At 42.3% G+C, this 115,343-nt stretch carries 121 protein-coding genes and 2 riboswitches (2 of these 123 only partly in view); of the genes, 50 read left to right on the plus strand and 71 right to left on the minus strand.

From position 1 onward, the window contains the following. Positions 1-715 carry the 5' portion of an acetyl-CoA hydrolase/transferase family protein gene (locus MHZ92_RS06325; RefSeq protein ID WP_239430739.1) on the minus strand. 557 nt of this gene lie to the left of the window's left edge, so the window shows 715 of its 1,272 coding nt (coding positions 1-715); it begins with the start codon at positions 713-715; the stop codon falls past the left edge of the window. Positions 716-809: 94 nt separating this feature from the next. On the opposite strand from MHZ92_RS06325, the gene MHZ92_RS06330 reads away from it, so the two are divergent. Continuing rightward, positions 810-1,511, plus strand: coding sequence for a hypothetical protein (locus MHZ92_RS06330; RefSeq protein WP_239430740.1), 702 nt, complete (start codon positions 810-812; stop codon positions 1,509-1,511). Between the two features lie 4 nt (positions 1,512-1,515). Here the strand turns inward: MHZ92_RS06330 and MHZ92_RS06335 are convergent, their stop codons facing one another. Continuing rightward, positions 1,516-1,794 (minus strand): hypothetical protein, encoded by a 279-nt coding sequence (locus tag MHZ92_RS06335; protein ID WP_239430741.1) that lies wholly within the window; start codon positions 1,792-1,794, stop codon positions 1,516-1,518. Positions 1,795-1,865: 71 nt separating this feature from the next. Here MHZ92_RS06335 and MHZ92_RS06340 point away from each other — a divergent pair, with 71 nt between their 5' ends. Beyond that, the gene (locus MHZ92_RS06340; RefSeq protein WP_239430742.1) at positions 1,866-2,183 is read left to right on the plus strand and encodes a CHY zinc finger protein; all 318 of its coding nucleotides are present in this window, start codon (positions 1,866-1,868) and stop codon (positions 2,181-2,183) included. A gap of 79 nt (positions 2,184-2,262) precedes the next feature. Here the strand turns inward: MHZ92_RS06340 and MHZ92_RS06345 are convergent, their stop codons facing one another. The 14 genes from MHZ92_RS06345 to MHZ92_RS06410 form a co-directional block, all read right to left on the minus strand. Further along, the gene (locus tag MHZ92_RS06345) at positions 2,263-3,456 is read right to left on the minus strand and encodes a CaiB/BaiF CoA transferase family protein (RefSeq protein WP_239430743.1); all 1,194 of its coding nucleotides are present in this window, start codon (positions 3,454-3,456) and stop codon (positions 2,263-2,265) included. Positions 3,457-3,460: 4 nt separating this feature from the next. Beyond that, a complete protein-coding gene (locus tag MHZ92_RS06350; protein ID WP_239430744.1) occupies positions 3,461-4,396 on the minus strand; it encodes an HpcH/HpaI aldolase/citrate lyase family protein in 936 nt (311 codons plus the stop codon). Between the two features lie 38 nt (positions 4,397-4,434). After that, positions 4,435-5,097, minus strand: a complete 663-nt coding sequence (locus tag MHZ92_RS06355) for a FadR/GntR family transcriptional regulator (protein WP_239430745.1) — start codon at positions 5,095-5,097, stop codon at positions 4,435-4,437. A 20-nt stretch (positions 5,098-5,117) separates the two neighbouring features. Further along, on the minus strand, positions 5,118-5,402 hold the full coding sequence (locus tag MHZ92_RS06360; protein WP_239430746.1) for a hypothetical protein: 285 nt from the start codon (positions 5,400-5,402) through the stop codon (positions 5,118-5,120). A 12-nt stretch (positions 5,403-5,414) separates the two neighbouring features. Further along, positions 5,415-6,767: a TRAP transporter large permease subunit gene (locus tag MHZ92_RS06365; RefSeq protein WP_239430747.1), complete on the minus strand. Its 1,353-nt coding sequence runs from the start codon at positions 6,765-6,767 to the stop codon at positions 5,415-5,417. A gap of 276 nt (positions 6,768-7,043) precedes the next feature. Further along, positions 7,044-7,397, minus strand: coding sequence for a VOC family protein (locus tag MHZ92_RS06370; RefSeq protein WP_239430748.1), 354 nt, complete (start codon positions 7,395-7,397; stop codon positions 7,044-7,046). Beyond that, a complete protein-coding gene (locus MHZ92_RS06375) occupies positions 7,394-8,431 on the minus strand; it encodes an S-adenosylmethionine:tRNA ribosyltransferase-isomerase (protein WP_239430749.1) in 1,038 nt (345 codons plus the stop codon). The genes MHZ92_RS06370 and MHZ92_RS06375 overlap by 4 nt, the downstream gene beginning before the upstream one ends. Continuing rightward, a complete protein-coding gene (locus MHZ92_RS06380) occupies positions 8,428-9,153 on the minus strand; it encodes an SDR family NAD(P)-dependent oxidoreductase (RefSeq protein WP_239430750.1) in 726 nt (241 codons plus the stop codon). The genes MHZ92_RS06375 and MHZ92_RS06380 overlap by 4 nt, the downstream gene beginning before the upstream one ends. A 167-nt stretch (positions 9,154-9,320) precedes the next feature. Next, on the minus strand, positions 9,321-10,574 hold the full coding sequence (locus tag MHZ92_RS06385; protein ID WP_239430751.1) for an MFS transporter: 1,254 nt from the start codon (positions 10,572-10,574) through the stop codon (positions 9,321-9,323). 171 nt (positions 10,575-10,745) lie between these two features. After that, complete coding sequence (locus MHZ92_RS06390; RefSeq protein ID WP_239430752.1) at positions 10,746-11,393, minus strand: response regulator transcription factor; 648 nt, start codon at positions 11,391-11,393, stop codon at positions 10,746-10,748. Positions 11,394-11,405: 12 nt separating this feature from the next. Then, entirely contained in the window at positions 11,406-12,521 is a 1,116-nt protein-coding gene (locus tag MHZ92_RS06395) for a GAF domain-containing sensor histidine kinase (RefSeq protein ID WP_239430753.1), read from the minus strand. A gap of 157 nt (positions 12,522-12,678) precedes the next feature. Then, positions 12,679-13,887, minus strand: coding sequence for an MFS transporter (locus MHZ92_RS06400; protein ID WP_370644635.1), 1,209 nt, complete (start codon positions 13,885-13,887; stop codon positions 12,679-12,681). A gap of 232 nt (positions 13,888-14,119) precedes the next feature. Further along, a complete protein-coding gene (locus tag MHZ92_RS06405) occupies positions 14,120-15,205 on the minus strand; it encodes an AI-2E family transporter (protein WP_239430754.1) in 1,086 nt (361 codons plus the stop codon). Between the two features lie 127 nt (positions 15,206-15,332). Continuing rightward, positions 15,333-15,521, minus strand: coding sequence for a hypothetical protein (locus tag MHZ92_RS06410; protein ID WP_239430755.1), 189 nt, complete (start codon positions 15,519-15,521; stop codon positions 15,333-15,335). 153 nt (positions 15,522-15,674) lie between these two features. Here MHZ92_RS06410 and MHZ92_RS06415 point away from each other — a divergent pair, with 153 nt between their 5' ends. Further along, positions 15,675-16,550, plus strand: coding sequence for a helix-turn-helix transcriptional regulator (locus MHZ92_RS06415; RefSeq protein WP_239430756.1), 876 nt, complete (start codon positions 15,675-15,677; stop codon positions 16,548-16,550). Between the two features lie 61 nt (positions 16,551-16,611). On the opposite strand, the gene MHZ92_RS06420 is transcribed toward MHZ92_RS06415, so the two are convergent. The 3 genes from MHZ92_RS06420 to MHZ92_RS06430 form a co-directional block, all read right to left on the minus strand. Next, positions 16,612-17,721 (minus strand): DUF4179 domain-containing protein, encoded by a 1,110-nt coding sequence (locus tag MHZ92_RS06420; protein WP_239430757.1) that lies wholly within the window; start codon positions 17,719-17,721, stop codon positions 16,612-16,614. After that, positions 17,718-18,284, minus strand: a complete 567-nt coding sequence (locus MHZ92_RS06425; RefSeq protein ID WP_239430758.1) for a sigma-70 family RNA polymerase sigma factor — start codon at positions 18,282-18,284, stop codon at positions 17,718-17,720. Before MHZ92_RS06425 ends, MHZ92_RS06420 begins: the two co-directional genes overlap by 4 nt. 171 nt (positions 18,285-18,455) lie before the next feature. Next, positions 18,456-19,304 (minus strand): VOC family protein, encoded by an 849-nt coding sequence (locus tag MHZ92_RS06430; protein ID WP_239430759.1) that lies wholly within the window; start codon positions 19,302-19,304, stop codon positions 18,456-18,458. A gap of 103 nt (positions 19,305-19,407) precedes the next feature. Here MHZ92_RS06430 and MHZ92_RS06435 point away from each other — a divergent pair, with 103 nt between their 5' ends. After that, complete coding sequence (locus MHZ92_RS06435) at positions 19,408-19,740, plus strand: winged helix-turn-helix transcriptional regulator (protein ID WP_239430760.1); 333 nt, start codon at positions 19,408-19,410, stop codon at positions 19,738-19,740. A gap of 34 nt (positions 19,741-19,774) precedes the next feature. On the opposite strand, the gene MHZ92_RS06440 is transcribed toward MHZ92_RS06435, so the two are convergent. From MHZ92_RS06440 to fosB, 6 genes are all read right to left on the minus strand, one after another. Next, entirely contained in the window at positions 19,775-20,110 is a 336-nt protein-coding gene (locus MHZ92_RS06440; RefSeq protein ID WP_239430761.1) for a L,D-transpeptidase, read from the minus strand. Positions 20,111-20,298: 188 nt separating this feature from the next. Next, complete coding sequence (locus MHZ92_RS06445) at positions 20,299-20,826, minus strand: cysteine hydrolase family protein (protein WP_239430762.1); 528 nt, start codon at positions 20,824-20,826, stop codon at positions 20,299-20,301. After that, a complete protein-coding gene (locus tag MHZ92_RS06450) occupies positions 20,823-21,350 on the minus strand; it encodes a topology modulation protein (protein WP_239430763.1) in 528 nt (175 codons plus the stop codon). The genes MHZ92_RS06445 and MHZ92_RS06450 overlap by 4 nt, the downstream gene beginning before the upstream one ends. Then, positions 21,347-21,925 carry a nucleotidyltransferase domain-containing protein gene (locus tag MHZ92_RS06455; RefSeq protein ID WP_239430764.1) on the minus strand — a complete coding sequence of 193 codons (579 nt, stop codon included), beginning with the start codon at positions 21,923-21,925 and terminating at the stop codon, positions 21,347-21,349. The genes MHZ92_RS06450 and MHZ92_RS06455 overlap by 4 nt, the downstream gene beginning before the upstream one ends. A gap of 108 nt (positions 21,926-22,033) precedes the next feature. Then, on the minus strand, positions 22,034-23,083 hold the full coding sequence (locus tag MHZ92_RS06460; RefSeq protein ID WP_239430765.1) for an ATP synthase beta subunit C-terminal domain-containing protein: 1,050 nt from the start codon (positions 23,081-23,083) through the stop codon (positions 22,034-22,036). Positions 23,084-23,193: 110 nt separating this feature from the next. Further along, complete coding sequence (fosB, locus tag MHZ92_RS06465) at positions 23,194-23,619, minus strand: metallothiol transferase FosB (protein WP_239430861.1); 426 nt, start codon at positions 23,617-23,619, stop codon at positions 23,194-23,196. 140 nt (positions 23,620-23,759) lie between these two features. Between fosB and MHZ92_RS06470 the strand changes: the two genes are divergently transcribed. The 3 genes from MHZ92_RS06470 (at position 23,760) to MHZ92_RS06480 (ending at position 25,371) form a co-directional block, all read left to right on the plus strand. After that, positions 23,760-23,900, plus strand: a complete 141-nt coding sequence (locus MHZ92_RS06470) for a hypothetical protein (protein ID WP_239430766.1) — start codon at positions 23,760-23,762, stop codon at positions 23,898-23,900. A gap of 114 nt (positions 23,901-24,014) precedes the next feature. Then, complete coding sequence (locus MHZ92_RS06475) at positions 24,015-24,206, plus strand: hypothetical protein (protein ID WP_239430767.1); 192 nt, start codon at positions 24,015-24,017, stop codon at positions 24,204-24,206. Between the two features lie 133 nt (positions 24,207-24,339). Beyond that, a complete protein-coding gene (locus MHZ92_RS06480; RefSeq protein WP_239430768.1) occupies positions 24,340-25,371 on the plus strand; it encodes a PQQ-dependent sugar dehydrogenase in 1,032 nt (343 codons plus the stop codon). 26 nt (positions 25,372-25,397) lie between these two features. On the opposite strand, the gene MHZ92_RS06485 is transcribed toward MHZ92_RS06480, so the two are convergent. Further along, positions 25,398-25,793, minus strand: coding sequence for a hypothetical protein (locus tag MHZ92_RS06485; RefSeq protein WP_239430769.1), 396 nt, complete (start codon positions 25,791-25,793; stop codon positions 25,398-25,400). 188 nt (positions 25,794-25,981) lie between these two features. On the opposite strand from MHZ92_RS06485, the gene MHZ92_RS06490 reads away from it, so the two are divergent. After that, on the plus strand, positions 25,982-26,182 hold the full coding sequence (locus MHZ92_RS06490) for a CsbD family protein (protein ID WP_239430770.1): 201 nt from the start codon (positions 25,982-25,984) through the stop codon (positions 26,180-26,182). A gap of 230 nt (positions 26,183-26,412) precedes the next feature. On the opposite strand, the gene MHZ92_RS06495 is transcribed toward MHZ92_RS06490, so the two are convergent. Next, complete coding sequence (locus tag MHZ92_RS06495; RefSeq protein WP_239430771.1) at positions 26,413-26,613, minus strand: hypothetical protein; 201 nt, start codon at positions 26,611-26,613, stop codon at positions 26,413-26,415. A gap of 138 nt (positions 26,614-26,751) precedes the next feature. Here MHZ92_RS06495 and MHZ92_RS06500 point away from each other — a divergent pair, with 138 nt between their 5' ends. Beyond that, positions 26,752-26,979 (plus strand): hypothetical protein, encoded by a 228-nt coding sequence (locus MHZ92_RS06500; protein WP_239430772.1) that lies wholly within the window; start codon positions 26,752-26,754, stop codon positions 26,977-26,979. 86 nt (positions 26,980-27,065) lie between these two features. On the opposite strand, the gene MHZ92_RS06505 is transcribed toward MHZ92_RS06500, so the two are convergent. The 3 genes from MHZ92_RS06505 to MHZ92_RS06515 are packed head-to-tail and all read right to left on the minus strand — an operon-like array spanning position 27,066 to position 28,944. Continuing rightward, complete coding sequence (locus tag MHZ92_RS06505) at positions 27,066-27,848, minus strand: ABC transporter permease (protein WP_239430773.1); 783 nt, start codon at positions 27,846-27,848, stop codon at positions 27,066-27,068. Further along, on the minus strand, positions 27,845-28,747 hold the full coding sequence (locus MHZ92_RS06510) for an ABC transporter ATP-binding protein (RefSeq protein ID WP_239430774.1): 903 nt from the start codon (positions 28,745-28,747) through the stop codon (positions 27,845-27,847). Before MHZ92_RS06510 ends, MHZ92_RS06505 begins: the two co-directional genes overlap by 4 nt. Next, complete coding sequence (locus MHZ92_RS06515; RefSeq protein WP_239430775.1) at positions 28,744-28,944, minus strand: PLDc N-terminal domain-containing protein; 201 nt, start codon at positions 28,942-28,944, stop codon at positions 28,744-28,746. The genes MHZ92_RS06510 and MHZ92_RS06515 overlap by 4 nt, the downstream gene beginning before the upstream one ends. Before the next feature lie 243 nt (positions 28,945-29,187). On the opposite strand from MHZ92_RS06515, the gene MHZ92_RS06520 reads away from it, so the two are divergent. From MHZ92_RS06520 to MHZ92_RS06550, 7 genes are all read left to right on the plus strand, one after another. Further along, complete coding sequence (locus tag MHZ92_RS06520; protein ID WP_239430776.1) at positions 29,188-30,096, plus strand: EamA family transporter; 909 nt, start codon at positions 29,188-29,190, stop codon at positions 30,094-30,096. Positions 30,097-30,191: 95 nt separating this feature from the next. Further along, complete coding sequence (locus MHZ92_RS06525) at positions 30,192-30,719, plus strand: RNA polymerase sigma factor (protein ID WP_239430777.1); 528 nt, start codon at positions 30,192-30,194, stop codon at positions 30,717-30,719. Continuing rightward, complete coding sequence (locus MHZ92_RS06530; protein WP_239430778.1) at positions 30,719-31,453, plus strand: hypothetical protein; 735 nt, start codon at positions 30,719-30,721, stop codon at positions 31,451-31,453. The genes MHZ92_RS06525 and MHZ92_RS06530 overlap by 1 nt, the downstream gene beginning before the upstream one ends. Positions 31,454-31,587: 134 nt before the next feature. Continuing rightward, positions 31,588-31,947: a hypothetical protein gene (locus MHZ92_RS06535; protein ID WP_239430779.1), complete on the plus strand. Its 360-nt coding sequence runs from the start codon at positions 31,588-31,590 to the stop codon at positions 31,945-31,947. 64 nt (positions 31,948-32,011) lie between these two features. Then, positions 32,012-33,202, plus strand: a complete 1,191-nt coding sequence (locus tag MHZ92_RS06540) for an alanyl-tRNA editing protein (RefSeq protein WP_239430780.1) — start codon at positions 32,012-32,014, stop codon at positions 33,200-33,202. 148 nt (positions 33,203-33,350) lie between these two features. Then, positions 33,351-34,568 carry a glycosyltransferase gene (locus tag MHZ92_RS06545; protein WP_239430781.1) on the plus strand — a complete coding sequence of 406 codons (1,218 nt, stop codon included), beginning with the start codon at positions 33,351-33,353 and terminating at the stop codon, positions 34,566-34,568. Then, positions 34,537-35,277 (plus strand): HAD-IIB family hydrolase, encoded by a 741-nt coding sequence (locus tag MHZ92_RS06550; protein ID WP_239430782.1) that lies wholly within the window; start codon positions 34,537-34,539, stop codon positions 35,275-35,277. The genes MHZ92_RS06545 and MHZ92_RS06550 overlap by 32 nt, the downstream gene beginning before the upstream one ends. 217 nt (positions 35,278-35,494) lie before the next feature. Here the strand turns inward: MHZ92_RS06550 and proS are convergent, their stop codons facing one another. After that, a complete protein-coding gene (gene proS / locus MHZ92_RS06555) occupies positions 35,495-36,931 on the minus strand; it encodes a proline--tRNA ligase (protein WP_239430783.1) in 1,437 nt (478 codons plus the stop codon). A gap of 546 nt (positions 36,932-37,477) precedes the next feature. On the opposite strand from proS, the gene MHZ92_RS06560 reads away from it, so the two are divergent. Beyond that, positions 37,478-37,816 carry a zinc ribbon domain-containing protein YjdM gene (locus MHZ92_RS06560; RefSeq protein WP_239430784.1) on the plus strand — a complete coding sequence of 113 codons (339 nt, stop codon included), beginning with the start codon at positions 37,478-37,480 and terminating at the stop codon, positions 37,814-37,816. Between the two features lie 44 nt (positions 37,817-37,860). Here MHZ92_RS06560 and MHZ92_RS06565 read toward each other — a convergent pair whose 3' ends face one another. Then, positions 37,861-39,537 carry a methyl-accepting chemotaxis protein gene (locus MHZ92_RS06565; protein WP_239430785.1) on the minus strand — a complete coding sequence of 559 codons (1,677 nt, stop codon included), beginning with the start codon at positions 39,535-39,537 and terminating at the stop codon, positions 37,861-37,863. Positions 39,538-39,767: 230 nt separating this feature from the next. Between MHZ92_RS06565 and MHZ92_RS06570 the strand changes: the two genes are divergently transcribed. Continuing rightward, on the plus strand, positions 39,768-40,196 hold the full coding sequence (locus MHZ92_RS06570) for a GatB/YqeY domain-containing protein (RefSeq protein WP_239430786.1): 429 nt from the start codon (positions 39,768-39,770) through the stop codon (positions 40,194-40,196). Positions 40,197-40,249: 53 nt separating this feature from the next. Here the strand turns inward: MHZ92_RS06570 and MHZ92_RS06575 are convergent, their stop codons facing one another. The 4 genes from MHZ92_RS06575 to MHZ92_RS06590 all read right to left on the minus strand — a co-directional run bounded on the left by MHZ92_RS06575 (position 40,250) and on the right by MHZ92_RS06590 (position 44,380). Then, on the minus strand, positions 40,250-42,661 hold the full coding sequence (locus MHZ92_RS06575) for a heavy metal translocating P-type ATPase (RefSeq protein ID WP_239430787.1): 2,412 nt from the start codon (positions 42,659-42,661) through the stop codon (positions 40,250-40,252). Between the two features lie 114 nt (positions 42,662-42,775). Continuing rightward, positions 42,776-42,976: a copper chaperone CopZ gene (gene copZ, locus MHZ92_RS06580; RefSeq protein ID WP_239430788.1), complete on the minus strand. Its 201-nt coding sequence runs from the start codon at positions 42,974-42,976 to the stop codon at positions 42,776-42,778. Between the two features lie 75 nt (positions 42,977-43,051). Continuing rightward, positions 43,052-43,333 carry a metal-sensitive transcriptional regulator gene (locus MHZ92_RS06585; protein WP_239430789.1) on the minus strand — a complete coding sequence of 94 codons (282 nt, stop codon included), beginning with the start codon at positions 43,331-43,333 and terminating at the stop codon, positions 43,052-43,054. A gap of 99 nt (positions 43,334-43,432) precedes the next feature. Next, entirely contained in the window at positions 43,433-44,380 is a 948-nt protein-coding gene (locus MHZ92_RS06590) for a cation diffusion facilitator family transporter (RefSeq protein ID WP_239430790.1), read from the minus strand. Positions 44,381-44,504: 124 nt separating this feature from the next. Here MHZ92_RS06590 and MHZ92_RS06595 point away from each other — a divergent pair, with 124 nt between their 5' ends. After that, the gene (locus MHZ92_RS06595) at positions 44,505-45,125 is read left to right on the plus strand and encodes a nitrite reductase (RefSeq protein ID WP_239430791.1); all 621 of its coding nucleotides are present in this window, start codon (positions 44,505-44,507) and stop codon (positions 45,123-45,125) included. Positions 45,126-45,171: 46 nt separating this feature from the next. Here MHZ92_RS06595 and norA read toward each other — a convergent pair whose 3' ends face one another. After that, entirely contained in the window at positions 45,172-46,335 is a 1,164-nt protein-coding gene (gene norA, locus MHZ92_RS06600) for a multidrug efflux MFS transporter NorA (RefSeq protein WP_239430792.1), read from the minus strand. A gap of 209 nt (positions 46,336-46,544) precedes the next feature. Here norA and MHZ92_RS06605 point away from each other — a divergent pair, with 209 nt between their 5' ends. The 6 genes from MHZ92_RS06605 (at position 46,545) to MHZ92_RS06630 (ending at position 51,759) form a co-directional block, all read left to right on the plus strand. After that, entirely contained in the window at positions 46,545-47,117 is a 573-nt protein-coding gene (locus tag MHZ92_RS06605; RefSeq protein ID WP_239430793.1) for a nitroreductase family protein, read from the plus strand. Positions 47,118-47,492: 375 nt separating this feature from the next. Beyond that, on the plus strand, positions 47,493-48,947 hold the full coding sequence (locus MHZ92_RS06610) for an Msr family ABC-F type ribosomal protection protein (protein ID WP_239430794.1): 1,455 nt from the start codon (positions 47,493-47,495) through the stop codon (positions 48,945-48,947). A 111-nt stretch (positions 48,948-49,058) separates the two neighbouring features. After that, complete coding sequence (locus tag MHZ92_RS06615; protein WP_370644638.1) at positions 49,059-49,427, plus strand: glyoxalase superfamily protein; 369 nt, start codon at positions 49,059-49,061, stop codon at positions 49,425-49,427. Positions 49,428-49,443: 16 nt separating this feature from the next. Next, the gene (locus tag MHZ92_RS06620; RefSeq protein WP_239430796.1) at positions 49,444-49,956 is read left to right on the plus strand and encodes a methylated-DNA--[protein]-cysteine S-methyltransferase; all 513 of its coding nucleotides are present in this window, start codon (positions 49,444-49,446) and stop codon (positions 49,954-49,956) included. A gap of 198 nt (positions 49,957-50,154) precedes the next feature. Then, a complete protein-coding gene (locus MHZ92_RS06625) occupies positions 50,155-51,105 on the plus strand; it encodes a ring-cleaving dioxygenase (protein ID WP_239430797.1) in 951 nt (316 codons plus the stop codon). 111 nt (positions 51,106-51,216) lie between these two features. Then, positions 51,217-51,759: an NADPH-dependent FMN reductase gene (locus tag MHZ92_RS06630; protein WP_239430798.1), complete on the plus strand. Its 543-nt coding sequence runs from the start codon at positions 51,217-51,219 to the stop codon at positions 51,757-51,759. A gap of 56 nt (positions 51,760-51,815) precedes the next feature. Here MHZ92_RS06630 and MHZ92_RS06635 read toward each other — a convergent pair whose 3' ends face one another. From MHZ92_RS06635 to MHZ92_RS06645, 3 genes are all read right to left on the minus strand, one after another. Continuing rightward, the gene (locus MHZ92_RS06635) at positions 51,816-52,553 is read right to left on the minus strand and encodes a pirin family protein (RefSeq protein ID WP_239430799.1); all 738 of its coding nucleotides are present in this window, start codon (positions 52,551-52,553) and stop codon (positions 51,816-51,818) included. Positions 52,554-52,619: 66 nt separating this feature from the next. Beyond that, a complete protein-coding gene (locus MHZ92_RS06640) occupies positions 52,620-53,549 on the minus strand; it encodes a DsbA family oxidoreductase (protein WP_239430800.1) in 930 nt (309 codons plus the stop codon). Between the two features lie 19 nt (positions 53,550-53,568). Further along, the gene (locus tag MHZ92_RS06645; RefSeq protein WP_239430801.1) at positions 53,569-53,901 is read right to left on the minus strand and encodes a winged helix-turn-helix transcriptional regulator; all 333 of its coding nucleotides are present in this window, start codon (positions 53,899-53,901) and stop codon (positions 53,569-53,571) included. Positions 53,902-54,171: 270 nt separating this feature from the next. On the opposite strand from MHZ92_RS06645, the gene MHZ92_RS06650 reads away from it, so the two are divergent. After that, complete coding sequence (locus MHZ92_RS06650) at positions 54,172-55,110, plus strand: ring-cleaving dioxygenase (RefSeq protein ID WP_239430802.1); 939 nt, start codon at positions 54,172-54,174, stop codon at positions 55,108-55,110. Positions 55,111-55,261: 151 nt separating this feature from the next. After that, a complete protein-coding gene (locus MHZ92_RS21495) occupies positions 55,262-56,758 on the plus strand; it encodes a methyl-accepting chemotaxis protein (RefSeq protein WP_304649570.1) in 1,497 nt (498 codons plus the stop codon). A 228-nt stretch (positions 56,759-56,986) separates the two neighbouring features. Here the strand turns inward: MHZ92_RS21495 and MHZ92_RS06665 are convergent, their stop codons facing one another. From MHZ92_RS06665 to allW, 9 genes are all read right to left on the minus strand, one after another. Further along, positions 56,987-57,388 carry a DoxX family protein gene (locus MHZ92_RS06665; protein WP_239430803.1) on the minus strand — a complete coding sequence of 134 codons (402 nt, stop codon included), beginning with the start codon at positions 57,386-57,388 and terminating at the stop codon, positions 56,987-56,989. A gap of 147 nt (positions 57,389-57,535) precedes the next feature. Then, a complete protein-coding gene (locus MHZ92_RS06670) occupies positions 57,536-58,147 on the minus strand; it encodes a flavin reductase family protein (protein ID WP_239430804.1) in 612 nt (203 codons plus the stop codon). Between the two features lie 97 nt (positions 58,148-58,244). Then, the gene (locus MHZ92_RS06675) at positions 58,245-58,700 is read right to left on the minus strand and encodes a MarR family winged helix-turn-helix transcriptional regulator (RefSeq protein WP_239430805.1); all 456 of its coding nucleotides are present in this window, start codon (positions 58,698-58,700) and stop codon (positions 58,245-58,247) included. Between the two features lie 158 nt (positions 58,701-58,858). Further along, entirely contained in the window at positions 58,859-59,908 is a 1,050-nt protein-coding gene (allD, locus tag MHZ92_RS06680; RefSeq protein ID WP_239430806.1) for an ureidoglycolate dehydrogenase, read from the minus strand. A gap of 55 nt (positions 59,909-59,963) precedes the next feature. Next, a complete protein-coding gene (allC, locus tag MHZ92_RS06685; protein ID WP_239430807.1) occupies positions 59,964-61,196 on the minus strand; it encodes an allantoate deiminase in 1,233 nt (410 codons plus the stop codon). 67 nt (positions 61,197-61,263) lie between these two features. Then, positions 61,264-62,541 (minus strand): MFS transporter, encoded by a 1,278-nt coding sequence (locus tag MHZ92_RS06690; protein ID WP_239430808.1) that lies wholly within the window; start codon positions 62,539-62,541, stop codon positions 61,264-61,266. A 117-nt stretch (positions 62,542-62,658) separates the two neighbouring features. After that, on the minus strand, positions 62,659-63,990 hold the full coding sequence (locus MHZ92_RS06695; RefSeq protein ID WP_239430809.1) for an allantoinase: 1,332 nt from the start codon (positions 63,988-63,990) through the stop codon (positions 62,659-62,661). Positions 63,991-64,081: 91 nt separating this feature from the next. Next, the gene (gene allB, locus MHZ92_RS06700; protein ID WP_239430810.1) at positions 64,082-65,437 is read right to left on the minus strand and encodes an allantoinase AllB; all 1,356 of its coding nucleotides are present in this window, start codon (positions 65,435-65,437) and stop codon (positions 64,082-64,084) included. A 113-nt stretch (positions 65,438-65,550) separates the two neighbouring features. After that, positions 65,551-67,008, minus strand: coding sequence for an allantoin permease (gene allW, locus MHZ92_RS06705; protein WP_239430863.1), 1,458 nt, complete (start codon positions 67,006-67,008; stop codon positions 65,551-65,553). A 782-nt stretch (positions 67,009-67,790) separates the two neighbouring features. Between allW and MHZ92_RS06710 the strand changes: the two genes are divergently transcribed. Then, positions 67,791-68,114 carry a winged helix-turn-helix transcriptional regulator gene (locus MHZ92_RS06710; protein ID WP_370644639.1) on the plus strand — a complete coding sequence of 108 codons (324 nt, stop codon included), beginning with the start codon at positions 67,791-67,793 and terminating at the stop codon, positions 68,112-68,114. 136 nt (positions 68,115-68,250) lie between these two features. Here the strand turns inward: MHZ92_RS06710 and allC (MHZ92_RS06715) are convergent, their stop codons facing one another. Together allC (MHZ92_RS06715) and MHZ92_RS06720 are read right to left on the minus strand one after the other, a co-directional pair. Beyond that, the gene (gene allC, locus MHZ92_RS06715; protein WP_370644640.1) at positions 68,251-69,483 is read right to left on the minus strand and encodes an allantoate deiminase; all 1,233 of its coding nucleotides are present in this window, start codon (positions 69,481-69,483) and stop codon (positions 68,251-68,253) included. Between the two features lie 21 nt (positions 69,484-69,504). Continuing rightward, entirely contained in the window at positions 69,505-70,836 is a 1,332-nt protein-coding gene (locus tag MHZ92_RS06720) for an allantoinase (RefSeq protein WP_239430813.1), read from the minus strand. Between the two features lie 228 nt (positions 70,837-71,064). On the opposite strand from MHZ92_RS06720, the gene MHZ92_RS06725 reads away from it, so the two are divergent. After that, positions 71,065-71,448 carry a RidA family protein gene (locus MHZ92_RS06725; RefSeq protein ID WP_239430814.1) on the plus strand — a complete coding sequence of 128 codons (384 nt, stop codon included), beginning with the start codon at positions 71,065-71,067 and terminating at the stop codon, positions 71,446-71,448. An 82-nt stretch (positions 71,449-71,530) separates the two neighbouring features. Here MHZ92_RS06725 and MHZ92_RS06730 read toward each other — a convergent pair whose 3' ends face one another. After that, entirely contained in the window at positions 71,531-72,805 is a 1,275-nt protein-coding gene (locus MHZ92_RS06730) for a diguanylate cyclase domain-containing protein (protein ID WP_239430815.1), read from the minus strand. A gap of 255 nt (positions 72,806-73,060) precedes the next feature. Here MHZ92_RS06730 and MHZ92_RS06735 point away from each other — a divergent pair, with 255 nt between their 5' ends. The 6 genes from MHZ92_RS06735 (at position 73,061) to cdaS (ending at position 79,658) form a co-directional block, all read left to right on the plus strand. After that, complete coding sequence (locus tag MHZ92_RS06735; RefSeq protein WP_239430816.1) at positions 73,061-74,044, plus strand: ring-cleaving dioxygenase; 984 nt, start codon at positions 73,061-73,063, stop codon at positions 74,042-74,044. A gap of 17 nt (positions 74,045-74,061) precedes the next feature. Next, the gene (locus MHZ92_RS06740; protein WP_239430864.1) at positions 74,062-74,655 is read left to right on the plus strand and encodes an NADPH-dependent FMN reductase; all 594 of its coding nucleotides are present in this window, start codon (positions 74,062-74,064) and stop codon (positions 74,653-74,655) included. 306 nt (positions 74,656-74,961) lie between these two features. Then, entirely contained in the window at positions 74,962-77,298 is a 2,337-nt protein-coding gene (gene helD, locus MHZ92_RS06745; RefSeq protein WP_239430817.1) for an RNA polymerase recycling motor HelD, read from the plus strand. A gap of 143 nt (positions 77,299-77,441) precedes the next feature. Continuing rightward, entirely contained in the window at positions 77,442-78,173 is a 732-nt protein-coding gene (locus MHZ92_RS06750) for an ABC transporter ATP-binding protein (protein WP_239430818.1), read from the plus strand. Then, entirely contained in the window at positions 78,170-78,925 is a 756-nt protein-coding gene (locus MHZ92_RS06755) for an ABC transporter permease (RefSeq protein ID WP_239430819.1), read from the plus strand. Before MHZ92_RS06750 ends, MHZ92_RS06755 begins: the two co-directional genes overlap by 4 nt. Before the next feature lie 115 nt (positions 78,926-79,040). Next, positions 79,041-79,658: a sporulation-specific diadenylate cyclase CdaS gene (cdaS, locus tag MHZ92_RS06760; RefSeq protein ID WP_239430820.1), complete on the plus strand. Its 618-nt coding sequence runs from the start codon at positions 79,041-79,043 to the stop codon at positions 79,656-79,658. 179 nt (positions 79,659-79,837) lie between these two features. On the opposite strand, the gene MHZ92_RS06765 is transcribed toward cdaS, so the two are convergent. Further along, entirely contained in the window at positions 79,838-80,893 is a 1,056-nt protein-coding gene (locus tag MHZ92_RS06765; RefSeq protein ID WP_239430821.1) for an LLM class flavin-dependent oxidoreductase, read from the minus strand. Between the two features lie 142 nt (positions 80,894-81,035). Beyond that, positions 81,036-82,013, minus strand: a complete 978-nt coding sequence (locus MHZ92_RS06770; RefSeq protein ID WP_239430822.1) for a DMT family transporter — start codon at positions 82,011-82,013, stop codon at positions 81,036-81,038. A gap of 137 nt (positions 82,014-82,150) precedes the next feature. Here MHZ92_RS06770 and MHZ92_RS06775 point away from each other — a divergent pair, with 137 nt between their 5' ends. Continuing rightward, positions 82,151-83,029: a LysR family transcriptional regulator gene (locus MHZ92_RS06775; RefSeq protein WP_239430823.1), complete on the plus strand. Its 879-nt coding sequence runs from the start codon at positions 82,151-82,153 to the stop codon at positions 83,027-83,029. 58 nt (positions 83,030-83,087) lie between these two features. Here the strand turns inward: MHZ92_RS06775 and MHZ92_RS06780 are convergent, their stop codons facing one another. The 4 genes from MHZ92_RS06780 to MHZ92_RS06795 form a co-directional block, all read right to left on the minus strand. Then, entirely contained in the window at positions 83,088-84,233 is a 1,146-nt protein-coding gene (locus MHZ92_RS06780) for an NADH-dependent flavin oxidoreductase (RefSeq protein WP_239430865.1), read from the minus strand. 43 nt (positions 84,234-84,276) lie between these two features. Beyond that, complete coding sequence (locus MHZ92_RS06785; RefSeq protein WP_239430824.1) at positions 84,277-85,020, minus strand: IclR family transcriptional regulator; 744 nt, start codon at positions 85,018-85,020, stop codon at positions 84,277-84,279. A 160-nt stretch (positions 85,021-85,180) separates the two neighbouring features. Further along, positions 85,181-85,588, minus strand: coding sequence for a DoxX family protein (locus MHZ92_RS06790; protein ID WP_239430825.1), 408 nt, complete (start codon positions 85,586-85,588; stop codon positions 85,181-85,183). Between the two features lie 56 nt (positions 85,589-85,644). Further along, a complete protein-coding gene (locus MHZ92_RS06795) occupies positions 85,645-86,721 on the minus strand; it encodes an LLM class flavin-dependent oxidoreductase (protein WP_239430826.1) in 1,077 nt (358 codons plus the stop codon). Between the two features lie 180 nt (positions 86,722-86,901). Between MHZ92_RS06795 and MHZ92_RS06800 the strand changes: the two genes are divergently transcribed. From MHZ92_RS06800 to MHZ92_RS06815, 4 genes are all read left to right on the plus strand, one after another. Then, on the plus strand, positions 86,902-87,210 hold the full coding sequence (locus MHZ92_RS06800) for a winged helix-turn-helix transcriptional regulator (protein ID WP_239430827.1): 309 nt from the start codon (positions 86,902-86,904) through the stop codon (positions 87,208-87,210). A gap of 208 nt (positions 87,211-87,418) precedes the next feature. Next, positions 87,419-88,174, plus strand: coding sequence for a GTP cyclohydrolase II (locus MHZ92_RS06805; protein ID WP_239430828.1), 756 nt, complete (start codon positions 87,419-87,421; stop codon positions 88,172-88,174). Continuing rightward, positions 88,167-89,264, plus strand: coding sequence for a bifunctional diaminohydroxyphosphoribosylaminopyrimidine deaminase/5-amino-6-(5-phosphoribosylamino)uracil reductase RibD (gene ribD, locus MHZ92_RS06810; protein WP_239430829.1), 1,098 nt, complete (start codon positions 88,167-88,169; stop codon positions 89,262-89,264). Before MHZ92_RS06805 ends, ribD begins: the two co-directional genes overlap by 8 nt. A 10-nt stretch (positions 89,265-89,274) precedes the next feature. Next, complete coding sequence (locus MHZ92_RS06815) at positions 89,275-89,847, plus strand: 5' nucleotidase, NT5C type (protein WP_239430830.1); 573 nt, start codon at positions 89,275-89,277, stop codon at positions 89,845-89,847. 124 nt (positions 89,848-89,971) lie between these two features. On the opposite strand, the gene MHZ92_RS06820 is transcribed toward MHZ92_RS06815, so the two are convergent. Then, entirely contained in the window at positions 89,972-90,427 is a 456-nt protein-coding gene (locus MHZ92_RS06820) for a threonine/serine exporter family protein (protein ID WP_370644642.1), read from the minus strand. A gap of 12 nt (positions 90,428-90,439) precedes the next feature. Next, on the minus strand, positions 90,440-91,183 hold the full coding sequence (locus tag MHZ92_RS06825) for a threonine/serine exporter family protein (protein WP_239430867.1): 744 nt from the start codon (positions 91,181-91,183) through the stop codon (positions 90,440-90,442). Between the two features lie 305 nt (positions 91,184-91,488). On the opposite strand from MHZ92_RS06825, the gene MHZ92_RS06830 reads away from it, so the two are divergent. The 4 genes from MHZ92_RS06830 to MHZ92_RS06845 all read left to right on the plus strand — a co-directional run bounded on the left by MHZ92_RS06830 (position 91,489) and on the right by MHZ92_RS06845 (position 96,517). After that, positions 91,489-92,451: a hypothetical protein gene (locus MHZ92_RS06830; protein WP_239430831.1), complete on the plus strand. Its 963-nt coding sequence runs from the start codon at positions 91,489-91,491 to the stop codon at positions 92,449-92,451. A 262-nt stretch (positions 92,452-92,713) separates the two neighbouring features. Further along, complete coding sequence (locus MHZ92_RS06835) at positions 92,714-93,283, plus strand: sigma-70 family RNA polymerase sigma factor (protein ID WP_239430832.1); 570 nt, start codon at positions 92,714-92,716, stop codon at positions 93,281-93,283. A 52-nt stretch (positions 93,284-93,335) separates the two neighbouring features. Then, entirely contained in the window at positions 93,336-94,061 is a 726-nt protein-coding gene (locus MHZ92_RS06840) for an ABC transporter ATP-binding protein (protein WP_370644644.1), read from the plus strand. After that, positions 94,061-96,517 carry an ABC transporter permease gene (locus MHZ92_RS06845; RefSeq protein ID WP_239430834.1) on the plus strand — a complete coding sequence of 819 codons (2,457 nt, stop codon included), beginning with the start codon at positions 94,061-94,063 and terminating at the stop codon, positions 96,515-96,517. Before MHZ92_RS06840 ends, MHZ92_RS06845 begins: the two co-directional genes overlap by 1 nt. A 119-nt stretch (positions 96,518-96,636) precedes the next feature. On the opposite strand, the gene MHZ92_RS06850 is transcribed toward MHZ92_RS06845, so the two are convergent. The 3 genes from MHZ92_RS06850 to pnuC form a co-directional block, all read right to left on the minus strand. Then, positions 96,637-97,554, minus strand: a complete 918-nt coding sequence (locus MHZ92_RS06850; protein WP_239430835.1) for an NUDIX hydrolase — start codon at positions 97,552-97,554, stop codon at positions 96,637-96,639. A gap of 106 nt (positions 97,555-97,660) precedes the next feature. Beyond that, positions 97,661-98,716: a multifunctional transcriptional regulator/nicotinamide-nucleotide adenylyltransferase/ribosylnicotinamide kinase NadR gene (gene nadR, locus MHZ92_RS06855; RefSeq protein WP_239430836.1), complete on the minus strand. Its 1,056-nt coding sequence runs from the start codon at positions 98,714-98,716 to the stop codon at positions 97,661-97,663. 33 nt (positions 98,717-98,749) lie between these two features. Then, complete coding sequence (gene pnuC, locus MHZ92_RS06860; protein ID WP_239430837.1) at positions 98,750-99,463, minus strand: nicotinamide riboside transporter PnuC; 714 nt, start codon at positions 99,461-99,463, stop codon at positions 98,750-98,752. A 253-nt stretch (positions 99,464-99,716) separates the two neighbouring features. Between pnuC and MHZ92_RS06865 the strand changes: the two genes are divergently transcribed. The 4 genes from MHZ92_RS06865 (at position 99,717) to queE (ending at position 103,826) form a co-directional block, all read left to right on the plus strand. Then, positions 99,717-101,855: a type IA DNA topoisomerase gene (locus MHZ92_RS06865; protein WP_239430838.1), complete on the plus strand. Its 2,139-nt coding sequence runs from the start codon at positions 99,717-99,719 to the stop codon at positions 101,853-101,855. A 128-nt stretch (positions 101,856-101,983) separates the two neighbouring features. After that, positions 101,984-102,027: riboswitch (PreQ1 riboswitch) on the plus strand. A gap of 7 nt (positions 102,028-102,034) precedes the next feature. Next, a complete protein-coding gene (gene queC / locus MHZ92_RS06870) occupies positions 102,035-102,700 on the plus strand; it encodes a 7-cyano-7-deazaguanine synthase QueC (protein WP_239430839.1) in 666 nt (221 codons plus the stop codon). Next, positions 102,697-103,122: a 6-carboxytetrahydropterin synthase QueD gene (gene queD / locus MHZ92_RS06875; RefSeq protein WP_239430840.1), complete on the plus strand. Its 426-nt coding sequence runs from the start codon at positions 102,697-102,699 to the stop codon at positions 103,120-103,122. The genes queC and queD overlap by 4 nt, the downstream gene beginning before the upstream one ends. Continuing rightward, positions 103,119-103,826 (plus strand): 7-carboxy-7-deazaguanine synthase QueE, encoded by a 708-nt coding sequence (gene queE, locus MHZ92_RS06880; protein ID WP_239430841.1) that lies wholly within the window; start codon positions 103,119-103,121, stop codon positions 103,824-103,826. The genes queD and queE overlap by 4 nt, the downstream gene beginning before the upstream one ends. 62 nt (positions 103,827-103,888) lie before the next feature. On the opposite strand, the gene MHZ92_RS06885 is transcribed toward queE, so the two are convergent. From MHZ92_RS06885 to MHZ92_RS06895, 3 genes are read right to left on the minus strand one after another with little or no spacing between them, the layout of a single operon-like run. Next, positions 103,889-105,373 carry a sodium:solute symporter family protein gene (locus tag MHZ92_RS06885; RefSeq protein ID WP_239430842.1) on the minus strand — a complete coding sequence of 495 codons (1,485 nt, stop codon included), beginning with the start codon at positions 105,371-105,373 and terminating at the stop codon, positions 103,889-103,891. A gap of 25 nt (positions 105,374-105,398) precedes the next feature. Beyond that, entirely contained in the window at positions 105,399-106,151 is a 753-nt protein-coding gene (locus tag MHZ92_RS06890; RefSeq protein WP_239430843.1) for an SDR family NAD(P)-dependent oxidoreductase, read from the minus strand. Between the two features lie 11 nt (positions 106,152-106,162). After that, entirely contained in the window at positions 106,163-107,890 is a 1,728-nt protein-coding gene (locus MHZ92_RS06895) for a methyl-accepting chemotaxis protein (RefSeq protein WP_239430844.1), read from the minus strand. A 100-nt stretch (positions 107,891-107,990) separates the two neighbouring features. After that, positions 107,991-108,076: riboswitch (cyclic di-GMP riboswitch) on the minus strand. A gap of 346 nt (positions 108,077-108,422) precedes the next feature. Between MHZ92_RS06895 and MHZ92_RS06900 the strand changes: the two genes are divergently transcribed. Next, entirely contained in the window at positions 108,423-108,998 is a 576-nt protein-coding gene (locus MHZ92_RS06900; protein ID WP_239430845.1) for a TetR/AcrR family transcriptional regulator, read from the plus strand. 2 nt (positions 108,999-109,000) lie between these two features. After that, positions 109,001-110,002, plus strand: coding sequence for an SDR family NAD(P)-dependent oxidoreductase (locus MHZ92_RS06905; RefSeq protein WP_370644645.1), 1,002 nt, complete (start codon positions 109,001-109,003; stop codon positions 110,000-110,002). Between the two features lie 52 nt (positions 110,003-110,054). Here the strand turns inward: MHZ92_RS06905 and MHZ92_RS06910 are convergent, their stop codons facing one another. The 5 genes from MHZ92_RS06910 to MHZ92_RS06930 all read right to left on the minus strand — a co-directional run. Beyond that, complete coding sequence (locus MHZ92_RS06910) at positions 110,055-112,160, minus strand: MMPL family transporter (protein ID WP_239430847.1); 2,106 nt, start codon at positions 112,158-112,160, stop codon at positions 110,055-110,057. Further along, complete coding sequence (locus MHZ92_RS06915; RefSeq protein ID WP_239430848.1) at positions 112,157-112,558, minus strand: hypothetical protein; 402 nt, start codon at positions 112,556-112,558, stop codon at positions 112,157-112,159. The genes MHZ92_RS06910 and MHZ92_RS06915 overlap by 4 nt, the downstream gene beginning before the upstream one ends. 74 nt (positions 112,559-112,632) lie before the next feature. Next, positions 112,633-113,967, minus strand: a complete 1,335-nt coding sequence (locus tag MHZ92_RS06920; RefSeq protein ID WP_239430868.1) for a sensor histidine kinase — start codon at positions 113,965-113,967, stop codon at positions 112,633-112,635. Positions 113,968-114,007: 40 nt separating this feature from the next. Continuing rightward, positions 114,008-114,682 (minus strand): response regulator transcription factor, encoded by a 675-nt coding sequence (locus tag MHZ92_RS06925; RefSeq protein WP_239430849.1) that lies wholly within the window; start codon positions 114,680-114,682, stop codon positions 114,008-114,010. Next, positions 114,679-115,343 carry the 3' portion of a YihY/virulence factor BrkB family protein gene (locus MHZ92_RS06930; RefSeq protein ID WP_370644643.1) on the minus strand. It continues 157 nt past the right edge of the window, so the window shows 665 of its 822 coding nt (coding positions 158-822); its start codon lies beyond the right edge, outside the window; the stop codon is at positions 114,679-114,681. Before MHZ92_RS06930 ends, MHZ92_RS06925 begins: the two co-directional genes overlap by 4 nt.

Below are 115,343 nucleotides of genomic sequence, written 5' to 3' on the forward strand. Positions count from 1 at the left end.
CAAGATCCACAATCCCATCCGTCAGCATTTCGGTGTGAATCCCTAAATGCCGTCTGTTCTTCAGCATTTTCATAACCGCATTCGGAATCGCTCCAATGCCGATTTGCAGCGTATCCCCATCTTGGATATCTTCAGCAATAAACTCGGCAATTTTCTGGTCCTTCTCGGTAATTTCCGGAATCCTTTCCTCCGCCAACGGCACATCATTTTCGATGTACCCTACGATCTGGCTAATGTGGATTTGATTTTTCCCGAACGTGCGCGGCATATGCCTGTTCACTTCTAGGACAAACGGAACTTCACCGATGAAATCCGCTACGTAATCCGCATTCGTGCCGAGCGAAAAATAACCGTGCTCATCCATCGGGGACGCGGTTGCCATCACCATCGGCTTTTGCGTCGTTTTTTGTAGAAGTGTATACATTTCCTGAAAAACATTTGGAATTAATTCAACATGACCTTCCCAATATGCTTTCCGCGTTGCTCCGCTCAGAAAGTACGATACGTGTGAAAGATGTCCTTTCATTTTCCCGTTAATATAGTCACGTTCACGCAACGCAAGCAATTGATGGATTTTAACATTGCTCAATTGCTCATAGTTTTCCTCAAGTATATCGAGTAACCCGTGTGGTTCTCCATTTGAAAGTGGCAAAATGATATCCATATCTTTGTTAATCAAATCAATTATTTCTTTACTTTTTAGTAGTTTTGTCATACGAAGTCACTTCCCTGCCTATTTTCTTTATTATAAAACAGACTGAGCGCTCGCTCAACTTGTTGAATTATCTAAATATCCATATAATAAGAGCATGACAAACTTAACGAACGATCAAATTAGACAATTGAATAGCTATAGTGTGTATATCGGATCTCCCAAGCAGCCACTATTTACATTGCATGATCTATTAGACAAAACGGAGGATTGCTTGATCGCGGTGCAAGCCATTAGCGAAAACCCGAACAAGACAGTAGCGGCCTCTTTCTTCTTGCGACGGCTCGGCATGTTCGTCAATATGCAGCTTTATAATTTGGCGACTTACGATGAAATATGGGATGGAGATGAGACAGGACTGCGTTTTGGAGCGGTTGAGGAATATGGAAATCGTACCGTGAGCATATTTGTCGAGAAGAAAGATTGGAAATCAGTTGATGAGGAAATGCACCGCGACATCATACGGAAAATTCTTTTACAAGCGGACACCGTCATCCGACAAATCCGAACGGTCGCATCCGTCTCCCCTTTGACGTTATGGGAAAACATCTTCGGCTTTCTATTATGGCAATATCACGTCATGCTGGCCAACCCCAGCACGAACGATAAAGCACGGGAAGATTTGAACATACTGAAAGACGACGTGACCTGGAAAGACATTGCCCCTCGCTCGTTATTCGCGGCATATTTAAAAGGATACGAGCCGTCCGACCTGCTGAACAGAACAGTCCGGACGACGTGCTGTTTGTCAAAAGACGTCCCTGGTTTAATGCAATGTGGCTATTGTCCATTGAAATAATCATTTAACCTTCACGGTAGGCTAAAAAAGATTGTTTAATGGAATAAATAACGCCCATCGCTGCACCGGAATAGAAAAACCCCATGAATATACCAGCCGACAAGTCTCCGCGGTGACTGACAAAAATGGACAAGAGTAATGCAGCAACCGTTGAAACTGTTGATAGCCAGCTTGAGCGAACCCGGAACAACCATTTCGCAATCAATACAACTAGTAACACAACCGGTACTGCCCATAAAGCATCCCACATATTTGTGTGGATGACGGGGGTTTCAGTGAACATGAAATCATTCCTTTTAGTTCATAGGATTTGCCCTATACCGGTTATTTATACAATAGGAAGGAGGCGGAGACATGCAGCATGTAGCGGGCAACGTAATCGATCATGAGACGCGTTGTACACACTATCATTCCGAGCTTGACATTATTGCAATTAAATTTTACTGCTGTGATACATATTTTCCTTGCTTCACATGCCATGAAGAATCGGGATGTGGCGACCATAAGGTTTGGCCGAAAGAAAAGTTCGGTGAGAAAGCAGTGCTTTGTGGTGCATGTAAAAATGAATTGACGGTTCATCAATACAAGGATAGCGGATACAAGTGTCCTACTTGCGAGGCAAAATTCAATCCAGGATGCGGGTTGCATTGGGAATTGTATTTCGAAAAATAATTCCATTTCATACTTCAAAGGCTAGATGTATATAAAACAATCAAAACCACCAGTAAAATGGTGGTTTTGATTGTCATAGTTAAATAATACCCATTTTCTTAAGTTCCTGGATCTGCTCATCAGTCAATTGGACTTTTTCTTTTAATATTTCCTCTGTATGTTGTCCTTTATCAGGTCCTAGGTGGCGTATCGCACCAGGCGTTTTTGAAAATTTCGCCACAACGTTTGGAACACGCATTTCACCAAAGTCATTATCTTTCACACTGATAAAGGATTCACGATATTGATAATGCTCGTCTTCGAATAACTGGGCAATATTATACATAGGACCTACAACTGCACCAGCTTTACTAAATATCTCAACAACTTCTGCATAAGAAAACTGTTTAATCCAATTCCCGATAATTTCGTCTAACTCTACTACATTTTTTAAGCGCTGTTCATTTGTTGAAAATTTCGGATTGGTAATTAAGTCCACTCGTCCTATGGCATGGAAAATATTCTCCGTAATTGACTGTGTAGAACCAGATAACGCCACCCATGTATTATCTTTTGTCAAATAGGCATTCCGCGGAGCAGTTTGCAAACTGCTATTGCCAATAGGTTCAGGAATTATCCCCAATTGATCGTAAGCTGTAATTTGAGGTTCGAGTAATCGCATTAAAGGTTCATACAAATTAATATCGATTTGTTGTCCTTCTTCAATACCATTTTGTATTTGCGCATAGAGTGCAATCATAATAGATAGTGCACCAAATATACTTGATACCCCATCAGCCAGTGCCATACCTGGCAAAGTTGGCTTTCCACCTTTTTCGCCATTAATCGAAGTAAAGCCACTCATTGCTTCTGCGACTGTTCCGAAACCACCTCGTTTTGCATAAGGTCCGTCTTGGCCAAAGCCCGAAGTGCGTAATAAAATTAATTTAGGATTTGCCTCTAGTAACGTCGCCCAATCTAATCCCCATTTATCCAATGTTCCAGGTCGGAAGTTTTCCACAACAACATCGGCATCTTTTACTAATTGTAAGAAAATCCTTTTCCCTTCAGGTGCTTTTAAATTTAATGTAATGCCTTTTTTATTCCGATTAAGGGTTTTCCAAAAAATCCCTTCACCATCCTTTTGAGCACCATACTTTCTTGCATGATCACCATTTTGCGGATGTTCCACTTTGATGACTTCAGCACCGTAATCCGCTAAAAATGTACTAGCCCATGGTGCAGCTAACATTGTTGATATATCTAAGATCTTTAATCCTTGCAGCGGCAACATGGAATCAGACCCCCTTCAGTTGATATTCATAGTGCATTCTCGCCTCTTTTTTCATATCTTCATATTGCCTGTATATTTCATATTGCGCATGTATACGTTTCGCTTTTTCATAATGCGGAATGTCAATCATTTTTCCTTTGAATTTAATTGCAGCCAGCCCTTCTCGGACTGCCTTTTCAAAGGCTTCAACTAATTGCTTAGCCTCTTCCACTTCCTCATCATTTGGCATAAAAGCATTATTAAAGATTTCTACATTTGATGGATGAACACAGCTATTACCAGCAAATCCATGTTCATAAGCTAGACGCGCACTATCTGCAATCTCCTCTAAATCTGTATAGTTTGTAATACTTGACATTAAACCCATCGGTACTATGTTATAAGCACGTGCTGCAATACAAATTTGCATTCGAATATTTTTTAGAGCCTCTGCAGTAGAATTATTTATTTTCATTTGTAAATCTTCTACAAAATCTTCTGCACCCAATGATACAGATTGAATCCGTTTACTGCTCTGCAATATCGAGGCAAGATTCATATAGCCCTTTGCTGTTTCAATTAAAACAGCTATTTGGATTGAACCATCTTTAAGCTTGTGCTGAACTTCAAGATTCGTAAGGAAGTTGTCAATTTCTTCGATTTGCTCGGCTGACTCTACTTTAGGGACATAGATCCCCGTCAATCGCGGAGATATAGATGCTTGAATATCCCCCCATAAGAGATCCTCCGAATTATTTACACGTACATATACCGCACTACCGCCCTTAGAGGCAATTTCTATCCCATTCAAAAGATATGAACGAGCTTCAATCTTCCGCGTGTGCGGTACACTATCCTCCAAGTCCAATACGATAATATCAGCATTGCGTAATGGTGACTTTTGAACAAATCTTTCATTTATAACAGGCATAATAAGCCTTGATCGATGAGGATGTAGCATAATAAGTTTCCCCCTTTATAAAAGTTGCCTCCTCTATTTTATAAATGGAGTCGTTTTCGCATATTTTTAAAGTGACGACGTACTGCTTGTTCACTTTTTAATACATCTCGCTCTTTAATGGCATTCAATAATTCTAAATGCTCTTTAACTGCATGTGTTTGATGTATTTTATTTGTAAAGTTTTGATCACGTACTTCTTTAATAAGTTGCATATTTAGTTTTATGAAGTTTTCTAACACATTATTATTACAAGCCGCAGCAAGAGCTAAGTGAAAGTAGGTGGAAGAACTAAAATCATCATCATCTTTTTGACGTAGCAATAAGTCTTCTATTTCTTGGATTTCTTCATCTGTGATTCGTGCACACACCAATGCACACATTCCTACTTCCAAAAGCTCCCTCGCCTCTAGTAAGTCGATAATCTCGGACTTTTTAAGCTCTACTAAAATGTTCTCACCGACCGAAACACTTGAATCAATCGGTTTCATCAGAATGCGTCCTGCGCCAGGTCTAGTTTCAATAATGCCTCTTGATTCTAGAACTCGAAAAGCATCTCGAAGCGTGCCACGACTGACATTTAATTGCTCGGCTAGATTTCTTTCCGTCGGTAATCTTTCACCGATTTTGAAGATGTCTTTTTCAATATTTTCTTGGATATAAGAAATGACTTGTTCGTACAATCTTTGATGTTGAATTATCATACTTATGTCTCCTTTAACATTTACGCATTAACCTTTGAATGCCTTGTCTCCAAAAGTTGTTCCTCAATTTCTTCCTCGGTTAATATATTCGAAGTTCTATTTTTGATTGCAGGAATAATAAAGCCAAGTACACCTGCAACAGCACTTAAAATAATCGCTGGTTCTGCTAATAAATCATTAACTTTAATAATGAACTCACCTTGTTGGAATAACAATCCTGCCAATTGACTGAAAACAAGAAGAGCGCCAAGCGTTAGAAATGCAATCAGAGAAAAGACAAAAATTTTATCAAGAATTTTAATCATTAATAGTCCCTCCTATACAGGTAATGGTAGAATGCCCATTGCAATTAATACACCAATTAAGAAAACAGGAATTACATAGTAGAAAATGAGTGGCGAAAATGTTTTACCAGGCTCGGCCTGTGCAATACCAGATGCTATAAAAATTGGAGCCGAAGACGGAGGAGAAGCCCCTTCTGTCGATGCAAACATTAAAATTGCCACAACAGCCACTGTAGGATGTACACCGGCAGATACTAATGCTGTGAATGCAACAAGCCCAATTGCTGTCAGTGTTGCAGTCCCAGATAGTGGACCGGCTACTAAAACGATTAGAGCCCCAACAATGACAATGATTAGCCAAGAAGGCAAGTTTAATATTGCTAACATTGATGTCAAGTCTTTACTTAAGCCAAGTTGTTTTAAATTTTCACTAGCCGCAAAAGCAAATAATAATAATACACCAATAACGGAAAATTTACTTGTTGCTCCATGCAAGAAGGTGTTCCATTCTGAAAAAGACTTCGGTAATTTCTTATAGCCAATGATCATACTAATGGACGTAATTAAAATAGGCACCCAAACTAGTAAAGAAATACTATCAATTGCATCTTCCCCAATCTTTGGATTCGCCATTAAACTTTCAGCTAACGGTCCAATCGTAACTGTAAGTGGTATTAATATCCCAAAGAAAATAAATAAGGATTTCCATCCCATAATAAATGATTTCCTTAACGGTGCAATTTCTTCGCCTTTCAAGGTTTGAATATTGTGTTTCTTCACAAACCAAAAGGTCAATATTACACGATATAAAATCTGATATGAACCGCCGATTAATAGAGCAAAATATAAATCACCTTCTGATACTACGGCAGCAATTGGTGCGAAACCTAGTAAAATAAACATCGAACTACTAGGAGGCAATGCAATTCCTAATCCAGCATTACCGGCACAAATAGTTGCTGATACTTCACGTGGCCACTTTGATTTAATCATCCAAGGAATAGTTACTGATCCTGTAGTAGCTGCATTACCAGAGCCAGATCCAGAAATAAGGCCAAAAAGTGTCGAGCTAGCCGTATCCACATGCGCCGGACCACCGGGTATCCGACCCAATAGTGAGTTCAAAATATTGATTAGTAATGTAATAATCCCCGTCTTGTCAATGACATAAGCCATGAATACAAAAGCTAATGCCGCGAATAAAACTTCATTTGTAGCACCAAATACAATGCCATCCCACATCATATTCAATGCATTTGTACCGCCAAATAAAGCGGTTACAATAAATCCTATAATCATGGCTTCACCAATACTTCGTTTAAGAATGGTTGTCCAACCAATGATTAGTAAAATAAATACAATCAACGCGATAAAACCAATCCCCATATTATTCACCCCTTTTATAATATCCAGCTGGATAACTGGATGAACCAATTATCCACTTCATGTCGAATATTGTCAATATACTTTTTTTTATAATTTTTGTTTAAAATCAATTTCTTTATAGCAGCTATAAAAGAATAACAGCACCTTTCTAATTAGTAGAAAGGTGCTGCTGTTTGCTTTTGATGAGCTAAAGTTTAGCTCTCGAATACGTTTGTTTAACAAGCCATTGTAGAAAACAATTCAAGTCCGCCAAACATCATACATTGATGTAATTGACTAGCACACTTGAACCAGCTCTATTACTTCACCATCAAGCCCCTCATAAAAAACAACTACCCAGCCATTTTTCAGCTTGTAGGGGCCTTCCGAAGGATAAAGTCCTTTTCCTATTAGCCTCTTCATCCAACCCTCTATGTCATCGACTTGCCACGCTAGATGGACTGAATTCTGTAGAGCTTGATTGTCCTTTGATTCAATTAATTCAATTCTCACATCTTCATTTTTTAGAAAGGCCATTTTCTCACCGATCAACGTAAGGAATTGCTCAATCTTGAAGTCAAACATGTTTTCATACAATTGAATGGAGTCAGCTAAATTTCCAACTTCAATACCACCGTGATGCCACCTCATCTATTCTCTCCCATTGGCAGGATCAGATTCATATCACCGAACTCATGCCATAGATATCCGGCAGCTAATGCTTCCTCATAAGCTTTCATTAGAAGGTTTTCATTAATAAACGCACTAAGCATATCGAGATGACTCGCCTCCGGTTCATGAAAGCCTGTTAACAGCCCATCCACCGCTTTTAGAGTGTACCCTTTTTGAATATATAGACGCGTAAACCCTTCCTGCGCTTCAACATTTCCAGCCTCATTGACCGCTGTTTCCAGTGCCCGAACGACTGTTGTGCCAACTGCAATTACACGTCCCTTGTTTTTTCTCGTTTTATTTACCAAATCTGCAGTTGCTTCTGGAACGCAAAATGCTTCAACGTGGTTGATTGGAGTAGGCCAGCGATCATTTCCGTAATAACTTAATCCTGCATGCAGCTGCAAATAAGCAATGTTCACTGCCTTTTGCTTTAATTCATAAAGCAACTTCCAGGAAAGAGCTCTTCCTGCTGAAGGCATTTCTACAGAACCTGGAACAGAAGCATAAACAGTCTGATACATCTCTAACGGCCATGGCGTCTTTATATACTCATAGTGCAGTGGCTCCCCGTATCGATAAAAGGCATCATATAATTCCAACCCGCTTTTCGAAAAGGAAAGAACGACTAAAGGTTCCTCAGTTCCTTTTCCAATAATAGTCGCTGTTAGTTCTCCAGGTAGGTAGATCTTTTCCCCAACTGTACATCCATCTCCTACAATGAGCGCTTCCCATGCTTGATCAGTTACTTTACGGGATAGCCGAATTTCAACCGGTTGCTCTCCCTTTCTTCCTTTTAACACAGCCGGAAGTGTCCGACTATTATTCAACACAAGCAAGTCTCCCTCGCGCAAAATGGAATCCAGTTCATAAAAAGAATGATGAAAACTTTCCCCTGTAACTCGATCGAGTGTCATTAAACGGACATGGTCTCGCCTGATCCCTTTATATTCTGCAGGGGTACTCGCATTTAAATACGCAGGCACTTGAAATGGACGAGTAGCTGTCATCATTGAATTTCCCTCCTTTCATTTAAAAAGGATTGTGCCTCAATTCTCTTTCCGTTCACTTCCATTAATTCATTCAATGCGATGGATACAAATACTTCTGCCACCTCATTCGGATCCCCTAAGTCATAATCACAATCCGGAACAGCTATCTTATGCATCTCCGTATCCATTTCCCCAGGGTCGACCATACAGATACTAACCCCCGTCTCCTCTAGTTCATCAGCCCATGTCTGCGTTAAGCCTTCTACTGCGAACTTGGAAATACCATAAGCACCCCATTCCGCAAACCCTGTTTTTCCTGCTTCCGATGTAATATTGAGGATTCTCCCTTTGTTTCTAGTTAACATGCCCGGTAACACACGCTTCGTTACGAGAAATGGATTCAGCGTATTCACCCGAAGCACTTCCTCAAAGTTAAGGTCGGGATAATCAATTAACAGTGTAGGTCCTGGTCCAAATGTGGATGCATTATTAATTAATACATCAACCCTTCCATACGCTTCTTCCACAATCGACACGAAACGATCGACATCTTTTGTAATGGAAACATCAGCATTAATGGCGATGACTTCTGCCCCAAGGTCCCGTGCTTCCAACTCCACCTTGCGCAGTAGCTCTTCCCCTCTTGCACAAATGGCAAGTCGCACTCCTTGTTTTGCAAATGCCAATGTCATTGCCCTACCAAGACCTTTAGACGCCCCTGTGATCATAACAACTGGTTTCATACAATCTCCCGCTTTCTTTATTGTTCTTACCTTTAGTTTAGGGAGAAGGGGCATAAGAAGCATCGGAAGGATGACGGAATACTTCTACGAAAAAGAGATGAAGGCAGTATACAACTTTTGAATGAGGAAAGTAGTTTAAAAGCAAATAAAAAAACCAACATGCACATTTACGCAAGTTGGTCTCTGTTATTAACTCGTAAATTATCGCGCTTCGATACTTTTCGATCTGTCTCAAATCCCTTTTTCCAAGTAACGCTAACTGAGATGGACGCGATAACTAGAACTCCACTAAGTACGATGAAACAATATAAAATAAATCCAGACGATACCATTCCTGTGAATATCGCGAGGAGGAAAACCCGTAACAACAAACCAATGGAACGAAATACACTATCCACTCTTCCGATAATGTCATTTGGTACCCATTCCATGATAAAGGAATTCCTTGCAACTCTCGCACCACTATTTCCGATTGCGAGGAAAAACATGATGGTTAAATAGATCGGAAGATTGACGTGAATAATGAGTGATATGACAATTGTATACAACACGACGCTTACAATAATCGTTTTTTCATTCCCCATTTTCTTTGCAATGATTGGTATCATCGCGCCTGCAGTGACTGCGCCGATTGCGTATATCATATTTTCAAGTGCATAGATACTTCCAGAGACTTGTAATACATCCTTTAAATAGACAGGAAACAAGTAATTTGTCATCATAACTCCGATGAACGGCATCGTAGAAAAAAGTAAAAAGATAAATAATACTGGTCTTTTCCACAAATACTTGATGCCTTCAGCCCCTCTAGTCTTTACCACTCGTTTCTTCACCCGAGTGTTCTGTTTTTTATAAGGTAGCTTCAAGTAAAAATAGATGGCAACCGCATACGTACAGACATTCATTAGCAAAATATAATGTAAATCCCATTTAGTTAATAACAAGCTCGCTACTCCGCCTGCAATCATGCTTGATAATTGCCCTTGGATTTCCATCGTCCCATTCAAGGAATTGTATTGCTCTTTGCTAAAAATCTCTTGATTCAAAGCAAACATCGTCGGATAAAAAAATGTATAATATAAACTCCCGATCATGTAAATGATCATATAATGCCAAGTTTCATAAGAGGCTCCGACTAAACCCATAACTGAAAATATGAGTAGTATCATTAGACTTACCATTTGGCTACTTAATAAAATCCTTTTTCTAGACATACTGTCTATCAAGTGGCCGACAAAAGGTGTCAAAATGAAGCTGAGAATTGTCATACATAGTGCAACGTAACCAAACACTGCCTCACCATTTTCACTCGTTACGAGTAACCAAGGAATTGCAATCATTGTGATCCCAGAACCGATAGAAGCTGCAATGTTTGCAAAAATAATTAAACGGAAACGTGAATCTTGAAATAGATTAGTCATCGTAGTACGCCCCTTTTCAAATAACTTGTTGTCTACTTTGACTATAATTGAAAATCTTGAATTACTTTTCATTCAAAAGTCGTAGGTTTGTTTCATTCGAACTACCGAGTTTTGATCATCCAATAGAAAAAGAGCTTTCGATTTTTACTCCATCGAAAGCTCTTTTCCTATTTAGTCACCACTTGATTCAGTTAACCCATGTTTCACTGCATAAAGCACAGCTTGCGTTCGATCCTGAACAAACAGCTTCGGAAAAATATTGGATATATGTGTCTTCACAGTTTTCTCTGACACAAATAAGGAAGAAGCTATTTCCCGATTGCTTTTTCCTTTCGTTAGCTCCACTAGGACATCCAGTTCGCGCGGGGTCAGTGGGTTAAGCACATGCGGCGGCACTTCCTTTTGTGCCCTTATCTTCATGAGATGCGTTGTTGCATGTGGATGAATTGTGTTTTCTCCTCGCATAATTTGTCGAATACACGTAACAAGTTCATCTGGCTCAATGTCCTTCAATTGATATCCCGCGGCTCCCGCTTCAATAGCTGGAATGACATGATCTCGATCGGAAAAGCTTGTCAATATGAGTACCTCGACTTGCGGAAAACTATCTTTTATCTGCTTCGTCGCTTGAATCCCGTCCATTACAGGCATCATTAAGTCCATAAGTACAATATCAGGTTGAAGTTCCGCTGTTAATTCAATCGCTTCTTTACCGTTTTTCGCTTCTCCAATCACCTGTATATCCTTCTGTGTTTTTAAGAAAAAAAGCAATCCCCTTCGAACGACGTGATGATCATCTGCGATGAGCACTTTTATCATTCCGTTCACCTCTCAATAGGGGATCCGGACTAATATTTCTGTCCCTCTCCCAATTTCACTGTCCCATTCAATTGAACCTCCTGCATTCTTTGCACGATCTTTCATGCTTTGCAAGCCCATAGAGGAAAGTCGAATTTTGTCATTGAATAAAAATCCATGACCAGCGTCTTTTATGACGAGTAATACATCCGTTTTCGTCACATTTAGAAATATTTCTGCGAAAGTAACACCGGCATGCTTTCGGATATTATTCAACGCTTCCTGCGAAATACGAAACAACGCCTCTTCTACACGTGCAGGTACATTCATGACGCCGGATACATTCGAATGCACGGTTAACCCTAACATTTCTCCGTATCCTTTGATTGCTTCAATCAACCCACTTTCCAGTCCGCTTGGACGAAGCTGCCATATTAATGCCCTCATTTCGTTTAACGCTTCCTGCGACAAATTCTGTATTTCCTTAAACGTCTCTTTGATGTCAGCCTGGGAAGTCATTTCTGCTCCGCCTCTTGCCGTCAACGTTACTGAAAATAAAAGCTGGTTGACCGAATCATGCAAGTCCTTTGCTAAACGATTCCTCTCTTGTAACAGTGCAATCTCCTGCTCTTGTTTTGTTAATAGAATTCGTTTAATTGCTGAACCTAATTGGAACGCCAGTGATTCAAGTAACGCAAGTTCACCCTTTGAATAACTGATCGTATTCGGCGAAGCGACATTCACTAACCCAAACCTTTCTTGACCCGATTGGAGCGGAACGGTAGCATGATGTGTAATTCCCGCATTGTCACCGATCTTTGCAGCAAGCACATTTTCAATACGTTGGCACTCAATAATATTCGACGCTTTCTCCAACTTGCCTTCACGGTATTTGGTTACACACCAACAGCCTCCATTTTTCAATTGGCTGCATCCATTTTGCGCGAGTGCTTCAGGTAGATTTTCACTAACAATTAGCTGCTGCTTACCGCTATCAGAAATGAAAAATATCCAACCCGTTTCAAATTTTGTTCCTTGCAAAAACTTTCGAAGGGCACCTGACAGCATCGTCTCTATTTCAGTTTCCTCATTGATAAACTCGGCAATTTCCTTTAGTAATCGGACATTCAAAAATTCTGTTGGATGCATAGCAACGCCTCCATTTCCTTCTATACTTCATATGATAGCACTCAATGAATCTACCCGCCCCATACTTTTGACTGAATATTCCCTTCGACATTTTCGGCATGATGAATAAATAGAAAACAGGGCTTGCCACATTCTACGGCTGCCCTGCTTTAATTCACTATGATTTTTTCATTCGCCTGAAGCGAATCATCCCTACATACACAATCGGCAACACTGCCGTAAATGCAATGAGTCCGCTCCATCCTAAGGACTCGTATAATGGGCTGAGAAAGGTACTTCCCATCGCCACACCGATGTAATAGGAAACTAAATAGAGGCTTGAAGCACTCCCCTTATGGTGGGTCGCTTCCTTGCTGACAGAAGCTGCCGTCAATGAATGGGCGATGAAAAACCCTAAAGAGGCGACACAGAGTCCGATAATAATGTTGGCAAGGGGCAACAACATGGTCATACCAAATCCTAAAGAGAGCAATATGACCCCTACACGCCTGACATTCCGGAGACCAAATTTTCCTGCGAACCATCCTGCAAGTGGGGCACCGACAATTCCAAAACCATATGCCAAGTAAAAATAAGAAATTGTCTCAAGTGATAATGAATACGGCGGCTCGATCAAATGAAACGGTAAATACGTCCACACTCCAGTGAATGAGAGCTGGAGGGCGATGCCTAAACCGAAAACGACTAGCAATGAAGGATTTTTCAGATGAAAGACAATCCCTTCGATATCTATCGCAAAAGGCGTATCACTCGGCACGAAATTTCTCGACTTCGGAAGTGTCAATAATAAGATAATGAATAAGAGCGTTCCAAAAACCGAAAGAATATATAGAGAAACTTGCCACGAAGAATGTTCACTTATGAACCCCGTCATAAAACGGCCAAGCATCCCTCCAATACCATTAAAAGATATGTAGAGGGCAGTCGCGAGACTCGTAAACTGCTTTTGTATTTCCTCACTAATATAGGCGAGCGCGGCAGCCGGTACGCCAGCGAGCGCAAACCCTTGTATAAAGCGAAGAATGACAATGAATAGGAATGAATCCGTATTTGCAATCAGTAGAAATGGAATAACCGACCCAATCAAGGAAAGGTATATGTACATATTCCGCCCGTTCCGATCCGAAAAGAAACCGAGTACGACGAGTCCGATGATGAGCCCGATTGTCGTCATTGACATTGCCGTACTGGCATAAGAAATTGATATGCCAAATTCGTTTGTGAATAAAGGAAGGAGTGGTTGGATTCCATACATTGATGCAAAGATGAACGTAGAGGCCAACCCCAAGCCGATCACGATTTTCCAAAATTGCAGATCCCTTACCGTATAACCGTCATGTTGCATTCCGCCACATCCAGTCGTCAATCTATTTGCTCTTATTATACCATTTGAAATCTTTTGTGTTTGAGGGTTTTCCAGGAAACATCACGACCGCCTGATAACTCCCCCGAACCGCCAATGCAACTCAATAACCGCCTGATGTCTTGTTAGAACCGCCTAATAACCTACTCAAACCGCCTAATACACCACCACGAAAAAAGCAGATGAAGAAAAATGCATTGCATTCCTTCATCTGCTTCATATAAATCATAGAGCCTTACACATTCTTTGTTGCAGCATGTTTAATTTTCCGTCGCTGTTCATAAATATTTCGTACAATCACTTTCCCTACCGCATATGTCGGGATAGCGACAATGATGCCTAGGAAACCGGCTATATTACCCGCTGCCAAGATGATGGTGATAACGGTGAGCGGATGGATGTCGAGCGATTTCCCCATGATGTTCGGCGTGATTAGGTTACTTTCAATCTGCTGGACAACGAGCGTGACAATCGCGACACCGATGACAGGCTTTAGGTCAAAATTATCCATATATGCGATGATAAGAGCCGGTGTAACAGCAATCCACGGACCGATGAATGGGATTAGGTTCATGAATAATGCGAATATCGCAAGGAGCAATGCGTATTCCAGACCTATGATCTTATATCCGATGAATAAGAGAACTGCCAGGATTGTACTGATTAGAAATTGCCCTTGAATATAAGAACGCAGCACATTATCAATGTCACTCAAAGTTTTTTTAACCCATTCACGGCGTTCCCCGCTAAAAAGGTTATAGATGATTGGTGCGAATTTTTCATGGTCCTTCAGCATGAAGATGAAGAAGAACGGCACCAATACGAGCAGGAACATCGCTTGGAAGAAGGATTGTAAAAATTGTACGATCCATTTTCCGAAGTTCACCGCAATTGTCTGAAGTGAGTTCACGGCACTGTCAATGGATCCTTGCAAGCTCTCAGGCAATTCGTACTCAAGTTGCATGACCTTATCTACCGTATCCTCAAAGTCCTCCGCCAATGCCGGTGCATTTTCGACGAGGTTATTCACCTGTTTCGACACAGGCGGACCTATGATAGAAATGAAAGTCCAAATAATGAGTGCAAGTCCCGCCAAAATAATAAGGATACTCCCCCATCGTGCGATATTACGACTTTCAAGGAAACGCTGAATCGGTTCCGTCATGTAGTAAAGCACACCACCGAGCAATAGCGGTAAAATGATCGCTTTAATTATGATAACAACCGGCGCAAATAAGAAACTGATCTCCATAAAATATTTAATGATGAGTATGGCTAATAAAATACCTACGCCAACTTGGAACCAAAGCTTCTTCGTCAATTTCCCACGTCCTTTACCGTTCAAGTACTAATAATTTAAGTATACGGTTAAATACGTACGGTGTCGAAAGAAGTTTCATTTATGTAAGATTCTTTGTTAGTAAATTTGTTTGTCGCTCTGTACTCTATTACTCTTTATTTGCCTCTCTTTTAGACAACCCAAAACAACTAATAAATACAAGTAAGAATAAAATGATCTTTCTTATCTCCAAAAAGCTTGGTATTTCTTTAGTAAATACGAATTGGATAAGACTATGCACACCTACGACTAAGATAGCCACTAACATACTCCCAATGACGATGTTGACGTTTTTCATAAGTATCTCCTCCTCTATTTTCTTTCCTTAACGATAATAAAGGGTATCATTTTTATTTTGATTAAAATCGCGGTGTAGAAATTTGGAAGTCGCAATTTTGATCAAAATCAGTGTACTTTCCTACGTTATAATTTTGATAAAGGGGGAGGGGTTATGGAAGACGAACAAATTATCCAACGAACAGTCGAATGGATCGAAGAAAATCTTCATGAGGATATCCAACTGGCAGACGTAGCTAGTTTTACTGGCTATTCAAAGTTTCATTTCCATAGGATATTTCAATCCGTTTTGAATATGAGTGTTGATCAATACATTCGCTCACGCAGACTGGCAGCATCAGCTGTTTTATTAATCCATTCGGATGAACGGATTATTGATATTGCCATTAATGCTTTATTCAGCTCCCAAGAAGCATTCAGCCGAGCATTTAAGAAAATATATCATTTAGCACCAGGTGAATACCGAAGGATTATGAGGAGCGTTACATTCAAACAAGAGGAGGAATTTTTTATGCTAGAAATGAAAGGCTGGTTATTAAGCGGGAGTCACCCACATCACTTCAGGATGGGGATTGACCGACACGTTGTACATACAGGAAGGGCTTCTGGATACATCCGGTCAGAATTTGTGACTGGACATGAAGAATTTGCAACGATGATGCAGCAATTTAAAGCAGACAACTATATTGGCAAACGAATAAAGCTTTCCTGTTTTCTTAAATGTGAAGACGTAGAACAATTTGCAGGCGCATGGATGCGCATCGACAATCAATTAGGGGATGTACTTCAATTCGATAATATGAGCAATCGCCCTCTCCAAGGGACGCTCGACTGGAATTACTATTCTCTTGTTCTCGACGTTCCACCCGAAAGCAAGACCATCTCTTTCGGAGTACTGTTGCAAGGGAAAGGAAAGCTATGGGCAAATCAATTTCAATTCGAAGAAGCCCCGGAAAACATCTCTACTACGAATTTGGAAATAATGCCCGAGCTACTGGATGAACCGGTCAATCTGTCATTTGAAGAATAAAAAAATGGACCAAGGCTCCAGGATGCGCCAAGGTCCATATTTTCGTTCGCTCTATAATCGATCACTTTACAAGTTCAACAACAATGTCATCCATTTGAAACTCCTCAGTGCCCTTTCCTTCCTTCGTTGGAATGGAGATGGCCTTCGTTTCTCCGTCCGCCGTAATTTCGACGCCGCCATGATTCTCAGGCGTATATTCAACCAATCTAACTGTAGGCGTAATGATGAGTTTTGTCGCGTCAGGATCGAGCTTTTTAAACGTCTTACTCCAATGTATGTGATTTTCCTGACCAAATCCACCGTTCCCATCACCCGCGTAATGGTTGCCCAAGTCATCTTGAATATCGATTTCAACATCGACACCATGCCATTTATCGAGTACTTCTTTGGAAACCAATTGATCATAATACACGATGAAAGACATCGGCGTAACCGTAATTTTATCAACGTTTACAGTTACACCATTTTGTTCTGTGCCTTGATCAACGAGTTGAACTTCATTATCCGATGCTTGCAAAGAAAGGGAAAAGTTCCAGGTCCCTTTGATCTTTTCTTCTGTACCGCCAATGGAAATGCTATCCACCCTCCATTTCACTTTCACAGTATCCAGGTCCTTCTCATCCAATCTGCTGCCCGTAATCAATCCGACGTATTGATTTTTCCCCACTTTAGAAATCTGGTCACTTCCCGAACCACCGCTCGTATTTTTAATATCCAAGTAGCTGCCAATGAACGGTTGATCACCCAAATCCTTCTCGCTTTCGATCGAATAGGTCAACAATACGGTTTTCCCATCGTAAATAGCATCATTGATTGTGATTGTAACGCCATTACTTTCCTTCGTCATGTTCACCGTACTTGAATATTCCTGATAATTATCATAGATTCCTGTTCTCCCATTGTCCAGAAACCTGAAAATATCGCCGATAACAGGTACATTCCCCGCATAAGCCGGAAAGGCAATACCAAGTGCGGAAACTGATAAACCACCTATAACGACAGCCGCTACGACTTTCATTTTCCAACCATGTCGCTTCCTCTTTTTACGAAGCGCCATTTTTACTTCCTTTTTCACTTTTGCCTTATCAAACTCGCTAATTTCGATATCCTCTACTTCACTTTCATCAAAGTCCAGGTCATTTAACAATTGATAAATATCTTTTTCCTTCATAATACATAACCTCCCGCACCCAGATTCTTTGCTTCTTTAAACAGTTTCTTTTTTCCTCTGAACAACCGATTGTCAATCGCCGTTATACTGAGGCCCGTTTTCCGTGAGATATCCGCCGTCTTGTAACCTAAGAAGAATTTCATTAAAAAAATGTCTCTATCCAACGGTTCCAATTGATTGATTAGCGTAATCAGTTCCGTTTTATCTTCCGCTCTGATCAATTCTTCTTCCACTGACATTTCAGCGTTCATGTCCATATTTTCGGAGGAAACCTCCATTCGTTTCGTTGCCCTGCGATAGTAATCAATCGATTTGTATTTCGCAATCGCGCAAATCCATTTCTTAAAATCCGTAGAATCCCCACGGAATTTGTCCGCATTGTCCCAAATAGATAGGAAAACATCATTGACACATTCATCCACTAGTCCTTCATTTCCAAGCGGAGAAAGTACTTTGTTTGTGATGCCTTTTATTAAAGGCAAATAAGTATCGATGATGAATTCCAATGCGTCTTCCTTCTGTTTCTGCAATCGTCTAATAAAGTTCTCACTAGTAGATTTCATTTACAATTCCCCTTACATTTTGTAAAAGCTTTTACACCTTATACAACGAGCAAAAAAATATTATCTCTCTATGTACATTACTTTTTATAGTTTAACAAATAAAAAATCGACTCCCGCAGATGTGGGAATCGATTCTTCATTTTTTATCATAAGTATGCTCATATTCTTTTATTAACGGTGAATACGTAGAACAATTCCATTCCCCGCCGGATCTTCTGTTACGAAATGACTAGCTTTTGATTGTACAGTAGCGCCAAGCCCTTCGATTTTTCCGATAGCCGCAGCCAGTGTCGCTTCGTCAGGATACACGAGCGTATAAGCTTCGAGTCCGGCACTTTCTTTTGACGGACGTGGTGCGCCTGCTCCGTTCCACGTATTTAGTCCGAGATGATGATGGTACTTGCCTGTTGACATAAATAGCGCTTGTGGGTAATGTGTAACCACTTCGAAGCCTAATGCTTCGTAGAAAGTTTGTGTCTCAGGAAGGTTTGCGACATGTAGATGGACGTGCCCCATGATCGTTCCTTCTGGTAGACCATCCCATTCTTCATTTCCGCTTGCTTCGACAATCGCTTGTGCGTCAAGCGGGTCCGTGCTCATTGCAACAAAACCGTTCTGCCAAGCCCACTCTTCCGGTTCCCGGTCACGATAAATCTCGATTCCGTTTCCGTCAGGATCTGATAAGTACAACGCTTCACTCACGAGGTGATCTGAAGCCCCTAGGCGTACATTGTTTTTTGAAAAATGTTTAATCGCCTTTCCGAGATCCGCGCGTGTTGGCAATAGAAGTGCTAAATGGTATAGACCCGTGCGTCTTGGTTCTTTCGGAAAAATTTGTTCCGGTTGTTCGAGTATAATTAATGGCGTTTTGCCATCTGCAGTTAGTTCAACCCGGTTGCCTTCCTTCTTCAACACATCAAATCCGATGATTTCTGTGTAAAAGTTTGTCAATTTATCCAAATCAGTTACTCTCAATAGAACTTCTCCCGTATATACGTGAGGTGGTTGATGAAATTTCATTTTTCATTCCTCCTGGAAAGTTACTTACTTTATGTAACTAACTTTATATGTTATGATAGGGATTGTCAATAAAAAACGTTTTTACTTGAAAGGATAATGGCATATGAATGAATTCGAGCTTTGTCCACGCTTTGAAAAAGCGGTTTCCATCCTAAGCCAACGATGGACTGCATTGATTTTATATCAGCTCATGACAGGTCCTCAGCGGTTCTGTACGATGACCGATAAATTGGGCGTGAGCGGAAAAACATTGACGGAACGATTAAAGGATCTAGAGCAGCGCGGCTTTATCATACGAGAAGTATACCCAGAAACTCCGGTACGAATCGAATATTCCTTAACGGAAAAGGGAAAGTCGTTGATGCCGATTATGAAGGAAATTGAAAGCTGGGCGAAGGAATGGATTGAACCTGAAGTAGCTGACACAATAAAATGAAGCCGATTGCACTTGTTGCAACCGGCTCCTTTTCTTATCTACGAATTCTGACAGTCGTTCCTAATAGCACGAGTGTAGACAGTTCCAGCACATCTTCGTTATGCATCCGGATGCATCCATGTGATACGTTTTTTCCGATGGATGAAGGATTATTGGTTCCATGGATTCCATAATGGGGTCTGGACAGCCCCATCCAAAATGCACCGAACGGGCCGCCGGGATTTAGCTGTTTATTGATAATTGTATATATCCCGACCGGTGTAGCCGTCACCATCCTTCCAACGGCAATCGGATATTTTCTTATGGCTCGCTGCCCGTCAAACAGTGTTAATTCATGTTTTTTTGTGGAGATATCAATCCAACGCACCATCATGATCCCGCCTTTGTGTAAAGGGATTGTTTTTATAGGATACGTAGGTGAAATTCAATGGGCTGGGCGCACGGGATATATTGCTTTGGACGTGCGAGGAGACCCTTTGGACGCAGGACTGCTCACTTTTGACACGCGGCGGCCATACTTAAAATGCCGATTGCTGAAGAGCAATCGGCAACCATTTTTCATTCATTAAATTGTATAGCATTCGTTTCCTTGATGCGCGCAAACCATTTGAGAACTCGATTATGATGATCGATAATTTGTTGAGCGGAAAGGCTACCGGAATTCCACGTACTATGCGCATCTGCGACCAACGTGACATCATAGCCCATACTGAAAGCCCTCCTGCACGTTGTATCTACGCATACCTCAGTTTGAATACCTGCGAGAACAAGTCGTTCAATCTTTTGATTTTGCAGTTGCTCTTCAAAATCTGTTTTGTAAAATGAATCCGGTGTTGTCTTTTGAATGATGGTGTCATCCTCTGCAGGTGCGATTTCAGGATGTACTTCCCACCCATAAGTTCCGTTTTCCAATGGTTGCCCCACTGCTTCATTATGTTGAACGAAAAAGACTGGCGCTCCACTCATTCTCGCCTTTGCTAGTAAATCTTTAATGTTTCGAAGCAAGACCTCCCCCTGGTAAACCGGGTCCTCTTCCATGAACATCGCATTTTGTACATCAATAATGACAAGTCCTGTCTTCTTCATTCCCCTTTGCCCCCTTTGAAAGTCGATAAGAATCCCTCGATTTGTGCAGCCGAATTCAAATAGTGCACGGTTTTCCCCTCATTCGCATAGCGTTGCAGTCGTTTAAGCATGTTCTTTTTCCGTCGACTGTACGTTGTGACAATGAACTTTAGGAATGCCCAGTCAATTTTCTCAGGGCAACCTGGGGTCAAGTCTTCCCGGGTTTTTCCGCGATATTGAATGCGTCGCTTGACGACTCGATAGAGACATATACGCATTGGTAATTCTAAGTAAATGACCGTGTCTGCGTGTGGTTCCCGAATGTCAATAGTGGACGTATAATTGCCTTCGATGATCCATCGATCCCGTTTGACAATTTCGTGTTGTGCTGCTGAAAATTCCTCAGCGGGGGCTTCGACCCAGCCGGGCTTCCAATAGTGGCGATCCAAATGAGTGACCTCCATACCTGTCAACTCTCCTAACATGCGAGCAAATGTCGACTTCCCGACACCTGGAGAAACGCCGATGACCATGACTCGGTTCATACTACTACACCTCGCAACTGGGATATCCATGCATGGCCAGGTACATGCGTTTCCAGCGCATGGCAAAGCCATTGCCGATCTTTAACGCTTAACAAGTTCTTCATAGCTTGAAAATCTGCATGATCCTTCTCTCGAGCAATTTTCGCTTTGTATAAAAGGACAACTGCCGGGTGCAAGAATGGAATGCCTTCCTCGGATGTTAAAAATAACGTAGAACTTGGGAAAGTAATTGTCGGATTCCGTCTAAAAACCCACCGATCTTCTTGCACTTCATTCAACAACACTTCCAAGCGCTCCCCGCTCTTTCCATGGAAACCGTGCAACTCGTGGATTGGCAACTCCAACGGCTCCGATTCCCAATCAACCAGTTCACCTTTTACTACTTTTTGAAAGGACCAACCGTTCAATCCATGCTTCATCCTCTGTTGATCTTCCCGAAGGATGGCGATTTCGATGTCCGAATGATCCCGTGTTTCATTCCCGACAAAGAGATCAATTGCCCATCCCCCCGCTATCCCCCAAGGATGATCGTAGCCATCCATCCATTCCACTACCTTTTGACATGACCGAAACATTCGCATCCCCCCTACAATATTTCACGCAAAAAAAGGAGCGACACAGTCACTCCCTTGAAAATCTTACCTCTTATTTTATCCGAACCACGCTACGCTTACAAACTATTCTTATAACTTTCCGATATAACTTAGACTTTCCACATCTTGCGAATCAAACGAGCCATCTAATATCGCCTGTACGTCTTTCAATGTGTCTTGTAGACTTACCGATTGTCCTTTTTGCCCAGTGTACTCTTCTGCCACATAGAACGGTTGGGTCAAATATGCTTCTAAACGTTCTCCACGCTTATACGTTTGCACTTCGGAAGGCGGTAGCTTTCCTTCGCCACCTACAGTAACAAGTGAACGCAATTCCCGGTAACGGCGTAATAACTTTTGGGCTCTTTGTTGAATGAAGAAATGATTTTGATCCATATGTGAACCTTCCAGGACAGATGAAGTGGAAGCGATCGGGTTGACGGCAGGATATCGACGCCTTGCCGCTAAATCGAAGTCGAACTGCCAGAGTGTTTCAAGTGGACCATACGGAAGTTCTTCATCTACCGCCTCTCCCGATAAATCCAATAGGAACGTCGTAACGGAATCTATTCCAATTTGCTGTAAACGCTCTTGCAACTCGTAGATTCCACCAGTCACCACATGACTTTTATCTGCTGCAAACGCAATTTCCTTTTCAACACCGAGGGCTGCTATCTTCTCATATGTTTCGTCAATCGTTTTTGTTGTAATATCTACATTTTCCAATATATCTTCCAACTCAGGGTAATTTCCTTCAGGTATTAGCAGGAAAGTCGTATAGCCAGCGTTTTTCAACCGATAAAATAATTCACTGAGAACAACGAGTTGACCCATTTGTTTCCGAGCGACCAAGCCAACTGTCCCCCCTTTTGCTAACGGTGCGAATAAATCCAACGTTTTAATCTTCGTTTCAATCATTTCAATCTTCTCCCCCCGAATGATCAATTCGTCCAAACTGCATTCCGCCAAATCTGCAAGTGCTACGAGCGTCCTTACTTCAGATTTACCGACCGAAATTTTTCCTGTACATAAATTCGAAACTGTCGCAGGCCGAAGACCGACTGATTTCGCTGCACTCGTTAAATTCGGTACTTTTCTCCTCAATAAAGCAACATTTAACCGAAGATTGTCTTTTTCCATATTTTCCACCCCTTACTTTGTATAGTAATTTATTTTATGCCATAAAGCAATAAAAATTTACTCTTTAGCGTAATTTATTTTTCAATAATAAAAATTTCTCCTAAGCTGAACTATTTCCCCTGGAAAAACTCCATATGCGGCTTCGCTTCCTCATAATAATTGATTCGTTCTTGTAAAGTCCCGGAATGGAATTCAAACTTATGGCCATCCGGATCTTCAAAGTAAATGGACTTCTTATCACGTGGATCACGTTCACGGCTTGGCAACATGGAAACGTTTAGGGACTTTAATTTACGCTCCACATCTTCCATATCGCCATCTTCAACAGAAAATGCGATATGTGTATAAGATTGTCGAATTTCATTGCGCGGGATGTCCTTCTCAACGTTCAATGCAAACCATATTCCGTTTATATCTAAATAAGCCGTCGTTCTCCCTTTTACGAGTAGCTTTCCGTCAAACACTTTTTCATAAAAGGTAATGGATCGGTCCAAGTCCTTTACAGAAAACAGAAAATGGTTAATGCCTTTAATCATGCTCAAATTCATCATCTCCTTGTGTAAATTTCATTCTGGATGGATTGCGTCAAATCCTTTATTTACAAAAACGGATAGAAAATACAAAGTGGGGAATCTTAACGGTGATCCAAAATTTTAGTGAGGAAGGTGACGTTTTTATGAATAGAATGGCGATAGCAGCATTAGGTATCGGAGCGGCATTACTGATGGGAAATAAAAATGTCCGTGGAAAGCTGATGAAGCAGGTTCAATCTCTCGCAGGACCATTCACCTCAAAAAATGGATCATACCCTTCATAAAAATCTTTCTCACTGGAAAATCGGCATCCTTTACGGGTGTCGATTTTTTTAGTTGTTTATACTCTCCTAAATCGGGGGAAATAATTTCTAAGCTTAAAATAGGAGGGAGCAAACATGAACAAAAAGATGGCATTAGCCGCTCTTGGTTTAGGTGCAGCCTATTTGATGAGGAACAAGGATGCTCGAAATAAATTATCGAAGCAATTCGATTCGTTCGGATCTACGCCGATGAGAGGACAAAAAGGTTCCCGTACAACAAATGCCTCGGGTCGGAATAAAGGATTACTGGGTAATTTATTTAGCTGATGACGCTACTAAACAGGAGAGAGTGCATTTCAATGGCACTCTCTCCTGTTTTATTCATTCGCAGCAACATTGCACCTTTCGTATACTAGCAGTATATTGTTCAAAACAAGGCGTTTGAAAGGGGAGCTTTCTATTGAAACGGTTCGCGTTATTCATGTTCCTCATTTTCTTGGCAGGTTGTTCATCAAACAGTGAAACCATTACAACGACTTCCGTTACTGAACGATTGGCTTCAAATTTAGAGTCTCCTTGGTCCATTGCTTCGGACGGTACCCGCTTTTTCATTTCGGAACGGAATGGAGCGATTGTAAGGATTGAGGAGGATGGTCAGACAATTCGGGAGGAAGTGCATCTTTCCGAACGGCTGTCAAACGCTGCAGAAGCGGGGCTGCTCGGGTTTGTTCTTCAAGATGATTTCAATGAGTCGGGACTCGCCTATGCTTATTACACGTATGACGCAAACGGATCGCCCGTTAACCGAATTGTTACCTTGAAGTACGCTGATGGGGAATGGACGGAGACGGATATCCTTTTAGATGGGATTGAATCCGGGCGAGTCCATCATGGCGGAAGGTTGGCATTGTCCCCAGATGGAGTCCTTTTTGCAACGATTGGTGACGGAGCCGTACCTGAAAATGCACAAAACCCCGATTTGCTCAATGGCAAGATTGTGATGCTTCAAGATGATGGAACGTTCAGCGTTGTCAGCATGGGACATCGAAATCCTCAAGGGATTGCTTGGAGTGCGGAGGGGGAACTTTATTCTTCGGAGCATGGACCGTCCGCCAATGATGAAATTAATAAGATTGTGCAAGGCGAAAATTATGGATGGCCAGTCATTGAAGGAAATGAGAGCAAGGAAGGGATGCAACGTCCATTGCTTACATCCGGTTCCAATGAGACGTGGGCACCGTCCGGTATGACGTTTCATAAAGGATTGCTATATGTAGCTGCACTTCGTGGCAAAGCCATACTAGTGATCGACCCGGAACGCATGGAAATAATCGACAAAATTGAAGGATTTGGCCGTATCCGGGATGTCTACTCCGATGGCGAATCGCTGTTTTTCATAACAAACAACACGGACGGCCGGGGAAACCCATCCGAACTGGACGATGGGTTCTTTACAATTCAATCCGAAAAAATGGTGATTATTAAAGAATAAGGCGGGTGGTTAATCGACTTCCGCCTTCATCTATCAAATCCTAAAATAGGAACACGGTCTTCTAAAATCGTAACTTCCTCAATGGGAATGTCAATCCGGAACTCATCCTTGCCGGAAGGAGTTACCGCGACTTTCTTTTGCGCAAACGGGTTATTCGTCACGAGCGTCACCATACCGGTTTTCTTTTCATAACTCTCTATCGCAAATCGATAACCTGATAACATGGCATATGGGAACACTTCATAGGCATCTTCCAGTTCATCTATGCTGACTTCCTTAAAAAAGCTGCCACTCGTGCCCATTTCAGTAAACCCCATTTCCTTATCTTCAGGTTTCTCCGATTCCAAATAATAGTTACGTCGTTGGGATACGATGGGATATTCTTTACCGTTCCAAATAGCAAAACGACCCTTTCTTATCATTCCAACTCCTCCAAAAAGTGCGTATGTATTCTACTATTATATAAATATACTATAAATCGGTAGGTTATTTTATCCAATTTTTCATCATAATTTTTAGGGACTTTCCACTCTCGCCAAGTCTTCTTGACGTTTGTCTTTTTTCCCTACGGGGTATGGAAAAACTACTACTCTTTAAGGAGGTTTTCATTATGAAAGAAAGAGGATACTCAGAAAAACTCAAAGGTACAGTGAATAAAGTCAAGGGAGAAGCAAAGGACCAATTCGGCAATGCAACAGATGATGCAATGCTGCAGGCGGAAGGCAAATTGGATAAATTGAAAGGCGAAGCGCAACAGGATATTGGTGAATTCAAGGACCGTTTCGGCAATTTCAAAAACCAACGTCGCTAAATAGAGAGATTCCCAGCCTGATTGAAAACGCTTGTCAAGGAAGGCAACCTAAGAGCGCCACGTCCTGTGGCGACGGTTGCATGACTCGACTCCTGCGAGCCCGCGCGAAGTGGAGCGAAGACGCGAATAGAACTAAGGTTTATGAGCGGACGAGCGACACGAGCAACAACGGATGCGAGCGTTTGTCAACAGGCTGGGGCTGTCTCCTAGAAGGGGGCAGCCCCCCTCTATTATAAATTATCCGTATTGATCCGTGGGACTGTTCCGGCATTGGCATCTCTTGGCTGCAAAATGTCATCGCCTGCTAACACTTCCCCGCTCTCTGTCATTTGTGCCATGCTATCCCTCTCTGTGTCTTCAACTTCTCCAGCACCACGTCCTTCGGCTGTTCTGTCGATTTCATTCGATGCACCAACGTATCGTTTTTTCATTTGTACACACTCCTTTTGTGTTTGTTTTCACTACTTTACCCTTAGATGAAGCTATAAACACATTTCATGAGTCACGTTCCATGTTTAGGCATTGCGAATCAAGTGAATAGAATAAGTACTAGAAAGGAAGTGTTTTCAATGAATAAGAAAAAACCCTTCACTTCAAATGACCGGAAAGACGCGGAAGGCAAGTTCATGGACAACCCAGAGAATCTACCGACTGACAAGGAAAGCATCTATGATATGCACGAAGATATGCAAAATGTCGACCCAATTCCATTAGAGGATGTAAGAATGGAACAACATGAGGAAAACCATCACCGTGAAACAAAAAGCAACTCGTCCAGTGAAGAAAAATATAAATAAACTCAAAAAAGTAGAGGCGGAATTTTTCCTATCCTCTACTTTTTTCATTTTATTTGTCATTGATTGTCGATATTCCCCAGGAAATGTCACACAAGTGTCTTTGCAGCATTTTGTTTCGACATTCTTATCCCGAATAGGACAAGGAGTATGATGAGGGCGACTGTAAGCCCGACACTCAGCCAATAATCGGATTGGTCCACTGACCCGGTAAAAGCACTCGGCGCGTACGCACTTAATTTCCATGGTGACACTGTCCAATACGTGCCGATAAGCCCATCGATGATTTGGAAAACAAGCAGAAGCAAAATTGAAATTCCCGCAGTCCCACCAGTCGATATCCAAGCGCTGAATGCAAGGATAACTGTTACAGCGAAAACTAGCCATAAACTATACGTCCCTAAAAACGCAAAGACTTCCCCTGCCGCCACTGAATTATATAAAATTCGGATATAGTACCACGAAGCAAAAAAGCCCAACCAAACACTACCAAGTACAATTGTATTAATGACGATCCATTTACTTAAAAAATAATGGCTGAATGACATCGGCCGCACGTATAAAAGTGTCGCCGTACCGTTCTTTCGCTCGCCTGAAATCGTCCCCATGAATGCGAGGATGACAATAAGGATGCCTATCATCTGGTATTGACCCATCAATGAAACGAAAATGTCTTCCCCTTGGAATTGTGGCCAGGTAAATTCCGCCCCTTCCGGCAAGTTGCCAATACTTTTCATGATTTCAGGAAGATAATAGTTTGTAAGGGGCTCAATCACTCCAAATATGATAAATACGAGTGGTATCCAATACAGCTTGTAAGTGCGGAGGTTTTCCCGCCATTCTTTTTTCAATAAAACATTGAAACTGCTCATTCCTCCATCACCACTTTCATGAAGATATCTTCCAAACTTGCAGTCTGCAGTTCCACCTTTCGGATTGTAAGGTTTTCCGCATTCAATAATGCCAATACTTCAGGTGTACCGACCCCTTCTTTCACGGCGTCAATGGCTACTTGCTTCTTCTCCCTTTCGGCAGTCCAAGGGGACAACTCCTTGAATTTTTCCGCCTCTTCGTTTGATTCAAAATCAATAAGAATACGAGGGTTTGCGTATTTTTTCCGGATGTCGTCAAGCGATCCATTTTCGACGAGGATGCCTTTACGAAGGAATAATAGCTGATCCGTCATCTCTTCCGCGTCATTCAAAATATGAGTTGAGTATAAAATTGTCGTTTTTTGTTGCAGTTCTTTTAATAAATTCATTACTTGCCTCCGCCCGACTGGGTCGAGCGCAGATACAGGTTCATCCAATAGAAGCAACTCCGGTTCATGAACGATCGCTTGCGCCAATCCGAGACGTTGCTTCATCCCGCCAGAAAACGTTCCGACCCTTTTCTTCATGGCGTCACCGAGACCGACAAACTCGAGCGTCTTTTTCGCTTCGATCAATGCCTGTCTCTTTTCGACGCCGCTCAAAATCGCTGCCATTTCCGTAAACTCCAGCGCTGACATCCAAGGAAAAAACTTCGGGTATTGCGGAAGGTATCCGATGGATGCACGGATATCCGGCTTCGGCTGCCCTCGGAAAAGAATCGATCCACTTGTCGGAGTGACAAGACCTGCAAGCATAGACAATGTCGTCGTCTTACCCGCCCCATTTGGCCCAATCAATGCCGTTGACGTCCCTTCCGCCAATTCGAATGTAATGTCATGAGCGGCTCTATGAGTTCCATATGTTTTTGAAAGAGAATTCACTTGCAACAGGTTAGTCAATCTTGCCGCCTCCCAAAGATGAAATACAAAATCGATCCAACTAAATTGCCGAGTAAAATGATGAAAATCCACATGATGAATGGTCCGTTTGTCCGCTGATGGCGGATGACATCGACTAAAGCGACAACCATCAGAATCATTTGGAGCACAAGTATTGGTAAAATAAGATTCCAAGGTATGTTCTCAAGCTCAGACATGCACGTCACAACCTCTCATTTGTTTGTTATACGTTTACTATAACACACTTGTTATACTTTGTATATAACAAGTGTAGGATTTTTTAATTCGATCATACTCTTTTAACGGATAATTTTACGCATAGGCAATTTTTAGAGTTTGATGGCTTGCTTTGAGCGCGGGAGGCTTCGCTTTGAAGATAGTGTCCCCGTACTGAATCTCTCTGTCCGTGTTATACTATTGCGTGGACTGGAGGAAGTAAGATGAAACAATGGATGTATCCGCTGTTCGTCATTCTCGGGGCGTGCAGTTATGGAATTCTATCAACGATTATTAAATTGGCCATTGCTGACGGGTATACAGCACCCCAAGCAGTGACAAGTCAATACTATACAGGCTTTCTATTAGCCGTACTCATTTTTGTTTTTACCCATCGAGGTCTTCCGAAATTCGGCGGTGGCTTTACGCTTGTGTTTGCCGGTGTGTTAACGGCGATTACAGGAACAGTTTACGGGAAAGCTGTCAGTTTAATGCCCGCTTCCCTCGCTGTTGTCATGCTCTTTCAATTCACTTGGATTGGCATGCTTTTTGATTGCATCGCTCGCCGACGACTTCCGAAGCGAGTTGAAGTCATTTCCTTATTGTTTTTATTCGGAGGCACGATTTTTGCAGCTGGTGTCATCGATGCCGACCTGAGCGGCATTCCTTGGCAAGGATGGGCTTGGGGAATGGCTGCTGCAGTCAGTTTCTCGGCTTTCCTTATGGTGAACCAACGGCAAGTGGAAGGAATGGATACGGTCACCCGCGTGCTGTTCATGTCATTCTTCGCTGCCATCGCCATCACTTTTTTACAAGAACCGCAAATAGTCTGGGACGGTACTTTGCTAAATGGCTTATGGGTTTATGGCTTGATTTTAGGGGTGTTCGGCATTATCCTGCCGATTCTACTCTTTTCTATCGGCATTCCAAAAGTTGGAACGGGCATGGCTTCGATTTTAAGCGCGATCGAACTCCCAGTCGCTGTCACCGTTTCAATGCTTTTATTGCATGAACAAATGACTGTTTTACAGATTGCGGGCATCGTCATCATTTTGTTCGGAATGACATTGCCGAGTCTCGCCAATCGACGAATACGATTGAAAAATGAGTTGCCACATCACACGGAAAAGTGATGTGGTTTTTTTATTGCGTCGAAAACTTTTCGGCAAAGCTGAGGGTATATATAGTGAGAGCAAAAAATTTGGTTGTTCTGAAAGGAGTGTGCCGTGTGCAGCAGGAAAAGTGGGTTCGGAAAATACGGGCAGGCGACCAAGCTGCTTTCCGGGAGTTTTATGAAGCTTATGCGGGTGCGGCAATCCGGACGGCATGTGCAATAACCAATAACCGAGAGATGGCGAAGGATGCCGTACAGGAAACGTTCATCCGGGTGTATCGGCAAATTGATAGCTTCAACCAAGAATTGCCTTTTGACCCTTGGTTTTATCGCATATTGACGAATGAATGTCTTCGGTTGCTGAAAAGGGAATCGCCGCTTTCCACTATTGAATCGGTTTTGAACGATCCTTCCCTTGCAGAGGAATCTTTCGATCAGTTGACGGATCTATACGATAGCATACAAGCATTGGACGATCACAATCGGATTCCCCTTATCTTGAAATATATAAAAGGATTTTCCGAAAAAGAGATTGCGGACATTTTAGAGTTGAATTTGAACACTGTCAAGTCGCGATTATTCAAAGGAAGAATGCGGTTGAGAGAACAATTGGAGCCCACTCGAAAGGAGGATAAGTCCTGATGAGCAAATTTGACGAACGGATAAAAAGAGAGCTCGAAGAAAAAACAGATGCCGATGTGCATGAACTGAAGGAAGATATTTGGAATGAAATCAACAAAGAATTATTTGAAGGAAGGCGGACTAAAATGAAGCATAAAAAACGGTGGGTTCCCGCAGTATTTATTGCAGCCGCGGCACTTGTCCTAGCATTCACGTTACAAACGGACCCTGGGCTAGCGTTGATCAAAAGCATCAAGGACATGTTCGCCCCTGAAAAGGAGATCATCCAAAGCATTGAAGGTCAGGACGAACCGACAGAAGTCCATTTAAATGAAGGGAGAAATTCCGAGTATATCATTTATGTAGATGAGTCCCGCTACAAAATGATCAAAGGGGAAGACGCCGATGTCATTACGACGATTGAACCTCTTCCAGAGAAATATCCGGAAGTGAGCATGGAAATTAGGCAATATCCGTCTAATAAGCCGGAAGCGCTAGTGAAGGAGATTGAGGAAGAACTGAAAATCGACTTCCCTGATTTGCGGGATGTTGAAACCGTGTCCGAACCGGTCGAAGGCTTCTGGCTGCACGGTTTGACTGAGGTAACGTGGGACGGAAAGGTCATCGATGTGTATGTCATCAGCAATGGCAAGGATGGGAGCTTTGTCATTACGAAGAAGTATTTCCTCGAAGCGGCTGAAGGTCATGGTGCAAGGTTTTCTCATATGTTAAAGAGCTTTGAAATTATCGAATGAACGGAATAGTGGAGGGGGGATTCTTTTTTCCCCTTCTTTTTTTATAGGTATAAAAGTAGATTCTCCTCTCGGATGCATATGTTATAAGAATATAGGGTATAGATTGCAATAGTAAGATAGCAAGGGGGTAGCTTATGGATATAATTCTGTTTGTCATCGATACGCTGATCGTTTTATTATATATAACTCTGATCGCATTCATTACACCCATTACAATGAAATTCTTGAAGAGAAGGAACTTCGATATCTTTATTCAGTTATTGCCTGTCTGTTTCATTGTATTTGTGAGCAGCATACTCATTTCGATCGGGCTTGGCGGATTCAAAGAGATGGTATTCTTTCAGATAACAAGTATCGTTTCATTGATTCTACTAGGGTTTTTATTGTTCCTCACCATGGCGATGCGAGTTTTGTGGAAAGACAAATATGATCGATTAGTTGAAAGGATTCTCTCCTTTCGTGAAAAAAATGAACGGAGCTTCTCACTAAAATAAGTGGGAAGCCTTTTTCAATATGATGTACACTACTTGTAAACGACTTACATAAGGAGACGGTACTATGGTAAAGGAACGGCTATATTATGAGAACGTTTATAAAAAGACATTCAAAGCCCGTATTGTCGATAACGGAATAGATTCGGAAGGGCGTCCCTATGTCATATTGAACAACACTGCTTTCTATCCAACCGGTGGCGGGCAGCCGCATGATACAGGAACAATCGACGGAGTACGTGTTATCGATGTGGAGGAGGTGGACGGTGAAATCCGTCATTTCCTTGACGGGGAACTTCATTCAAAAAAGGAAGTGGAAGGGGCGATCGATTGGGAACGCCGCTTTGATCATATGCAGCAGCATACGGGGCAGCATATACTTACCGCTGCTTTTGTCCGCCTCTTCGGAATTCAAACGGTCAGTTTTCATCTAGGCAAAGAGCTTGTGTCCATCGATTTGGACGTAGAAGACGTGACTTCCGAGCAATTGGCGGCAGCGGAAAAGCTTGCAAATGAAATCATTTTGGAAAACCGTCCGATTGAAACAAAATGGGTGACGGAAGAGGAACTTCCCCAGTTTTCTTTGCGGAAGCAACTGGCCGTGACGGATAATATCAGGCTCGTCATTATCCCCGATTTCGATCATAACGGCTGCGGGGGCACTCACCCATCGTCAACCGGTCAAATTGGATTGCTAAAAATACTCTCCACGGAAAAACAGAGACGGAAAGTCCGCGTCCACTTCGCTTGTGGCGACCGCGTCCTTCAGCAGTTGCACAGGAAAAACGAGGCGTTGTCTGCGGCATCCAAATTGCTAAGTGCTCCTGAAGACGGGGTGAAGGATGCAATCGAGCGGCTTTTAACTTCCCATCATTCATTGGAAAAAACATTAGAAACGGCCAAGGAAGATTTGCTGTCGTTCGAGGCGAAAAACTTGTTGGATAATAAAAACGGCAATATTGTAAAGGCTTCATTTACAGATCGGACCGTGCAGGAACTTCAAAAGCTCGCACGATTGATTGTGGCAGAGAATGATTCGGTCATCGCCCTTCTTGTCGCTGAGAATGAAGACCGCCTTCAGTTCGTAGCCGCAAGAGGCGCATCCGTCGGGACAAGCATGAAATTAGTTTCTACTGCCGTTTTGCCCCTTCTTAATGGAAAAGGTGGCGGAAATGATACTTTTGTCCAAGGTGGCGGTGAACGGACAATGACCGCAAAAGAACTATTGAATCTTATGGAAAATACTATATCGTACTGACCCATTTACAACTCCTCCTGATTTTCTAGGAGGAGTTTATTTATTTTATAAAGCTTGCCAACTATCTAATGTTTACTATTTAACGAACGAGGGTAGATAAATTCATTAGATACCATAAGCTTTTAGTATCTTCAAAGGGGAGAGATATATGAAGAAAAAAATATTATTCATTTCTGATCACGGTGATCCGCTTGCCCCTCTTGGAGGCGAGCAATCAGGCGGGCAAAATAACTATGTCAAGCAGTTGGCGCTTTCTTTAGATAGACGAGGGCATTCGGTAGATGTCGTAACCCATTGGGCGAATGCGAAAGTTCCTGCGAATGAACATTTCGGTTCACGATGCCGTGTAATCCGCGTTGCTGCAGGGGTGAAAGGTTATGTACCGAAGAGTGAGCTTTATGGCATGTTGTTCGATTTTTATGATGAGATGCGTTCTCGCATCGATTTGTCGTCTTACGACGTGATGCACACCCATTATTGGCTATCTGGACTCCTCGGGGCGAGAGTGGCTGAGGATTATGGAATCCCATGGATTCACACATCCCATTCCTTGGGTGTTGCAAAGGAACAGGCTACCGGCGTCAGGGAAGCAAAAAGGATGGTTGCCGAACAATTCATTCTGCAATCAGCTGACACAGTTATTGCCACGACACCTTCTGAAAGGAAATTGATCAACAGCTTCGTTGATAACCCTTCCCCTATAAAAGTCATACCGATTGGAGTGGATGAAAGCTTCCAACCATTCATCCGTCAAAAAAAGCAACGCCCCTATTTTGCATTTGCCGGAAGACTCGAGTCTACAAAAGGGATCTATACACTTCTTAATGCCTTTCGGTTGCTAATAGAGAAGAATGAACTTCCCCCTTCTGCTAAGCTCGTCATTGCAGGAGGAGAGCCAAATAAAATAGATGTCCAAAAGAAAATGCCGTCTTGTCCGAAACTGAAAAAAGCCATTTCGGGAATCGAGCGACATGTCGAGTTTATCGGGGCACGTACCCAAAAGCAGTTGGCTGAACTTTTCAATGAAGCGACCGCCGTCATCGTTCCATCAACTTACGAATCGTTCGGAATGGTCGCCGCGGAAGCGCAAGCATGCGGAAGCCCTGTCATCGCCTCAAAAGTTGGAGGTTTGCAAGACGTTGTCCGCAATCAGGAAACAGGACTCCATGTCGAAAAAGAGAACAAGGAACATTTGGCATTCGCAATGAAGCTCCTTGCAGCGAACCGGGAATTTGCGCGTTCCTTAGGACGTCGGGCTGCCGCCTACGCCCGTAAAGAGTTCAATTGGACAACGGTCGGGCAAAAGATGGATGCCTTATACGAGGTGGTCATAAATGGAAAACAAAAAGTATTTGCTGGCGACTGATTTGGATGGGACATTCGTCGGTGATCAGGAAGCACTTACAAAGTTGCTTCAGTTCTTCAAGGATTCGCCAGACGAAGTGGCCCTTGTCTATGTGACTGGAAGGCATCTGACTTCCGCGCAAACGCTTATGTCGGAAGAAGATTTGCCGTCACCGGACATGCTCATAACAGATGTCGGGACATCTATTTATCATGCAGACGGGCTTCGTGAAGATCCTTATTGGAAAGCCCGCATGCAGAAAGATTGGCAACCTGAAAGAATCGTCGAAATCGCTTCTGCCTTCCCTTCATTGAATAAGCAGAAGTTGCCAGACGACCGGCGCGTTTCCTTCACTCTGTCCGGAGATGTCGGAGCGGTAAATGAATTCAAGAAAGCACTCGTGGACGAATCAATTGCCCATTCGTTTATCTTCAGCTCGAACCGGGATATTGACGTCCTTCCTTTGGGCGCCGGAAAAGGGAACGCATTAGAATATGCACTTGATCGGTATGCGATGAATGGCGTGAAGCTGTTGATTGCAGGTGATTCAGGCAATGATTGGGACATGCTCTCACTCGGCCATCCTTCCGTCATCGTCGGCAATGCACAACCGGAACTGCTGGAAATGGAACCGTGCGAAAATCTCTTTCACGCAAATGAAAAATGTGCTGGGGGCATTCATGAAGCATGGGTGCATTTTTATGGAGAGCACCGGCAGACGGTAAGATGAAATTAGGCGACTCGAATGGGTTTATCACCACTCAAGACGAGGTTATCACCACTCAGGGACACTTTATCACCACTCAGAAGAGGTTTATCACCGCTCAGAGGGAGTTTCACCACTCGTCCATTTATTGGGTTCTCCAGCCCACTAAACGGCTCCACAAATAAATATCCCCATACGAAAAGGCTGCCTCCCGAGGGAAGGCAGCCTTTTTATCTAAAAATTAATAAGCTCTCGCAAACCAAACTGTATGTTTCGCATCTTTTCCACAATTGATGCACGTCGACTTTTCAGCCGGTGGATTGAAAGGTATGTTACGAGTCGTAAACTTCGTCTCTTCCTTCACTTGCTCCTCGCACGCGTCATCGCCGCACCAGCCAGCAAGAATCCAACCAGGGATTTCGCCTTTATCGGCTGAATCCCCAATATGCTTTGTAAGATCTTCGATTGTATCGATATGTGTGTGAGAATGCTCTGCACGGAATGCACGTGCTTTTTCAAGAAGGCGCGTTTGCATCGTTTGCAATTCCTTTTCTATGCTTTCAACGATAGTCGCCAGATCAACCGCCACTTTTTCATCCTCGTCACGTGCTTTCATAAGTGCTTGATTGTTTTCCAAATCGCGTGGTCCAAGCTCTACACGAACCGGCACACCTTTCAGCTCCCACTCGTTGAACTTGAAGCCTGGAGACTGATCGGAATCATCCAATCGTACGCGGATACCTTTCGCCTTCAACTGTGCGAAGACCTCGTCCAATTTCTCCATAATCGATGGGTTCTTCTTCCAAGAACCGACTGGAATCAACACAACTTGAGTCGGTGCAATACGTGGAGGCAATACAAGACCTTGCTCGTCCCCGTGCACCATAATGACAGAACCAATTAGACGTGTCGAAGTTCCCCATGACGTCGTATGGACAAACTCGTGACGGTTTTCTTTCGTCAAATATTTGATGTCGAATGCTTCCGCAAATTTCGTGCCTAAGTAATGGGACGTACCTGCTTGAACCGCTTTTCCGTCTTTCATCATTGCTTCGATTGAATATGTGTCAACCGCACCAGCGAAACGTTCAGATGGCGTTTTTTGCCCATCATAAACCGGAATCGCAAGGAGGTCTTCCACAACTTCTTTGTAAATGTTCAACATTTGCATCGTTTCCGCGCGAGCCTCTTCTTCATCAGCATGTGCCGTATGCCCTTCCTGCCATAGGAACTCAGACGTACGAATGAACGGAAGCGTCTTCTTCTCCCAACGGAAAACGTTCGCCCATTGGTTGATCAATACAGGCAGGTCACGGTAGCTTTTGATCCAATCGGAATACAAGTGTCCGATCATCGTCTCAGAAGTCGGACGAAGCGCCAAACGCTCTTCCAATTTCTCGCCGGCAGCTTCTGTTACCCATGGAAGCTCAGGAGAAAATCCTTCGATATGATCTTTCTCCTTCTGGAAAAAGTTCTCTGGAATAAGCATTGGGAAGTACGCATTCCGGTGACCCGTCTCCTTGAAACGTCTATCCATTTCCGCTTGGATATGCTCCCAAATTTCGAAGCCGTCCGGTTTAAATGCGATACATCCACGAACCGGCGTATAGTCCATTAAATCCGCCTTTTGGATCGTGTCGATATACCATTTTGAAAAATCGTTCTTCTGATTACTCATCTTCATTTCCTCCCTATACATAATAAAAAGCGCAAAGCTGTCCTATACTATAAGGACGTCTTTGCGCTGGATAGACGTGGTACCACCTTCATTCGGCCTAGCTGCGATGCTAAGCCCTCGAACGTTTGATAACGAAAACGACCCGGTCATGTTTGCATGACATCTCCGTGGTAGGGTTCAATGAAAAGCGGTGGTACGGCTCTCAGCACTCGCCATACTTTCTGTTTCACAATTTTCATCTACTTGGCCACATCAGTGATTCCATATTGCTTATAATATAGCAAATACTTACGATTTATACAAATGCAGTTTTTTTGCGCGACTTCAAGGACCTTTTGCGCAACTTCGGAGGAGTTTTGAGCGAGTTTTGTCTGATTTTGAGCAAGTTCAGAAGAGTTTTGCGCGAATTTCGACAGGTTATGCTCATTTCGGGACTTTTGACCGACATAAAGTAGGCTCCTCTTTCAGAATCTGATGGAGCCGACTTGGAATTATTCTGTTCTTTGCTATAGTAGGATTGACACTATCGGATGGAGGAATTAACTCATGAACAATTTACCAAACTGCCCAAAATGTAATTCGGAATACACATATGAAGACGGAAATCTGTTCGTTTGCCCTGAATGTGCATACGAGTGGACGCAAGAATCACAAGAGGCGGAAGAGGAAGCCGCTGTTGTGCGCGATGCAAACGGAAATGTTTTAAATGACGGTGATACAATTACTGTCATTAAAGACTTGAAAGTAAAAGGCAGCTCAAATGTCGTCAAAATGGGGACGACAGTGAAAAACATCAAACTGGTCGAAGGCGATCATGATATTGATTGCAAAATCCCCGGATTCGGCGCGATGCAATTGAAGTCGGAATTTGTGAAGAAGATATAACATTAAGGGGAAACCAATACAATAGATGGTTTCCCCTTAATGTTTTACAGCTTAAATTGAAGTACGTTTCGATTTAATTCTTCAGCGTATTTTGATAGCTGCTCTGAGCTCATTGCGACTTCTTCCATCGAACTATTTGTTTGTTGTGCGGAAGCGGATGTTTGTTCAACGCCTGCTGAAGTTTCCTCAGTAATGGCGGCGATTTCTTCTACAGAACCGCGCATTTCCTGACTGGAAGAAACCATCTCCGACAAATTGCTGGAAATCGTCGAAATATGAGCAGCCACTTCAGTTACAGCTTCATTTATGTCATTAAATGTTCGACTCGTTCGTGTAATTTGCTCGGTCCCTTTCTCAACTTCCCCGTATCCTTCCAATAGGGATCCAGCTACGGAACTAGATTCAGACTGAATATCATCTACAATTTTTGTTATGTCGGTGACAGAGAGGGAAACTTGTTCCGCCAAGTTTCTGACTTCTTCAGCGACAACCGCGAATCCTTTGCCATGTTCCCCTGCTCTTGCGGCCTCGATCGCTGCATTCAGAGCCAATAAATTCGTCTGGTCAGCAATATCTTTAATGACGACGACCAACTTCGAGATTTCCTGTGATTGGGCATCCAAGCCTTGGATTTTTTCGACAGAGGATTGTACGATTTTGTCGATTCTACCCATCTGTTCATTGGATAGATCCATTAAACGGCGACCTTCGGAAGTCAGATCCAATATTTTTGTAGAAGCAGCTTGAATATGTCCTCCCTTTTCATCCGCCTCTTCCACTCGATGAACGAATGAATCCATCATGTCAGATAGATGACCTGCTTGTGTCGCTTGTGATTCTGCACCTTCTGCCAGATCATGCATTGTCATGGCAATCTGTTCACTAGCGACTGTCACTTCGTTTGCAGATTGTGTCAGCTCTTCACTTTGGGCCGATACAGAGGAAGAGATACTGTTAATTGTATTCAACAGCTTGCGGGTGTTGTCGCTCATCTCATTGGTGGCATAAAGGAGCTGGCCCACTTCATCCTTTGCATTTGTTTTCAATTCCTCGCCGCTTAAATCACCTTTCGCCATTTCCAACATGCGATTCATTACCAGTTTGATTGGTTTTGTAATTTGATTCGCAGTGAAAAGTGCAGCTCCTACGCTAAACAGGATGACTAATACCGTCACGATACTGACGATTTTTAATGTCAGTTCGCCACCTGTAATGATCTTATCCTGTGCGGACTCAATATTCGATTCATAACGGTCTGCGAGCTGTTCATAGCCTGCCATAAGTTCACGGACCATCGGCGTCACTTCATCCAACTTCCTCATCGCCGCTTCTCGGTTGCCTCTGTCATATTCAGCAAAGACTTCCTCCGTGATGTATGTTCGCCAAGCTACCGTTTTCTCAATGAGTTGGTCGAACTCATCCGTTTCCTGGATTTCTCGGATGATCTGTTCATTCTGTATGCCTTGCGCACTATACTCATTAAACCTTTCCTTAAAATCTCCACCGTATAAAACATACCCTCGGGCTGTCGAAATACGATTGGCCATCGTTAGTGCCATCTTTTCATGGGCAATCAATAACGGAAGCTCCTTCTCCACTATGCTTCTGGCTTCATTGTTACTTTTGATCACGACTGAAATATTATATATGCCATATAACAGCACTAATAAAATTACGAGTGAAAAAGAGAACAATAATTTTCCTTTAATACTTTTAAACATTCGTTACATCTCCTAGTATTTAATATCCATACACGTTTAGTAATATCGGTGGAAATGACTATATATAAAGTAAAAAATTATTCATTTGATAACAATTATTCTTGAAATAAAGTATTGTTATTTACATAGAGTAACCCCTATAGTTGCATTTCAAGGTCGCCTCCTCTATAATCATTACACTAAAACGAGTGGGTAAATTTTCATTCGTCAATTGAAGGGAGGCGATTCAGATGTTGAAAACAACCGTTTTCGAACAACTGAAGCGTGCGATGAAAGAGAAGGATGTACTTTCTAAAGGTGTGCTGACACTATTAAAGTCCGCACTTGACCTAGCTGAAAAAGAGAAAGGCTCCGCTCTGACAGAAGAAGAGGAAGTCGCAATTGTAAACCGTGAAATCAAACAGACGAACCAAGCGTTGGAAGGTGCTGAGAAAGCGCAGCGCGAGGATTTGATTGAACAAGAAAAGGCGAAATTGGTATTGCTCAAATCATTTTTACCGAAGCAATTAAGCGAGGAAGAAGTAAAGGCATTGCTGACAGAAGCCGGAGTTACTCAAGGAATGAACATGGGGGATGCGATGAAAATCGCAAAACCGCTTCTTGCCGGGAAAACAGACGGCGCCACAATGTCGAAGGCTGTCAAAAGCCTTATTCAATAAAACATTAATGAAGCCCATCCGTTATGGATGGGCTTTGTTGTGCGTTTATACGATTACAGCTTAACGCGTTGAAGTCTAAGCGCATTCAGGACGACCGATACCGAACTAAACGCCATTGCCGCGCCCGCAACCCATGGGGCTAACAGGCCAACCGCGGCTACCGGTATGCCAATTGTGTTGTAGAAGAAGGCGAAAAACAGGTTTTGCTTAATGTTGCGCATCGTTTTCCGGCTCATGATGAACGCGTCTGCAACACTGTTCAGATCGCCACGCATTAACGTAATGTCAGCCGCTTCAATCGCAATATCCGTTCCTGTACCAACAGCCATTCCGATATCTGCCATTGCAAGTGCCGGTGCGTCATTAATGCCGTCGCCGACCATTGCGACTTTTTTCCCTTCGGCTTGCAATTGTTGAATTTTATCGCTTTTCTGGTCAGGAAGAACTTCCGCAATAATATGTGTCAATCCAACTTGGCGGCCGATCGCTTCAGCCGTATGTTGGTTGTCTCCTGTCAGCATAATGACATCTAGCCCAAGTTCCTGCATTCGTTTGATAGCTTCTTTGGACGTTTCTTTCACAGTATCGGCAACTGCCACGACGCCAGCCAGTTTTCCATCAACTGCAATGAGCATCGCCGTTTTCCCTTCGTTCTCCATTTTCTCCATTGTCGCTTCGATATTATCAAGGGCAATGTCTCGGCTTCGCATTAGTTTTCGAGTACCAGCAAGCACTAGCTTACCGTCAACTTCCGCTTCAATTCCGTATCCAGGAACCGCTTTGAAAGCATCCACTTCAATTAAATCGACGCCTTTTTCTTTGACGCCTGTTACAATTGCTTGCGCCAATGGATGCTCAGATTGGTTTTCAGCTGATGCGACTAATTGCAGGACATCTTGCTCAATAAAACCTTCCGATACGATTACATCTGTTAACGCAGGTTGCCCTTTTGTAACGGTACCTGTTTTATCCAAGACGACTGTGTCAATGGAGCGTGTATTTTCAAGATGCTCGCCGCCTTTAAAGAGCAAGCCCATTTCAGCAGCTCTACCTGAACCCGCCATGATAGACGTCGGTGTCGCTAAACCGAGCGCACACGGACATGCAATAACTAGAATGGAAATGGTTGGAATAAGGGCGGATCTGAAGTCGCCAGGTGTGACAGCGAAATACCAGATGAAGAACGTCAAAATGGCAATGCCTACTACAATCGGGACGAAGATACCCGATATTTTATCCGCCAACCGCTGAATATCCGCTTTCGAGCCTTGTGCTTCCTCGACGACTTTGACAATTTGCGCTAAGGCGCTATCTTTGCCGACTTTTGTCGCTTTGATTTGCAATGAACCATTTTTGTTGATGGTTGCCCCGATTACGGAGTTTCCGGGAACTTTATCGACAGGGATACTTTCCCCCGTAATCATCGATTCATCGATTGCCGATTGTCCGGAAATGATTTCTCCATCGACTGGAATTTTTTCACCCGGTTTGACAAGGATGATGTCCCCTGCCACAACTTCTTCGATTGGAATCTCTTGTTCGACACCATCTTTCAAGATCCTTGCTGTTTTCGCCTGCAAGCCAAGAAGTTTTTGAATCGCCTGGCTCGTTTTCCCTTTCGCACGCACTTCGAATAATTTACCAAGGACGATGAGTGTGATAATCACAGCGGATGCTTCAAAGTAGAGCTCTGGATGACCGACACTGCCTGCATTCATCCATTCGAAAGTTAAGTAGAGGCTATAAAAGTATGCAGCGCTTGTTCCGAGTGCAACGAGAACGTCCATATTAGCGCTCATATTTCTTAATGAATTGTAGGCACCTTTATAAAACTGTGCACCAACGATGAATTGGACAGGTGTCGCAAGCGCCAGCTGCACCCATGGATTCATAAGGATTGCCGGCAAGTATAGGAAGGAAAGGAATTCAAAATGTGCTACCATCGTCCATAATAGTGGAAGTGTTAAAATCGCTGAGAAAATGAATTTCCGGTATTGTTTTTTGATTTCTTGTTCCTTATGATCCAACTTGTCTTTGCCATCCGTTTTTGGAATCAATTCATAGCCCATTTTCTTCACATTGGCCATCATTTCATTCGGGTTCGTTTGACCGCTTACATAATCGACGGTAAGCGTTTCAAGAGCAAAATTGACCGTTGCATTAGAAACACCCTCCATCTTATTGATGCGTCTTTCTATTTTTGTTGCACAAGCGGCACACGTCATGCCTGATACATCAAACTCGGCTTTATCTTGAATGACACTATAGCCCAATTTTTCGATTCTCGCCGTGAAATCGTTGACGTTCGTTTTTTCCGGGTCATAAACAATTGTGGAGTTTTCCATCGCGTAGTTGACATTCGCCTTTTCGACGCCTTCTATTTTAGACAACCCTTTTTCAATCCGGTTTGCACATGCTGCGCACGTCATTCCATTGATCTTCAAGGTTTTTTCTGTAGTTGCCATCCGTATCCCTCCAATACTCATAGGGGGTATATTTCTTTGAAAAAGAAGGATTATACTACAAGTATAATCTCTTCATTCACTATACCCCCGTATGGTGTGAGCGAATTGCTTCACTCAAGCGACATCATAGCCTTGATCTTCAATTGTTTCTTTAATTTGCTCCAATGTTGCTTCGTTCTCAAACTCAACAGTCACTTCATTGCTTGAAAGGTCTACTTTAACAGAGGATACACCTTTCAGTTCTCCAACACTTGACTCGATTGATTTTACGCAATGACCGCAAGACATACCTTCTACTTTTAGAACTTCTTTCATGATGAAAAACCTCCTAGTATTATTGGTACTTATAATATAGCATACCCCTCATAGGTATACAAGATAAATATTCGATTATTTCGTCATTGTTTTCATTACGCTCATAAGCTCTTGAATTGCAGCCTCTCCATCTTGCCCTTTTATCGCCTTCACGACACAATGGTGCGTATGATCTTCTAATAATGCGAGGGACACTTTGTTCATTGCGGATTGGATTGCACTGATTTGGTGGAGAATATCTACACAATAGCGGTCATTTTCAATCATTTGATGAACGCCTCTCACTTGCCCTTCTATCCGTTTTAAACGATTCAAGAGCTGTTGCTTGTTCGGCTGTACAGTCATCTTGTCTGACATGTCAATCCCCCTTTTTATTTCAATAAATATACCCTATACCCCTATATTACCACTTGTGTCAAAGAAGCGCAAATGATATACATGGAGGGTGTATTGACCTCAATGATGATGGTGACCGTGTCCATCCGATGATTTCGGCTTCACTTGGCATAAAATTGAATCATCATGCTGATGGGCAGACGTTTCCAATTGAATCGTAACGTGATGAATGTTTTGATGCAATAAGTCATGTTCGATATCGCGCAGCAATCGTTCGCTTTCCGCAATTGTCATTAGATCGTCCACGACTGCGTGGCAGGACAGCGCATTTAAACCGCTCGTAATCGTCCAGACGTGTAAATCATGAACACCTTGGATCTCTTTTTTATTTTGGAATGTTCGAATGATATCATCCAATTCCACATTTTGAGGAGTGCCTTCCATTAGTACATGCAGCCCTGCCTTTGATACAAAATAACCGCTTCGTAAAACAAGGATTGCCACAATGACACTCGCCAACGGATCTGCCCATCCCCAATTGAAAATCATCATAAGCAATGCCGCAACAATTGCCCCGATGGAGCCTAACATATCACTGATGACATGCAAATATGCGCCTTTCATATTTAAATTTCCCTCTACATCGCCGCCGCGCATCATAATCCATGCGACGAGCATATTGACCGCAAGTCCTATGGAGCTGACGATTAACATCCCTGTCGTCGCAACTTCAGGCGGGTTTGCGAAACGCTTCACAGCTTCGAAGAAAATGAACAGTGCGATAATAATCAATGTGACTCCGTTCAAGACAGCGGCTAAAATCTCAAATCGCCTATAGCCAAATGTCTTACTCTTACTTGCGACTTTTTCTCCCACCTTAAAAGCAATGAGCGCAATCGCTAATGAAATCGAATCGCTTAACATATGACCGGCATCTGCCAATAAGGCAAGACTGTTCGTCAAAAATCCACCAATTGCTTCCACAACCATGTATAGAGTAATGATGAGAAAAGAAATCAATAATACTTTTTTGTTTGCACCATGTGTATGATCGTGACCGTGTCCCATTGGATACCTCCTCTGCGTATTTCTGAAGTTGCCAAAAAAATTAAGATTGATACATTTACATACCCTACATAGGTATTGTAATATTTTATTATCGGCAACTCAAAAGAAAGGGGTGCAAATCAACATGCAAACCGAGAAAAAGGTGAAAATAGCTGTTAACGGCGGGATATCATTCGGTGCTAAGTTAAATGCAAAGCAATTAATGGTCCTTGCTGATTATTTAGGTGATCAAGAATTGGAATTAACGACATTCCAGCAATTATACATAGAAGTATTAGAAAGCGATTTTGAATTTATCCAAAAGAAATTTAGCGAGGTTGGGCTTTCCTGCTACCCTGTCGGCAATTTTGTAAAAAGCTTACGTCATTGCAATTTTTGCAAAGGTGCGGAAGAAGAAGGGATGCCGGTTGCTATTGAGCTGAATAAACGGATTGCAGGTAGGCCTGTTCCCTTCACGCTTCGACCTGCTTATACAGGATGCCCGATTGGATGCGGCGAACCGCTTATTAACGACATCGGCGTCATCAAATCCCGAGATGGCTATGATTTGTATATCGGAGGAAATCCGAAAGGAGCCTATGCGAAGACAGGAACACTTTTCCTTGAACAAGTGCAACCTGATGAATTGTACGATGCTGTTGATAAAGTAATCGACTTCTATGCGGAAAATGGCAAAAAGAGAGAACCGTTTCACAAATTTGTGAATCGATTTGGTGTAGAGGCGATAAAGGAATTGGTACAGTAATGAAAATACAGGTGAAGGAATAGGTCCTTCACCTGTATTTTTGCGATTACAAGATCACATGCTTCGGCTTTTTCCAAAACAGGGCTAATACGGTTCCAAGCAATAGGACGACCGCTGCGAAATAGTATGGATAGTTCAAATTGATATCAAAGAGGATTCCACCGACAATGGGGCCAAAAATATTTCCAACGCTTGTAAACGTGGAGTTCATTCCTCCGACAAATCCTTGTTCATTGCCTGCAATTTTCGATAAATACGATGTAATCGCGGGACGGATCAAGTCAAACCCGACAAACAAAAAGAAAGTCGTCAGTAAAATGGTGAAATAAGAGCTGACGATGGTCATCAACAAAACGAGAACTGTCGAAACCGCTAGAGACCAACGGATCAGATTAATTTCTCCCATCCATTTTGTCAGACGATCAAACATTGCTACTTGCGCAATTGCCCCGACAATCCCACTTCCTGTAATGACGATTGCAATGTCCTTTGGTGTGAAACTGAATTTATGATCAACGAAAAGACTAAACAACGATTCAAAGGCTGCAAGACCAAATGATAGTACGAAGATTAATATGAATGCGATCAAATACATAGGAATAAGAATACGACCCAGCCCAGTTTTTTGACCAATAATCGGTGCTTCTTCCTCCCCGCGTTCAGGTTCCTTGAGAAGGATGAAAGAAAGCACTGCCGCAAGCACTCCAAGTACGCCCGCTGAATAAAATGGAACGCGGGTACCAATTTCAGCTAGAAACCCACCAATTCCTGGTCCAATGATGAAACCTGTACTAATGGCAGCAGACATATAACCAAGTGCCTTCGCCCTGCCCGAAGCAGTTGTGATGTCTGCAATGAAAGCCGTCACGGCGGGCATGATGAACGCCGCACTTACGCCACCAAGCATCCGTGAAACAAAAAGGACTTCGACAGTTTGACCGATTCCGAATAAAAACTCCGAGGCCCCGAAGATGAACAAGCCGATGACAATCATTATTTTACGTCCGTACTGATCAACCCACCGTCCTGCAATCGGCGAGAAAATAAGTTGCGTAATTGCGAAAGCGGCGACCATATACCCCACGACCGAACCACTGATTTCCAACTCATTCATAATCGTAGGTAAGACTGGAATGACGAGCCCAATTCCTAAAAAGGCGATAAATAAATTCGTTAATAAAATGGCCAATACAACTTTTTTACTTTTCATATGAAATCTCCTCTAATTTTCTGCAAGTTGGCAGCCATCAAGCTAATGGGTTTGCACCTTCTGAGATTATAGCATCATTCTTTAAAATCCTTATAACACTTCCCCTTCAGTTGCCAAAAATAACACCCATGCTATAATCATTTATTAGATGAGAATGATTTTCATTTGCATTAACAAAGCGAATTCACTTGAAAGGGGATATATGTTCCATGGAGTATATAGGGAAAAATGATGTGGAAAAAGCAATCATTGGGAGAAGAACAATTAAAGCATTTAAACCAGATCCTGTAGATGTGGAAGAAATCATCGAGTTGCTAAATGTAGCGAAGTGGGCACCGAATCATAAATTGACCGAGCCTTGGCAGTTTCAGCTGTATACAGGTGACGGAAAAGATGTCTTTGTCCAGTCCTATATCGACTCACAACCGACAGTCGATGGTGAAGTATCGGATTTGGTAAAGCGGAAGGCAAATTATTTTAGAGAGATCCCCCTCCACCTCGTCGTCATCATGCCGGAAGATCCTCGGCAAAGAAGATGGGATGAAGATTACGGGGCTGTTTCGACAATGATCCAGAACTTCCAACTTGCGGCGTGGGAACGGGGCATCGGAATGATTTGGCGGACGAATGATTGGGTATATGATCCGGTCTTCAGGGAAGGAATCGGTGTAAAACCCGGCAAAAAAATTGTTGCTACATTGATGATCGGTTATCCAAAACATATTCCGGCTCCGAAGCCGCGAACAGATATCCGTGAGCGGCTAACGATTATTGATCAGTGACAACGTGTCAAACAATTACAGCACGACTCATTGACTTATTATTGAGAACACTTTACTATGAGATTAATGACAAGGAGCGATAAATACATGGCATTTCTACAACTATACTGATCCCTATACATATACTTATTGTGAAAACCGTTTTTCATTGCGGTTTATTTACTATGTGTACGGGTTAGGTATGTTGTGGAAATGAATTGTACGTTCTACGGGATATCCATACCTATTTGCGAGTACACAGGGCGATCTGTGTACTTTTTTTATTGGAGGGAGCATGATGATGACTTTACTATTTTATTGATACGAGCTTAATACACTAAGCTCGTATCGATTCCAGCTATCGATACGAAATCAAAAATTTCGGAGGTAGCGAAAATGGAACAAGTTTGTTTTGAATTGAATCATGTTGAAATGACTTATTTGGATAAAGAAATACTGAAGATAGAGCGACTCGCTGTTCATCAATTTGACCGTATCGGAATCGTCGGGAAAAACGGTGCTGGAAAAAGCACTCTTCTTAAATTACTTACCGGCGATATCCAACCGACTAGCGGAAAAGTGACGCGTCATGTGGAGTGCGGTTATTTCAAACAGCTCGAGCCTTCCGCGTCTACAGAAGCGGATCATGCACTGCTCGGCAGATTAGCCGTCCCATCTGATTCTGATCATCTTAGTGGAGGAGAGCAAACAAGGCTGAAGCTTGCACAGTTATTTACGCATTATCATGAAGCCCTGTTAATCGACGAACCGACTACCCATTTAGATCGTGACGGCATTTCATTTTTATTGGATGAACTTCGCTACTATTACGGAGCTCTCGTCCTCATCAGTCATGATCGATCCGTATTGGATGAGCTTGTGACGACGATTTGGGAAGTGCATGAAGGTGAAGTGCATGTCTATGCGGGAAATTATAGCGACTATAAACAGCAAAAAGAGCTAGAACGTGAACAGCAACGCGAAGCGCATGAACAGTTTCTTCTAGAAAAAAGACGTCTTGAACGAGCCGCACATGAAAAAATGAAAAAGGCCGAAAAAATTGCGCAAACGTCCAAAATGTCGAAGAATGATGCAAAGGCGAAACCGAATCGCATGGTTGAGACGAAATCGAAAGGCACGAGCCAAAAATCAGTGCACCGTGCAGCGAAAGCAATTGAACAGCGAATCGAAAATCTGCAAGAAGTCAAACAAGTAGTCGAAGATACACCAATCGTTTTTAGGCAATCAAAGGCATTGGAATTGCATAACAAGTTTCCGATTATGGCAGATCGGCTAACCCTTCAAGTTGGCGGGAAAATAATATTGGATGATGTAAGCTTCCAACTGCCACTTGGGAGGAAAATCGCAATTACTGGAGGGAATGGTGCAGGGAAAAGCTCATTGCTTCACCATATCTTAACGAATGGAGAAAGTCTTACCATTTCACCAAAGGCGAAAATTGGCCATTTCCAACAAATGAGCTATCAATTCCCCACTAATGAAACGGTTCTGCAATTTTTGAGAAATCGGTCTGACTATGATGAAGGTTTCTTGCGAAGCGTATTGCATGCGATGCAGTTTACGGGAACCGATCTACAGAAAAATGTAGCGTCCTTAAGCGGGGGCGAAGCGATCCGTCTCCGTCTATGCCAGTTGTTTTTAGGTGAATACAATATTTTATTACTCGATGAACCAACGAACTTTTTGGATATTCACGCACTCGATGCTTTGGAGAAGTTTATCAAGGCGTACAAAGGGACGATTGTATTCGTCTCGCATGATCAAACATTCATCGAGAATGTCGCAGACGTGAAGTATATGATCGATTCGCAAAACATGAAATTAGTTTAAGTGAAGGCGCCCATCCAATCGTTTCTGGATGGGTTTTCATTTTTATCTTTAGTATACTTATTGATAAAGAACGTCCACAGTTGAAAAATTGTAAACATTTCGCTGACAGGAGTGCATTGTCGAATGATTACACCTATTTTCCGGATTTTTGATATCGAAAAAGCCCATGCCTTCTATTTGGATTACTTAGGTTTCCAATTGGACTGGCAGCACCAGTTTGCTGAAAATACGCCTTTGTACTTTCAAATCTCTAAGGATGGAACTGTTTTGCATTTATCCGAACATCATGGCGATGCGTCACCTGGCAGTGCAATTCGGATTAACACAGATGATTTGAGCAGCTATCATGCCGAGCTTTCCGAAAAGGAATACCGCTTTGCTAATCCGAGTATCGAGAAAACACCTTGGAATACGATAGAGTTGAGGGTTACCGATCCTTTCTCAAACAGAATTATATTTTACGAGGATTACAAGGAATAAAGAAAGGAGGTTTACAATGGAAAAGAACAATGAAAATATCGTTTACTGGATGCTGTTGAATCATGGGCAATGGAATATCTATATGGCTGCCACAACTAAGGGGCTTTGCTTTGCTAGTCCTCACAATGCCCCATTCGAGGAACTTGCCGCATGGGCGAAGAAACGACTTCCTGCTTATCAGTTGGTGGAAGATAAGTCGGTTATGCAACCTTATGCAGAGGAACTGATTGACTATATGGAAGGAAGACGGAAAGAGTTTACTATGCCACTGGACTTGCACGGTACTCCTTTTCAACAATCCGTATGGAAAGCTTTGCAGGAAATACCGTATGGACAGACCGTTTCCTATTCGGATATTGCAGATAGGATTCAAAATCCAAAATCAGTACGCGCGGTTGGAGCTGCAATCGGAGCCAATCCCCTCCTGATCACCGTCCCTTGTCATCGAGTCATCGGGAAAAATGGCAACTTGACCGGTTTTCGGGGTGGTTTGGAAATGAAGAAGCAATTGTTGGCATTGGAACAATAAATAAGACACCCACTAATTCGAGTTCATACTCTTAGTGGGTTTTTCTATTTAACAACCAAGCTCACTCTTTGACGGTCTAAATGATGCTATGTTATATTTACCTTGAATTCGAGATTATTCTATTCAAGATAAAAGAATATAAAGCTAACTCCCCTTCGTATTTAGGTAAGCATCTCACTACTAATAGGAGGATACTCAATGAGCCAAATTGCAGGTCATCATCATATTTCAATGATTACAAAGAACGCCACTGACAATCTTCATTTTTATGAAGAGATTTTAGGATTACGCCTCGTTAAAAAGACGGTAAACCAAGAAGACACGAAAATGTATCACCTCTTCTACGGAGATGTAACAGGAAGTCCAGGCACCGAATTAACGTTTTTTGAAATCCCGAATGCCGGGCGCACACATCGGGGAACAAATGCAATTACGAAAATTGGTATGTTTATTCCATCGAAAGAAAGTCTACACTACTGGCGTAATCGATTGAATGAACATCAGATCTTTCAGAGCGACATTACAACTTACGCAGGTCGTGAGGCAATTCATTTTGAAGATCCCGACGGACTCAATTTAGTTTTGTTAAATGGTGAGAAAGATACATTCCCAGATTTTTGGACAGCTTGGCCTGATTCGCCTGTCCCTGAGGAGCATCGCATATTAGGTATGGGTCCGGTAGAAATGACTGTTCAAAATGCGAGCAGCTTAGCTTCTACACTAGAAAACATTTTCGGCTATCAGCAAGTGAAGCTTGCAGGGAAAGGTCTGCTTTATCAATCTACAGAAGGTCATGCCTTTGGGGAAATTTTAATTGTTGAGCAAGAAGGACCTGTTCAAAAACCAGGTAAAGGCAGCGTCCACCATTTAGCAATCCGAGTCAAGGATGGTGATGACCTTCGCTACTGGGCAAAACGGATTCAAGACTATGGCTATGAAGTTCTTTATATGAAGGACCGCTTTTACTTTGAAAGCTTATATTTTCAAGACGAAAACGGTATTATGTTCGAGCTGGCAACGGATGGACCTGGATTCACAGTGGACTCCTCTATTGAAATCTTAGGGACAAAGCTTGATCTGCCTCCTTTTTTAGAGCCAAAACGTGAAGAAATCGAGCGCCATTTAAAGCCGATTAGGAGAACCCGTTAATGACGATAGCTTCTAAGCAGAACTATTGACGGAACATATTGGGCGTGTTATTATTATCTCGAATTAAAGATAAATTAATTCAAGTAATCTATACAACAGGAGGAACGAATAATGACAAATTTAAACATCGGTATTATTTTAGGTTCAACTCGTGAAGGACGTGTGAGCCCACAAGTTGGTGCTTGGGTAAAAGAATTGGCAGACAAACGCGGAGACGCTAACTATACAGTAATCGACATTGCAGATTACAAATTGCCATTGCTTGGTGAGCCAGGAAGCGATGCTTCAGGCGCAGCTGCATGGTCTGAAATCGTTGGCAAACAAGACGGATTCGTCTTCATCGTTCAGGAATACAACCACTCTATTACAGGAGCTCTTAAAAATGCTCTAGACTTCCTACGTGAAGAATGGAACAACAAAGCAGCAGGTATCGTATCATACGGTTCAGTAGGCGGCGCTCGTGCAGCAGAACATCTACGCGGTATCCTAGGTGAACTATCTGTAGCGGACGTTCGTGTACACCCTGCTCTATCCCTATTCACTGACTTTGAAAACGGTACAGATTTCAAACCAGCTGAAGTTCAAGCTAATTCTGTAAACCAAATGCTAGACCAAGTGATCCCTTGGGCAACAGCTTTGAAAACAATTCGCTAATTTCACCCTAAACAGATACCCCCCCACTTCTGAGGAAGTGGGGGGGTGTTTTTTATTCATTTCTGTAAGCCACTAATCGTCCCTTCCATAGACATCGGAGCGTTCATATCGACAAAAAATAAGACAATTGTTGTGTCGATCTTCGCGAGGAGAGGCGGAAGTGGATTGACGATATCCGTTACAGCTTCTTGTTTACGAATGTTCATATTTTGAATCTCAATCTCACCGTTCATGACGTATAGGAAAGGTGTAAGTCCATCATACATCGGGATTTCCAACTGTTCCCCCGCTTTCGGATGAGCGTCCAAAATATACACGTTTTGCCGAATATGTAGTGGTGCATCACTTCCTTCAGGACCGGCCATCACATACCAATCGCGATTATCCTCTGGTTTATGATGAAACTGAATGTCCGGGGAAAGATCCGTTTCATTCGGTCGGACGAAGATTTGAAGCATTTCCACTTCATCCTCCGTTACTTTTTCCTCGTGCCAGAAACCTTTTCCTGCATTCATCATCATTAACTTCCCCCGAGCGAAAGGGGCTTCAAATCCTACGGAGTCTTTATGGTGCATAACCCCCGACCAGACATAGCTAAGAATTTCATCGTTCACGTGTTCATGCATTTTAATCGTCAACCCTTTTTTCATGACCGCATGATCAATAATGGCCAAAGGTCCGAATCCGGTGTCAGTCGATTCCGTACCGATAATATCGCCTGGTTGAACTCGCGTAATGCTAAAAGGTCCTCTGAACGGCTGCGCGTGATTTCCGTTTTTAAGCTTCTGCAACATACGAACTCCTCCTAATACAACAAAACCGACTTTCCAAAGAAAGCCGATTCTGTCGCAGTTATTGCATTATTTCACTTGTACGTACGTCTCCCCGAGGAGTGTTTTGCTTTCATAGGAATCTGTCGTCAACTTTTCCTCGATAAACACATCTACCTCATGTTGCTCTATCGAATAATATTCTTCAATTTCGCGTGAGAACAACAGCTTTTCTTTTTGGAGCAACTGCTGCAGTTCAGGCAATTTTTTCGGTTGCACTGTTTCTTCTGGAAGTAGCTGTTGAAGTGCATTCTTGTAATCCTCTAATGAACGGGCACCGACAATGCGGGCACCTTTTTGCTCTTCATTCACCATGACGATTGTCGGGAATCCGCGGACGCCCAATTGGCGGACGAGTTGGAAGTCTTCGTACAATGAAGTATTTGCTTCCGTCGTCTTCGATTGTTTGACGATTTCTTCCCCATTCAATCCAACTTGATTGACAATGTCGATCAAAACATCGTCTTGTGCAATGTTTTTATTGAAGGCAAATAACTCTTCCCTTGCACGGCGTAAAAATGTGTTAGCAAGCTCTGGACTTTTTTCTTGAACTACTTTATAGACACGGGACGGGATGAATGATGACTCGATTGGGTTATCGTACCAAACCGTTCCGTCGATTGGCATGCGCGAATGTTCCCCAACTTCTCTCCAATGTCCAGCAACGTCTGCAGGACCATTTATTCCGTTTGCAGGATCGACAGGGCCGTCTCCCCATTTCTCGAGCAATCCACCCATCAGCGTATGCATGTTGAAGTATTGACCGTATTGATCGACGAATTTGCGGAGGACTGGCTCCAATGCCCAGCAATGCGAACAGATCGGATCCGTTACATAATAGAGATCAATTGTTTTTTTCGGTGCTGAAAAATCGATGAACTCCGTTGAATTCGTGCTGTCTCCCGCAGGACCGCATACCCCTGTTTCTAAATCACAAATCATATTGTTTTTCGTTTCCATTTCTATTCCCCTTTTCTTTTCATGATTGTTCGGGCAAGTCAAGATCAATGTTTTGTTGTGCCCACGTTTGGATCGGTTGAAGAGCGATAGCTAGTTTTTGCCCTTTTTCGGACAGATGATATGAAATATTGACGGGCGTCTCCGATGTCACTTTTTTAATGACTAAGTCGTGTTTGGCAAGCTCAGTCAATTTCATAGAGAGTGAACGTGGAGTAATATCGTTCAAGTCCCGCTTCATGTCGGAAAAATGAGCAGTGAAATCTGGGCAGTTGGATAAGTAATGAATAATGAGCCCATTCCAACGTCTGCCTAGAATTTCAAAGCATGATTCTAAATAGGGACATACTTTCATAAAGATCACCTCCAACGATTACATTCAGTATATACAAGTATAAAAAATATATCAAGTATAAAAATTATTGATTATGAATTTCAATGATTGTAACGATAAAACTTGGGGAAATATGATAATATGCCGTGTCTAATCAAAGTAGTTTGTTTTTAGTTTGACGGTATAAACAACTTATGGTATATTTATCTTGAATTCAAGATTATTGGATTCGAGATAAAATTATTTTGTATTTGGAATTAAAGACATTCAAAAATAAAGGAGTAGTAAAAAATGAAAAAACAGACTACCGGTATTCACCATATCACTGCTATCGTAGGACACCCTCAAGAAAATATCGATTTCTATGCAGGCGTACTTGGCTTACGCCTCGTGAAACAAACGGTGAACTTCGATGATCCGGGCACATATCATTTATATTTTGGCAATGAAGGCGGCCGCCCTGGATCAATCATCACATTCTTCCCTTGGGCAAATGCTTATCAAGGACGTATTGGCGACGGTCAAGTCGGTGTAACGACATATGCCATTCCTGAAGGCACCTTAAATTATTGGGTTGAACGACTTGATAAATTCGACATTTCTTTCACGACAGCGGAGCGATTCGGTGAAAAGGTTGTGCAGTTCGACGATCCACATGGCTTACATCTTGAATTAGTAGAACGCGCAGAAGGTCCAACGAATAATTGGACGTTCGGTGATGTAACTCCTGATGTAGCAATTAAAGGATTTGCGGGTGCCACACTATATTCAAGTAATCCCGAAGAAACAAAAGCTACTTTACTGAACGTCATGGGATTAAAAGAAGTCTCAACAGAACGCAATTATACCCGTTTTAAAGCAAGCTCCGACATTGGCAATACAATCGATTTGAAGATGGTAGCAGGGGCTCGTGGCACAATGGGGGTTGGTACAGTTCATCATATTGCATGGCGTGCAAATGACGATAAAGATCACGTAGAGTGGCAAAAACACGCTCAAGAAAATGGCCAACTTGTAACTGAAGTAAAAGACCGTAATTATTTCAATGCGATTTACTTCCGTGAAGCTGGTGAAATTCTTTTTGAAATCGCAACAGATCCTCCAGGGTTCGCACATGATGAAACAGAAGAAACGATGGGTAGTGAATTGAAGCTGCCTGCTCAATACGAGCAATTCCGTGATCGACTGGAAAGCTCCCTCATCCCGATTGAAGTACGTTCTTTAGACTAATGTAACAGAATGCGGGTGGGTTGGAGCTATCCTTCCCCACCCAAACCACGCAATAAATGCAACAGGCTAATTGGATAGCAGATACCCAATTAGCCTGTTTTTTTTGAGCAAAATTTTTACTAGATTAACATAGTAGTAGGGGGTAAGAGCAATGATATTTCAGCGAAAAAAGAATATGTACGAATTCGAAGCTTTTCAAGATACTGCAAAACAACTCATTGAAAATGATGTCCTTCGTTTTCCACAAACAGAGCATATTATTTTAAACGAATCGTTACGCACGATCGAACAAACTTATGCGGACAAGCAAGTGAAAACAAATCATCAATTAGCAGAACTTGAGTTTTTAAAAGATACGCTTTCCATCGGCTATTGGGATATGGATATCAAAAATGACGATTTGTATAATCATACAAACAAAATGCGGATGGACGCCTCTTTTGAGCAAGTATTACAATATACAAAATCAGAAAAAGATGAGTGTGATTATACAACTTATATAGCACGTATCCACCCAGATGATGCTCACGTTTTAACCGAGGCCGTTGCACAATATATGAAAGAATGCGATGTTAAGCAAAACTATGAGTGCTTTTATCGATTACGTGTAGCAAAAGGCTATCGATGGATGCATCATTTTGGTAATATTGAGCATCTGAAAGAACAAGGAATCAAACGAATGAACGCCTTCATTCTTGATGTACACGACCAATATATCCGTGATGAAGAATTAAAATTCTTTAATGTTCGTTACGGGTTGATCCATTCCATTTTGACAGAAGCTCCGTGGGATATGGTCATTGACCGAAATTCCAATGAATTTTTCTCCAGAGATAATCAGTATTGGTGGTCCGATCAATACCGTAAAGTTCTTGGCTTTACTGATGAACAGGACTTTCCGAATATACTTGAATCATGGACAAACTTACTTCACCCAGATGATGTAGAGCTTGCCCAACAAGATATGATTGATTATTTAAGTGATTATAGCGGTAAAAGTGAATACCATTCTACTTTCCGTATGAAAAATAAGGAAGGCATTTACAGCTGGTTCCAAAGTGAGGGAAAAGCGCTACGTGATGAAACAGGCTTCCCTATTCGTGTAGCCGGTACAATCCGCAATATTCAAGAGCAGAAAATGAAAGAGCAAATGGCAAATGAATTAGAAAAGAGAGTGATTGATCTTACAAGTTCAATCGCGGAGATGGTAGTAGGGATCACAGCCATTAACTCACAAGCGCAGGACGTAGCCCATATGCAGGAGGAATCAAATCAGGCTGCATTACAATTGCAAGATGCTGCCCATGAGACAAAAACCATTTCCGAATTCATTCGTGGAATTGCAGACGAAACGAATTTACTTGGATTGAATGCAGCCATTGAAGCCGCTCGTGTCGGTGAACAAGGGAAAGGTTTTGGTGTCGTAGCTGAGCAAGTACGGTCTCTCGCAAATAATTCAAAAGACGCCACAACTTCAATAGAAAACAGTTTGAAAAACATGGACATCTCTATCCAACAAATACTAGAGCAAATGAATCAGTTATCAGATTTAGTGCAATCTCAGGCAGCACTAACAGAACAAGTAAATGCTTCCGTAGAGAATATTAATCAGATGGGCGAGAGAATCGTTCAGTTTACAAAGCAGTAATGTCCAGTACCAAGTCCGCTGGACGTACGTAAGGGGCTGTTGGAAGAGAACAAATAGTGCCGCGACAGCTTACTTTGGACGTATATCCCCCAATTAACAGAAAGAGCCATCAGAAAAGTCAATGTTAGACTTTCATGATGGCTCTTTTCTAGTTGAATTATCTTATTGGTTCCCTTATATAACCCATTGTTCCAATCATGAAAACCAAGGGGCTCTTAGCATTAGATGTTAAGAATTCTTTGCTTCTCTTCCCTTAAATATTAATTGATCGAGAGCATATAACTTACTACCATTCATGACGATGTGCACTGCAAGGACTAATAATACCAAATCGAAAACATAACCATTTAGAAAGCCAGCTGGTAAATTTACTGTAAAAATTGCTCCAACCATTATAATACCGAATAGCAAAGATACAATTCTTGTCCCTAAACCGAGGATAATTGCAATACCACCTACCAATTCAATCGCCCCTACTGCATAAGCAAGGAATCCTGGAATGCCAATACTTTCAAACCAGGCTGCTGTATTTCCAATACCACCTTGAAACTTAGCAAATCCGTTTGCTGCAAAAACAAGCCCTAGCATAATACGTAGTAATAGTTTTCCTACTTCATTTTTGTTTGACATTAAATATTTCCTCCGATTTATACTATATTTATCTCCAAATCAAATAGTATCATTTCATATATCTTTATTTCAAGATAAATGTTCGTGTTATATTGTTGTATTTTTTACCAACAATATAACACGTTATTTTGTAATATTATAAATGAACTATTCAGGTCGTTCGATTTCAAAAATCTCACCGATTTTAGCATAATTAGCACCTGCTAAGCGGCTGACGGCAGCTAATCCCCTCGGATCAATTCTTCCATCGTCGTAGAGTTCCTTTTCGATATGAAATTGAACGATCCTTCCTATAATAAGGTCACTGCCGACAGACTCCACTCCGCTCAATTCTAGGGATTGCTCTAACACACATTCCATCCGAATTTTTGCTTCTTTCACCCCGGGAACCGAAATATTGACACTCTCAATCGGAGTCAATCCTGCTAACTGAACTTCACTTTGACTCGGAGGCAAACTTGCAGCTGTTTTATTGACCTTTTCAACGTTTTGTTCGTCAACAATATGAACGACAAATTCCTTATTCGCTAGTATATTTCTAGCTGTGTCCTTCTGCTTTCCTCCAGACCGTTGTATCGATAACGAAATCATCGGGGGATTAGAAGATACGATATTGAAATAACTAAAAGGGGCGCCGTTTAAAATGCAGCCATCCTCAGACAAAGAGGTCACAAAAGCAATCGGTCTTGGTACGATACTTCCGATTAGCAATTTGTAATTCTCCCGTTCCGTATTGTTGCTCGGATCAATTGATAACATGGGATCACACCTTTCCATTGAGTAATCAAAGCACTCACCTAATCAAGACAATCATCTCGAATTAATAAATCATGAATTCAAGATATAAGTTAAAAAATCAGATGTTTTTTGCATAGTACCCCAACTTCTTTAACTGTTCGATGAGAACTTCTTTTTCGTTTACATCCAATCCGCCACATATTTTTCGCAGGGCAGCTTTATGTTTCGGGAAGACTTCATTCATCAGCTCAGTTCCTTCATTTGTGATTGCTGCGTACGTCACCCGACGATCTTCGGAACATGGTTTTCTCACGATTAAATTTTTCTTTTCGAGCTTATCTATGACATAGGTAATACTGCTACTCGCAATCAACACTTTTTCACCGATTTTTTGTATTGGTTGATCACCTTTACTATAAATTAATTCCAGAACGGAAAACTCAGTTGGATTAAGGCCTAAACATTTTATATCCTCTTCCACAAGCTTTTTAATGGATTGCAGTGCTTTGGATAGGACGACAAATATCTTTAAGGACAGTTCTTCTTCATAATACTCATCCACTTGACGATTCATGATAACTACCCCTCTTTCAAATTATCTCGAATTCGAGGTAATTATATAGCACCAATTTGAATCTGTCAACAGATGTGAGTACGAAGCCTTCGCTACTTTCTCTCCGTTTTTCATTGTCACGATGTAATGTTTTTATGACCCTTTCAATCTTTGGAAAATTATTTCGCGAATGGATCTTTGTTTTCATACTTATTGAAGTGCACAACATCCGACTCTAAATAACGATACACGTCGTCGACAATTTCGATCCCTTCCACTTTAGCTTGTTGTTCAGCAATCGTCGTGTTTTGACCAGGATAATATACCTGTTCAAATCCTGGCGCTGGTTTAATATTATTTAAATCGCTCATCGTTTTAGAGATGTTTTCTCTGAATGTCTCGATGTTAGAGAAGAACGCTGGGTTGATTACAATATGAAGTTGACCTAAATTACGCCCTTCACTTAAATCATGGTACATCGAGGAGACTTTGTTCCCGAATGGCAATCCGAGTAAAATACCCGACAAAACGTCCACCATCATCATAAGGCCATAGCCTTTCGGTCCTGCGATCGGGAGTAAAGCATTCACTTTGAACGGATCTGTTGTCGGCTCTCCATTTTTATCCACCGCCCATGTGTCCGGAATGGATTCATTCTTCGAACGCGCATGAAGAATTTTCCCCCACGCTTGGACTGTAGTCGCCATGTCAAAAATGATCATATCATCGCCTTTACCCGGAGCGGCAAATGCAATCGGATTTGTTCCGTAGTACGGCTCCACGCCACCGAAAGGAACCACCATCGGATCCGATTGAACAACAGAAAGACCAATCAAACCTTCTTTGGCAGCCTGTTGGACATAGTATGAAAGAGCCCCACTGTGGCTGATCTTTCTTACGCCAACAACCGCAATTCCATTCTCTTTCGCCATCTCGACTGCATGATCCATCGCTTTTTTAGCTGCTACATGTCCAACCCCATTATCTCCATCGAATATTGCTGTGCTCGGTCCCGTCTTTTCGAATGTGAAATTAGGATTTGTCGTGATTCCACCTTTCGCGATTCGTTCGGCGTAATAATCCACCCTCATCGCACCATGAGAATGAATACCCCGAAGGTCTGCATGCACTAGTACGTCGGCTACCCCTTCCGCATGTTCTTCTGAAAGACCGGCTTTATGCAATTTCGCTGTAATTAATTTCTTCAATTCTTTTTCCGTTGTTTTCATATCTTCATCTCCTATATTTTTTTATCATTAAGTTCAATCATAGCTTCCGCTGGTTTTACTCCTCGTATGCCAACGCATATAAAGAGTTAATCAATGCTTTGACCCCGACTGCCAATTCCTCTGGGCTCGTATATTCCAACGGATTATGGCTGATGCCCCCGCGGCTTGGCACGAAAATCATCGCTGTCGGCACAACCGGCGCAATGATTTGGGAATCGTGGCCTGCACCGCTATGCATCATTTTATAATTGAAGCCATTTTCTTTCGTTTGTTTCTCGATGGCGTCAACGACTTGTTGATCCATCGGAATCGGATCCTCATCCATCCACATATCGACATTCGTCTCGACGCCGGACTCAGTGGCAATTCTGTTGATAATCGTAGTAAGTTCGTCCGTGAACTTTATAAGGACCTCTTTTTCTGTATGCCGAACGTCCAATGTGAATAACGCATGTCCAGGAACAACGTTGACGATGCTCGGTTTGACTTCGATTTTCCCTACCGTGGCAACAAGAGGATCACCATATTCTTTTGCCTTTGTAATGATGTCTTGGATCATTTGACTCGCTGCGAATAAAGCATCTTTACGATATCCCATCGGTGTTGTACCCGCATGATTCGCTACACCTTTTACATCAACAGTAAAACGTCTTTGGCCGACAATGCTATGGACAACCCCAATGTCTTTCCCTTCGTTTTCTAAAACATTCCCTTGCTCGATATGAATTTCAACAAAGCCTTTTATATCATTACGCATCGATTTTGACTCATCCCTAAAATCAAAGCCCGCTTCTCTCATCGCGTCGACGAAAGGAACGCCATCAAAGTCCTCAATGCTTTCAACGTCCTCTTTTTTCGCGATACCTACAAGGTTTTTAGAACCCCAGAAAGCGTAAGGAAAACGGCTTCCTTCTTCTTCGGCAAACGACACGACTTCAAGATTACGGAGAGGCTGGCCAAATTTTGCTTTTAAATAGCGAAGAGCCAAAATACCAGCTAAAATTCCGTATGCCCCGTCCAATTTACCTCCATTTTTCACTGTATCTACATGAGAGCCAGTTAAAATAGTTTCATCATTATACTTACTTCCTTCTAACCGTCCAAATAGATTACCTATCTCGTCATAACGAGTCGTCAGCCCATCGTCTTGCATCAATTTTTCTAACGCTTTTTGCGCTTCAATCCACTCGTGTGTATAAAGTAACCGCGTAACACCACCTTCGGGATCTTTACCAAATTCACCTAGCCATTCTACGAGGTGATTAACTTCATGTGTTAAATCTTTCATAATCAATTATCCTTTCTATTTATGAATGAAAAAATCAAATTTCGACTAAAAAAATAGCATAGAAACTCTATTTTTGGACTCCCATCGCCTTTTCTGTTGGACCTTCTTTAAAGAACATCATTAGGACGAGCCCTACAGCTAGAACAATTACCGCTGAGTAAAACCCTGTCGCCATGCTTCCTGTCTTATCTGCAAGAAAACCAACAAACCATGGGGCGATAACCGATGACATCATTCCCATGAAATTAAAGAGACTGAAGGCAATTCCATACGCTGATTTATCAACATTTTCGGAAACAGTTGAGATGAGAATCGGATCCAGCGCAATCTTTCCAAATAAACCGTAAATCACCAATGCCGTGATCAGCAATGCAGTACTTTGAACATAGACAGTTGCCCACAATGCGACCGCAGCAATTGGAATCAGCACAAAAACGAAAGGCTTCTTCCGACCTAATCGATCCGAAATATAACTTGCGACAAGTGCCCCAGGTATTGAAGCCAATGGGACCAATGCCGAGATTAAACCAACTTGACTGCCTTCGAAGCCTCTTTCAGTCTCCAAAAACTTCGGCAACCATGTAACCACAACGGTAAAACCGTAAATGGAAGAAAATAAGACTAGAAAGGTAATCAACAGATTGCGGTTTTTAAGTAAAGATAAAACCGAAACTTTTTCTCCTTTATTTGACGACTTCTCTAGTTGTTCACTTTGTTTAGATGCCGCATCCGGACCTTTTTCTTTGACTAATACTGCAATCAAAATTCCGACAAGAACCGTCAGCACACCAAAGATATAAAACGGAACGCTCCAACTCATTCCCTTATCTAACACCAATGTGCTCGACAAGATAAAACCGAAAGCAATCCCTATCCCTGACCCACTGTTAATAATTGCACTGCCAACAGTTCTATGTTTTTCTGGAATTGCTTCAGATGATAAGGCAAATTGGGGACCATAATAAGTTGCTGAAGAAATTCCCGCAATCGCACGAGCCACCAAAAAGCCTGTGAAACCAGCCATGAGCCCACTTACGCCTGTCAAAATCCCATATAAAATAAACCCGATGACAAGCAGCTTTTTCCTACCGAATTTATCACTGAAAGCTCCCGCTGGAATTTGGGCAATTGTATACGTCAGGAAGAATATACTATTGACCAATCCTAGTTGGGTGTTGTTGAGGCTATACTCTAAGCCAATCTCCCCTAAAATAGGATTCAAAAAATATTTATTGGCATTGATAAACATCCAACCTAACGTGAACGCGAATACTGCTTTCCACCAATATGGAATCATAAATTTCTTATTCTGTTGCATTTGAGGTTGTGTCTCCCTTGGTGTCATTAAAAACCACCTACCCTTTCATAATTACTTCAGGGATACACAGTTATATCCGGAGGCTTTATCTTCATTCAGCCGGCGCACCTGCTGAATGAAGATAAAAAACATCCCACTAGATTTTCATTTTTTGATCGGTTGACCATTTTCGAAAACTACTTGACCACCGACAATTGTCGTCTTCACTTTCCCTTTAAATGTCATGCCAACATAAGGTGAGTGCTGATGACGGTAATACAAATCTTCCTTCTTCAATTCAAAGCTCTCATTTAGGTCAACAATTGCCAAATCAGCATCATAATTAACCGCAATGTCACCTTTCGTTGATAGCCCGAATAATTTTGCTGGGTTTGTCGCAGTTAATTCAACAATTTTTTCTAATGGAAGATTTCGTTTGAAATGCCCTTCTGTCAACATGATATTCAAAGTTGACTGCGCCCCCGAAATTCCTCCCCAACCTTCAAAAAAGTTGTCTGTAATTGTCTTCATAGATGCCGGCGCCGGTGAATGGTCAGAGGCAATGACGTTAATTTCTCCGTTAGCGACTGCTGCCCATAAGTCTTCCACTTCATCTTGATCTCGTAATGGAGGAGCACATTTCGCCAATGCTTTCTTTTCTTCTAAATCTTTTACTGTCAACGACAAGTAATGCGGGCATGTCTCAACGGTCACATCTACGCCTCTTTGTTTAGCTTCATTAATCACTTGAACTACTTTTCGACTACTTGCATGGACAATATGAAGTTTACATCCTGTTGCTTCTGCATAAGAAATTACTCTTCTTACCGCTTCAATTTCAGAAATAATCGGTCGTGATTCAACGAAATCTCTTGCAGTTGTTTTGCCTTGGCTTTGTTTTTCTTGTGCGAGCTGATCCGTAATAACCGTGCTTTCAGCATGAACAGCTAAAAGTGAACCTAAGGATGCAATCTCTTTCATCCCCTTATAGATTGTTTCATCATCTACATTATTGAAATCAGCGATTCCACTTGGTGACATAAATGCCTTAAATCCGATGACGCCATTTTCGTGAAGATCCTTCAAATCATCAATATTTTCAGGTACAAGCCCACCCCAGAAACGTGGATTTACGATGGACTTTTCATTGGCAGCTGAACTCTTAAGCTCTAAATTGGCTTTATTAATGGTAGGGGGTGTACTATTCAACGGCATATCAAAGAATGTTGTCACGCCGCCAGCTGCTAAGCTTCTGCTTCCTGTCTCCAAACCTTCCCACTCTGTTCTGCCTGGTTCGTTAAAATGAACATGTGTGTCGATTAAACCTGGAAGGATGTGAAGCCCATCTGCATTTATCTCCCGATCCGCTGTTGCCTCTATCGATTTGCCAACAGAAACTTCTATTATTTTTCCATCCTTGATGGCAATGTCTCCTTGTACTGTTGAATCCGCCGTAACAATCGTCCCGTTTTTAATAATTAAATCGTAATTAGCCATGTTTAATTCCTCCAGTTTCGATTTCCTCTTTCCCCTTGGCATTTTTACGATGGCAAGGGGATTGGATGATTAATTTCAGACACCAACCAAATTATTTTGCAGAAATAAGCTTTCCTATTGGGTTTCCTACAATTCCTTTGTCCAAGTCGAAAACAACATTTCCACGAACAATTGTTTTTGTTACACGGCAGTCAATTTGTCTACCTTCATATGCACTGTGTTTATTTTTATAGTAAAGATCTTCTCTTTTCACAACATAGGATTGATTTGGATCCACCAAAATAATATCTGCGTCTTTCGAAACGGCAATTTCGCCTTTATTAGTTAAATTAAAGCGTTCAGCAGGATTCGTTGCGATTAAATCAACAAACTTATGGACTGGTAATCCACGTTGTTTCACAGCCAAATCAAACATCAGATCAACGTTATTTTGGGCACCACTGATCCCGCCCCACGCTTCAAAAATATTGCCTTGCTTCAAATCCTCTGTACATGGCGAATGATCAGATGTTAACCAGTCAATGTTCCCGTTAAGGAGCTCGTCCCATAGTTTCTCTTGATCCTTCGCCTTTCTGAGTGGTGGTTGGCATTTTGCTCTTGGACCAATTTCCTCGACTTGTTCAGCACTCATCGCAAAATAATGAGGACATGATTCAACCGTAACGTCAACGCCCACATCTCGCGCTTTTAGAATTTCTTGAATGGCTTCGGACGTACTAATATGTACGAAATGTAATTTACAGCCAGTCTCTTTCGCAAATAGGATCGCCCGTTGAACAGCATCTACTTCTGTAAAAATCGGACGTGATTCCACATAGTCCATCGCTGTCGTTCTACCTTCTCTTACCATTTCTTCGGCAAGCTTTGAAGTTACCGATGGATTTTCCGCATGGATACATAGCAGTTGATCCAATTCCGCTAGTTTTTGCATGCCTTTATATAATGTATAATCATCCACATTTGTAAAATCGTCTGGAATATCACTCGTTATATCTGACATAAAGGCTTTAAAGGCTAGAACTCCTGCATCCGCTAATTCCTCTAATTTGTCTAAGTTCTCAGGGACAAGACCGCCATAGAAAGCATAATCGACATAGTTTTGATTGCTTGCAGCATCAAGTTTTAAACCTAATGCTTCTTTATTAATCGTTGCTGGCAGTGCGTTTAACGGCATTTCCACATAGCTTGTCGTTCCACCTGCAGCAAGTGCTTTCGATCCTGTTTCAAACCCTTCCCATTCTGTACGGCCTGGTTCGCTGATATGAACATGCGTATCAATCATTCCTGGCATAACATACTGTCCATTTGCTTCAATAACTTCTTTTGCATCTTCAGAAATATGCTCAGCGATGCATGAGATTTTCTCGTTTTTTATGCCAATATCAACTGTACGAACACCATCCCGGAATACAACATTTCCACCTTTAATGAGTAAATCTAATGTCATGAGTAAAACTCCTTTTCGATAAATTAAAATATAGATTCAAGGTCAAAACAGTCCAACCTTTATCATTTCTCGCGAATTTATATACTTCCTATATAAATGGACTCTTAATACTTTTACTTCGCTTTATCCAATTTGTTTTGCATTATAAGTTGAACTCGGTTAGAGCTACGCAATTCCAGCACGCTATAAAGAATAAACGCTGAAATGATACCCACAAACCACGACATATCATAAAGCGGTTTAAAGAATGGGATGAAATTTCCGATTAAGCTCAGCACACCCGCAACTGCCGTTGTTATAAGGGCATTGACGTTGAAGCCATTCCGATAATTGTATTTTCCGTTCTTCGAATACAATTCGCTTAAGTCAAGTTCCATTTTTGACACTACAAAATAGTGAGCGAGCATAACGCCTGTTACGGGAGCAAGTAAGCCACCAACGACATTCAAGAATGTGAAAATACTTGTCGCATTCTCCATCAGCTTCCAAGGCATGACAAGAATTCCAATGACAGCAGCAATCATTGCCCCTGATTTAAACGTTAGTTTTTTCGGGAAGAGTGATGCCAATTGGTAACCAGCAGGGACAATATTTCCTGTCACGTTCACTGATAATGTAGTCAAACTGAGTGTAAGTACAGATATTCCGATTGCAAATGTGCTATCAAATCGAGCCACTACATCGAGTACATTCCAAATGGGTGTACCGAAGGCAATTTCAGACCCAACAATAATCGATATACTTGCAATGGCAAACAATAGATAAGTCACTACTAAACCTATAGTTTGACCAATAGCTTGAGCTTTCGTAGACCGAGCCATTCTTGTGAAGTCAGATACATTGACAATTGGAGCTGCCCAAGCAGCAATTATTGCAGTGACACCTGCTACAAAGACGACGACTGGATTTCCAACGGCTCCTGCACCTGTATAAGCTAAGATTGGACCAATACCTCCAGCCAATTTAATAGCCCAAATTGCCATACCACCAAAAACGATATAAACAAGTGGAGAAAGGATATTCGTAAACTTCCCTAGGAACCCTAGTCCTCCAAAAATTAAAGCTACATTAAATAACCAGAATAGCAGGAATGAAATTAACGCAGGTAATGATAATCCCAATAGGTTCCAATCTCCACCTAACGTTAAATACGTTGGCCAAAGTTTTCCGATAAGAATCGACACAGCTTGACTTCCTGCATACGTTTGAAATCCAAACCACATGATGGCTGCAATAACCCCTCTTAACACTCCTGGAATCATTGCACCTTTTGTACCGTAGGACGAGCGGATCAACATAGCAAAAGGTAAGCCATATTTTGATCCCGCATGTCCGTTAAATACCATAGCGACCGCTAATATTATGGACGCTGCCATAATGACACCGAAAACTTGTCCAACTGACATCCCTAAAGCAAAGAGTCCACCAACGGCAATATAGTTAGGAATGTTATGCACTGAACCCATCCATACTGACGCAAAATTTCCGACGTTCCAACTTTTATCTTCCGGTTTCGTCGGCAGTATATCTTCGTTAAAACCTTCTTTTTTTAATTTTTCTCGATTGATCATCTCCAATCGAAACCTCCTTGATTATGTCAAATTAGCATTTCAATCAATAAACCACCGATTGTGTAGTTATAAGCTTGATCGATCTGCATTTATTTACTGAATCTAAAGATCAATTTCCGATTCAATTTCAATAAGCTAATGTAAAGAATATTTGTACCTGACCTTTAGCAGTAATACATAAAACCTTTCACTCCTTTCTTCCGCAAGTTTAGGTTACTTTTAGTAACAAATGAACTTTACATACACATATTATACCCTTGGTTACTTTTCGTCAACGAAAATGTGTCCAATTTGTTAACTATTGATTTAAACCCATCTACATCAACCTTTTTTAGTAATAAAATAAATAAACCAGCAAAACTAATACTGTTTAAATGGTAACTATTAGTAACAAAGGAATGTTGAGTAAAAGTCAAGATCCTTTATTAATAGGTATTCGTTCGGCTATCGTTCACAGTTCTAGTGGAGCATACTATAGAAAAGGCATATTTCTTGGCATAAAAAAAATGCGAATTGAACGCTCGGCATTCAACTCGCATTGTGACTTATTTGTTTGGATTTCCCTTTCTTATTACTAACTAACTATAAGTAACAAAAGTAATTATTTGGCAACGAACATTTGACCATTTTATGAAAACACATTAATTCCATATACAACAGTAAGAAATTGGGTTATAATAAACAATATAAAAAGATTTATTCTAATTGACTGACATAAATAATTAGTAACTAAAAGTGACAAGATAACAAATAATACTTAGTAAGCAAAGAGGTGGAAAATGATGGAGATAAAACAACCGCAGCAAGAGCCTTTATGCGATAAAGTAGAACATTCTTATCAACTAATCGGCAAGAAATGGGTAGGGCTTATTATCCACTCACTTCTTGATGAACCGAAACGGTTTAGTGAGATCCACGCTTATATTCCTGATTTGAGTAAGCGGGTGCTCAATGAACGCATAAAAGAACTTGAAGAAGACGGGATTATTCTTCGAAATGTCATTTCAGACCGTCCTGTACGAATAGAATATTCCTTAACAAGAAAAGGAAATGAATTAGGGAAAGCCCTTAAATCTGTGGAAGTTTGGGCAGAAAAATGGCTGTAAGCGCACCAAAACAAACCTAAGGGAACTTGTCTCTGTGACAAGATCCCTTAGGTTTGTTTTAATTTAAGTGTTATTAAATATATTTTTATCGGTGAAAAATCGCAATTCACTTGATTCGCTTTGATGCTGCTCCTTTTCATTCACTGTACGCTAAAGCGTACAGTGAATTCATCAATGCTTGAACACCAACAGCCAACTGTTCCGGGCTTGTATATTCCAAAGGATTATGGCTGATTCCCTCCCGGCTTGGTACAAAGATCATCGCTGTTGGGACGACTGGAGCAATAATTTGAGAATCATGGCCCGCGCCGCTATGCATCATTTTGTAATTCAATCCATTTTCTTTCGTCTGCTTCTCAATCGCTTCTACGATTTGTGGATCCATCGGAATCGGATCCTCATCCATCCACATATCGATCGCCGCTTCTACACCCGACGTCCCCGCAATCCTCTTGATGATATTCGTAAGCTCTGTCGTAAATTTTACGAGTACCTCTTTTTCTGTATGGCGAACATCCAATGTGAATAATGCACTCCCAGCGACAACGTTAACAATGCTCGGCTGAACTTCAATTTTTCCTACAGTCGCAACGAGTGGGTCGCCGTATTCGATTGCCTTATTCGTTATATCTTGAATCATATGGCTTGCTGCAACTAGTGCATCCTTACGGTATCCCATCGGCGTAGTGCCTGCATGGTTCGCAACACCTGTTATCTCAATCGTAAAGCGTCTTTGCCCGACTATGCTATGGACAACGCCAATATCTTTTCCTTCATTCTCCAGAACATTTCCTTGTTCGATATGGATTTCCACAAAACCTTTAATATCATTCCGGAACGGTTTTGATTCATCTCGAAAATTAAACCCGGCATCTCTCATTGCTTGTACAAAAGGAACGCCATCGAAATCCTCAATGTCAAGAACTTCCTCCTTCTTTGCAATTCCGACAAAGTTTTTCGAACCCCAGAAAGCATAAGGGAAACGGCTTCCTTCCTCCTCGGCAAACGACACAACTTCCAGATTACGAAGAGGTTGGCCATATTGTTCCTTTAACAGCCGCAGGGCTAATACACCCGACACAATTCCGAATGCACCGTCCAACTTGCCGCCACTTTTAACCGTATCCACATGGGAGCCGGTCAAAATGGTTTCATCTTGATAACGGCTTCCTTCCAGACGTCCATATAGATTTCCGATCTCGTCATAACGAGTGGTCAATCCATCTTCTTGCATTTGTTTTTCTAATGCTTTTTGTGCCTCAATCCACTCTTTTGTATACAGTAACCGCGTAACACCACCTTCGGAATCCTTGCCGAATTCACCAAGCCAGTCTACGAGGTGAGCAATTTGACGTGTTACGTCATTCACATTCATCTGCCCCTTTTGGAGTTATTGTTCTATCGGTTGTCCATTTTCGAATACTACCCTTCCACCAACAATTGTCGTCTTCACTTTCCCTTTGAATGTCATATCGACGTAAGGCGAATGCTGGTGATGATAAAACAAGTCTTCCTTCTTCAGTTCAAAGCTTTCATTCAAGTTAACAATTGTCAAATCGGCATCATAATCGACTGCAATCGTCCCTTTTGTTGTCAGTCCGAATATTTTAGCTGGATTTGTCGCAGTCAATTCAACAATTTTCTCCAACGGGATATTCCGTTTAAAATGGCCTTCCGTCAGAAGAACATTCAACATGGACTGGGCTCCCGAAATCCCTCCCCATCCTTCAAAAATATTATCTGAAATAACTTTCATCGATGCCGGTGCAGGAGAATGGTCAGAGCCAATCGTGTCGATTTCTCCTTTTGCGACCGCTGTCCATAAGTCATCCACTTCCTCTTGGTCCCGCAATGGCGGTGCGCATTTTGCAATGACTCCTTGTTCTTCTAAATCTGTTACTGTCAATGACAAATAATGCGGGCATGTCTCGACCGTAATATCAACGCCTCTTTTTTTCGCATCCGTTATCACGTCCACGACTTTCCGGCTGCTCGCGTGTACGATATGAAGTTTACAGCCCGTCAATTCTGCATAGGAGAGCACTCTTCGGACGGCTTCTATCTCTGAAATGATCGGCCGCGAGTCGACATAGTCTCTTGCCGTTACTTTCCCTTGACCGATTCTTTCTTCCGCAAGCAGTTCACACATTACCGTACTTTCAGCGTGAACGGCTAAGAGAGAACCTAAGGAAGCAATTTCTTTCATTCCTTTATAGATTGATTCGTCATCAACGTTATTGAAATCATCAATTCCACTTGGAGACATGAATGCCTTGAATCCGATAACGCCATTTTCGTGTAGATCTTTTAAATCATTTAGATTTTCAGGTACAAGTCCGCCCCAGAAATATGGATTTACAATGGACTTCTCCTCTGCCAATCTACGTTTTGTTTCTAAATTGGCTTTATTAATTGTAGGAGGCGTACTATTCAGCGGCATATCAAAAAATGATGTCGCCCCGCCGGCAGCTAAACTTCTGCTACCTGTCTCCAACCCTTCCCACTCTGTTCGACCCGGTTCGTTAAAATGAACATGCGAGTCGATTACCCCAGGAAAAATATGAAGCCCTTCCGCATTTATTTCTTGAGTTGCCGTTGCCTCTATTGGTTTGCCAACAGAGACGTCCATTATTTTTCCATTCTTTACAGCAATATCTCCTTGAACCGTTGAATCTGCTGTAACAATTATGCCGTTTTTAATGAGTAAATCGTAATGAGCCACAATGATCCCTCCAATATTCTATATCCACTACTCCGTTGCGTAACGCGAGCAGAAAATGCCTAACTACTTTTTAGTATGTACATTATCTTGTTCTATATCCGAATAGCTCAAATGCAAACATACAATTTAACAAATACATCCATATATATGATAAAAATACTCAATTTCTATACAATTTGTATGTTGTGAGCTATGATGAAATATCAGTACATAAAGGAGGAATAATCAATGGCAAGAAAAGCATACGAAGTAAAAGGTGCAACAGCATCAGGCCCATATTCGGCTGCGGTAGACGCTGGCGAGTTAGTTTATTTCTCAGGACAAACCGCAATGAACGCCGTTTCTGCTGAAAATGTGACAGGTGACATCGGCGCACAAACGGAGCTTTGCTTTGAATCTTTATTCGAGGCACTCGAAGCAGCAGATCTCACACCTGATGATGTTGTCAAAGTAAATGTATATCTAACCGATATGAATAATTTTTCCGCCATGAACGAGGTCTATGCAACAAAGTTCGCCAAACCTTATCCTGCGAGGACATGTGTAGCCGTATTGGCTCTGCCGCTTGGAGCAGAAGTGGAAATCGAAATGATTGCAAAACGTCCAAACTAAGGTGAACCACGCCTTACGAATACGATAAAAGGTGTCCGGAAAGTGAGTAACAACCACTTTCCGAGACACCTTTTTACTTTAATCATTCACTGAAAAACTCATAATGATTTCGTTTTTCTTTTGCCTTATAGAGCGCTTGATCCGCATTCTGAATTAACGTTGATGCGTCAATTCCGTCAGTAGGATAGATAGCGACTCCGATGCTAGATGTTGCACGGATGACATTGTCTTTGACCATATAAGGGTCACCAAAATTGGCAAGCATCCTTTTGATAGTCATCTCTGCTTTTTCTTTTTTGATGTCTTTTACTAAAACGAGAAACTCGTCCCCACCGACTCGGCCAACTACATCGCCATTACGAACATTTCCCTTCAATCTCTTCGCGAACTGAATGAGCAGTTCGTCTCCGACACCATGGCCAAGCGAGTCATTAACGTCCTTGAACTTGTCCAAATCGATATACATAACAGCAAGCATCTCATCCGACTCCTGCGCTTGCTCAATTGCTCGATCCAATGTTTCTAAAAAAGAATTTCGATTGGCAACGCCCGTCATCGGATCATTCGTCGCCATGTAGGTCAGCTGCTCTTCATAATATTTCCGAACAGTTATGTCTCGAAGAATTGCTTGGATGACCGTTTCCCCTTCATGTCGAACTGGAATCGCAATGATTTCCACCCATATTGTTGTTCCATCAAAGCGCACAAGTTTCTCAACCATTGGCTCTGACTTCAACTCGTGAAAAACTGCCTTTACGTCTTTTTTATCATCGTCTTTCGGTTCGATGAAATCAATAAGGGACTTTCCGATAATTTGTTGGAGGGATTCGGCACCCAAAAGTTTAATGGCTGCTGGATTGGCAAAGGATAACTTATCATCACTTTGAACGACAATTGCGTCCGGAGAATACTCCACTAACGTTCGGTAACAATTTTCCGCAATTCCAAGTCTATGTTTAATGTCCTTTTCTTCCGTAATATCCTTATACATGGCTACTGCTAAAATATCGTTTCTATTAATTGCACGGTAAGACGCTAAGACATCTTTTACTGTGCCATCTTTATGTTTTCTTTTCGTTTCGAAATTCGCAATGTTTTTTCCGCTTCTCAATACATCAAGTTGCTGTTGATGTTTTTCAACCGTGATATCTTCGGTGAAAAAAGGAGGTCTTGGATAATCTTCAATCTCCTCCAACCGCCAACCTAACATTTCAGTTAACGCTGGATTCGCTTGAATGACTGCACCATTATTGCGCATAATGAAAATAGCATCATTTGTGTTTTCCCATATCAATTTGTACTCATCCAACGTCGGTTGCAGTTCTCCATCTCCTCGTCCATTCGTAGACTTCGTCAATTCCCACCTCTCCTTAATAGAAAAATATGATGTTAATAACATCTTTAATTCAAGGCAAATTTAACTGTTTGCCTGCTGATTGTCAAGCTTTTGGAAAACAATTCTACTTAAATGAAGACGAAACGGTTGACGCAATAAATTATGCGTGTTATTATTGTCTCGAATTAAAGATAACTTAATTCAAACTATATGGAAACAAACAAAAAATTTTGACTATACATCTTGAAACCGAGATAACGAAAGGAGACGAACAAAGTGAACGAATTAAAAGGGATCCACCACGTCACAGCGATTACAAGTAGTGCGGAAAAGATCTATGACTTCTTCACGTATACATTAGGTTTACGCTTAGTGAAGAAAACAGTGAACCAAGACGACATTCAAACGTACCATCTGTTTTTCGCTGATGATGCGGGCAACCCAGGTACGGATATGACATTTTTTGATTTCCCTGGAATTCAAAAAGGAGTGCACGGGACAAACGAGATTTCTAAAACCTCTTTCCGTGTGCCAAGTGATGCGGCGCTGGAGTATTGGGTAAAACGTTTTGATAAATTCAACGTGAAACATAAAGGCGTCCAAGAGCAATTCGGTAAAAAGATTTTACCGTTTGCCGACTTTGACGACCAACAGTATCAACTTATTTCCGATGAGTTGAATAAAGGCGTTGAATCAGGGACTCCTTGGCAAAAAGGACCGATTCCTTTGGAGTTTGCCATTACAGGACTCGGCCCGATCCATATTCGCACTTCCTTCTTCGATCATGTGAAGGATATTTTAGAAAGCATCTTTATGATGAGGGAAGTTGCACAAGAAGAATCATTTCATTTATTTGAAATGGGCGAAGGCGGCAACGGTGCTCAAGCAGTTGTTGAATATAACACCGTTCTTCCGCAAGCACGTCAAGGCTTCGGCACAGTCCATCATACAGCTTTCCGTGTTGAAGATCGTGCAGAAATTGATGCATGGCAAAAACGTTTGCAAGGCTTCCGTTTGCCAAACTCAGGCTTTGTAGAACGTTATTACTTCGGCTCTTTGTATACTAGAATCGCACCATCCATTCTATTTGAATTGGCTACGGACGGCCCTGGATTCATGGGAGACGAACCGTATGAAACTCTTGGTGAAAAATTGTCGTTGCCACCGTACTTTGAAGGCAAACGTGATACAATCGAAGGGCTCGTACGACCAATCGACACAGTTCGAAGCAATAAAAACTTTGAAAAAGAATACTTGTAAGGAAGGGAATTTTGAAAATGGGACTATTCGACAAATTATTTGGATCTAAACAACAGGAGGAAAAACCAATGACAAAACTAAACATCGGTATTATTTTAGGATCAACTCGTGATGGACGTGTGAGCCCACAAGTTGGTGCTTGGGTAAAAGAATTGGCAGACAAACGCGGAGACGCTAACTATACAGTGATCGACATTGCAGATTACAAATTGCCATTGCTAGGCGAGCCAGGAAGCGACGCTTCAGGGGCAGCAGCATGGTCTGAAATCATTGGCAAACAAGACGGTTTCGTATTCATCGTTCAAGAATACAACCACTCCATTACGGGAGCTCTTAAAAACGCTCTAGACTTCCTACGTGAAGAATGGAACAACAAAGCAGCAGGTATCGTATCATACGGTTCAGTAGGCGGCGCTCGTGCAGCAGAACATCTACGCGGTATCCTAGGTGAACTATCTGTAGCGGACGTTCGTGTACACCCTGCTCTATCCCTATTCACTGACTTTGAAAACGGTACAGATTTCAAACCAGCTGAAGTTCAAGCTAATTCTGTAAACCAAATGCTTGACCAAGTGATCCCTTGGGCAACAGCTTTGAAAACAATTCGATAATCAATTTGAGTAATCATTCCTTGCTGGACAGCAAGTAGAATGGTTACTCTTTTTTATTTTCTACTACACTTACAACGTATCCCTCCCCTTTTTCCGCATAAAAAAACCCGCCCCCCAAATAGGAACGAGTTTGCGCTTCAAATTATAGAATTTCAGTTCGCCCATTGAACAAAACGAGATCTTATGGTAAGTTTATAAGGATAGACTCTGTATAATTAAATGAATATATTATCCCTATTTTAATTATACAACACAATCTATTCGTCAGTCAACCCTTTTACTCATTTTTTTTAAGGAGTGTGTTCTATGAAATCAACTTTTCAGCAGGAGCAGGAGCGAGTGGACAGTGTAGTGGAAGTCATTACGGAACGGATTCGCAAATTGGAGGACGATACGACCCGGCAACGGAATGAAGTAGTCAATATCCGTAAGCATTTTTGGGATGAAGTCAAAGTGAATGTCGATTCGTTTGACGACTATCTGGAAACGATCATCGGCTTGAGACAAGAAGCGCAAGCGCTTGCCGTCAGTCAAAGCACGCACCGGCATGCATCCAAAAGATTATCTACACTGCGACGAATGAAACAAGTTCCTTATTTTGGACGAATTGATTTCATTGAAGAAGGTTCTTCAACTGAAGAGCAAATCTATATCGGAATATCCACACTAACTGACGACAGTGGGGAAGATTTTTTGATCTATGATTGGAGAGCGCCGATTTCAAGTGTCTACTATGATTATCAGCCAGGCGATGCTTCTTATGTAACTCCCGGGGGATTAATTCGAGGGAAGTTGGAGAAGAAGTGGCAGTATTTGATTCGCGGCGGTGTTCTTCAATCGATGTTCGATACGAGCGTCACAATTGGTGACGAGATTTTACAAATTGTATTAGGCAAAGGCACCGACAAACATATGCATAGTATCGTGGCAACGATTCAGCAAGATCAAAACCGGATTATACGCCACGACCAAGGAAAGCTTCTCATCGTTCACGGCGCTGCCGGTAGTGGTAAAACATCAGCTGCCTTACAACGAATCGCTTATTTGCTATATAAATACCGGGAAAGCCTCAATGCCGACCAAATTATTTTATTCTCACCAAATACGCTGTTCAACAGTTACGTGTCCAATGTACTTCCTGAACTCGGTGAAGAGAATATGCAGCAGGTAACTTTCCAAGAGTACTTGAATCATCGGTTAAGCAAGGACTATCAAGTTGAAAATCCTTACGACCAATTGGAGTATGTCTTAACAGCAGAGAATACCCCTTCCTATCAAGCAAGAGTAGCAAGCATCCGTTTCAAAGCGTCGCCAATTTTCTTCGAAGCGATTGAATCCTATCGAAAGGCGTTAGAGATTTCCGGGATGCAATTTAAAGACTTGATCTTTAGAGGGAAGCCGATTGTGTCTGCTAAGCAAATAGAGAATAGGTTTTACAATAGCGATACATCACTCCGCTTTCATAACCGACTTGAAAAGTTGAAGGAATGGCTCGAGAAGAAAGTCAACGGGTCCTTACAAAATGAATGGATGAAGCCGTGGGTGGAGGAGAAAATCGAGCTGCTAAGCGACGAGGAGTATCATAGGGCGCATAGGTACTTAGCAAAAAAGCATGGTTTTAAAAGAGGCGCAGCCGCTGATTATGAGATGGACCCTAAAGAACTTGCCCATTTGATTGTTCAACAAAGCTCAAAGTCGCTGCGCAATCAAGTTCAGGCATTTGAATTCATCGACATGAATGGGATCTATAAGCAACTTTTCGTTGACCCTTTGCAAATCAAACAGTGGATTGACGAGGACACACCAGCCGAATGGCCCGCTATATGCCAAGCAACGCTAAACATGTTAGAGGAAAACCAATTGTTTTATGAAGACGCGACACCATTTTTACTGTTGAATGAACTCATTCGAGGCTTTCAGGCGAACCGTACCATTAAGCATGTTGTTGTTGATGAGGCGCAAGATTATTCAGCTTTCCAATTTGAGTTTTTGCGACGATTGTTTCCGTCCGCGAAGATGACTGTGCTAGGTGATTTTAATCAAGCGATATTCGCACATGCAAGCGAAACGGTTGATTTCCACACACTTACGAATCTTTACGGCCCTGACGAAACAGAAATGATTAACCTGGCAAGAAGCTACCGATCTACAAAGCCAATCATCGAATTCACAAGAAAGTTAGTCCCTAACGGCGCGCAGATCATCCCCTTTGAACGCGAAGGCGAGCAACCGGTGCTGAAGGAAGTAGCGGATCATTCAGAGTTGCACCACTGCATCGCCGCCAAGGTCGCGGAGCTGAAAAGTTCCGGCTACAACACCATTGCGATCATCTGCAAATCAGCAGAGGAAAGCCGACGTGCATTTGAAGCACTGTCTATGATGGATGACATCAAGCTGCTGAGAACCGGCTCAATGGAATATGAACAAGGGGTTGTTGTTGTCCCGGCGTATTTGGCAAAAGGCATCGAATTTGATGCCGTCGTTATTTATGATGCATCGGAGCAAGTATACGGCGACGAGAGCTTGCGCAGAATTTTCTACACCGCATGTACAAGAGCCATGCATCATCTACAATTGTACAGCGTCGGGGAACCGACTTCCCTGTTGCAAACGGTTCCGCAGGATTGTTTCATCTTAACTTAACTAAAGTGCGGTTATCCTTTCATATCGACCTCTGTCCTTATATCGGCCGTAGAGACATTAACTGCCGATATGAGGACAATTTACTTACCATATCGAAAAATCAAGTATAATTTTCTAGTGAATACAAACTAGGAGCGGATTATATGGCAAATTTAGATGAACCTGCCCTTCAGTTTCGAAACGTTGATTATAGCATTAATGGCGTTCCGATTTTAAAAGGCATTACAGGTTCTTTTCCAAAGGGAGCGATTACAACTCTTGTCGGACCTTCCGGAGCCGGAAAGTCGACATTACTTAAACTATGCAATGGCTTGATAAGTCCCACTTCAGGAGACATATTTATTGATGCTAAACATATTTCTACATACGATCCTATAGCACTGCGCCGCCATGTCGGAATTGCCTTACAAAGCGCTCCAATGGTGAAAGGTACTGTTTTTCAAAACCTGGCACTACCTTTTGAACTTCAAGGCAGAGAGCTTTCCGAGCAAGATGCCATTGAAATTTTGGAAGATGTCGGTTTAGGAAGAGATGTATTACATAGAAAGACGGACGGATTATCAGGGGGGCAGCGACAAAAAGTATCAATAGCCCGCACATTGCTGAACCGGTCGGAAATCTTATTGTTGGATGAAATCACTTCCGCTCTAGATAGGAATTCGTTGCATGAAATCGAGCAATTGATCGTCAACATCAACCGTAAATACGGTTCGACAATCGTATGGATTACCCATAATTTGGAACAAGCTATTTCGATCGGTAATTTCACATGGGTGCTAATTGACGGTAAAGTTATGGAAACTGGAGACAGTGACTTATTAAAATCACCGACTAATGAATTGGTGAAGCAATTTGTACAGGGGGATTATCGATGAGTTACACAACTTTGGCCATCGCCCTCATTTTTATCGCAATCCCGTTGCTGTTATCAAGAACACTTCGCCTCGGGTTGGAAAAAGATACAATTATCGCGACAATCCGTTCCATTCTGCAATTGCTTGCAGTTGGCTATATACTGAAGTTCGTTTTTGACTCGGATAATGTAGCATACATCATGATAATGGTGACATTAATGATTGGAGCTGCGACGCAAAATGTGCGTAAAAAAGGGAAGACGATTAACGGAATAACGTGGAAAGTCGCTGTAACATTGTTGGCTGTCGAACTGTTGACGCAAAGCATTTTACTAGGCTTCGGAATTGTACCACCGACCGCACAATATGTCATTTCCATCAGTGGCATGATTATTGGAAATTCCATGGTGCTTTCAATTCTATTCCTTAATCGATTTACGGCGGAAGTTGATGCGCATCGTGATGAAACGGAATTGATCCTTTCACTCGGCGGCACACCGAAACAAGCGATTCATAGACAACTGATTCAATCGATTAAAGCAAGCATGATTCCAACTATCGAGAGCCAAAAAACAATCGGTCTTGTGCAATTGCCTGGTATGATGAGTGGACAAATCATCGCCGGTGCCGATCCGATACAAGCCGTCCAATTCCAACTGTTGATCATCTTCCTGTTGCTAACGACAGCCGCAGTGACGAGCATCCTACTCGGTTTTCTATCGTATCGAAGCCTATTCAATCAACGTATGCAGCTTCTTCAAGAAAAACAATAATTACAGTGTCGTGGAGCCGACTCTGTTTCTAAAGCATTAGCTTGTTCGTGATTAAATGTTGTTCGCATGGATAAACTTCGGATACAACAGATCGCAGAAGCGGGAGGTGTCTTTTTTGGAGGAAATAAATTGTGATTTCTCACCGATGAAGCAAATACTAATAGATGACATTCACCAACTTATTTCAAAATTGCAGGGCAATGCGGAGGCTATTAATGATGATAACAATTGTCTCCTCGGGAAATTCGAAAAGATCAAAGAAGACTTTCTGGCGATAGAAATGAAAGCCGCCACTTTTTATTTAAATTGTTATCTGTCTCCGTTTACCGATAAATATCCGGAACTGTCCGTGTGTGTGCAAAATATGTCGAGGTTGCGACATGGCGGGTTAATTGTCATCCAACGGGAAGATCCACTTGATTCTTTGGTGAATCCTGGTATTCCGATAGGAGCCGAGTTGACGCATACGTTGCTCGAATCCATCTTCTTCCCGGGAAGTCCACTTCATGACGGTGCTGTCATGGTGCATCAAAACCGTATTATATCCGCAACGAATGTCCTTCCGTTATCAGGCAGATTTGCAGGTGATCGCAAACTGGGGACACGGCATCGTGCCGCATTAGGACTAACTGAACAAAGTGATGCCCTTGTCCTCGTCGTATCTGAGGAAACAGGAAGAGTTTCATTTGCATTTAAAGGAGAACTTTATCCGGTTATGAGCCGAGTTGGATGACAGATTAGGCGGTTTCAATTGCAAGAAAGACCCGTACTCTGTTTCCATGGAGATACGGGTCTTTTTCAATAATGATAGAGCTGCTCTGAGCGCGGAATCGCTCACTTTGGGCGCGGCACCACTCGCTTTGGGCGCGGAACCACTCACTTTGGGCGCAGCATACTTGCGGCAAACCAAATTTATTTCTTCGTCGCTTTCCTTACGACAGGTGCGATTTCTGTCGCTAGTAATTCAATGCTTTTCGCTATCTTTTCAAACGGCACACCGCCGATGTCGATCTGCGCCATGAAGCGGTGGTGGCCAAACAGTTCATATTGTTGAAGGATTTTCTCGACAATTTGCTCTGGGCTTCCTACAAACAAGGCAGATTCAGGAGATGTCATATAATCGAAATCCGCTCGTGACATCTTTGTCCCGAACATTCCTCGTTGACGGTTCACGTATGCCCAGTACTCCGAATAATGAGGATAAAACTCGTCTTTCGCTCGTTCGGTCGTCGTGGAAAAATAAGCATGCCCGTTAACGCTAATTTTCAAGTCTTCCGGAGAATGTCCGGACTCGATGCCTGCTTGTCGATAAAGGTCGACCAATGGTTTAAATCGCTTCGGGTCGCCACCGAGTAGTGCAATTGCCATCCCTACTCCAAATCGTCCTGCGCGGACTGCACTATTTGGCGTTCCCCCGACACCGACCCAAGTAGGAATCCCCTTTTGAATGGGGCGAGGAGCAATTTCGGCATTTCGTAAAGGCGATCGAAAACGACCTTCCCACGTAATTCTATCATTTTCATTCAGCTGTAAAAATAAATCGAGATTTTCTTCAAAAAGTGCGTCATAATCGTTTGTATCATAACCGAATAATGGAAAGGACTCGATAAACGCCCCACGGCCAGCAATCATTTCAGCACGCCCACCCGAAATGACATCTACTGTCGCAAAATCTTCAAAGAGGCGAACAGGATCCACTGTACTCAAGACCGTAGTTGCACTCATTAATCTAATCCGCTTCGTCACCGTCGCAATCGCAGACAGAACAACAGCAGGAGAAGTCGTTGCATAATCCAAACGGTGATGTTCCCCGACTCCGAAAACGTCTAATCCAGCCTCATCCGCAAGTTTGGCCATTTCTATAATTTCATTTATCCTCTGTTCAGCAGTCTGGCCTTGATCTACAGCTAGATCTCCAAGCGTGAAAAGGCCAATTTCAATTCCCGTGTTTTCCTCTTGATTTGTCATGAAATTTCTCTCCCTTATTTGAATGACGATGTTACTATCAATCATAGTAAAATTGTTAGTTAGTTACTTTATGTAAGTAAATATAATACAGTACCTCTCAATAGTCAAATAAAAAACGACTTCGTCGATGAAGTCGTTTTTTTCATGATGGCAATTCCTGCAATCTTTCTTCGTACTCTTCTTTCGGCTCTGTCCTTCTTTGCTGCAGCCTGAGAAAAATATTGTTGGAAAACAAAGATACGATTATGAAAATGGTTCCGATATAATCATAAGCGGTGACACCTGCACCTTGAATAATTTGAATGACTAACGTCGTCACTGGAACAAGATTAAGGAAAAGCAGTCCATTTAACGGTGTGATGACACTTACACCATAATTCCATCCGACCAAAGCAATGACACCAGGGAAAATAACCATGAAAGCGATATGAGGGCTCGTAATGATCATCGTTTCAACGGTCGGAAAAGAGACGTATCCTGTAAGAGTTGCAACGACCACGGCAACAGTTGCAGTAGCCGTTCCAAGCAAACAACTTAACGTGGAATAACGCAATGCAGACCAGCCATCTTTACTAAATTGGCCTCCGCCCATCGTGTAGACGACCCACCCAATAACTGCGATAAAAATTAATAGAGATGGGATAATGTCATCTGTCGCTGTGAAGAAGGCGCCAATATCACCTTTTGTCACGACTAACATTGCACCGATAAATCCTAGAAACACACAAAATAGCGTAAAAGCATGAGGTCGTTGGCGTATGAGAATCCATGCAATGATAATAGAAATCATTGGCATCAACGATTCCATAATGGAAGCAATCATTGTCCCCGGACTCCCCAATAAGTCTTGTCCCCAGAAAATGAGCAAGTTATAAACTGCAAAGGCCATCGTACCGAAAAACCAAAGCTGCCAACCTTTCCCTTCGAAGCGAAAAGCTTGTTTACCTTCCTTCCATAACAGCCAGACAAGTAAAATGATCGTCACAGAGACATAACGGAAAATCGTAAAATAAAACGGATCGATATGATGAAACGCATGATTTGCTACAGGGAACATGGCCCCCCACGATACTGCCGAAATCAAACATAAAAAAGCAGCAACTAAAACTCTGTTCTTCAATCTAAGATGTCTCCTTCAACTGTCTTCTATAGATTCATTTAATCATAGATTCGATATCACTAATAATGAATAATATTGATGATTGCTATCTCGTTTAGTGATACCATAAAGGAAGTATGTTGAAAGGGGGTAATCAGATGGAGTTTAAAGACTTGGAAATTTTTCAAATGGTGGCTGAAAAAGGGACGATTACGGATTCGGCCAAAGAGTTAAATTACGTCCAATCCAATATTACTTCAAGGATCCAGAAGCTTGAGGCAGAATTGAATACGCCTCTTTTTAACCGTCATAACCGCGGAATGACGCTAACCCCTGAAGGAAAAAAACTACTTGTCTATTCCGAGAAAATACTTTCTCTAACAAACGAAATGAAAAAAGTCGTGCAAAGTAAATCAGAACCGGCTGGCAAGCTTGAAATTGGAACTGTCGAAACGGTCATTAAATTACCGGTTATCTTATCTTCCTACAATAAGAAGTATAGAAATGTAGATTTATCACTTCTGACAGGTGTTACGGAACAACTTCGAAATGATGTATTAAATCACCGTTTGGACGGCGCTTTTGTAACAGAAATCGACCAGCATCCCGAGCTGGTCTCCCACGATGTCTTTCAGGAAGAACTTGTCTTACTATCAGACAATACGAAAACATCAATAGAACAGCTTCTAGAAGAACCGATTCTTTGCTTTAGCGAAGGATGCGGCTACCGGGCAAGACTTAAAGCATGGTATATGGATCAAAACATAACTGCACAAAGAGTGATGGAGTTCGGGACATTAGAAACTATATTGGGAAGTGTTACAATGGGGCTTGGCATTACATATGTTCCAAAGTCGGCAGTTTCCCATTTAGTAGAAAAAGGCCTTGTCTACTGTCATTCCTTGCCTGAAAAATATAGTAAGATCAATACCGTATTCATTCGAAGAAAAGATGCCTACTTAACCTCAACGCTCGAAAAGTTTATCGAAACATTTAAAGAGGTCGATAGCGAATCAGCTTATCCGCTAGCGTACTAACGATGCTACTAAGTAAAATTGTCCTCAGCCATTTCTCAGACTGAGGACAATTTTTCTTTTATTTCTTTTCAACCGGGAACCAACCTTCTACACTCATCATAAGTTCCCAAAGCGGATCTGGTACTTGTAGACGGGCCTGATCATTTGGATTAACTGTCGTTTTGATGTCATTTTCTCTTCCCTGCTTCACTTTCTCAACCCATTCAGGTTCAACGATAAGCTCTCGACCTAAGGCAATAAGAGGAATACCCGTTTGCTCGAGTGCTTGAACCGCTTCGTCCGGCGTATGGATAGAGCCTACTCCGATAATCGGAACTCGATTTCCGACATGTTCTGCAATAAGTTCCATTCGTGATCGCTTGCTGTCAACGCCACGGCGAGGTTTTGACCAAAAATCAGTGACTCCCATATGAATATAATCTAATTTCGCCTCTACTAACGCATCAAGTAGAGCAAACGTCTCAGTCATTGTAATTCCTGGCGTTTCCGGCTCTTCAGGAGTAAGACGGTAACCAATGATAAATGGCTGTTTTGCATGCTCTGCAATGACTCTTTTCGTTTCTTCTATGACTGCTAGAGGAAAAGTAAGTCTTTTTTCAAGGCTGCCTCCCCAACGATCTGTCCGTATATTGGAATGAGGTGAGAAGAACTGTTGGAGTATATACCCAGTTGCACCGTGCAATTCGACACCATCAAATCCAGCTTCAATCGCACGTCGAGTTGCTTCGCCAAAATCCTTGATTAATTCAACAACTTCTTCATCACTCAAACTACGTGGCGTCTTATCGATGCTGTAAAAACCACGATCTAGGCGAGGTGCGACACTACTTGCACTGAGCGTTTCCCCATTCGGAATCAAATGTGGTACTGCCAACCTTCCACCATGATAAAGTTGCAATACAGCTTTCGCACCTTTTTCCTTTATCGAAGAAGCGACACTTCTCAAACTGGGAATCATCGAATCTCGATCTGCTGCGAACTGCCCCTCGAACCCTTTTCCACTTGCTTGTACGTATGCACATGCTGTAATGACCATACCAGGTCCATTCGAACGGGCCGCATAGTAGTTCAACTCTGCATCAGAAGCGGTATCATCCGAATTCGCTGAAAACGTAGTCATCGGTGCCATAACTATTCGATTTTTTAATTGAACGCCATTTTTTAGCGTAAATGGTTCAAATAATGGTTTGTATATCTCTTTCATCGTTGATTTCATTCTCCTTCATTTAGCGAAAAATACTGCGTTCTTAATACCGGATACCAATTTCCTTCGTTATCTCTTTACTGACTGCCAGTACCTTATTCGTCAATCCTCGTAGGATTCTCTTTTTCATTTTGTCGACGGGTCCTGCTATAGCAACTGCCGCAACTACACGATCTTCATGGAAGACTGGTGCGGCAATACAACGAACCCCGGTAAATCGCTCTTCATCATCAATGGCAAACCCTTGTTGTTTGATCACGTCCAAGTGGTGTGCAAACATTTCTAAATCAACAAATGTATTGTCTGTAGCTTGATGAAATGGAAGAAGTGAAAATACCTCTTGTTGTTCAGTCGGTCGTAAGTTCGCCAGTATCACTTTCCCCAATGCACTAAGATGGGATGGAGAACGATCCCCTATCTCGGGATGGTGCGGTTCTGTAAAGGGTGGTTTGATCATTTGCTTCATCACCACGTCAGTTCCTTCTAGCACCCCGATATAGACTCCTTCTGCTTCACTTACGCCCAATTGGTAAGGAGTTTGTAACTCCGTCCAATCAATGGATTTTTTACTTCCAGCCACTTGAAACTTTTTATCATTCCAGACAAAATAATTGTCTTTTTTCGTAATATAATTCATACTTTCCAACGTGCTAAGCAGCCGAAATGCCGTTGTTTTATTTAGATTCAAGGCCTTTGAAATTTCTGTGAGTGTCAGAAATTTTCCCTCTTGCAGAAGATCTAATATTTGAAGCCCCTTTTTTAATGTCGAAACTTCATATTTACTCATCCGTTTCACCTCGTCTCTGAATTCACCTTAAGATACCCTCTATTCAGATACAACTACTCAGCATTTCATTTCACTATTTGAAACAACTATGTTTCTAAGTATAGAAAAGCCTAATTTCTCAACAATATCAGTGAGAAATTAGGCTGTTTTCTTTCAACTATTATTTAGCTTCATCAGATCCGAAAAGCTTATTATCTAATGAAAGCAATTGGCTTCCACTAATTACGAGAACAGCCGCCATTGCTAACAAAGCTACATCCAATTCATACCCCGCAGCTACTTCTCCGATGAAACCTAAAGACAATTTGGATGTAAAGATTGCTCCAACCATTACGATACCAATCAAAGCAGAGACGATTCTCGTTCCGAGTCCAATAATTAATGCAATTCCACCAAGAAGTTCTATGAAAGAAACTACATAACCTAAGAAGCCTAAAATACCTATGCTTTCGAACCAACCTGCTACATTGCCAAGACCCATTTGCAATTTAGCAATCCCATGGATTAAGAAAGTTACCCCTAACACGACTCGCAAAATCAACAAACCTAATTCATATTTTTTTACCATGATTCATTCTCTCCTGTCTAAGATGTTAAATAATTTCCTGTTTTGTCCAATGATCCTTAAACACTCACTAATAAGTTGTCTTGCTTCGTTGCTTTTTTAACGATCGGCGCTACCTTTGTCGCCAATAATTCAATGCTTTTCGCTACTTTATCAAATGGCAAACCGCCAATATCTACTTGTGCCATGAAACGTTGGTGTCCAAAGAGTTCGTATTGCTGTAGGATTTTCTCAACGATCTGTTGTGGACTTCCTACGAACAAAGCGGTGTCAGGAGCCGTCGCTTTTTCAAAATCGACTCGCGACATCCTTCCTCCTCCGTGGCCGAGTTGGTCATTTACGATTGACTTATAGTTCGAATAATATGGGTAGAACTCATCTTTTGCTTGTTGGGTTGTATCGGCAATATATCCATGACCCGTTACACCAACTTTGAGATCTTCCAAAGCATGTCCCGCCTCGACGCCAGCTTCAAGATATACATCAACCAATGGTTTAAATCGGGCAGGGTCCCCCCCTAGAATCGCCATTGCCATTCCGGCACCTAGTCTACCTGCACGGGCAGCACTACTTGGGGTTCCCCCAACGCCAACCCATACTGGTAACTCCTTCTGTAAAGGACGGGGTGCAATTTCGGCATTTCGTAGTGGTGACCGGTACTGGCCATCCCATGTTATCCTTTCGCTTTTGTTAAGCTTTAAGAGTAATTCGATGTTCTCCTCGAATAAGGCATTGGAATCATTTGTGTCATAACCGAAGAGCGGGAATGATTCAACAAATGCACCACGCCCCGTAATAATTTCAGCTCGTCCGTCCGATAGCAAGTCTAATGTAGCAAAGTCTTCAAATAAACGAACAGGGTCAATCGTGCTCAACACAGTCGTCGCACTTGTCAATTTGATTTGCTTCGTCATTTGGGCGATTGCCGCCAAGACGACAGATGGCGAAGTGATGGCATAGTCCAAGCGATGATGTTCACCTACTCCAAAAATATCGAGACCAGCATCATCGGCAAGTTTAGCAGCTTCCATGATTTCCTTCATTCTTTGCCCAGCATTGATTGTTTTACCTGTCACCGGATCCTGTACTATATCTCCAAGCGTATATAGACCGATTTCAATTCCCGTATTCCCCATAAAAGCACTCACCTCCAACTAAGATGTAAAATAATAACCAAAATCGGTAGCAAAGTAAGTTGCTTACTTAACGTAAGTTAATATATAATTAAAACGAGTGATAGTCAAGTAATTAATTAACGAAAAATAATTCAATTAATTATTATACAAAGTTATACTATAAGTAAGGAGCTGATCAAGATGGAGAAAACGATTTGTCCTCGGTTTGAAAAAGCTATGGGTTTATTAAGCCAAAGGTGGACGGGGCTAATTATTTACCAGCTATTATCCGGTCCACAGCGCTTTTGTAATATAGAATCATCGATTGGTGTTAGTGGCAGAGTACTGTCGGAGCGATTGAAAGATTTAGAGAATGAAGGGATTGTGAAGAGAGAAGTCTTCCCGGAAACACCGGTTCGAATCGTCTACTCTTTAACTGATAAAGGAAAGTCACTAGCGCCTCTTATGGGAGAAATAGAGAAGTGGTCAAAAAACTGGCTGGAGGCATAACGGCTGACTTCATCACTCAAGACGTAGCAAGTGAATTATTTTCGCATTGTTTGCTATTATAATAATTGGTCAAAGCGAAAATTGAAAGCCACAAATTTAGTTCGTTACTATCTGATCGGAATGGTTAGATTAATCATATACATGACAAAGCACTTTTCGAAAGCAGGAAACATCTTTCAAACATCTTACAAATAAAAGGAATGATTTTATGGTACATGCGAAACTAGAGCCAAAAGTTCTTGAAGTGTTAAAAGAAAAAATTCAATTGATTGAAACGGATCCAGGAGCCATCTATTTGGTCGGCCCGATTAAACTCCCCGTGAATCTTTACGGGGAAACCGTTATTTTTCAATGGTATTGCTGGCTGAACCAATGCCAAGTAACAGAGGATTACCAAGAAATTATCGATCAACTGGCATCCGCCAATTTAGCAGAGTACCAACAATCAAGTGTGCTCATTTATGGTGATTTCGAAAACGCGGATGATGCGCTCATCCGGATGCACTCCATTTGTCATACCGGAGATATATTCGGTAGTAAACGATGCGACTGCGGTTATCAGTTAAAGCAGTCCATGCAAAATATTGTCGAACATGGGACAGGTGCTTTGTTTTATTTGGCGAACCATGAAGGCCGCGGAATTGGTTTATTCAGCAAGGCAATGGCGTATGTACTTCAGGAAAACGGCTACGATACAGTAGAAGCAAACGAAAGCCTCGGCTTTGTCGATGATGCAAGAAATTACGACGACGCGATTCGTGTGTTAAAGAAATTGCGCACAAAACCTGTCAAACTCATGACGAACAATCCAAGGAAACTGGAAGCAATGCGCAATGCCGGTCTCCCTATTACGGGAAGAGAACCATTATGGGGCGATAAATCAGAGTTCAATGAGAAATATTTGCAAACAAAAATTAAACGTTCTGGCCATTTAGGGGAAGAAGGGATCGACCCGAATGACTAACCATGAATTTTATATGAATTTGGCCCTTGAAAATGCAAAAGCGATGAAGGGTCAAACAGATCCAAACCCGCTTGTCGGTTCAGTCATTGTAAATGAGAATCGAATTGTCGGGGTAGGTACGCATCTAAAGGCTGGAGAACCGCATGCTGAAATACATGCAATCCGGATGGCTGGTGAAAAGGCGAGGGGTGGCACAATTTACGTCACCCTTGAACCGTGCTCGCATTATGGGCGGACCGGCCCTTGTGCATTGGCGATTGTTGAAGCGGGAATTAAGAAAGTAGTTATCGCCACACTCGATCCGAACCCCGTCGTTGCTGGCAACGGAGTTAAGATCTTAGAAGACGCGGGCATTGAAGTTGTCATCGGTGTGTTGGAAGAGCAATCGCAAAAGATGAATGAAGTGTTCAATAAATTCATCGTCGAGCAGAAGCCTTTCATGACGATGAAAGCTGGAAGCACATTAGATGGAAAAATTGCTACACATACAGCCGATAGTAAATGGATTACATCCGCTGAAGCAAGACACGATGTACACGTATTGAGAAACCAACATATGGCCATTTTAGTCGGTGTCAATACTATCATTGAGGATGATCCCGAATTGACGACACGGATTCCGAACGGGAGAAATCCGATTCGGGTTATTTTAGATTCCTCCTTACGCATTCCTCTTGATTCTAAGGTTGTAACAGATGGGCAAGCAGAAACGTGGATTTTCACTGCTACTCAATATAATGAAGATGCAAAGAAACAGTTGGAAGAACTGGGGATTTCGATTTTCCACACTTCGGGCACTCGTCATGTCGATCCGAATGACGTCGTTCGGATTCTCGGTGAGAAACTCGTTTCTTCTGTCTTAATTGAAGGTGGAGGTTCGATTCATGCTGCTTTCCTGGAGAAGCAGCTCGTCGACAAAGTGGAGATCTATATCGCGCCAAAATTAGTTGGAGGAACAGCTGCGCCTACATTCCTTGAAGGAACAGGTGTTGAACTCATGCGTAATGCCGTAGAATTGGAGAATCTCCACATTACGCAAATCGGGAAAGATTTCAAGTTTACCGGTTATCCGAAATATATAACAAACTGAGGGATGTACAATGAAATTTGGCTTTGATATCGATGATACATTGATTAATTTACGGGAACATGCTTTTCAACTATACAATAGGAAATTGAATCAAAATGTAGATATAAATCTCTTTCATGCACTCGACAAAGTTGAAATCCACGAGCTTTTTGGCATGACAGCCGAAGAAGGAGGCAAGATGTGGAACAGTTCGCTCGAAGAAATCTATTTCACCTCTTGTCCACCGTACCCGGATGCTGTGGAAACGTTACAAAAACTAGAGAATGACGGACATGATATCTATTATATTACCGCAAGGCCGAAAGAACACGGCGAGCGTACAATGGAATGGATGATTGAACAAGGTTTCCCGGTCCAGAAAGATCGTTTTTTTTACGGCATGAATGACGAGGACAAAGTTCATATTATTAAAGAGCTCGAGCTCGACTATTATTTCGACGACAAGCCTGCGGTTCTTGAAACATTGCATGATTGTCAGACGAAACAGTTCGCGAAAACGCAGTCTTATAATCAGCATTTGGATATGCCACGAATTGCGAACTGGTCTGAACTATTTGATTTGGTACTTAAAGAAAAGATGTAATATATATAAAACCCAATCCTTAACTATAAAGGATTGGGTTTCGGACTGTAGATATGCTTAAAAATTTTGGCCTGCCTACATACTTTATTACAATAGAAGCTCTTTTTGTCCGTTTTTCAATAACTTACTTGCGAAAACCATTTAAATGAAATTTCTTTCTTATTTTTATTATTTGCATGATCGCTTCTGACAACACCAGTCCAACAGCAATGGCACCCGCTGTCATACTGGCTTTTACGGCTATCTGAATTCCTAAGTTGTAATTATCTTCAACAAAATTTCTGGTTGCCTCAAAGGCTAAGCCACCAGGTACTAATGGAAGGATACCTGAAATGCTAAATACAATGACAGGAACCTTATAGGTCTTCGCAAATATTCGACTAATTACGCCAACGGAAAATGAGGCGATTAATGTAGCTTGTACTGTATCATAATCATGGTTCATCAACGAACTGTGTAAAAGTCTGCCCACCATACCAACAATGCAACATTGAAGGATATTTTTCTTTGGTACATTAAATATTACAGCAAAGGCCCCTGAAACAACGAAATTAGTCAATAGTTTTACAATCATATCCATGCATTGCTCGATCTATTTAAAGAGTGAAAAAACAATCGCTACACCAGCCCCAATGGCAAATGCAGTCAAGACTGCCTCTGCCCCTTTTGATAATCCAGAAACAAGATGCCCCGCCATTAAATCCCTAACGGCATTCGTAATCAGAAGGCCAGGTACTAGCGGCATAATACTTGCAACAATAATAGTAGAGAGGTCAAGTCCAAAACCAATATATTTGAAAAAATGGGTCACTAGACCAACAATTAAAGCCGCTACAAATTCAGTAAAAAATTTAATATCTACTAAACGATGAAGATAACTCACACATAAAAAGCCTGCACCACCAGCAAGGAATGCGGAAAAAAAGTCCTTCCATTCCCCATTAAACATGATGAGCGAGAATCCGCTCAAGATGGAAGCTGCAATAACTTTTACATATATAGGATACATTAGATTTTCTTTCTCAATTTTTCTTAAAGTCGAGTAGGCCTCCTCTGCTGAGATCTCCCCTGTACTTAATTTCCTGGATATACTATTTACGATAATGACTTTATATAAATCCGTAGTCCGTTTTGAAATTTGCGCCAATTTGGTTTGTTCTGTTCCACATAATGAAAATATAATTCCAGTTGGTGTCACATAACTGTTTGGGTTGTTAATCCCAAAAGAACCTGCAATTCTCATCATTGTATCTTCAACTCGGTATGTCTCTGCTCCGTTTTCTAACATTATTTTTCCAGCAAGTAAACATAATTCTCCTAATTCGCTATTATTCATTCTTTTATCCAACTGTTACCCACTCCATTAAATGACATAGGACTATTGTTATCTTTCCAACAAATTTTGGATTATATACATTTCAAGAGAATAAGGAGAAATCACTCGATTCTAAGGTTGTAACGGATCGGGATTTCTTATTAGTAGCTATAGTGAATGGAGATTCTTTTCGTTAATGAATGGATGAGGAAAGTGAAGAGTATCGTATTTTCAAGTAGATTTGTCCATTTCAATTGACTCTTTTTGGAATATAGTAATGTGAGTGAAATATTTCACTTAGATTTGTTTTTAGGAGGTGATTAATTTTGGGACTTCATAGAGATTTTCTTTACATTGGTGACACTTCCGACAATACCGTGAAACGCTTCGATGCTGTCACCGGAAAATTCCTCGGCACATTTGTAACACCAGGAAGTGGAGGCCTACATGGTCCACGGGGTCTTATCTTTGGGCACATGGACAAGCTCCTAGTCTCCAACCAGAACGTTGACCAACCCCAGAATGGTAATGTGTTGAAGTACAACGGACAGAATGGATCATTTCTCGGCGAAGTTGTGAGTTCCGTCCAAGAAGGCGCTCCATTTGCTCCACGCGGTATCGTTCTAACGGACAACAATGTTCTAATTGTCGCAGACATAGAGAGCGCAAGCATCAATGATGAGCCACAGCCTGGAGAGATAAGGGCGTATTATGGAAACGCCGGGAAATTTATTGGAACATTCAACCACTCCGGTTTCACAGAAGGTCCATTCTTTCCCCGTAGTGTAGTCATTGGACCAGACGGTTTGCTGTATGTCTCTGTCTTTAATCCTTTTGATCCGCTGAATGGCTGGGTTCTTCGTTTCTGCCTGAAGACAGGAACGTTCCTTGATGTGTTTGTGGAAAGTAATGCAGTCAACAATCTCCACCGTCCTGAAGGCTTAGTCTTCGGTCCCGATGGAAACCTTTATGTTACCAGTTTCCGCGCAGATGAAAATGACACTGACAAAATTCTGATCTTCAATGGTAAAACAGGCGCTTTTCTCGATAAAATCGACCTTGATTCTGTCGGAGGTCCTCGTGCCTTCGCAATGGCGATCCTGTTCGGACCAGATGGAAAATTGTTTGTTCCCATTTCGGGCGGTGGACCTGATGCAGGCTCCGTACGGCGATACGACGTTAAGACCAAAACTTTTGATGTGTTCGTACCAGCAGGCGGACCACTAGTGGCACCGTGGTATTTGACTTTTGGCGATACGGATCCTGCAACACTATCATATGAGATGTAAAAAAACATCCAACCCTATGTAGAGATTTTTAAATTTACAATAAAAACTGCCGCCACTCAATGATGTCACAATTTAACAAGTCAGCCCAATTCTTTTTCAAGAGAGGATTGGGCTTTTTCGACTTTAGAAAAATTAATATTGCAGTGTTTGCTTATAGTTGTGCTAACAAAGTTTTGTATTCATACTATAAACACAGAAAATGCCAAAAAGAAAATAAAGTTGAATCGAAATGGAGCTTTAGGGAGTCTAATAGAGTGAGGGGGTGTTCGGTATTACTACAACTCAATACACACTTGTTGAAAAGGCTCAATTGGGGGATGAAGCAGCCTTCTATCAATTACTTGAACCATTACAGGCACAATTGTATCGAATTGCGTTTGTTTATGTTCGAAACGAAGATGATGCTATCGATATTTTTCAACAATCTGTTATTCGCGCATATGAAGGATTACCTAAACTAAAAGAGCCAAAGTACTTCTCCACTTGGTTAACTCGTATTGTCATTAATTGCTGTAAATCATACATAGAAAAAAATAATCAGATCGAACTTACTGATCCACATGCGTTTGATGGATATGCATCTACTAGTGCTTCTCATATAGACGAGCAATTAGATTTATGGCAGGCATTAAGTCGGTTAGAGGAAAAATATAAAACTGTTTTATTGCTTCGCTTTTATCAAGACCTTGCAGTAAAGGAAATTGCTCTTATTTTAGATTGCCCAGAAGGTACTGTAAAAACGAATATTCGACGAGGTTTACAAGCTTTGCGCCAACAGTTGAAAGGAGCGTATTTAGATGAATGGGTTCAATCCGTTGAGGGAAGTGATTGAGAAAATTCCGGTTCCACAATCAAGATTAACAGAAGTGTTACGTATTGAAGGCATGTCTAAAGTTTTCAAACAAAAGGAACACCTGGTAAATGCATTAACAAACATTCACTGCACGATTTACCAAGGTGAAATGGTGGCAATCATGGGTACAAGCGGTTCCGGTAAAAGCACCTTGCTCAATATGATTAGTGCTATTGATGAACCAACATCCGGCACCATTTTCTTGTTTGGAAAAGAAGCAAATAGTATTTATAAAGAACCAAAAGCATCTAATTTCCGCAAAGAAAATATCGGTTTCATCTTCCAATCGTTTCATTTATTAAAAGATTTAACGGTTGAAGATAATATTGCGCTTCCCCTTATCCTACAGGATATACCGTCTAAAGATATCGAAAAGCGTGTACATGAGATGTTGGAACAATTGGGAATTGCAAATTGGCGAAAGCATCGCCCCCATGAGCTGTCGGGCGGGCAACAACAACGTGTAGCCATCGCTCGTGCAATTATTACGAAGCCACCAATTCTGCTTGCAGATGAACCGACTGGCGCCCTCGATGTGAAAACAACAGATGAGATTCTACAATTGCTTGTAGAACTACAACAGAATGGACAAACCATTTTGCTTGTTACGCATGATCCGTACGTTGCAACATTTGCAAATCGGGTACTATTTTTCCATGACGGATCAATTGTAGATTCCTATCAAAATGAAAAAACAGATGCTGACTTGGATACTATACTTGCCAAATTTAAGACCATTACACGAGGTGAGCAATAATGTTCAACCTAAAATCGATTGCCCTTAAATTATTTCGTGCAGCTAAGACCCAAGTATTTACAAGCATCAGTATTATTACCGTTTCAATTTGTTTAATCATGACGATGGGCGTGTATATTTGGAACGCCAAAGCGCAAATGGAATCAGAGATCTATCAGCTGTTCGGCAATGCGGATATGACAGTTGGTTATAACCCGGATCAGCAAAAATGGTTGACTTCAGAACAACTCCATTCCATCGCCGCGATCGAAGGTGTAGCGGAAGTATCCCCCGTACTACTTACTGCGACAAATGTTGAAAATGATTTGCCGTCTGTTTATACAATAGGCGTTGATAATGATAATCTTGTAAAAAGTCGGTATCATTTTGAGCGAAATATAGGGGAAAATGAAGTAATCGTATCACAAAAGATTGCTTCCCTTTTCAACAAATCGATTGGCGATACAATCGAAATTGACTCCATGCCATATGTAATTAAAGAAATTCTAACGCCTCTCCCTGGGACTACAGATGTGAAAATTGTCATATTATCAAATACTACAGTCAGACAATGGATTCAAAATGACGATGCTGCTGGGCTCTTTACATTAATTAAGCTTACTAAAAATGCCACCTCTTCAACAGTTGCGAAAAATATTACGGAGCTAGACGATACATTACGAATCGATATTACAAATGAATATGATTTTGTGAAAGCCAATTTCCAATCACTCGCTATTTTTATGATTGTGCTCTCTGCATTCATTTTGATAATCACTACGGTGCTGTTGACTTCTACATTCCAACTTGTATTTTTCAAATTGAGGGAGCAACTGATGGTACTACGTGCACTCGGCGCGACCAAAAATCAAGTCGGGAAAATTGTTCAAATGCAGCTTCAAACCATTATTTCATCAGGCGTTATTTTGGGTACTCTATGTAGTTTAGTAATCATTAAGCAATGGTTGCCGCTACTCATTGAAAAGATGCAACTACCGGAAGCTAAAACAGATTTCCCATTATGGCTAGCGATAATTATTTGTGCAATCACTTACGCGATCCTTCAAGGCATTATGCAATGGCAAGTGAGAAAAAGCATGAGTCTCTTGCCGCTACAAATCGCTTCAGATAATAACGAATCGTTACCTCGTATGACAAAAACGAAGTTATACGGGGCTGGTCTTATGCTTTCAATAGCCGGTATTTGCCTTTTCTCCGCGATATTTGAGCAAAATGGTAGCCAACAAGCTTTGCAAACGGTCATCGGATCTTTGATTATTTGCATCGTCATTCTTTATTTGATGCCGTATCTATTCAGTCTACTTCTAAATGCTGTCCTTCAACCAATCCGAATGCTGTTTGGAAAGGAAGCATATTTAGCCTGTCAGCAACTGATGCCGCAAGTGAGGAAAAACATGCCCATCGTGCTTAGTATTATCGGCTTAATGGTTATATTAATTTTTGGAACATCACTTTTTAAAACTGTCCAAGAAAATGAAAAAGCCTACATCCAGTTTTTGTACGAGACGCCTGTTGTCATTCACAATGATTTACAAGACCCTACTTTGACGAATGATATTATCCAAGATATCGAGGCACTTCCTTCTGTTAATCACGCCTATGCGAGGAGCAACTATCCGATTGTAGATTTCTTTTTGAATGAAAGATGGCAAGGCGAGAACTTTGCCGCCATTGACATGGATAAATTCCTTGAGATCGGGAAAATTCAAGAACTACACGGAGAGATTGATAATGGTGTCATTATTTCATCTCAATTTGCTGAAGATAACGGACTTTGGATTGGCGATTGGCTCCAAACCGGCATTTTTAATTATGAATTGCAAAAAACCGAAGGCGTCGAGCCCGTCCAAGTTATCGACATAGCGGATCATATTTCGAATATAGACATCTATTTTGATTGGTCCTCTCCAATTGCAATCAATTCTAACGTAACAGTGAATGAAATCATGGTGGACACAACGGATAGTAAACAGACAATGATGGAATTGCAGTTTTTACATGAGCGATGGCCCGCACTCACCTTTTCGGATTATGAAACCTTTACGGAAGAGAACAACCAAATGTTTTATCAGCGTTGGAGTTTGTTTGTAGGGGTTTTAGTCATTCTAATTACGGCTACTTGTATCGGAGTCATTCAAACGTTACTGCATACAATCTATGGAAAACGTATTGACTATGCAATCCAGCGACTCGTCGGTCTTACGCCAAACGGGCTAATTAAGCTGATTTTGACACAAGTACTATCATTTGTTTTATTCAGTTTAACGGTCGGAACTATAGTAGGCTACCTGTTCACGCAACTGCTTGCTTCTATTGACACGAATGCTGTAGTCGTATTTGATCATTCAACAGTCCTAGCTGTCATCAGCGTCTTTTTCCTTTTAACATGCCTGATTTTCACTGTCCAAGGTTACTTTATTAGCCGAAAGACATTAACAGCCGAGTTGAGTGAATAGAATTTGCACTTGAAGAAATTGAAGCCCAAGCCCCGGTCTTAAAACAGGTGAAGTCAAACGACTCGTTTTTCTTCATCTGTTTTCACGTTATTTATTCCAGCTAGCTCCCGGAATACTCCTTATTTCCATTGGTCATATACCCAACCTTCATTGTACTTGTACAGCTTCGATGGTCTATATGCGCCAGTTTTAATTTCTTTTCCTGTGTCCACTACCATATCTTCTACGTGGCGTCGGAACTGCACTTTGTTTAGACTCCTACCCAAAATCACCTCATACACTTGCTGCAGATCTGGCAGCGTGAACTCATCCCCCACTAAATTAAATGCGATATTCGTATAGTTCACTTTCCCACGTAACCGCTCCAATGAGTACAAAATGATTTCGGCATGGTCAAAGGCAATCCCGTCCCGATGTGTTATCGACATCGTCGTTTTAGTGTTCGCTCCATCTGTCACCGTTACTTTTTCTACCGTTGCAGACACCTTGATATCCCCAGAAGTCAGCTCCAGTTCAATTTCCTCCGTGCGTTTCCTCAACCCGCTTTCCATTTCATCCCGAATTTCGACTGTTTTATCCTTTACGGTAAACCACCTGACATCCTCCGCATCGTCCCCTGCTTGCAGAGGCGGCAATTTCTCTTGGTCAACGAGCGCTAAATAGCTGACACTCACAATTCTCATTCGGGGATCCCGGTCTACCGCACTCCATGTGTAAAGTTGCTCGGCATAAACGCCATCTACCCCCGTTTCCTCCTTCAATTCCCGCTGCACAGCCGTATCAAGATCTTCGTCGATTCCCATGAATCCCCCCGCTAACGCCCAGTCGCCCTTATACGGATGTCCTCCGCGCTGGATGAGCAACAGCTGCAGTTCCTTCTCCGCCTTTTTCCTCTTATCCGGAGCCGGTTCAGTCACTACTGTGAAGATTGCCATGTCTGTCGTAATCGATGGCTTTTTATATTTATTTATCTCCGTTTTTTTATATTGCTCGAGAAATTCCGCCTCGCTAAGGTTCTGTAAGTATTGATCATCCATTGCATTTTCCCCTCTCTGCCGAATCACTTAGTTGCATCTTAATACTATCTTCCCCTTTTTACAAGCGCATTTCCCACAAAAAAGAGAGGCATCGAACCCCTCTCCGTTACTTCGCAATGAGCTTTGTAATATGCTCAATTGCCTGATCCAGCCGTTCCTCATAGTTTCCGCTCACTGTTACGTATTTGATTCCCCGGTCATCAAACATTTTCTTCAGGATTTCATTTGTCTTTTTCCGCACTTCCGGATCATTGAATGTCCGATACCCATCCGCAACCCATTTCACATCCGGCTCCAAAAATAAGTACAAATCATAATCCTGCGACTGGATAACCCCCTCGATAAAGTCCAGCTCCCGCCCTAAATACATTTTAGCGTAATACTGGGATACGACCGCTTCGCTATCAATGAACAATAGCTTATTTGCCTTCTTAATCTTTTGAAATTCCATATGCTTATGCCCGAATACGATTTCCTTGTAATGCTCTTCGGTCAGCAATGAACTTCCGTCCCCGATTTCCTCACTAACCGTACGCCCGTATTCCTCCACGTACTCCGTGCCGAACAGCTGAGAAAGATTCCTCGTCAAGGTGGACTTCCCGCAAGATTCAACGCCGACAATAGCGACTTTCTTCGTATAGTACGGTTTCGCTGCTTCGGGAATCATATCCCAATTCGCAAAGACCCCCTCGTTCCGTATCTTCGTTGCACTAATTGGAAAGATTTCTCGAGCTTCATCAATTACGACATGGTTGATTTCCTCCCCGTAGATGCGCCGGAACCAGTAATCGTACTCACTTTCTGAACTGAATATATGGGTGATCTTCTCCGGAATCACCTCGATCATCCTTCTGCCGCCCTCTAACCATAGATACTCCATGTCGTCTGAATAAGGGTCTTTCACTGCCAGTACCGTTACATTCTGCATATTATTCGTGGAGGTCATGATCCACTGCTGCCGCCTTCTAAAATCGATGTAATCCAACCCTGCTTCCTCGCACAACTTTCTGTCCCGCTCCTCATGGTAACCGACTAACACGTATAGCTTATCTACTTGTGCCGCCGCTTTCGTAATTGCGTATAAATGCCCTTTATGGAAGGGAATGAATTTCCCTCCGTAATGCCCGATTGTCATCGATTCTTTTATTTCAATTTCTGCCATTTTCGTCTTCTCCCTTCTCCTGTTATCCAACTATTACACAACCTTAACTTTTTGCACCTTCGATAATTTCACCCAGTTCATATAACCGTACACTGAGTTCACCAGGAACGCCGTCCACATAATGACCATGTTCCAATCGTTGCCTCCTGTCTGTAGCAACGTGATAAGCCATAGCGTGATCGTCAAGGCATTCACCAAAATCCAAAGTACCCACTGCTCCGCATATCGCTGCACCATTAAAATCTGGGCAATTACCGATAGGACAACCGCCATGCTGTCAATCCTCACTTGCTGTGCTGACAACAGTATCAATAACTCGGCATACAAGAGCGCCCCTACTACAAATGAGCCGATTACAATAGCCCACCCTTTTTTCGTTAGTCGCTTCACATACACGTTCTCGCCTTGCTCCGAATCTTCTTTTCTCTTGTAATGCTTCATCCACATCCAGATTCCGATAAATTGCGTCGGAAAGTAAAACAGCCAGTTGAGCATTGACTCTCCGTACAGCCCATACCCATAAGCGATATAGCCGTAGATGACGGTCTGCACGATTCCGAACAGATAATTTGAGACCTTCCCCTTTGCCACTAACACTACGCACAACATCCCGGAAATCGAGCTGACCAATCCTAACAGCGTATCTTGAAACGCAAAATAGAGATAAACCGTAATCCCCGTGAAAACTGTCACCCATACCTTTTCAAATACCGACCATTCCGCCAAATACCCCTTCACCTTTTCCATCCTCCTACTCCCTCCCTTTCACTTAGTTTAATTTTGTAACTATCTATTTGTACTTAGTATATGTTTGTAACTATGTTTTGTCAACTGCAATTTACAGCAAAAAAAAATAGCCCAACTGCCGCGACCGGTGTGAGCTCAATTAATTCGCGTCTAAGCGTACCCCCATCTCCATCAAATCAAATAGAAATCCTGCCACTTCTATGAGATAATAAAGAACAAACGTTTCACGTATCGATAGAAAAGAGGTGTGTTCATGAAACCTGTCATCCTAGCCGAAAAGCCATCCCAAGCGAAAGCGTATGCAGACGCTTTTTCCGTGCGGAAGCATGAGGGGTTCCTCGAGATCACTCCGTGTCCAATTTTCCCAGAAGGAGCTTACATCACTTGGGGTGTTGGCCATCTCGTTGAATTGAAGGAACCGCATGCATACAATCCGGCTTGGAAGCGTTGGTCGCTTGGGAGTCTGCCAATCCTACCTGACCGATACGAGTTTCAAGTGGCAAAGGGGAAATTCAAGCAATTTCAAGTTGTAAAGAAGCTCATTCGCGGAACGGATACGGTTATCAATGCATGTGACGTGGACCGGGAAGGCTCGAACATCTTCTACAGCATTTATAATCAAACCGGCGCTCGCAATCAGACGATCAAGCGGCTTTGGATCAATTCGCTCGAAGTGGATGAAGTGCGAAAAGGGTTTGCAAATTTGCGTGACAACCGCAAGGATCTTCAGTTGTACGAAGAAGCGAAAGCCCGTCAAATCAGTGATTGGCTTGTCGGCATGAACGGGTCTCGGTTGTATACGCTTTTATTGAAGGCGAAAGGCGTTCAGGAAGTGTTTCCGATTGGACGGGTCCAATCGCCGACGGTTTATTTGATCTACCAACGACAACGAGAGATTGAGACATTCGTATCTGAACCGTTCTTCGAAGTAGAAGCGACCTTCACGGGAGAACAAGGGACTTATAAAGGGAAGGCGAAAGCGAAAGAGCCGAAACGTGAAATCATTCAGGCACTCCTAGCGAAACATCATATTCAGCCGAACTCACCCGGCGTCATCACTTCGGTCACTCATACCGATAAACGGACGCCGCCACCGCAGCTGCATTCGTTGTCGACATTGCAAGCGACTGCGAATCGCAGGTGGAAGACAAGTCCTGCGAACGTATTGAAGACGATGCAGGATCTCTATGAGAAGAAGCTCGTCACCTATCCTCGTACGGATGCGCGCCATATTACGCCGAATGAATTTGCGTACTTGAAAGATCAAGTCGGCGATTACCAACAGTTGATCGGCCACCCATTCCCTGTCGCTTCCTTCGCTCCGAAAAAGCGGTATGTCGATAGTTCAAAGGTACAGGAACACTATGCGATCATCCCGACGAAGAAAATCCCGACACAAGCGGTACTTGGCCGCTTGTCGCCGCTAGAGCGGAATTTATATGAAGAGGTCGTCCGCACGACACTTGCGATGTTCCATACCGATTATTTATATACCGAAACGAAAGTGACGACGGATGTAAATGGCTTACCGTTTTTCACAACTGGTAAAACGGAAAGGGATCTAGGGTGGAAGGCTTTATTCCAACGGTCCAAGGATGAAAAGGACGACCCTGCCTTGCCACCGCTCCGCATGCAAGAAACAGTCCAATCCGAAATCGGCATTAAAGAAGGCAAGACACAGCCTCCGAAGCCGTATACGGAAGGACAACTCATTGCGATGATGAAAACGTGCGGAAAGCTCGTAGATGATAAAGAAGAGACCGATATTTTGAAAGAGATTGAAGGGCTTGGAACGGAAGCGACCCGAAGCGGCATCATCGAAACGATTAAAAAGCATGGCTATATTACCGTGTCAAAAAACATCGTTTCAATTACGCCTAAGGGACGGGTGCTTTGCGAAGCGATTGAAGGGAATCTGCTTGCGAGTCCGTCGATGACCGCAAAATGGGAGGCCTATTTGCGGAAAATCGGAAACGGCGAAGGAACCGGAGAACACTTCCTTACCAATATCGCAAAGTTCATTGCGAAGCTATTGGAAGAAGTCCCGCAACAACTGGAAGCCAAACCGATCGATGCGACAAAGGTTCCACCACGGCAATCAAAATCACGAGGTTCTTATCAGGCAGTTGAGGTTGCACCATGCCCGACCTGTAAAAGCGGAACCATCATTGCGCGCAAAGAATTTTATGGCTGCAGCAATTATAAAAACGGCTGTAAACAGACTTTCCCGGGGACATTCTTGAAGAAGAAACTGACTCCCGCACAAGTGAAGCTCCTTTGCACGAAAGGGAAAACGAATACAATCAAAGGATTTACCGCAAACAATGGGAACAAGTTTGATGCAAGCCTATCGTTGGAGAATGGAAAATTGAATTTGGTGTTTCAAAAATAAAAGAGTAGCTAATTGGCTGATATGAAGACGGTATTAAACCGGATTCATGTCAGCCAATTTCTATTTGGAACCGCTTTTTGTTCGCCCTCCCCCAACCACTCTCACCTATGGTATTATGAACAAGGTTCAAAAAAGAGGTTCGCAAACTCCCTCTATAAAAAACTAAGGAGATATGTACAATGAAAAATGAAAAAGCAGTAGTCGTCTTTAGTGGCGGTCAAGACAGCACGACGTGCCTATTTTGGGCATTAAAAAACTTCCGGGAAGTCTCAACGGTGACGTTCGACTACGGGCAACGGCATTCTGATGAAATCGAATGTGCCCGAAAAATCGCGGAGGAACTTGGCGTATCGTTCAATTTGCTGGATATGAATTTGATTAACCAGTTATCAGCCAATGCGCTAACACGGGATGACATTGAAGTGACGGAAGTGGATGGCGAATTGCCGTCAACGTTCGTACCTGGACGAAATCATCTGTTTCTATCTTTCGCGGCGGTCTACGCTGATGCAATCGGCGCACGGCACTTAATCACCGGAGTGAGTGAAACGGATTTTAGCGGTTATCCTGATTGCCGCGACAATTTTATTAAATCTTTAAATGTGACGCTGAATTTGGCCATGGATGGAAACTTTGTCATCCATACGCCGTTAATGTGGCTTGATAAATCCGAAGTATGGGAGCTGGCTGGTGAACTTGGAGCGCTCGATTTGGTGCAGGAAAAAACGCTCACTTGCTACAAGGGCGTACCGAGTACGGGATGCGGAGAATGCCCTGCGTGTGTGCTGCGTAATGAAGGGCTTGCGGCGTATCAAGCACGCAAGACTGCAGGTGCAGCTAAATGATGCAGCAATTTTATCCGCAAGTACAACATGACTATCGATTCGAATTAAACAAGGACATGAATTTTTCAGCTGCGCATTTCATTCCCCATGAGGATGCCGGAAAATGCAAAGTGATGCATGGGCATACGTATTTTATTAATGTCACCATCGGAGGGAATGAGCTGGATCCGCTCGGTTTTTTGATTGATTTCAAGCAACTGAAAGATCTCATCCATAAAAAATATGATCATTCCGTGTTGAATGATCATCCTGAGTTCCAAAATACCTTTCCGACAACTGAACGATTGGCAGAACAAATTTGGAAATCCATTCAGGATGTTCTCCTCACACGAGACAATCGTCCTGTGTGCCTCCAAGTGGTCGTTCGGGAAACGCCAACGAGCTATGTTGTCTATCGCCCGGTACGGGAGGAGTTACTATGAAAATTCCCGTAATGGAAGTGTTCGGCCCTACAATCCAAGGTGAAGGAATGGTCATCGGTCAAAAAACGATGTTTGTTCGGACGGCGGGCTGCGATTATTCTTGTGCTTGGTGCGATTCCAGTTTCACATGGGACGGCACAGGCAAAAGCGTTTCGAAACGCCCGCAAGACATTATTGATGAACTGAAAGCAATCGGTGGACAGTCCTTTTCGCATGTTACGATTTCAGGTGGAAATCCTGCTTTGCATAAAGGGATCGGAGAACTCGTCGATCTTTGCCATGCAGAAGGTTGGAAAGTTGCAGTCGAAACACAAGCTACATTTTGGCAAGATTGGTTGTTGAACATCGACGATATCACACTTTCTCCAAAACCACCGAGTTCAAAAATGATAACGGATTTCAACAAACTGGATCATTTCATGGAGAAACTGACAGATACAAACGCAAGTCTGAAAATCGTTGTTTTCGATGAAACGGATTTCAAATTTGCGGAAGAAGTCCATCTCCGTTACCCATCGGTCCCTTTCTATTTGCAAGTAGGTAACGATGACACGACAACAACAGATGACGCCTATCTCGTATCCAACTTATTGAAACGGTTTGAATGGCTTATTGATTTGGCTGTCGCTTCCCCAATTATGAACGATGTGAAGGTGCTGCCACAATTGCATGCCCTTGTGTGGGGGAATAAGCGAGGCGTATAAAATAGTACCAGTAATAAAATCCACTTGAGCCCTCGGGACCCAAGTGGATTTTTCACATTCTATTAGACACTTAATTCTTCTTTACTTCCTACGTCGTCCAATGATTTATCCTTTTCAATCTTATGCATATCTAATACATGCTGGGACGGTGGGATTACGAAGCTTAAAATAATAATTGTCAGTCCAGAAATGATAACACCCGAGAAGACCGGCATATGCCATAATTCATCCAACAGACCGAGGAATCCATCCGAAGTTGTCGTCGGACCAGGTACACCAGTTAACGATGTAACGAGGTAATAGACGAGCCCTACAGATATACTCGCCCAAACGGCCGGTGTGCTTACACGTTTCCAGAATGGTCCTAATAAAATTGGCCAGAATAGCGTAACGAATACGATATCCCATGCTAAATATGCCAGGTCGATTACTTTTTGCGCACCGATTGCCATAAATAAGCCTAACATAGCACTTAGGAAGATGACACTTCGTGAAAAGAATAATAGCTTTTTCGGTTCGGGGTTCGGGTTAATGAAATCTAGATAAATATTTTTCGTCACAATCCCGGAAGTTGCCACATAGCATGCTGCCACTGTGGACATACCCATCGCCGCCATAGCAGTCAAGAAGATGGCAGCTAAGATTGGCGGGAAATACCCTTGCGCAAAGGCAAGCATTAATGTTTCCGGATTAGAGCTGTTCGGGTAGATCGATTTGAACGCTTCCCCTAACATGCCCGGAATCCAGCTGATTGCAATGACGATGGAGCCTGCGATAATCATACTCCTTTGGGCAACACGCGGATTTTTTGCCGCGGCAACCCTCTGACCTAAATCGACTGCAGGTATGTCCCCTAATGCTAATACTAAGTACAGCGTCCAGAACTCTACCCCGCCACGGTTCAATAATTCACTAATATTCCACCATTCCGGATTGAACGTGACATCCGGATAATAAAAGAAAATAAAGATCGTAATCCCTAAAATACCTGCAATGGCAAGCGCCCCTTGCACGATCTCAGTATAGGCAACCGCCCAAAGCCCGCCAATGACAGAGTATAAAGCTGTCAAAGAAACGAACAGTATGGCAGCTGGAATAAAGTCAATCTGGAAAAGCTGTTGGATAATGTATGTACCACCTACGGTCAATGCTGCTGCGTTGAAAACACCGAAAGCAACAGCCATAACGATTCCGGTATACGCACCTAACTTTTTACTGCCATATCGTAATCCATAATAATCCGCTAACGTCCAGCCTCTTAATCTTCTAAGCGGTTTCGTCCAGATAAGTGCACCTAGAATCATACATGTTCCGAGGCCTCCCATTGTCGCAGCGCCTTCAAAACCGCCGCTCGTATAGCCTGAGCCTACAGCAGCGAAGAAGAATGGGGCTGCCAGCATAGCCGCAACCAAGCTGCCCGTAACGACAGGCAGTGGCATGCTCCATCCTGCTACAATTAAGTCCTCTGCTGAATTGACCCGTTTATAACCTCTGTAACCAATATAATAAATAAAAATCAAATACAATCCAAATACAACAATATTCATCGTTCCATAGTCTCCCGTCTTTTTCTTAGCCGTTCATGACGACGCCGCCATTTGGTGTCAAAATCTGTCCCGTGTAGAAATTCGCGTTATCCGAAGCTAAAAATAAGACACTCTTTGCAATTTCTTCTGGTTGGGCCAATCGCTTCAGTGGATATTTTGCTGATTCTTCTTCAACATAATTCTCTCCGAAAGCATGCAAAATATTTGTATGCGTGCCGCTTGGCGCTACTGCATTTACTAAAATATTTGGAGCTAATTCTCGGGCCATCGCCTTCGTAAATGCATTGATGCCGCCTTTCGCAGCTGAATAATGGGTGAACTCTTCGCACCCTAAGCTTCCGATATCGGAAGAGATATTGATGATCTTTCCTTTATTTTGCTGTTTCATCCTCTTTGCCGCTTCACGGCTGTTATTGAAACAGCCGTAGAGATGGACTTTAATCATTCGATCCCATTGTTCATCCGTCATCTCCGTAATCGGAGCGTCTTGCGCAAATCCTGCGTTATTCACTAAAATATCGATGCCGCCGAATTGTTCATCCATATATGCATACATGTCGCGGACTTGGCTTGAATCCGATACATCCGCAAGGTATGTCAATGCACGAACTCCGTGTTTTTCTGCTTCTTGCCGTGTTTGCTCGGCAACTTCTTGATCACCGATATAATTGATCAAAACGTTTGCCCCGTGCTCCGCAAATTGCACAGCGATCGCTTTTCCGATTCCCATGCTGGCGCCGGTAACAAGTACGTTTTTACCTTCAAGACCTAATTTCATTCCATTTCACCTCATAATTCAAATCGCTTGATCAATGACTGGAGCTCTTCCGCTGTTTTGTCCAATGACTTGGAAGCCTCCATCACTTCTTGCATAGACTTGAGTTGCTCATTCGTCAAATTCGATACATTAACCGAGAGATCAGCTGATTGCTGTGATGCTATCTTCATATTATTAACCGACGCAGCCACTTCTTCTGAAGAAGCGGAGATCTCTTGTGACGCAGCTGAAATTTCTTGGATTTGACCTGCAACCTCTTCAGCAGAATTGACAATCTCTTGGAAAATGTCTCCTGCCTTCGCTGTTTGATCCAATCCGACGCGTACATTCTCTTTCCCTTTTTCCATTACTAGTAGAGAGTGGTTCGAGTTTGATTGAATATCATTAATGAGCTTATAAATTTCGGAAGCCGAATGAGCAGATTGCTCGGCCAATTTTTTAACTTCTCCCGCTACAACAGCGAATCCTTTTCCATGCTCGCCGGCTCTTGCTGCCTCAATCGCCGCATTCAATGCCAATAAATTCGTCTGCTCTGCGATATTTGTAATGATATCTACAATATTGCTGATTTGATTCGAGTTATCATTTAATCCTTGAATCGTTGCATCAATTTGATTGACAGACTCATTGATCAATTGCATTTGGTCAATGACTTGCTGAATCACTTCATTTCCTTCCTTTGCGGCATTTGAAGTGAAGTATGATGATTCCGAAACGGTATGCGCAGATTCAGCAATCCGTTGAATGCTCGTTGCTGACTCTTCCATAGCAGAAGCTGTTTCCACCGTCATAACCATCGTCGTTTCAGCGTTTTTCGCGAGATGATCGATTTCTCTCGAAACATTCGCCGCATTTCTATAAGACTCTTCAGCAGTTGTCGTCAGCTGTGTTGCAGAAGATGCAATGACATTTGACGTGTTTCGAATATTCATGATGACATGTTGTAAATTGGACACCATCTCTTTAATGGAGCCGGATAGTTTTCCAACTTCATCTTTTGATTCATCCAATTCAACATCGCGCAAATCACCGCCTGCTACTTGATTGGCAATGATAACCGCTTTGTTCAACGGGCTGAGCAAACGGATAATCGTAAAGAATAGGACTGCAAACAAAATGACAAGACCGATAACAGCAATCAGAATTTGCTTCGTAATGTTATTCTTAATAATCGCCTGGATATAGTCCGCTGAGTAATCAATACCTAAAACAGCGATCGTATTTCCATTCTCATCTTTCAATGGGCTGAAAACAGTTCTCCACGATCCGAACGAGTCTTCAAAGATGCTTGTCACTTCTGGTCGGTCATTTTCAATCGCAAGCTTTGCCGCTGTCATATGTACAGGTGCAATGTCAGTGAATAATTCGCCAATTTCATACACTTCGTTCAAATTATTCGTATAGCCGACAGTGTTGACTCCGCCATCTTCCATCTTCCAAATATAGCTCCAAAACATAATGCCTTGCTGTTCCAAGATATGGTCTAACTGTTCTTGTACCTTCAAAAAGTCCGGGTCGGATTCTCCTTTTGCGTCTAACACCTTTTCTACATCTTTCGAATCAAGCTGCATAGCCGTCAATAGGCCGACGCTTTTAAGCTCTTGCTCAAGATCGCCTTCCAGCTGACTTTTTAGTTGGGAGATGCTTTGTGTAGTTGTGACAGCGAATAAAGCAATGACAATAGCGAAAACAGTAAGCAACAATTTGAACTTAAGCGGAATGTTTTTTAACCAACGCATGCCCTTCTTTTCCTCCTAATCAGAAAATAATTTTTCCACAAAAAAAAAGCCATCTCTAATTTAGAAATAGGCAAATTAAAAACCAGAAGAATATCTAGTTTTATGCAGCTCAGCCATCATAGCATCAATTGCTTTAGACCTGGAGCTTTGCGTCCCTTTCTTTCAAAAGGTTTGCCAACTAAATTCCTTAAAATAGTAACATAGACTTCTGCATATAGCAACAAAAAATGCTAAATTTCTCCAATAATTTAATTACATTTGTACTATTACCCATAGGATTAGAGGCTCTAAAAACCTAATAGCCGCTTGCACTTTTGGCGTGGTGTCGACTCTTAAACTCACAAAAAAGATGATAGATTAGTCCCTTATACTTAACCAGCCATTTTTACTATATTTAGTAACTAACGTCCCTCTCTTTATCGGTTAATATGAAAAGAACTTGTTCGTAATCCATTAACACGCAATTAACAATTGACAACTATCTAAAAAGTATTTACAATTTATTTGAACAGTGGTCAAATGAGGAGGTACTATGGCATCTCGAAAATCTGCGCAACGTGATCTTACCCGGGAGATGATCATGGATGCTGCAAGGGATTTATTTATTGTCAAAGGATATGAGCACGTTTCGATGCGGCAAATCGCGAAAGAGCTTGGTTATAGCCATGGAGCTATTTATTATCATTTTACCAATAAGGCAGAGCTATTTTATGCACTCGTTGAAGAGCATTTCGGTATGTTGGAACAGAGATTGCTGGAGCTCGCACAAGCCCCTCTTGCTCCGCAGGAAAAGCTTGAAGCGATCTTGCTCGGTTATATCGAATTTGGTTTAAACCATCAAAGCCATTATGAAATCATGTTCTTAATCAAAGATGAAGAAGTGCGAAACTGCATCAATCAAAGTCCGAACAAAACGTATGAATTATTTGCCCAAACCGTGCAAAGTTTATGTGAGAAACAGCTATCCATACAAGAGATTTGGTCTATTTTCTTATCCTTGCATGGGTTTGTCACACACTATTTGCGTCACGTCCTTCAATACGAAGACGTTAAAGATATGGCAAAGGGGCACGTTCGTTTTTTGCTGAAAGGTACATTTGAAAGTTAGCCATCCTTGGCTTTCTTTTTTCCACCTCATTTGAACAGTGGTCAAATAATAAATTTGGGGGAATTCATATGAAGAAAGCTCTTGTTTTAGGAGCTTCCGGCGGAATGGGATTTTCGATTGTGAATGAATTAATTGAAAGAGGAATTGAAGTGACTGCATTTGCCCGTTCGGAGCAGAAACTAAGGAATCTGTATGAGGAGCGGCGTGAAATTACTATAAAAACCGGAGACATTTTCAATTTGCAAGATATCGTAGATGTAGCCAAAGATGTAGATATTATTTTCCAAGCAGCCAATATTCCTTATAAGGAATGGGAGGATAAATTAGTCCCTTTCATCGGGAATGTTGTAAAGGCAGCAGAAATTCAAAATACAAAACTTGTACTGGTCGATAATATTTATGCTTATGGCAGATCGAACGTGGCTAAGGTGACGGAAAACACACCAAAACAGCCCCATACAAAAAAGGGGAAAATCCGTTTACAAGTAGAGCAGCTTGTCAAACAATCAAACGTTCCAACGATCATTGCCCACTTTCCAGATTTTTATGGCCCGAATGCTGAAAGTACAATTTTGCATTACACTTTAAAGGATGCTGTTCAGCATAAAAAGGCAATGTTCGTCGGAGACCAAACGATAGCAAGAGAGTTTATTTACACACCGGACGGAGCAAAGGCTGCGGTCAACTTATCGATGAACGACAATGCCTATGGCCAAAACTATAATATTCCTGCTTATGATGTCATTACCGGGAAAGAACTCGTTCAGATTATCCGTGAACTTTCTGGATACAATAAACCGGTTTGGACTGTATCAAAAAATCTAATTCGGTTCCTCGGCATTTTCAATGCTGATATGCGTGAAGTAGTTGAAATGTTTTATTTGAATGAAGAACCGGTTGTGTTGGATGGGGCTAAATATGAAAATGATATCGGTCCGCTTCCTCGCACTTCCTATCGGGAAGGATTGCTACGGACAATCGAGTACATGACTGGTGCAAAGTGAATAGCAGACAAAAACGCCACTCCCCAACATAGGAAGTGACGTTTTTCATTTATTAAATACGTTTCGGCCAAAAGCTCCATTTGCCAAGGAGCACTAAAACAGCGGGAATCAACAATGGACGGACGATAAACGTGTCGATTAAAATTCCAAGGGCCATAATGAACCCGAATAGCTTCAATTCATAGATCGGCATTGTTGCAAGCACAAGGAATGTCGCAGCTAAGATGACCCCTGCCGAGCTGATGACTCCCCCGGTGCGCTCGACTCCTTTTCGCACCGCTTCGTCAAACGGCATGACTTTCATCTCTTCACGAATCCTTGCTATGAGCATAATGGAATAATCGACGCCCAATGCAACTAAGAAGACAAATGCATAGAGCGGAATTCGATAGTTAATGCCTTCTAAGTCAAGAAACACTTCAAATAAGTAGTACGACAACCCTAACGTTGCCGCAAATGACAGCAAAATGCTCCCAATCATGTAAATCGGTGCGATGATCGACCGCGTTTGGAACCCTAACATGAGCGTAATCAAAACAGTCATTAAGATAATGACAATCCACGTATCCCGATCATTGACATCCCGTATATCGGCATTGACTGCAGTTTCACCAGAAATATACATCGATGTATCTGATAGGTTCGCTTCTTTCAAGATCTTGTCACTGTTTTCCCGTAACTTTACGACTGCATCGAACGCGTCCTCATCATAAGGGTTGCCTTCAAATATGAGAGAGAATTTTGCGGCTTTCCCATCTTCGCTTAACGGATTGCCTTGCGACGTCACACTGGCAATGGCAGGATCTTCTTCGATTCGGTCAATCACTGCCCTCATTGCTTCCATCTCAAATTCGCTTTCGGTTACAAATAGCAATGTTCCAGGGGCTAAGCTTCCTTTCGAAAAATCCTCTCCTAGCCTCTCGTATCCGACTCTAGATGATAAGTCTTCCGGAAACGATGCAATTAGATCATATGATTCTTTCATGTTCGTCATATTCCATGCGCCTAACGCTAGCAACAAGAGGATTGGAATCATGAATTGCCACGGTTTTTTCGTAACGACAGCCGCCACTTTCCCCCAAACCGTTTTCTTTTCAACTGTCGCCTCACCGTATTTTGGAATGACTGGCCAGAATGCTTTTCTGCCGATCACCGCAAACAATGCCGGCAATAATGTCAATCCAGCAATAAGCATGGCACCTGCAGCAATTGCAAAAACCGGTGCAAAATTACGGTACGGCTCATACAGAGCAAAAAATAATGTCGCAACACCTAAAAGAATCGTGCTGCCACTGAAGAAAATCGGCTCTTTTACGTGACGGATCGTTTCTCTCATCGCCTCACTTGCATTCTCATGCAATTTCAATTCCTCCCGATAACGAGAGAAGATGAGCAATGAATAATCCGTTATGACCGCGAATAAAAGAATCGTCATAATTGACAGCGCCTGGCTATCGACGCCGAACCAGCCTTGTGCGGTTGTAAAGCCGATGATCCTATCAACCACTGCGTAAACGATACCTGCGCCCACTAAAGGGATGAGCGTCAACAGAGGAGAACGGTAAATGACGAGAAGTAGAACTAAAATCAGGCCTACCGTTGACAGCAACAGGACGATATCCGCTCGACTGAACAGCTCAACCGCATCCGAAGCAATTCCGGCCGGACCCGTCCAAGACAATTCGATCGTATTTTCGATTTGACTGCCGACTGATTCCTTTATGGACAGGACTAATTTGTTCAAATCCTTTCCTTCCAGGGTTTGCGGTACCGTCAATGGAATGAAGAATGTCTCTTTATTCTCCGAGAGGAATGTCTCTCGCAGCTCGGGGTTGAACTGGGATAAAGGAATGACATCCACCTCTTCAAACGCTTTATCCTCTTTCAACGATTCAATAGCTTTCGAAAATCCGATAAGCTCTTCATCTGACAACTCTCCGTCCTTATGGAACACTCCAAATAAGGGAATGTCCCCGTCATTTGGAAAATGCTTCTCCAACTCGTACGCCGCCACAATGGAAGGAGCATCGGAAGGCAAGCCTGCATCTTTATTGGCGATGACATTTTCATTGCCCATTGGTGCAAGTCCAGATAACAAGACAGCCAGCAGAATCCATACACTGACCGCAATCCACCACGTCCGTTTTCCCTTGTTCAACCTCGGTTACCTTCTTTCTGCACCATTAGTGTCACAAGTACGAAAAGTGCAAAGCTAATCAGCAAAACGCTGCCTCCGACAATATAGAAAATGAGCGCGAACGTTTCATTCACGCCAAATGGTTTCATAAATTGAAGCCACATGCCTGCCGTCAAACCGATGGACCCAATGATTGCCGTCCAGCCGTGTAAGGTGACCAGTTTTTTGGCACGGACTATATAAATTTTGTAGAAGACGCCCCACGCAAAAACCGATAACCATCCGACGAGTAGGATATGGGCATGTATCGGACGGAAGGCGTATGATCCAGCTCCCGCCATATGTGAACCTAAAAACGTCCCAATCAGCCCGAATATAGCTGAAATCCGAATAAGCCGTAAACTCCATTGCTCCTGCATATCATTTCCTCCTACTTTATTCATGTTATACCTTGATAGTAAATGGTCAACATGAACGGAATATGAACAGCAGATTACAATTTAGGAAGTACTACGGTAATTGTCGTACCGATTCCTTCTTCACTATCGATTTCCACATGGCCACCATGCAGCTTCACGACTTGATGGACGATAGAAAGACCCAGGCCTGTCCCCTCAACTTCATGTGTCCTCGAATGATCGACACGGTAAAACCGGTCAAACAGCCTGCTAACATGTTGCTGTGCAATTCCTGCTCCATTGTCCTGGATATCAATTTTCACAGCATCGGTTTCGTCTGATAGCCGGATATTAATCTTGCCGCCCGCCTCCGTATATTTCAACGCATTGGAAAGTAGATTCTCCCATACCTTTTCAAGGAAAGCAGGATCTCCTGTGAACTCCAATTCATCCAATTCCATGACGAGTGACATTTGTTTCTCTTCTAGCAGCCATCTCTGTTTACGGATGACTTCTTTTAACTGCTCGTCCAATCGGAATTGGATTGGTTTCAATGGTGACACCAATTGGTCGAGAGACGTTAAGAGCAATAATTGCTTCGTCAATGAAGAAAGGCGCTCCGTCTCAGAATGGATGACTTTTGCATAATTTTTTCTTTCCTGCTCGGGCAGCTCTTCGTCCATCAGCAAATCGGCATACCCTTTAATATTGAGCAATGGGGTTTGAAAATCATGTGAAACATCACTGATGAACTCCTTGCGCACCCGGTCATTTTCACTCAGCTTCTCCGTCATCCGCTCAAAACTCCGCGCCAGCTCTCCAATTTCATCCCGCCGGTTAATATCCAAGGGCCCAGTGAAATTCTCTTCTCCGACTCTTTTTGCAGCAGTTGTTAACTTCGTAATCGGTTCAATCAATTTCTTTGCGACAATTAACATGGATAGTAGACTCACAATCGCCATAACGACGACCATGCCGCCTAGTAGATAATGGACTTCCGTAAACAACAATTTAAGATCCGGTCTCATGAAAAGCGCATACGTTTCCCCGTCATATGTAAAGGGGACACCTACTGTATTGGCAAGTTCATCAGAGAAGAAGCCAGCCATGAATGTCTCCGTTTTCAAATCACGCATGCCGTGGTACAGTTGCCCATCCAACACCTTTTCCACTGAAGCAGTCGGCAAATTCTCCACCCGAAATGGCGCGCCGTACATGGTGGCCTGCCGATTTTCATTCACGACATATAATTTATACCCGAGTGCGGATTTTGTTTCGAAATAACTAGCCAAATTTGCCGGCTTCTCAACTTCAATATAATCAACCATCGTTAGTGCAATACTTATGTTCTTAGCATCATTTTGCTCTTTCAATTGATGATGGTAATATGTATTCACAACCAAGAAAGCGATCATTGCGCTCACGAGCATAATACCCACTGTAAGGAGAGAAATCTTCCGTAGAGTGATCTCATGCACCCGACACCTCAAGCTTATACCCGACTCCGCGGATTGTCGTTATGTGTATATCCTCCGGCAATCCTTCCAGCTTATCCCGCAGCCGTTTGATATGAACGTTCAGCGTCTGTTCATCCCCTTCATAATCGTAACCCCACACGCGTTCAATGAGGAATTCACGTTCAAACACCTGATTCGGCTTAGAGGCAAGAACAGACAGCAGCTCAAATTCCTTCAATGGCAACAACAGCACTTTTTTCCCGATCGATACTTCATAACTTTGCCGATTGATTCGAAGGGGACCTGTTTGGATGATCGTATCGACAGCCTTATCGTATCTGCGCAAAATGGCATTGATCCGAAACAAAAGCTCCTTCGGCTCGAACGGTTTAACGACATAGTCATCAGAGCCCGCCAAAAAGCCTTTTTCCTTATCCTCCAACTCTCCCTTCGCGGTCAGCAACAAAACGGGAATATCCGCTTCTGACCGCAGTCTCTTTGTCAATTCAAACCCATCCATCCCAGGCATCATCACATCGACAACCGCCAAATCGGGCAGTCGATCATCTAGCATATGTAGCGCCTGCTCCCCATGAACCGCCTTGATCACTTCATAACCAGCCTGGGATAGATGGATATTCACCAATTCCAATATATTCGGATCGTCATCCACTACCAGTATTCTCATATTCGTCTTCCCTTCCGTTTGAAAAATGCCCGCAATTCTGCATTGAGCAACCCCGATACCATGAGGATGACTGCCGTCAAATAAAACCACAAAACAAGGAGGATAATTCCGGACAGCTGTCCATAAAGCCTTGTATAATCGACGTTTGCCACGTAGCTTCCGAAGAAAAGCGAGAACAGTTGCCATCCAATTGCAGAAAAAATTGCACCTGGCAACACTTCCTTCACTTTCATTCTACCTGTCGGAACAACTTTGTAAAACAATAGAAAAAAGAGGAACAAGAATAGCGTACCAAGACCCCATTTCACCATAGGCCACACCGTCCTCCAACCGCGCCATTGCTCGACTGCATCGTAATAGGTCACCACTTCATGCAACGCCCTCTCGATCAGTGGAAGAAACAATGACAAGGATAGCATTAGCATGAATAAAAAAGTGACACCCAAATCCCGGATCAACACTTTCCAGAACGCATACTGCCTTATATACCCATATGCCTTATCCAATGAACGCGCCAACGACTGCACAGCAACCGACGACATCCAAAACGCGACAGCCAAACTTGTATAAAATACATTCCCCTGCACTTTAAATATAATCGCCCGCACATTCTGCTCAATGATCACATACGCCTCACTCGGGGCAAAAGGTCGAAGAAACG

This window comes from Sporosarcina sp. ACRSL, from assembly GCF_022346605.1.
Taxonomy (GTDB): Bacteria; Bacillota; Bacilli; order Bacillales_A; family Planococcaceae; genus Sporosarcina.

Excerpts from the sequence above, each read along its gene's own strand:
- MHZ92_RS06330 (WP_239430740.1), top strand. The coding sequence starts at position 810 with ATGACAAACTTAACGAACGATCAAATTAGACAATTGAATAGCTATAGT.
- MHZ92_RS06335 (WP_239430741.1), bottom strand. The coding sequence starts at position 1,794 with ATGTTCACTGAAACCCCCGTCATCCACACAAATATGTGGGATGCTTTA.
- MHZ92_RS06340 (WP_239430742.1), top strand. The coding sequence starts at position 1,866 with ATGCAGCATGTAGCGGGCAACGTAATCGATCATGAGACGCGTTGTACA.
- MHZ92_RS06345 (WP_239430743.1), bottom strand. The coding sequence starts at position 3,456 with ATGTTGCCGCTGCAAGGATTAAAGATCTTAGATATATCAACAATGTTA.
- MHZ92_RS06350 (WP_239430744.1), bottom strand. The coding sequence starts at position 4,396 with ATGCTACATCCTCATCGATCAAGGCTTATTATGCCTGTTATAAATGAA.
- MHZ92_RS06355 (WP_239430745.1), bottom strand. The coding sequence starts at position 5,097 with ATGATAATTCAACATCAAAGATTGTACGAACAAGTCATTTCTTATATC.
- MHZ92_RS06360 (WP_239430746.1), bottom strand. The coding sequence starts at position 5,402 with ATGATTAAAATTCTTGATAAAATTTTTGTCTTTTCTCTGATTGCATTT.
- MHZ92_RS06365 (WP_239430747.1), bottom strand. The coding sequence starts at position 6,767 with ATGGGGATTGGTTTTATCGCGTTGATTGTATTTATTTTACTAATCATT.
- MHZ92_RS06370 (WP_239430748.1), bottom strand. The coding sequence starts at position 7,397 with ATGAGGTGGCATCACGGTGGTATTGAAGTTGGAAATTTAGCTGACTCC.
- MHZ92_RS06375 (WP_239430749.1), bottom strand. The coding sequence starts at position 8,431 with ATGATGACAGCTACTCGTCCATTTCAAGTGCCTGCGTATTTAAATGCG.
- MHZ92_RS06380 (WP_239430750.1), bottom strand. The coding sequence starts at position 9,153 with ATGAAACCAGTTGTTATGATCACAGGGGCGTCTAAAGGTCTTGGTAGG.
- MHZ92_RS06385 (WP_239430751.1), bottom strand. The coding sequence starts at position 10,574 with ATGACTAATCTATTTCAAGATTCACGTTTCCGTTTAATTATTTTTGCA.
- MHZ92_RS06390 (WP_239430752.1), bottom strand. The coding sequence starts at position 11,393 with ATGATAAAAGTGCTCATCGCAGATGATCATCACGTCGTTCGAAGGGGA.
- MHZ92_RS06395 (WP_239430753.1), bottom strand. The coding sequence starts at position 12,521 with ATGCATCCAACAGAATTTTTGAATGTCCGATTACTAAAGGAAATTGCC.
- MHZ92_RS06410 (WP_239430755.1), bottom strand. The coding sequence starts at position 15,521 with ATGAAAAACGTCAACATCGTCATTGGGAGTATGTTAGTGGCTATCTTA.
- MHZ92_RS06415 (WP_239430756.1), top strand. The coding sequence starts at position 15,675 with ATGGAAGACGAACAAATTATCCAACGAACAGTCGAATGGATCGAAGAA.
- MHZ92_RS06420 (WP_239430757.1), bottom strand. The coding sequence starts at position 17,721 with ATGAAGGAAAAAGATATTTATCAATTGTTAAATGACCTGGACTTTGAT.
- MHZ92_RS06425 (WP_239430758.1), bottom strand. The coding sequence starts at position 18,284 with ATGAAATCTACTAGTGAGAACTTTATTAGACGATTGCAGAAACAGAAG.
- MHZ92_RS06430 (WP_239430759.1), bottom strand. The coding sequence starts at position 19,304 with ATGAAATTTCATCAACCACCTCACGTATATACGGGAGAAGTTCTATTG.
- MHZ92_RS06435 (WP_239430760.1), top strand. The coding sequence starts at position 19,408 with ATGAATGAATTCGAGCTTTGTCCACGCTTTGAAAAAGCGGTTTCCATC.
- MHZ92_RS06440 (WP_239430761.1), bottom strand. The coding sequence starts at position 20,110 with ATGGTGCGTTGGATTGATATCTCCACAAAAAAACATGAATTAACACTG.
- MHZ92_RS06445 (WP_239430762.1), bottom strand. The coding sequence starts at position 20,826 with ATGAAGAAGACAGGACTTGTCATTATTGATGTACAAAATGCGATGTTC.
- MHZ92_RS06450 (WP_239430763.1), bottom strand. The coding sequence starts at position 21,350 with ATGAACCGAGTCATGGTCATCGGCGTTTCTCCAGGTGTCGGGAAGTCG.
- MHZ92_RS06455 (WP_239430764.1), bottom strand. The coding sequence starts at position 21,925 with ATGTTTCGGTCATGTCAAAAGGTAGTGGAATGGATGGATGGCTACGAT.
- MHZ92_RS06460 (WP_239430765.1), bottom strand. The coding sequence starts at position 23,083 with ATGGAAAAAGACAATCTTCGGTTAAATGTTGCTTTATTGAGGAGAAAA.
- fosB (WP_239430861.1), bottom strand. The coding sequence starts at position 23,619 with ATGATTAAAGGCATTAACCATTTTCTGTTTTCTGTAAAGGACTTGGAC.
- MHZ92_RS06470 (WP_239430766.1), top strand. The coding sequence starts at position 23,760 with ATGAATAGAATGGCGATAGCAGCATTAGGTATCGGAGCGGCATTACTG.
- MHZ92_RS06475 (WP_239430767.1), top strand. The coding sequence starts at position 24,015 with ATGAACAAAAAGATGGCATTAGCCGCTCTTGGTTTAGGTGCAGCCTAT.
- MHZ92_RS06485 (WP_239430769.1), bottom strand. The coding sequence starts at position 25,793 with ATGATAAGAAAGGGTCGTTTTGCTATTTGGAACGGTAAAGAATATCCC.
- MHZ92_RS06490 (WP_239430770.1), top strand. The coding sequence starts at position 25,982 with ATGAAAGAAAGAGGATACTCAGAAAAACTCAAAGGTACAGTGAATAAA.
- MHZ92_RS06495 (WP_239430771.1), bottom strand. The coding sequence starts at position 26,613 with ATGAAAAAACGATACGTTGGTGCATCGAATGAAATCGACAGAACAGCC.
- MHZ92_RS06500 (WP_239430772.1), top strand. The coding sequence starts at position 26,752 with ATGAATAAGAAAAAACCCTTCACTTCAAATGACCGGAAAGACGCGGAA.
- MHZ92_RS06505 (WP_239430773.1), bottom strand. The coding sequence starts at position 27,848 with ATGAGCAGTTTCAATGTTTTATTGAAAAAAGAATGGCGGGAAAACCTC.
- MHZ92_RS06515 (WP_239430775.1), bottom strand. The coding sequence starts at position 28,944 with ATGTCTGAGCTTGAGAACATACCTTGGAATCTTATTTTACCAATACTT.
- MHZ92_RS06520 (WP_239430776.1), top strand. The coding sequence starts at position 29,188 with ATGAAACAATGGATGTATCCGCTGTTCGTCATTCTCGGGGCGTGCAGT.
- MHZ92_RS06530 (WP_239430778.1), top strand. The coding sequence starts at position 30,719 with ATGAGCAAATTTGACGAACGGATAAAAAGAGAGCTCGAAGAAAAAACA.
- MHZ92_RS06535 (WP_239430779.1), top strand. The coding sequence starts at position 31,588 with ATGGATATAATTCTGTTTGTCATCGATACGCTGATCGTTTTATTATAT.
- MHZ92_RS06540 (WP_239430780.1), top strand. The coding sequence starts at position 32,012 with ATGGTAAAGGAACGGCTATATTATGAGAACGTTTATAAAAAGACATTC.
- MHZ92_RS06545 (WP_239430781.1), top strand. The coding sequence starts at position 33,351 with ATGAAGAAAAAAATATTATTCATTTCTGATCACGGTGATCCGCTTGCC.
- MHZ92_RS06550 (WP_239430782.1), top strand. The coding sequence starts at position 34,537 with ATGGAAAACAAAAAGTATTTGCTGGCGACTGATTTGGATGGGACATTC.
- proS (WP_239430783.1), bottom strand. The coding sequence starts at position 36,931 with ATGAGTAATCAGAAGAACGATTTTTCAAAATGGTATATCGACACGATC.
- MHZ92_RS06560 (WP_239430784.1), top strand. The coding sequence starts at position 37,478 with ATGAACAATTTACCAAACTGCCCAAAATGTAATTCGGAATACACATAT.
- MHZ92_RS06565 (WP_239430785.1), bottom strand. The coding sequence starts at position 39,537 with ATGTTTAAAAGTATTAAAGGAAAATTATTGTTCTCTTTTTCACTCGTA.
- MHZ92_RS06570 (WP_239430786.1), top strand. The coding sequence starts at position 39,768 with ATGTTGAAAACAACCGTTTTCGAACAACTGAAGCGTGCGATGAAAGAG.
- MHZ92_RS06575 (WP_239430787.1), bottom strand. The coding sequence starts at position 42,661 with ATGGCAACTACAGAAAAAACCTTGAAGATCAATGGAATGACGTGCGCA.
- copZ (WP_239430788.1), bottom strand. The coding sequence starts at position 42,976 with ATGAAAGAAGTTCTAAAAGTAGAAGGTATGTCTTGCGGTCATTGCGTA.
- MHZ92_RS06585 (WP_239430789.1), bottom strand. The coding sequence starts at position 43,333 with ATGTCAGACAAGATGACTGTACAGCCGAACAAGCAACAGCTCTTGAAT.
- MHZ92_RS06590 (WP_239430790.1), bottom strand. The coding sequence starts at position 44,380 with ATGGGACACGGTCACGATCATACACATGGTGCAAACAAAAAAGTATTA.
- MHZ92_RS06595 (WP_239430791.1), top strand. The coding sequence starts at position 44,505 with ATGCAAACCGAGAAAAAGGTGAAAATAGCTGTTAACGGCGGGATATCA.
- norA (WP_239430792.1), bottom strand. The coding sequence starts at position 46,335 with ATGAAAAGTAAAAAAGTTGTATTGGCCATTTTATTAACGAATTTATTT.
- MHZ92_RS06605 (WP_239430793.1), top strand. The coding sequence starts at position 46,545 with ATGGAGTATATAGGGAAAAATGATGTGGAAAAAGCAATCATTGGGAGA.
- MHZ92_RS06610 (WP_239430794.1), top strand. The coding sequence starts at position 47,493 with ATGGAACAAGTTTGTTTTGAATTGAATCATGTTGAAATGACTTATTTG.
- MHZ92_RS06620 (WP_239430796.1), top strand. The coding sequence starts at position 49,444 with ATGGAAAAGAACAATGAAAATATCGTTTACTGGATGCTGTTGAATCAT.
- MHZ92_RS06625 (WP_239430797.1), top strand. The coding sequence starts at position 50,155 with ATGAGCCAAATTGCAGGTCATCATCATATTTCAATGATTACAAAGAAC.
- MHZ92_RS06630 (WP_239430798.1), top strand. The coding sequence starts at position 51,217 with ATGACAAATTTAAACATCGGTATTATTTTAGGTTCAACTCGTGAAGGA.
- MHZ92_RS06635 (WP_239430799.1), bottom strand. The coding sequence starts at position 52,553 with ATGTTGCAGAAGCTTAAAAACGGAAATCACGCGCAGCCGTTCAGAGGA.
- MHZ92_RS06640 (WP_239430800.1), bottom strand. The coding sequence starts at position 53,549 with ATGGAAACGAAAAACAATATGATTTGTGATTTAGAAACAGGGGTATGC.
- MHZ92_RS06645 (WP_239430801.1), bottom strand. The coding sequence starts at position 53,901 with ATGAAAGTATGTCCCTATTTAGAATCATGCTTTGAAATTCTAGGCAGA.
- MHZ92_RS06650 (WP_239430802.1), top strand. The coding sequence starts at position 54,172 with ATGAAAAAACAGACTACCGGTATTCACCATATCACTGCTATCGTAGGA.
- MHZ92_RS21495 (WP_304649570.1), top strand. The coding sequence starts at position 55,262 with ATGATATTTCAGCGAAAAAAGAATATGTACGAATTCGAAGCTTTTCAA.
- MHZ92_RS06665 (WP_239430803.1), bottom strand. The coding sequence starts at position 57,388 with ATGTCAAACAAAAATGAAGTAGGAAAACTATTACTACGTATTATGCTA.
- MHZ92_RS06670 (WP_239430804.1), bottom strand. The coding sequence starts at position 58,147 with ATGTTATCAATTGATCCGAGCAACAATACGGAACGGGAGAATTACAAA.
- MHZ92_RS06675 (WP_239430805.1), bottom strand. The coding sequence starts at position 58,700 with ATGAATCGTCAAGTGGATGAGTATTATGAAGAAGAACTGTCCTTAAAG.
- allD (WP_239430806.1), bottom strand. The coding sequence starts at position 59,908 with ATGAAAACAACGGAAAAAGAATTGAAGAAATTAATTACAGCGAAATTG.
- allC (WP_239430807.1), bottom strand. The coding sequence starts at position 61,196 with ATGAAAGATTTAACACATGAAGTTAATCACCTCGTAGAATGGCTAGGT.
- MHZ92_RS06690 (WP_239430808.1), bottom strand. The coding sequence starts at position 62,541 with ATGACACCAAGGGAGACACAACCTCAAATGCAACAGAATAAGAAATTT.
- MHZ92_RS06695 (WP_239430809.1), bottom strand. The coding sequence starts at position 63,990 with ATGGCTAATTACGATTTAATTATTAAAAACGGGACGATTGTTACGGCG.
- allB (WP_239430810.1), bottom strand. The coding sequence starts at position 65,437 with ATGACATTAGATTTACTCATTAAAGGTGGAAATGTTGTATTCCGGGAT.
- allW (WP_239430863.1), bottom strand. The coding sequence starts at position 67,008 with ATGATCAATCGAGAAAAATTAAAAAAAGAAGGTTTTAACGAAGATATA.
- MHZ92_RS06710 (WP_370644639.1), top strand. The coding sequence starts at position 67,791 with ATGGAGATAAAACAACCGCAGCAAGAGCCTTTATGCGATAAAGTAGAA.
- MHZ92_RS06725 (WP_239430814.1), top strand. The coding sequence starts at position 71,065 with ATGGCAAGAAAAGCATACGAAGTAAAAGGTGCAACAGCATCAGGCCCA.
- MHZ92_RS06740 (WP_239430864.1), top strand. The coding sequence starts at position 74,062 with ATGGGACTATTCGACAAATTATTTGGATCTAAACAACAGGAGGAAAAA.
- helD (WP_239430817.1), top strand. The coding sequence starts at position 74,962 with ATGAAATCAACTTTTCAGCAGGAGCAGGAGCGAGTGGACAGTGTAGTG.
- MHZ92_RS06750 (WP_239430818.1), top strand. The coding sequence starts at position 77,442 with ATGGCAAATTTAGATGAACCTGCCCTTCAGTTTCGAAACGTTGATTAT.
- MHZ92_RS06755 (WP_239430819.1), top strand. The coding sequence starts at position 78,170 with ATGAGTTACACAACTTTGGCCATCGCCCTCATTTTTATCGCAATCCCG.
- MHZ92_RS06765 (WP_239430821.1), bottom strand. The coding sequence starts at position 80,893 with ATGACAAATCAAGAGGAAAACACGGGAATTGAAATTGGCCTTTTCACG.
- MHZ92_RS06775 (WP_239430823.1), top strand. The coding sequence starts at position 82,151 with ATGGAGTTTAAAGACTTGGAAATTTTTCAAATGGTGGCTGAAAAAGGG.
- MHZ92_RS06780 (WP_239430865.1), bottom strand. The coding sequence starts at position 84,233 with ATGAAAGAGATATACAAACCATTATTTGAACCATTTACGCTAAAAAAT.
- MHZ92_RS06785 (WP_239430824.1), bottom strand. The coding sequence starts at position 85,020 with ATGAGTAAATATGAAGTTTCGACATTAAAAAAGGGGCTTCAAATATTA.
- MHZ92_RS06790 (WP_239430825.1), bottom strand. The coding sequence starts at position 85,588 with ATGGTAAAAAAATATGAATTAGGTTTGTTGATTTTGCGAGTCGTGTTA.
- MHZ92_RS06795 (WP_239430826.1), bottom strand. The coding sequence starts at position 86,721 with ATGGGGAATACGGGAATTGAAATCGGTCTATATACGCTTGGAGATATA.
- MHZ92_RS06800 (WP_239430827.1), top strand. The coding sequence starts at position 86,902 with ATGGAGAAAACGATTTGTCCTCGGTTTGAAAAAGCTATGGGTTTATTA.
- MHZ92_RS06805 (WP_239430828.1), top strand. The coding sequence starts at position 87,419 with ATGGTACATGCGAAACTAGAGCCAAAAGTTCTTGAAGTGTTAAAAGAA.
- ribD (WP_239430829.1), top strand. The coding sequence starts at position 88,167 with ATGACTAACCATGAATTTTATATGAATTTGGCCCTTGAAAATGCAAAA.
- MHZ92_RS06815 (WP_239430830.1), top strand. The coding sequence starts at position 89,275 with ATGAAATTTGGCTTTGATATCGATGATACATTGATTAATTTACGGGAA.
- MHZ92_RS06820 (WP_370644642.1), bottom strand. The coding sequence starts at position 90,427 with ATGGATATGATTGTAAAACTATTGACTAATTTCGTTGTTTCAGGGGCC.
- MHZ92_RS06825 (WP_239430867.1), bottom strand. The coding sequence starts at position 91,183 with ATGAATAATAGCGAATTAGGAGAATTATGTTTACTTGCTGGAAAAATA.
- MHZ92_RS06840 (WP_370644644.1), top strand. The coding sequence starts at position 93,336 with ATGTCTAAAGTTTTCAAACAAAAGGAACACCTGGTAAATGCATTAACA.
- MHZ92_RS06845 (WP_239430834.1), top strand. The coding sequence starts at position 94,061 with ATGTTCAACCTAAAATCGATTGCCCTTAAATTATTTCGTGCAGCTAAG.
- MHZ92_RS06850 (WP_239430835.1), bottom strand. The coding sequence starts at position 97,554 with ATGGATGATCAATACTTACAGAACCTTAGCGAGGCGGAATTTCTCGAG.
- nadR (WP_239430836.1), bottom strand. The coding sequence starts at position 98,716 with ATGGCAGAAATTGAAATAAAAGAATCGATGACAATCGGGCATTACGGA.
- pnuC (WP_239430837.1), bottom strand. The coding sequence starts at position 99,463 with ATGGAAAAGGTGAAGGGGTATTTGGCGGAATGGTCGGTATTTGAAAAG.
- MHZ92_RS06865 (WP_239430838.1), top strand. The coding sequence starts at position 99,717 with ATGAAACCTGTCATCCTAGCCGAAAAGCCATCCCAAGCGAAAGCGTAT.
- queC (WP_239430839.1), top strand. The coding sequence starts at position 102,035 with ATGAAAAATGAAAAAGCAGTAGTCGTCTTTAGTGGCGGTCAAGACAGC.
- queD (WP_239430840.1), top strand. The coding sequence starts at position 102,697 with ATGATGCAGCAATTTTATCCGCAAGTACAACATGACTATCGATTCGAA.
- queE (WP_239430841.1), top strand. The coding sequence starts at position 103,119 with ATGAAAATTCCCGTAATGGAAGTGTTCGGCCCTACAATCCAAGGTGAA.
- MHZ92_RS06885 (WP_239430842.1), bottom strand. The coding sequence starts at position 105,373 with ATGAATATTGTTGTATTTGGATTGTATTTGATTTTTATTTATTATATT.
- MHZ92_RS06890 (WP_239430843.1), bottom strand. The coding sequence starts at position 106,151 with ATGAAATTAGGTCTTGAAGGTAAAAACGTACTTGTTACCGGCGCCAGC.
- MHZ92_RS06895 (WP_239430844.1), bottom strand. The coding sequence starts at position 107,890 with ATGCGTTGGTTAAAAAACATTCCGCTTAAGTTCAAATTGTTGCTTACT.
- MHZ92_RS06900 (WP_239430845.1), top strand. The coding sequence starts at position 108,423 with ATGGCATCTCGAAAATCTGCGCAACGTGATCTTACCCGGGAGATGATC.
- MHZ92_RS06915 (WP_239430848.1), bottom strand. The coding sequence starts at position 112,558 with ATGCAGGAGCAATGGAGTTTACGGCTTATTCGGATTTCAGCTATATTC.
- MHZ92_RS06920 (WP_239430868.1), bottom strand. The coding sequence starts at position 113,967 with ATGCTCGTGAGCGCAATGATCGCTTTCTTGGTTGTGAATACATATTAC.
- MHZ92_RS06925 (WP_239430849.1), bottom strand. The coding sequence starts at position 114,682 with ATGAGAATACTGGTAGTGGATGACGATCCGAATATATTGGAATTGGTG.